The sequence below is a fragment of the Pseudomonas sp. LB1P83 genome, from assembly GCF_054897885.1.
Genome location: NZ_CM142709.1, coordinates 4,489,613 through 4,603,168, shown reverse-complemented (window position 1 = coordinate 4,603,168; position 113,556 = coordinate 4,489,613). Strand labels below are relative to the sequence as shown.

Sequence of the window (113,556 nt, the reverse complement as noted above, 5' to 3'; positions counted from 1 at the left end):
CCTGAACTCCCAGGCCCTTGCCACTACGCTGGAAGGCGCACAACAGCAATTGATCGTCGGCGCGGTGGCGAGCTTCGAGTCAATCAAGCACATCGGCACCAACGGTGGCGGCTTTTTCAGCATGAACGCCGCGCACCCGTTTGAGAACCCGACCCCGCTGACGAACATGCTGCATATCCTCAGCATGCTGCTGATCCCGTCAGCGCTGACGTACACCTTCGGCAGCATGCTGATGCGTCGGCGTCAGGGCTGGGTGTTCTTTGGCACGTTCCTGGTGATGTTCGTCGGCTTTCTGAGCATCGTTTACACCGCCGAACAAAGTGGTAACCCGCTGTTGACCCGAGTGGGCGCGGATCAGGTGCTGTCAGCGACCCAGAGTGGCGGCAACATGGAGGGCAAGGAGTTGCGTTTCGGGATTGCCGACACCAGCCTTTTCGTGACCACCACCACCGGCGCAACCACCGGCTCGGTGAACGCCATGCATGACTCGCTGACGCCCATGGGCGGCTTCGTACCGCTGGCGCAGATGATGCTCAACTGCGTGTTCGGTGGCGACGGCGTGGGCTTTATCAACCTGATCCAGTACGCGCTGCTGACGGTGTTTCTGGTGGGCATGATGATCGGTCGCAGCCCCGAATTCCTCGGCAAGAAGATTGAGGCTCGGGAGATCAAGCTGGTCATGCTCTCGGTACTGGCGCACCCCATCTGCATTCTCGGCTTCACCGCCCTGGCGGCACTCTGGCCCGACACCCTCAATAGCCTCAACAACCAGGGGCCTCATGGCTTCAGCGAGGTGCTGTATGCCTACACCTCGGGCACAGCCAACAACGGTTCGGCGTTCGCCGGGTTGAATGCCAATACGCCGTTCTTTAACACCACCATCGGTCTTGCCATGTTGCTCGGACGCTTCTTCACGATGCTGCCGATGCTCGCGGTCGCCGGTTCCCTGGCGATGAAAAAGAACATCCCGGCCGGTGCCGGCACCATCCCGACCGCCACGCCGCTGTTCATGTTTCTGGTGGTGTTTGTGGTGTTGGTGGTGGGCGGCCTGACTTTCCTGCCGGCGCTCGCGCTCGGCCCGCTGGTCGAGCAACTGCAGTTGCTGTCCGGCCAGACCTACAAGTGAGGGGGATGTGATGACTCAAGTACAAACACAAACCAAGGTGCAATTTCTGTTTGTCGGCCTGTTGCGCCCGGTGCTGATTTCGGCGGCGTTCTTCATGTTGCTGACCGGGCTGGTGTATCCGTTGTTCACCACGCTGGTGGCTAACGTGCTGTTCCCCTATCAGGCCCGGGGCAGTCTGGTTGAACGGGACGGGTTGGTGATCGGTTCGGCGGTGATCGGCCAGCATTTCACTCGCCCCGAATATTTTCAGGGGCGGCCGAGCATGACCCTCGGCGCTGACCCACTGGATCCGAGCAAGAGCGTGGCCCAGCCGTACAACGCAGGTTCCAGTGGTGCCAGCAACCTTGGCCCGACCAGCCAGAAGTTGATCGACACCGTGGCCATGCGCGTCGAAGCCTACCGCCGGCAGAACGGTCTGGCAGCCGATGCCCAGGTGCCGGTGGATGCGGTCACCTCGTCGGCGTCAGGTCTGGACCCGCACATCTCGGTGGCCAACGCACAGATTCAGGCTTCGCGCGTCGCACGCCTGCGTCACCTGCCGGAAACCGATCTGTTGAAGCTGGTGAATGCCCACACTGAGCAACGCACCTTAGGTTTGCTCGGCGAGCCCCGGGTCAATGTGCTGCAACTCAACCTCGCGCTGGACGCTCTGACGCCTGCGCATCAGCCATCCCTTGCGGCCAGTGAACAAGAGAAACAACCATGAGTAAGCAAGTTCGTTTGCCTTTGTTCGACCGTGGATTGTTGCTCACGGCGTGCCTGGATGCCTTCAAAAAATTGCTGCCCCAGGCGCAGTGGAAGAACCCGGTAATGTTTGTGGTCTACCTGGGCAGTATTCTCACCACGCTGTTGTGGGTTCAATCACTGGTCGGCAAAGGGGAAGCCCCCAGTGGTTTCATTCTCAGCATCACGCTGTGGCTGTGGTTCACCGTGCTGTTTGCCAACTTCGCCGAAGCCCTGGCCGAGGGGCGCAGTCGGGCCCAGGCGGCCAGCCTGCGCGGGATGAAGCGCCAGACCCTGGCCAAGCTGTTGCAGCAACCCCGGCACGGTTCCGCCTGGAGGCTCGTGCCTTCCAGCGAACTGATCAAGGACACCGTGGTGTTGATCGAGGCTGGCGATCTGGTGCCCCTCGATGGTGTGGTGATCGAAGGTGTGGCGTCGGTGGATGAAAGCGCGATCACCGGGGAGTCGGCACCGGTGATTCGCGAGGCGGGCGGCGACTTTTCATCGGTCACCGGGGGCACAAAAGTGCTGTCGGACTGGCTGGTGGTGCGTATCAGCGTCAATCCCGGCGAGTCGTTTCTGGATCGCATGATCTCCATGGTCGAATCCGCGAAGCGCCAGAAGACGCCCAACGAAGTCGCGCTGACCATTCTGCTGGTGGGGCTGACGTTTCTGTTTCTGTTGGTGATCGTGACGCTGGGCCCGTATTCGATGATGGCGGTGACCATGAGCGGCGGCGACGTGGTCAGCGCAACGGTGCTGGTGGCGCTGCTGGTCTGTCTGATCCCCACGACCATTGGCGGCCTGCTGTCGGCGATTGGTGTGGCGGGCATGAGCCGGATGATGTCGGCCAACGTCATTGCCACCTCCGGGCGGGCTGTGGAAGCGGCGGGTGACGTTGATGTCCTGCTGTTGGACAAAACCGGCACCATTACCTTGGGTAATCGCCAGGCCAGCAGTTTCCTGCCAGCGCCCGGAGTCAAGGAGTCGGAGCTGGCGGACGCCGCGCAATTGGCCTCGCTGGCCGACGAAACGCCGGAAGGACGCAGTATTGTTGTGCTTGCCAAGCAGAAGTTCGACCTGCGGGCGCGGGACCTCAATGCCCTGGGGGCGAGCTTCGTGCATTTCACCGCGCAAACCCGTATGAGCGGCGTCGATCTCGCCGGTGGCCGGAGCATCCGCAAGGGCGCGGCAGATGCCATTCGCCAGCACATCGAGGCGCTGGGCGGCAGCTTCCCGTCGGCATTGCAGAGCAAGGTCGATGAAGTCTCGCGCCGTGGCAGTACGCCGCTGGTCGTGTGCGATGGTGAAAAGGCATTGGGCGTGGTCGAGCTCAAGGACGTGGTCAAGGGCGGTATCAAGGAGCGTTTTGCCGAACTGCGGCGCATGGGGATCAAGACGGTCATGATCACCGGCGACAACCGCCTGACGGCGGCGGCGATTGCCGTGGAGGCCGGTGTCGACGACTTTCTGGCCGAGGCCCGGCCGGAAGACAAGCTGCAACTGATCCGTGACTACCAGGCGCAGGGCAAGCTGGTGGCGATGACGGGAGATGGCACCAACGATGCGCCGGCACTGGCCCAGGCGGACGTGGCCGTGGCCATGAACAGCGGTACTCAGGCCGCCAAGGAAGCGGGCAACATGGTCGATCTGGACAGCAACCCGACCAAGCTGATCGAGGTGGTTGAAGTCGGCAAGCAGATGCTTATGACGCGCGGCGCGTTAACCACCTTCAGCGTGGCCAACGATGTGGCCAAGTATTTTGCTATCGTACCGGCCGCATTCGTCGCGACCTATCCGCAACTGGGTGCCCTGAACGTGATGCACCTGAGTAGCCCGAACTCGGCGATTCTGAGCGCGGTGATCTTCAATGCCCTGATCATCGTGTTTCTGATCCCGCTGGCGCTGAAGGGTGTGACCTACCGAGCCATCGGCGCCGCGGCGTTGCTCAATCGCAACCTGCTGATCTATGGGCTGGGGGGCGTGCTGGTGCCGTTCGCGGGGATCAAGGTGATCGACATGCTGTTGGCCGGGCTTGGCCTGGTTTGAAAGGACTGACTGCGCGGCGCCCTGTGTGGCGCCGTGCAGCTCAAAAGGATTGCCATGCTCGTAACTGATACGTTCACCGCTTCACGTGACGGCCGCCCTGATCCCGACGCGCTGCTGGAGAAGCTGCAACAAGACGAACAGGCCGCCCTGCGCGGCAAATTACGCATCTATTTCGGCTCCAATGCCGGGGTGGGTAAAACCTGTGCCATGCTCACCGCGGCCCAACGCGAAGTGACCCAGGGCCGTGACCTGGTGGCTGGCGTGGTCGAAACCCATGGCCGCCGGGAAACCGCTGAACTGCTCACGGGTCTGGAGCTGCTGCCGCGCTACAGCGTGATGCATCGCGAGTGTGCCCTCAGCGAGTTCGATCTGGATGCCGCGCTGGCGCGACGTCCGGCGGTGCTGCTGGTGGATGAGCTGGCCCACAGCAACGTTCCCGGCTCGCGTCACCCCAAACGCTGGCAGGATGTCGAAGAACTGCTGCGCGCCGGCATCGACGTCTGGACCACCCTCAATGTCCAGCACCTGGAAAGTCTCAACGACATCGTCAGCGGGATCATCGGCATCCGGGTGCGCGAGACCGTACCCGATCATCTGTTCGACGCTGCTCATGAAGTGGTGGTGATCGACCTGCCACCTGATGACTTGCTACGCCGTCTCAAGGAAGGCAAGGTCTATCTGCCACCCCAGGCCGAGCGCGCGTCCCGGCATTTCTTTCGCAAAGGCAACTTGCTGGCCTTGCGCGAGCTGGCGCTGCGGCGTACGGCCGATCGAGTCGATGCACAGATGCGCGACTATCGCCGCGAGCGGTCCATCAACACCCTTTGGCCGGCGCGCGAGCGTCTTCTGGTCGGCGTGGCAGGCTACCCGTCGGATGAACGTCTGGTTCGTGAAGCGGCGCGTCTGGCACAAAAACTCGAGGCGGACTGGATTGTCGTCCATGTGCCTTCGGTCCATCGCCGTGAAGGCGGTGAGAACCGCTATGCCGCCGCCATGAAAACCCTGGCGCTGGCCGCTGAGTTCGGTGCCGACACGGCCACGCTGTCAGGCATGGACGTGGCCGAGACGCTGGTGGCGTTTGCCCGTGAACATAACGCCAATCGCCTGGTGCTCGGGCATTACCCGCGCAAGGTCTGGCAGTTCTGGCATCAGTCGATCAGTGACCGTATCAGCCGTCGTCACCCCGAGATCGATCAGATTGTCATCGCTCATGGCCCGTTGCCCGTCGTGGTTGCGGTGGCGGTGAACACGGATGCCGCGTTGCCACCGAGCAGGGCTGCGGCATACCTGTGGGCCAGCCTTGCCTGTTTTGCCGCCACGGCTGTGGCGGCCTTGTTGTTGCAGGTGTTTGATCTGGCCAACGTGGTCATGCTGTTTTTGCTCACGGTGGTGTTGGTCTCTCTGCGTTACGGGCGCGGACCGGGTGTCTGGGCGGCGATGCTGGCGGTGCTGTGTTTTGATTTCTTCTTCGTCCAGCCCCGCTGGTCGTTCACGGTCAATGACACCCAGTATTTCTTTACCTTCGCCCTGATGCTGGGTATTGCGTTGATCACCGGTCAACTGACGGCCCGCTTGCGTCATGAGGCTCGCACCGCTGCTGGCCGTGAGCGGCGCGCGACGTCATTGGCGAGGCTGGCTCGCGACCTGTCGGCGGCGCTGACGGTGGAGCAGATTACGGAGGTGGCGCTGCGCACCTTCAGTGGCGTGTTTGAAGCGCGGGGCGGGTTGGCACTTCCGGACGCTATAGACAGTGTCCATTCCAGTGGCGCCGGCACGTTCCCGATCGATGAAAGCATTGCCCAATGGGTTTACGACCACGGCCAACCCGCGGGTCAGGGCACCGATACACTGGCGGCCGCTCAAGGCCGCTATTTGCCATTAAAGGCGCCCATGCGCGTACGCGGCGTGTTGGTGCTCGAACTGGCTGAACCCGAGCGATTGAGCGAGCCTGAAGAACAGCGTTTGCTCGAAGCGTGCATGAGCCAACTGGCGATCGCGCTGGAGCGGGTGCATTTCGTCGAAGTGGCGCAGAGCACCCTGGTGCAGATGGAGGGCGAGCGCATGCGCAATACGCTGCTGGCCGCGATCTCTCATGACTTGCGCACGCCGCTGACCACCATTATCGGCGCGGCAGATGCGGCGGCACCTCACGCGCCGCCCGGACCGCTGACGCAGTTGCTGGGCGGTATCCGCGATCAGGCCAGCTCCATGCAGCGGTTGATCGAAAACCTGTTGGACATGGCCCGGATGCAGGAACGCGGTGTGCGCCTGAATCGGCAATGGCATTCGCTGGAGGAAATCGTCGGCAGCGCTTTGCGTCAATTGCGCGAGCCATTGGCGCGGCACGTCGTGCGCACCGCGCTGTCGCCGCAGTTGCCGTTGGTGGAAGTCGATGCGCTGTTGATCGAGCGCGTGCTGGTCAACCTGCTGGACAACGCCGCCAAGTACACCCCGGCCGGAACGCTGGTGCAGGTCGTGGCCCGGCACGAGGAGGACAGCATTGTGCTGGAAGTGATCGACGCCGGTCCCGGTTGTCCTCAGGGCAGCACACCTCAGAGCTTGTTCGAACCGTTTACGCGGGGTCAGCAGGAGTCGGCCGTGGCCGGCATCGGCCTTGGGCTGGCGTTGGCAAAACGCATTGTCCAGGCTCATGGCGCAACGATCGAGGCCCAACCCCTGGCCACCTCGGGTATCCGCTTTGTCATCACTCTACCGGCGGGTCACCCGCCTTCCATGGAATCGCTATGACCAGTGCAACCAGTGCACGCATCCTCATTGTCGAGGACGAGGCCAACATCCGCCGTTTCATCGGTATCGCGCTGCAGGATGAAGGTTTTCAGGTGTTCGAAGCCGACAACGTCAAACGCGCTCTGATCCACGCCGCCAGCCGTCAACCGGATCTGGTGATTGTCGATCTTGGCTTGCCCGACGGTGACGGCAAACAATTGATCAGCGAGCTGCGGGGCTGGATGACGGTGCCGATTCTGGTGCTGTCGGCCCGTGATCGTGAAGAGGAAAAAGTGGCGGCACTGGATGCGGGCGCCGACGATTACCTGGTCAAACCCTTCGGCGTGCCCGAGTTGCTCGCGCGTATCCGCGCCCAGTTGCGTCGACATGTGCAGAACGGAACCGCCGCCGTCACCAGCAAGGTGACGTTCGGCATGATCGAAGTGGACCTGGCCACGCACGAGGTCCGGCGCGAGGGCCAATCGATCCATCTGACGCCCATCGAGTATCGCCTGCTTTGCGCGTTGATTCGCGGACAAGGCCGGGTCATGACCCATCGCCAGTTACTGCTGGAAGTGTGGGGGCTGGATTACGTCGATCGTGCTCACTACCTACGGGTGCACATGGCGCACTTGCGGCAGAAACTGGAGGCCGATGCGGCCCAGCCGCAACATTTCATCACCGAATTGCAGGTGGGCTATCGCTTGGTGGGGCTGTAGAGCAAGGCTGGCGCTGGTTGAAGCGCCTGACCTTGTGTCGTTCACTTGCCTTTCTTGATTCGGCGCTCGCGCAGGAAATCGATGTACAGCGTGATGAAGCCGAACGAGCTAATGCTGAACAACACGAGTAGGCCGATTTGAGTCGTGCTCATGATCACAGTCCTGTGAGTGGGACGAGGAGGGCTCAACCTGCCGTGGCTGGGCGTCTTCAATCGTCGAGGCACAGATAAATAATACGAACCCGAGGCATTGGGTAGCGGTTATATGAAAGCTTTACGGTGCCGTCCTTCAACCCTATGCGCTTTATACGAGTGCCAGGTATCGGGCGTTCAAGGGCCAGCCAGTGTTGTTAGAATCGGCGAGCGATACTCTGTCTTCTCACTTGCCCCAAGGTTGCTGTTGCGCCATGAACTCGTCGAACCCTGTCATCCGAAACGTCCTGCCTGCTGATCTGGACCGCTGCTTCGCCATCGAAACCGTTGCCTACGAAGGCGACGAAGCCGCCACCCGGGAAAAAATCGCCACCCGCATCGCCACCTGGCCCGAGGGTTTCATCGTCGCGGAAGTGGACGGCGTGGTAGCCGGTTTCATTAATTCCGGAGCGGCATTTGAGGTGGAAATGTCAGACGAGGCGTTCAAGGAACTGATCGGCCACGACCCGGCCGGGCCGCACGTGGTGATCATGTCGGTGGTGGTGCACCCTGATTATCAGGGGCAGGGGTTGGCGAAGCGTTTGATGGGCGAGTTCATCGAGCGCATGCGGGGTTTGGGCAAGAGCACCATCCACCTGATGTGCAAGGAGCGGCACATTCCGCTGTATGCCGGATTTGGGTTTGCCTACATCAAGCCTTCAGCTTCGGACCACGGCGGCATGGCGTGGCATGAGATGGTGTTGGAGTTGTAACCGGAGCAAATGATCGCTTGAGATAAGTTTTTTAATAGCCTAAATTCAGACCTTGTGAGTTGGCCAGCCTGTCCGGATGGCGAGCAGAGGAACGAATGATGCGAGTTGAAACAATCAGTTTTGTCAAAAAAAATGCGGCAGCGCTGGATCTCTCCGAGCCAATGCTCGTGACCCAAAATGGCGTGCCTGCGTATGTGATCGAGTCCTATGAGGAGCGTAAACGCCGGGACGAGGCGATCGCGCTGATCAAGCTGCTGTCGTTCTCCTCCCGCGACAAGGACCAGGGAAAGCTGATCTCTGGTGAGACGTTGCTGGCTAAACTGGTGAAGCGGCGTGAACTGTCACAAGAAGATAACGATGCCTGAGGTCTTCAGGGTAGAGTTTTCGACCGCTGCGGAGCATGGGGTTATTTCGCTGGAGCATTATCTGACGCAGCAATGCGGGCGCAAAAAAGCGGCAGAGGTTGTAGATCAACTGGTGATGCAGATTGTTACGACTTTGGGCTCTCAGGCCCACGTTTATGGTGTTTGCCAGGAAGCCGCCTCCCTTGGTGTGACTCATTTCCGTGAGTACATGCCCATGGGGCAGTGGGTTTTGTATGAGGTGTACCCGAGTAAGAGCCTTGTCGTAGTCGCTTTGGTTATCGGCCAGCGTCAAAGTATCGAGAAGCAGTTGCTCGACTATTGCCTACTTCTCTGACGGCTATTCAAATTCCCAAAGGGTTGCCTCATGGTAACCCTTTCATTTATTGATCAGTAGAGACTGTCACGCACCCGCGCCGGCGCTTCCCGGTCGTACGTTTCTGCATCGAACTGCCCGTCATTCAACCGCTTGTGAAACGCCCCCGCCGTCGGCAGCGCTGAGCGTTCCAGATGCTTCTCCGGATTCCACAAATCCGAACGGACAATCGCTTTCGAGCAATGGAAGTACGCCGCTTCCACCGTCACCAGCATCACCGTGCGCGCCGGTTTGCCGTTCACCGCAAAGCTTTCCAGCAACGCCGGTTCCGCACTTATTTGCGCTGTGCCGTTGACCCGTAACGTCTCGCCGATCCCGGGAATGATGAACAGCAACGACACCCGTGAATCGAGCACCACATTGCGCAACGTATCGATGCGGTTGTTGCCCGGACGGTCCGGTATCGCCAGGGTCTGCGGGTCGATGATCCGCACAAAACCCGGCGTATCACCCCGGGGCGAACCGTCCATGCCATCAGGGCCGACCGAGCTGATAATCACCAGCGGCGAGGCGCGGACCATCGCTTGATAGTCCTCGTTCAGAAAGGCAATCTGCTTGCGCACGGCGCGGTCGTGGGGTTGGCCGTAGATCGCTTCCAGTGCTTCGATGCTGTCGAGCATAACTACCTCAGAAAATCAGACTCATGCGCCGTTCATAACCGATCCGGCCCCTGTACGCCTCACCGCTGTCGACCCAGCCAAATTTTGCATAGAGCGCGATGGCCGCCGCGTTGTCCGCATCCACCGAGAGCTCCAGCGCCTTGATCTCCGGAAACGCCTGCCGAGCCACGTCGGGCAGGGCTTGCAGGCAGGCTTTTCCATACCCCTTGCCTTGAGCGCGGTGATCGACTTGCAAGGCATGCAAGGTCGCGCTGTGTTCGTCGGCCCACGCCGGCAGCACAGGCGGGCGTTTCAGCAGCAGGAACGCCACGGGAATCTCCTCGGCCAGCAGTGCAAATCCCTGGACGCCGGGGCCGGGTTTGGACAGCAAGGTGTGCAACGCACCGTGGATGTCGCCGGAGAATTTGATCTGTTCTTTATGCACTTCGATCGCCTCGACCTGCTGGCGCTGGCGCGCGTTGAGGTTTTCGTAAGGCACGAGTCGGGCTGTCACTGGAGTGTCCTTTTTCCAACAAAATATGTTTCGGATTCTAACGAGTTTGCGTTCATGGATTATTTTTATTTCGACTGTCGATTTGGCTGTTCGCCAGACGACTAAGGGTGTCTTCACAACAAAAACCACGGAGAACCACCATGACGGCTACAGCTGAAATCCAGGCCCTGATCGACACTTATCGCCAAGCGGTAATCGCCAAGGATGTCGAGAAACTCATGTCCTTTTACGGCGACGACATCGTCTCCTACGACGCGGTCAAGGCCCTGCAATTCCGGGGAAAGGCGGCTTATCGCGCGCATTGGGAAGAATGTATGGAGATGTGCCAGGGCGCGCACAAGTTCGACTTTGACCACATGAACATCGTCGCGGACGAGCACATCGCCTTCGCCCACTGGCTGGCCCATTGCGGCGGCACCAACGAAAAAGGTGAAACCCAGGCTTGCTGGATGCGCGTGACCGCCTGCTATCGGCGAGAGGCAGGGCAATGGCGCATCGTCCACGAACACTGGTCGGCCCCGTTCGACATGACGAGCGGCACGGTGCTGTTCAACCTTGAACCCTGAACATCGGGTGCTTCGTCGGGAATGTCGCGAAGGCGTCCATCTGCAGCCATAGTTCATCAGTTCGATCCGGGAGAGCCCACATGAAGTACTTATGCCTGGTCTACAGCAACGAACAGGCGTTGCACTCGCTGCTTGACAGTCCCCATGACGCCGAGTGCATGGCCTATGCCGAGTCGATCGAGGGCAGCGGCCGGATGATCGCGGCCGAGGCGCTGGAGTCGGTGCAAACCGCGACCACCGTGCGCATGCGCAACGGCAAGATGTCGATCACCGATGGCCCGTTCGCCGAAACCAAGGAGCAGTTGGCCGGCTTCTACCTGATCGATGCCAAGGACCTCAATGAAGCCATTCAGGTCGCCGGTAATATTCCGGCGGCCCGGGTCGGCAGTGTCGAGGTGCGTCCCGTTCGCCAGTTGAATCCCTGAATAGCAAGCACCAGACAGGAGATCCCCATGAGTCCACAGCCCTATAAGCAACAGCCTGCCGAATTCGGCGATCGATGGGTGACGCTGGTGACTGAAGGCATGCCGGACTGATGCCTGTCGTGTCGGTCGCGGCGCGGGTCGAGCAGGTTTACCGTGAAGATTCACGGCGGATTCTGGCGACGTTGATCCGCTTGCTTGGCGATTTCGACCTCGCCGAAGAGGCCCTGCACGAGGCGTTTTTTGTCGCGGTCGAGCGTTGGCAGCGTGACGGCGTGCCGGACAATCCGCGCACCTGGCTGGTGTCCACCGGGCGCTTCAAGGCCATTGATGTATTGCGTCGGCGCGCGCGTTTTGCGGCGTCCAGGCCTTTGTTGATCGCTCAGCTGGAGGAACTGGAACAGGCCGACTGGAGTGATGAAGACGTGGAAGATGATCGCTTGCGGCTGATCTTCACTTGTTGTCACCCGGCCCTCGCGTCGGACGCCCAGGTGCCGTTGACCTTGCGCGAAGTGTGCGACCTGACCACGGAGGAAATTGTCCGCGCCTTTCTCTCGGCGCCGGCAACCATCGCCCAGCGCATCGTGCGCGCCAAAGCGAAAATCCGTGACGCCAAAATCCCTTATCAAGTGCCGACGCTGGCGGAATTGCCCGAGCGTCTGGACAGTGTGCTCAGGGTGATTTACCTGGTGTTCAACGAAGGTTACTCGGCGTCTGTCGGCGCAGAGCTGACCCGCGAGGACCTGACGCGCGAGGCGATTCGGCTCGGGCGGTTGTTGATGGAGTTGCTGCCGGAATCGGAAGTGATGGGGTTGCTGGCGTTGATGCTGTTGCATGAATCACGACGCCCGGCCCGGACGTCGGCGAGCGGTGAGTTGGTTTTACTGGATGAACAGGATCGCTCGTTGTGGGATGCCGGGATGATCGCCGAAGGTTGCGCGCTGGTGGAAGCGGCGCTGACCACTCGCCGGTTCGGGCCTTATTGCCTGCAAGCAGCGATTGCGGCGGTGCATGCCGAAGCGCCCACGGCGGGGGAGACGGACTGGCAGCAGATTGTGGGTTTGTATGACGTGCTGTTGGCGGCAGTGCCTTCGCCGGTCATCGAGTTGAACCGTGCAGCGGCGATCTCCAGGCGGGATGGGCCGTTGGCGGGGCTGGTGTTGGTGGAAGGGATTTTGGATCGGGGGGATTTGCTGGATTACCACTTGGCGCATTCGGCGCGCGCGGATTTTTGTCGGCAGTTGGGAAGGGTTGAGGAGGCGCGGGCGGCGTATGAGCGGGCGCTGCAATTAACGCAGCAAGTGCCGGAGCGGCGGTTTATCGAGGCGCGGATCAAGGCTTTGAAGTGATGTGAGCTTGCGGGCCCCATCGCGAGCAGGCTCACTCCCACAGTGGATCGCGGCGATCACACACTTTGTGGACGCCACCAATCCCTGTAGGAGCGAGGCTTGCCCGCGAATGGCCGCACCGCTATTCCAGCATTTTACTGAGCAACCAACTCCCCGCCGGCCCCGGCGGATGCAGCCGTGACCACAAGGCATCGACAAACACCGGTTTCGGCCAGCCGCGCACGTCCAGTTCAACCAGCGTCCCCGCCCCAAATCGCCCCACCAGCCAACGCGGCAACGGCGCCCAGCCGAACCCGCCCTGGGCCATTTCCAGCAGCATCAGGTAACTCGGCGCCGACCAGACACGTCCCTTCGCACGGCTCTCGTACGGATTGACGATCGTCGCCAGGCGCAACTCCCGATGCTGTTGCAACAGGTCTTGATCGATATGGTCCAGCGCCGCCAACGGATGCGCTCGGGAGACGAACAGGGCAATCTCGGTCCGTTCCTCCACGGTCGAGCTGACCAGATCCGGCGGGTAACTGTCCTGCTTTTCGGCGAAGGCCACATGCGCCCGACCGCTCTGCACCAATGCCACCAGGTCATCGCACTCAGCGATCAGGCATTCGAGTTCGAGGTCTGGATAACGCTGCTCGAAAGCACTCAGCGCCGCTTCAAATCGGTCCGACTGATAGGTGTCGGAAATCGCCACGGTCAGCTTCGGCTCTACACCTTGGGACAGTTGGCTGGCGGTCATTTCCAGGCGGCTGGTGGCCGCCAGAATCTCCTCGGCCCGTTGCAACATCACATGCCCGGCCGGCGTCAGGCTCGGCTTGCGGCTGCTGCGGTCGAAGAGTGTCAGGTTCAGATCGATTTCAAGACTGGCCACCGCGGCACTGATGGTCGATTGACTGCGCCCCAATTTGCGCGCCGCCGCGGAAAACGAGCCTTGCGTCGCCGCCTGGACAAACGCCTGCAACACTTCCTGAGAAGCCATGAACTATCGCCTTGATCGATGGTTATTGGTTATGAAGTATCGGCGCGAGACCGGATCATGGCAACCACAGCCACTCAGGGAGTCCTGATCATGAACGTCAAAAAATCCATCACTGAACGTATTTTCCAGGCCATTGGTTTCGAAGTGTTGGCCATTTTGATCTGTACGCCTCTGCTGGCGTGGATCATGAACAAGCCGATGATTGAAATGGGCGCTGTCACCGTTGTGATTGCGGCGCTTGCTCTGGGCTGGAACGTGGTCTTCAACGGCCTGTTCGACCGTTTGCTCAAACGCTACGGCATCGTGCACAACGCTTGGGTGCGCGTTGTCCATGCGCTGCTGTTCGAAGGCGGGCTGGTTGCGATGGGTGTGCCACTGATTGCCTGGTGGCTGAACGTCAGCCTGTGGCAGGCATTCCTGCTGGACATCGGCGTGTTGCTGTTTTTCCTGCCATACACCTACGTTTACCACTGGGCGTATGACGTGGTGCGCGAGCGAATGTTGATGGTTTCTACTGCTCGCTAACCCAGAGTGGACGGTTTTTGTGGCGAGGGAGCTTGTCGGATCGCCGCACCGTCCCGCTCGAGTGCGAAGCGCTCGCAAAATCTTCGACAGTTACCGAGATTTTGGGGCTGCTTCGCAACCCGGCGGGAGCAAGCTCCCTCGCCACAGGTTTAGTGGTTACAAGAACATCCCGCCCGACGCTTCAACGCGTTGGCCATTGATCCACTGACTACCCGGCGCGAGCAGCAATGCAATCGCGCCACCAATGTCATCCGGCTGACCCACCCGACCCAACGCGGTATTGCCGGCAACGTAGCTGTTCACGTCACTGTTATCGCGCACCGTGCCGCCGCCGAAATCGGTTTCGATGGCGCCCGGGGCCAGAGTGTTCACGGAAATGCCGCGAGCACCGAGTTCCTTGGCCTGGTAGCGGGTCAGCACTTCCATCGCGCCTTTCATCGCCGCGTAAGCGCCGTAACCCGGCAAGCTGAAGCGGGTCAGACCGCTGGACACGTTGAGGATGCGCCCACCGTCCGCCATCAGCGGCAGCAGGTTCTGAGTGAGGAAGAACGGCCCCTTCAAGTGGATATTCATCAGCAAGTCGAACTGGGCAACGGTGGTGTCGACGAAGTTCGCGGTCAGGCCGATGCCGGCGTTATTGAGCAGGAAGTCGAAGTGCTGGCGATCAAAACGGCTGCGCAACACGTCGGCGACCTCGGTGGCGAAGTCTTCGAAGCGTTCGCTTTGGCTCACGTCGAGTTGCAGCATCACCGCCCGAGCACCAAGGCTTTCGATTTCTGCGACCAGTGCCTGCGCTTCATCGGCCTTGCTGTTGTAGGTGCCGATAATGTCGACGCCTTGGGCGGCCAGATGCAGGGCTGCGTTTTTGCCGAGGCCGCGGCTGGCGCCAGTGATCAGTGCGATTTTACGGTTCATGGGACTTCCTCAAGGGTGGTGGGTAACGGTGTGGTGGAAGTTTATTTATCCGGCCCGGGGTGATAAACAGACTGAAACTGGAATCACTGGTCGGTTAAACCGAACAATAGAGGGTCGGCCCATGAACAAGCTGGAACTGCTGCGTTCCTTCGTGCGTGTCAGCGAGATGTCGAGTTTTACCCTGGCGGGCGAAAGTCTGGGCGTGCCCAGATCGACTGTCTCGGAGCACGTTCAGGCGTTGGAAGGCTTGTTGGGGACGCGCCTGTTGCAACGCACCACGCGCCGGGTTCAGGCGACGCAGGACGGCCTGGTGCTGTACGAGCGCAGCCGGGACTTGTTGTCGCACATGGATGAAATCGAAGGGCTGTTTCGTCAGGACGCGGCCTCGCTTACCGGGCGCATTCGCTTTGACATGCCGAACTTTCTGGGCCGGCAAATGGTGCTGCCGCGCTTGCCGGAATTCATGGCGCTGCACCCCAACCTGGAACTGGAAATCAGCACCACGGATCGCCGGGTCGATTTGCAGAGGGAAGGCTTTGATTGCGTGGTGCGGGTCGGTGCGCAGCCGGATCAATCCGTGGTTGCGCGTCGCGTGTGTGATTTTGCGATGGTCAATTGCGCCAGTCCCGCCTACTTGCAGCGTTATGGCATGCCGGAAAGTCTTGAGGATCTGGCACAGCATCGAATGGTCCATTACGTCGGCGTACTGGGTTCGCGCTCGGAGGGTTTTTTGTACGAAGTGGACGGGGCAGAGCATCGATTGCCCATGGCGGGCAGTGTCACGGTGAACAGCACCGACGCTTATGAAGCGGCGTGCCTGGGGGGATTCGGTCTGATTCAGGCGCCGGTCAAGGGCATGCAATCGCATTTGGATAGCGGTGATCTGGTGGCGGTGTTGCCGCAGTTCAGCGCACCGTCGATGGAAGTCTCGTTGCTCTACGCCCGGCAACGGCATTTGCCGCTGCGGGTGCGAGCGTTCATGGACTGGCTGGCCAATGTCATCCAGTCCACAACATAACCGCCCCCTGTAGGAGCGAGGCTTGCCCGCGAAGAACGATAACGCGGTCATTCGGTTAGACCGCGTTATCGTTCTTCGCGGGCAAGCCTCGCTCCTACAGAGGGGATGTGTTAGACGTGGAAATAGCCTACGCAGCTATCAAACGGCAGGCGTTTGAGTTCGATCTTGTTCAGGTCCAACACTTCACGCAGGGCTTTGGTTTCGCCCGGGAAGTTGCGGTAAGCGACTTCGTCCAATACCACGATCGCGCCTTTTGGCATGTACGGCAGGAAGGTTTCCAGCGCGACTTTGGTCGATTCGTACAGGTCGGTGTCGAGGATCAGCATGGCCACGACCAGGTCCGGACGGGTCTTGACCCACTCAGGTACGGTTTTGACGATGTCGCCTTTGACCAGCTCGCAACGCGGGATACGGTTGACCGGGCGCAGCAGGTCGTTGGCGTCGATCATGTCCTGGATCAGCGACTGGTCGGTGTCGGAGAACATGGTCTCGTTGACGTCGGCCGGGTCTTCTTTCTTGTCGATGCTCTGGAAGCCTTCGAACGTGTCGAAGCCCACGATCGAACGGTTGATCGCGTACGGCTCGAGAATCATCGACAAGTGCATGTACAGCATCAGCGAGTTGCCCTTGTACACGCCGCACTCGATGATCGCGCCCGGTACTTCAGCGACTTTCTTGAACAGTTCCATACGCGACAGCGCAGCGGTGACGCCGATGCGGTTGGCGAAGACGAACGGCGCGTCGGCCACGTACTCGGCATCGACCCGTTTCAGAACGTTGGCACGGGTTTCGTTGTACTGGGCTTCGGCAGGCGTGATGCGACGCTTGGTCATTGCTGGATTCCTTGGAAATTCGAGAAGTCGTGGGCGTGGAAATAGTCTTTGAAACCGGCGCCGACGTCAGGGCAGGCGCTGTCGACGTTGATCGCGCCACGCTTGTGCTTGAGGTCGTCGAGGTGCATCAGGCGGAAGTCCACGCTGAAGCGGGTTTGATCGGTGTGGTTGGCGACCGTGCCATGCAGGTGCGAGCCGGAGAAGATCAGCATCTCACCGGTGTTGCCGGCGATGCGCACTTCAGACGCGGTGTTGATTTCTTCCAGTGGCACCGGGTGCACGCGGACTTCCTCTTTGAGGTTGTCCTTGGCTTTGTGCCGCTGGTTGCTGATCCAGTCGTTGAGGCTCCATTCGCTGGAGGTGTTCTTCACCGGCACGTCGAAGTAGCCGCCGTTGATCATCATGGTCTGGTCGGGGCGGATGGTGTGCACCGGCATCCAGGTGTTGATCTGGCAATCGACGCTGCCATACCACGTGTCGCGATGCGGTTTGTAGGCATAGCTGACACCGGCGTGCAGGTAGTCATAATTCGGCACCACGCGAATGCGCGGCACGTCGAAGATGTACTCGCGCGGGTCGACGCCAATCTCGTCGATGAACGACAGGATCAGGTCCTTGGCGCGCTGGCTGTTGGTGAACTGGCCCTTGAGGCGCGTCACCAGTACCACGAATTCTTCCACCGGCATCAGCGTGTGCAGCGCCTGGTGATTAGTCTCGCCGTCGAAGGCGGCGGTGATGCTTTCCTGGGCGAACGCACACAGCTCTTTGGCAGCGCGCAGCTGGGTGTTCAGGAAGATGTCGCCGGCGTAGATGGCTTCTTTGAAGTCAGCTTTCTGTTGAAGCTGATTGATGTACAGATTCACGATTCCACTCCTGAATGCATCGAGTCTCTTAAGAGTCGGCCACACGTTAGCAAACTGAAGTGCAATCCGGCGGGTGGTGGATCAATAAAAACGCAAACGCCTGAATTTGCGACGAAATGCGTTGCCCCGGCCAAAAAAATCCCCTGTAGGAGCGAGGCTTGCCCGCGAAGGCGGTGTGTCATTCAACGATATTGTCGACTGACACACCGCCTTCGCGGGCAAGCCTCGCTCCTACAGGGGGTATGTGTTGAGGCTAGAAGAGTTTGGTGAACAGCCAATACAGGCTGCCCGACAACAGAATCGCCGCCGGCAAGGTCAGCACCCAGGCCATCAGCAGGTTGCGGATGGTCCTCATCTGCAAGCCGCCGCCGTTGGCGACCATGCTCCCGGCCACCCCCGAGGACAACACGTGAGTGGTCGACACCGGCAAGCCGAACATGTCCGCCGCGCCGATGGTCAGCATGGCCACGGTTTCTGCCGAGGCGCCTTGCGCGTAAGTCAGGTGCGTCTTGCCGATCTTCTCGCCGACCGTCACCACGATGCGCTTCCAGCCGACCATGGTGCCCAGCCCGAGCGCAATCGCCACCGCGATCTTCACCCACAGCGGGATGAAACGCGTCGAGTTGTCGATCTGTTGCTTGAACAGTTGCAGCTTGCTGCTGGTGTCGGCGTCGAAGTTACCGACCTTGTTCTTGTCCATCAGGCGAATGGTTTCGCTGGTCAGGTACATGTCGTTGCGCACGTTGCCCACGGCCTCGGCGGGCACTTTGGACAGCGAGCCGTAACCCTTGACCTGCGCGCCGATGCTGCCGGTGAGGGCGGCAAGGGCCGGGACCAGTTGCGGCGTGGCTTCCTTGCTGCGCACGTATTCGGAGAGCACCGGACGCGGATCGGCCGGGGCTGGCATCGGCGCGCTTTTCACCAGCGCTTGCTGGGTGACTTCGGCGACGGCGGCGAACTGCAGCGCCTGGTCGGCCGGCATGGTGCGGTTCAGCGCATAAGCCATCGGCAGCGTGCCGACCAGAATCAACATGATCAGGCCCATGCCTTTCTGGCCGTCGTTGGAGCCGTGGGCGAACGAAACGCCGGTGCAGGTCACAATCAACATGCCGCGAATCCACCACGGTGGTGGCGTGTTGCCGACCGGTGCCTTGTACAGCGCGCGATTCTTGACGAACGCACGCAGGGCCAGCAGCAACAGCGCGGCAAAACCGAAGCCGACCAGCGGTGACAACAGCAACGCATAACCGATCTTGGTTGCTTGCGCCCAGTCCACGCCGCTGGTGCCGTCATGGCCGTGCATCAGGGCATTGGCCACGCCGACGCCGATGATCGAGCCGATCAAGGTGTGCGACGACGAGGCCGGCAAGCCCAGCCACCAGGTGCCGAGGTTCCACAGGATCGCGGCGATCAACAGGGCGAAGATCATCGCGAAACCGGCGGAGGAACCGACTTGCAGAATCAGCTCCACCGGCAGCAGGGCGATGATGCCGAACGCCACCGCGCCACTCGACAGCAACACCCCCAGGAAGTTGAAGAACCCGGACCAGGCCACCGCGAAGTTCGGCGGCAGCGAGTTGGTGTAAATCACCGTAGCGACGGCGTTGGCGGTGTCGTGGAAACCGTTGACGAATTCAAAGCCCAGAGCGATCAGCAAGGCAACGCCCAGCAGCAGAAATGGCGTCCAGGTGGTGACCACCGTGCCGAGTTCGCTCATGTCGTGCATCAGGCTGTAAGCGGTGAACAACAGCCCGCTGGCCAGCACGCCGAAAAACACCACGAGGGTGAACAGGCTGGGTTTTTTATCGAGTTGCGGTCTGGCGCTACTGGCGGGAGCCTGCGTTTCGGCTGTATAGGAAGGCGTAGCCATGACGGACAATCCTGAGGAGGGTAGGAGTGTCCGTCATGATCGTTGCAGAATGTTACAGAGAGACTGCCCTGGGTCAGGGTTTGGGGTTTTTGCTGATCCGTTAATCAGAATCCACCACGGTCCCTGTAGGAGCGAGGCTTGCCCGCGAAGCGGTATATCAGGTAAAACGCCTTCGCGGGCAAGCCTCGCTCCTACAAGTGGAGTGCCGGATTTGAAAGATTAATAATCCTGGCGCTTACGAAACGCCCAACGCCCCGCAATCACGGTAAACGTAGCGACCAGCGCCACCAGAATCCAGAACCCCTCCGGATCCCCCGAAAGCGGCACCCCGCCCACGTTCATGCCAAAGAAACCGGCAATGATGTTGATCGGCAGCGCCAGCACCGTCACCACGGTCAGGGTGAACAGCGTGCGGTTGCTTTGCTCATTGAGGTTGGCCGCGATCTCTTCCTGCAACAGCTTGATCCGCTCGCCCAGCGCCGTGAGGTCGTTGATGATCAGCGCAAACTCCTCGGTGGACTTGCGCAGCTCCTTGACGTCCTCCTTCTGCAACCACTGCGGCGGCCGGTTGAGCAATCGCAGCAACGACCCCGGCTCCAGTGCCAACAAACGTTGCAGGCGCACCAGTACCCGGCGATTGGCACCGAGTTCAGCACGGTTGGTCGACAGCCGTGAAGACAGCAACTCATCTTCGATCTGATCGACACTAAGGCTGGTCTTGCGCACGATCTGGGTCAGCACTTCGCCCTGATCGCGCAGCAAATGCACCAGCAATTCCAGTGGTGAGCGAAAGCACTCGCCGGCCTTCACCGACGAACGCAGCTTGTCCACCGAGTGCAGCGGTTGCAGGCGCGCGCTGATGATCAGCCGACTGCGGGCACAGACCCACAGCGTCGACACATCGGACGACACCATGCTGCTGAGGTTGAACACCACGTCGTTGACCACGGCCAGCAACGCCGAATCGACATGTTCGATACGCGTGGATCGAGACCCTTCGTGCAAGGCTTCGAAAAACTCGTCTGGCAATTCCAGATGGCTTTTCATCCAGCGCTCGCACGCGGCATGCGCGAGGTTCAGGTGCAGCCACAGAAACTCGTCACTCTCGTCCGGCTGTTGCAGGCATTGCAACGCCTTGGCCGAATCTATCTCCCGACCACGCTCGCCGGGGCGAAAACTGAAACCGTAGAGCAGACCGAAGAGGTCCGGGGCGCGATGGCTTTGGTCGATGCTGTGGTTCATGAGGGCTCGCTGAAGGAGGTGCGGTCGGTCGCTTTGTGGCTAGCGGCAGGAGGCACTGTCGCTCGCTTTATGTAGCAGCTGGCGAAGCCTGCGTTCGGCTGCGAAGCAGTCGTCAAACTGGAGCACGCGGTCTTCCTGACGCAACGCATCGCATGATTTCACGACTGCTTCGCAGCCGAACGCAGGCTTCGCCAGCTGCTACAGGTTGAGTTATGCCCAGGTTCACTTGAGCCGCATCATCGCAAGCCTGGATGACGTTTTTGTTACGATAAAATAACCGCAAACGATTGGACTACCGACGGTCGGAAAAGATTCAAGAACCGCTCTGGCACGCCGATCTCGCTTAAGTTACTTTGCGCGGCTTCGGCCATGAGCCAAGTTTCAGACAGGGATGTCCGGACACCTTTCACGCCGTGTTTGCTGCGTGTCTCACCCCTGTCATGAGTATCACTTGATGCTGCAAAAATCCCTGAGAGCACAAATCCTCGCCTTGTTGAGCGGCAGCCTGTTGGCGATGCTGTTGATCGCCTTGGCTTGCTTTCACTTTCTCTCCAGCGGCGTTCAAAGCTATGCGAATCTGATCGAAGGCCCGTTGCACACCTCGCAGTTGATCGATGAAGCCAACCTGCAATTCAAGGTGCAGGTGCAGGAATGGAAAAACGTCCTGCTGCGTGGCAAGCAACCCGCGGACCTAAACAAATACTGGAAACAATTCGAAGACCGTCAGCGCGATGTGCAAAGCATTCTCGGTGAGCTGGCCGGGCAGAAGGGCATCGAGCCGCAACTCAAGACCCGCATCGAACGCCTGCGTGACGAACACCGTCAGCTGGGCGCCGCCTATCAGAAGGGCCGTGATGCGTACGTGGCAGCCGGTGCCGACCCAACAGCGGGCGACACGGCGGTCAAAGGGGTGGACCGTGCAACCAGCGATCAGATGAGCGAACTGGTCAGCGAATTGCGCAAGCAGGGGACCGAGCAATCGACGCTGATCAGCGCCGACGCCGATCGCACGGTATTGCTGGGGCTCATCGTGATGCTCGCCTCGGGTCTGTTGATCGGGCTGTTGAGCCTGTGGCTGGTCAACCGCAACCTGGTCGAACCGATCCGCAAACTGATCGAATACGTGGCGCAACTCAGCCAGGGCAAGTTTGCCGATCGTGTGGCCAGCACCCGTCAGGATGAGCTGGGCAAGCTGGCGGTCGCGGCCAACACCTTGCGTGATTTCCTCGCCGAAACCTTCAGCCGTTTGCAGCGCAGCGCCAAGGATCTGGACAGCGCGAGCGGGGAGCTGAATTCGATCGCCGGCCTCATGGCCAGCGGCACCAACGAACAGTTCAACCGCACCGATCAGGTGGCCACGGCGATGAACGAAATGTCTGCCACCGCACAGGAAGTCGCCCGTCACGCCGCCGATGCGGCACGTGCTGCCGACGATGCTGACCAGTCCGCGCAGCAGGGCGAAAAAGTCATGCAGGGCACCATCCACACCATCACCCGGATGCGTGGCGAAATCGCCAATACCGCCACGGTCATCCGCCAACTGGAAACCGACAGCGGACGGATTGGCAAGGTGCTGGAAGTGATTCGCGGCATCGCCGAACAAACCAACCTGCTGGCGCTCAACGCGGCGATCGAAGCGGCCCGTGCCGGTGAAGCCGGACGCGGTTTTGCCGTGGTGGCCGATGAAGTGCGCAGCCTCGCCCAGCGCACGGCCGCGTCGATCATCGAGATCAACCAGATCATCCAGACCGTGCAAACCGGCGCGGTGGACGCGGCTCAGGCGATTGAAAGCGGCCAGTCGCGCAGTGAAGAAAGCGTCGAGCAAGTGACCCAGGCCGGCGCGATGCTGGAGCGGATCACCCTCGCCGTGGAAGCCATTCGCGACATGAACCGCCAGATCGCCACCGCCGCCGAAGAGCAGACCTCGGTCGCCGAAGACATCTCGCGCAACCTCACTGAAATCACCAGCATCGCCAGCACCAACCTGGACAACGTGCAGCGCACAGAAGCGGCCGGTCGCAATTTGCACGGGTTGTCCGGGCAGTTGAATGAAGTCACGGCGCGTCTGAGCGCGTAATGGAAAGGTCTGCGTGCCGGTTTGCTTGCCGAATCGGTACACAGTCGATCCAGTACGTCGGGGTCTCTGGTCAGCACGAACGCCTGAGTCTTGCGTGAATCCGACATGCAAAAAAGCCGCACGATCCGAAGATCGTGCGGCTTTTTTCTATGCGTGAATCAGGTGTCTTGTTTGTTGCTCAGGACTTTGCCTGTAGCGGCATCGAAGTCCACGTCAAATTCTTTGCCGTCAGCGGTTTTCAGTTCCACTTCGTACTCGTAGCCATTGAAGTGGTTGTCCAGGTCGGTGTCGGTGATGGTCGCACCCGGGTGCAGTTTCAGCGCCGCCTGGTTCATTTCTTCCAGTGGCTTGATCTTGCCGCCCTTGACCAGCTCAGGGATCTGGTCGACGCGAACGTCAGCCTGCGCCAGGCCAGCAGTGAGGGTCAGGGCAGCGGCAGTGAACAGGGCAGTCAGGGTTTTCATGGGGTTCTTTCCTTGGGGTGATCTGTTTAAGTGGGGCCAGATTAACGACGGCAACTTAATTCACCCTTAATTCCAATGACCGTGTCGTTTGGAAGATTTCGCGGGCAAGTCGACGCGGTGTCGTGTCAGCGACCGATCAGTAGCCGTTGTTCTGCAGCAATTGCGCGACGGTGCCCGCCGCCGGACGTTTGTAGAACTTCAGCAGCTCACTGGCGCGGTTGGTGAAGATGCCATCGACGCCGGCCTCCATGACTTTCTGGTAATCGACCGCATCGTCAATGGTGTAGACGTGCACCAGCAGGCCTTGATCATGGGTGTATTGGTTCATCCACGGTTTCACCAGGTCCGAATAGCTCTGATCGCCACCCTTGGTCAACGCGGCCGAAGGGCCGGTGCCGATCGCGCCCTGGGCCTTGGCGTACTCGACCCATTGCTGGAATTCGGCTTTGTCCTTCGGTTCCTGTTTGGCGTAGTAAGTCGCTTTGTCCTTGTCGCCGGACTCGGCAAACGTCACTTTGGATTTCGGTTCGATACTGCCTTCGCCGACCCACAGCAGCAGGATCTTCGGCACCTGCGGCATTTCCTTCTCAAGCAGTTCGAGGCTGCTCTTCTCGAAGGTTTGCAGCACGACTTTGCCTTTGCCCTGGCCGACCGCCAGATTGCTTTTCGCCAGTTTGGAACCGGCCGGGCTCAGCCAGCCGCGATCCTGCAATTTATCCTTGAGGTCGCTTTCGATACCGGGGAATTGCTTCGGCTCTTTGGTCTCGATGTACAGGCCGGGCTTGTGCAGCGGATTGCCCTGGGCGATGTCGATGATTTCGTCGAGGGTCAGGATCTTCAGGCCGACGAAGGCAGGACGTGCGCGATCCGGGTAGGCGGTGTTGAACCAGCTGCCGGCATCCAGTGTTTTCAGTTCGGCGATGGTGAATGCGTTGGCCGGGCTGTCCTTGCGGTCGGGGAATTTTGTGGCAACGTCGGTGGTGCGTTGCAGGTTGTTGTCGTGCAGGGCGAACAGCACGCCGTCCTTGCTGCGTTGCAGGTCCATTTCCAGATAATCAGCGCCCAGATCACGGGCCAGTTTGTAGGCGGCGGCGGTGGATTCCGGTGCATCGAAAGACGCGCCACGGTGGGCGATCACAGCAGGATGCGGGATGCCCACACGGGTCGCCAGAGCGGTCGGGCTGGGCTCGTTGGCGGCCTGTGCCTGGCCGAGGCCGAGCAGCATGCTCAGCAGCAGGGCGCTTTTGGTGAAGGTAGCAGGCATGGTCGAGGTCCTTTCGCGATGAGTTTTCAAAGACGTCTCTTTTAACAACTGAGCGCCCCGAGCGCTATCGCCAGACCGACATAAACGTGTTTAAAGCAGATTTTTTCAGCGCTTTTGTGCAGTTCTTTGCAGTACTCTTGGCCCAGGCATTTCCCCGGCAGAGGGAAATCCGATTGCTAAACCTTGCGTGTAAACCATCGTTCACCGGTCGTTAACGACCTTTTGTGAGGTTTATATGCGCATCACTTCCGAGCTTATCTGCCAGGCCGCCGACCAACTCAAAGGCTTCGTCGGCCTCAATCGCAAGACCGGCCACTACATCGTGCGTTTCAGCGAAGACTCGTTTGGTATGGACGTGGCTGATGACGGGATTATTCCCACGAGTGAATTTGTCTGGGCGCCGGGGCCGGCGCAGGCGATGACGCTCAAGCGTGAGCTGATTCAGTTGCTGCTGGATCAGAATGTTGATGACCGGATCAATGTGACCGAACCGTTGCGGGTGTACATGAATCGGCGGGAAGTGCCGGAGATTTCGGCGGTCAGGAGTCTTGTTCAGGGCTGAGGTTTTTGTGTTGTTTGCTCTGGCCTCTTCGCGGGCAAGCCTCGCTCCTTGTACAGCGTAATCCCCGTAGGAGCGAGGCTTGCCCGCGAAGGCGGCCTAAAGAACACCGCATCATTTTGCTGTCTTGAACGCATACCCCCGCTCAACCCTGCACACCCGCGTATGACACGCCGAATACCACGTCGACCGCCCACGCTCGCGAATCTCGCTGTGCTCAGGATGATGCTTCCACGCAACAATCGCCGCCTCGCTGGCCCAGTAAGACACCGTAATCCCCAGCCCATCCTCGCCCCGAGCTGATTCCACCCCCAGAAACCCCGGTTGCTCACGGGCCAGTTCCAACATGCGCTCGGCGGCCTCGGCGTAACCGTGATCGCCGTCGGTGCGCAGCGAAGTAAAAATCACCGCGTAGTAAGGCGCCGATGGCGTATCGGCAATCATGATTTTTGCCTTTTGCAGGCTTCGATCAAGGCGCGAACCAGCGGCGGTAGCGTGCCTTTGAGCGCGGCGCGTTCAGGCTGGAACAGGGTGGCGACGAAAAACGGATGACCTTTGAGTTCAACCGCCCGTAAGTCGCCGGTCGAGTCATGGCCAACGGCGCACAGCTGTTGCGTCAATAACTCACGTTCGAAGTCTGGATTCACGCCATAGCGGCAGCGATATCCCTCAACGATCTCAGCGCTTTCGTACGCCTTGGCGATCAACGAGCCTTCAACCAGGTGAATGCTGTCCGTCGCTTCCACCAATGAACAAGCCAGCGGCGTGAGTAACGCACGCGCTGCATCGGGATGGGTTTCGCCGTGTTCGGCGTCTTCCCAACCCAGCACGTTTCTAGCGAACTCCAGCACCGCGTGTTGAAACCCGCCGCAGGTGCCGAGGAACGGTCGCTGCTGTTCACGGGCAAAACGGATCGCCCGTAACGCGCCGTCCATGTCGCGATAAGGGCTGGCGGGCACGCACCAGAAACCGTCGAAGTTTTGTAACGGGGTGGCGGTGTTTATGTGATCGGTGGTCAGCCACTGAAATCGCACATCCACGTTTAATTGTTCAGCCGCCATGCCGAGCGCGACGGGAATGGCTTGATGGGCGGTGACCTGTGGATCGTAATCACCGATGAGGGCAATGCGGATTGCGGTGGTTTCCATGAGTGATCTCGACGCTTGTTGATTCCTGGCACCCACTATAGATTGGCGTTTACGCATTCAATATTGGCGTTATCCCAAGTGATCAATGCAGCGACGCACTATCGGCTCGACTATCCAGACCTGGCGCTGATCCTCGCCTTGGTGCGCGGCGGCTCTCTGGCCCGGGCCTCGGCGTTGTTGAAAGTCGACGTTTCAACGGTGTTTCGCGCCGTTCGCCGATTGGAAGCCGCGCTGGGCCAGCAACTGTTCGAAAAAAGCCGCGCCGGTTACCTGCCAACCACGCTTGCGAAAACTCTCGCCGAGCAAGCTGAGCGGGCGGAACAAGCGCTGGAAGCGGCGCGCATCGGCGTGGAGCAGGGCGGTGAAGTTGTGAGCGGCACGGTGCGGTTGACCTGTACCGATTCTGTTCTGCAAGGGTTGCTGCTGCCGGCACTGGCGCAGTTCATGCCGTCCTACCCGGCACTGACCCTCGAGCTGAGCACCTCAAACGACTTCGCCAACCTCAGCCGCCGCGATGCCGACATCGCCTTGCGCCTCACCCGCACGCCGCCCGAACACTTGGTCGGTCGATGTCTGGCGGATATTTCCTATCGGGTCTGTGCCAGCGCGGCGTACTTGAAATCGGTCGATCCTGAAGACCTGGCCTCACTGACCTGGATCGCGCCGGATGACTTTCTTCCCGACCATCCCACCATTGCCTGGCGGCGCCAGCAATTGCCCGGCGTGACACCCGGATATCGCTGCAACAGCATGCTGTCGGTGACCGAATTGGTGCGGGCCGGGTTGGGCGTCGCGGTGTTGCCGGACTTTTTGATCGGTGACCAACTGCAACCGTTGACCGGCCCCTTGCACGGTTACGATACCGCGCTCTGGCTGCTCACCCGCCCGGACTGCCGTGCGTTGCGCTCGGTGGTGACGTTGTTCGATGAGTTGGGGCGGGCGCTTCGATTGCCGTGACCGGGCGCTAAACTTTTGGCTGATCCTTGAGCACGAAGTGCTGATGCATTTCCGAGGTCAGGTTCTCGATGCGTTCAGTCAGGGTCTTGGTCATTTCCGTCAGCCGAGTGTTCTGCTCGAGCAACGCCATCAGCTGCGCGGTGTTCTGCGCCGCTTGTGCCTGACGTTCGCTGTTGGCCACGGCGAGGGATTCCCGGTGCAGGGCGTCGGCGTCTGACTGAGCTTTGTCCCGCGCCGCCTGGCGGGTCTGGGCCAACAGAATCAGCGGGGCGGCGTAAGCCGATTGCAGGCTGAAGGCCAGGTTGAGCAGGATGAACGGATAGACGTCGAAGTGGGTCACCCCAAAGATGTTGAGACACACCCAAAGCACCACGATCAGCGTCTGGGCGCCCAGAAAGGTCGGCGTGCCGAAGAACCGCGCAAAGGCCTCGGCGCGCAGGGCAAACTTGTCGTTGCCGAACGTCGGCGCCAAGTGAGCATGAGCGCGGTGAAAACGCAGGTGATCGACGGGAGCGGCGGGGGCGGTTTCGTTGGTGTTGGTGGTCATGATGCTCTCTGCAGGGCGCTGGGACTGAGGCTCACTATAGCCCCAGCGCCAGTTTCATTCTGAAACACATTGCAGCGATGTATTCAGCGCGACCCATGACCGGTCAATCGGCCGACATTGTCATTTGTTGCAGCTCGATTCAGCGCTGATAACAGGCCAGAAACATGTCCAGCGCTGACTCCACCACGGTGCTCTGCATCTCGTCTGACAGCGCCGGGAGCCCCATGGAAATCTGCGGCCAGAACGCAAAGGATTTGAGCATTCCCTGAATCTGCTGTGCGGCAAATTCAGGGGCGACCGGTTTCAATCGACCGTCCGCCTGGGCGGCGCGAATCCACACGGTCAGGCCTTCTTCACGCTCACCCATTCGGGCAACCATATTTTGCGCGCGCTCGGGGGAATGAATGGTGGCAGCGATCGCCACACGCGCCAGGTCGAGGAAATTGTCATCGCCCAGCATCTGCAATTTCGCCCTCAACATCAGGCTCATTTGATCGCGCAGCGGCAGGTCAGGGCGGTAGGCCGTTTCCTGTTCTGCGGTCACCCGCGCCCACAGTTGATTGAGAATTTCGGCGAACAATTCTTCCTTGCTGGGGAAGTGGTTGTACACCGTGCGCTTCGACACGCCGGCGGTGGCGGCGATCTTGTCCATGCTGGTGATGTCGAAACCGTTGGCACGGAATTCGGCAATCGCCGCCTGAATGATGGCTTCGCGTTTACGGTCGGTGAGGCGCTGTGGAGCTGTCATAAGTACGCTTCGGCAGGAAGATAAAGAGAATTACACTCAGCAGTTTACTTGTGATCGGGTTTGATGCAACCTTGAAACTACACTGTGCAGTGTAATGTTTTGTTAATCCTGCTCAGGGAAAAATAGAATCTCCGGCTGATGCGTGCGTGCTTTGGCCATTAATCGTCCCACCGTGGAATACCGCTTTTTGCGGTTTTTCTGGAGTTACTCAGTCATGGCCAACTCAATTTCCCCTACGGACAACGCCTCCACGCCTGAAGCATCCCGTCAGGCAGAAGGGCTCTTCCGCAATCATGCGCCCGTGCAACGTGAAGGCTTTCGCAAAATGGTGCGCATCATGTGGAACATGATCTTCCACAAGCCGCGCAATACCCGACCGACAGCGCCCGTCCCGGTGCAAGCCCTGACCCAGGCCGCGCTGATCGCTGCACCCAATCACAGCATCTATCGCCTCGGCCATTCCACCGTACTGCTGAAACTGCGGGACAAATTCTGGATCACCGACCCGGTCTTCGCCGAACGCGCCTCACCGGTGCAGTGGGCCGGTCCCAAGCGTTTTCACCAGCCGCCAATCAGCCTCGAAGCATTGCCGCCGATCGAAGCGGTGATCCTGTCGCACGACCACTACGACCACCTCGATTATCAAACCGTGCTCAAATTGGCCGACAAGACCAAGTACTTCCTGACGCCACTGGGCGTGGGCGACACCCTGATCAAGTGGGGCGTCGATGCCAGCAAAGTGCGTCAACTGGATTGGTGGCAGGGCACGGAAGTCGACGGCATGCAGTTCATCGCCACCCCGTCGCAACACTTCTCCGGTCGTGGCCTGTTCGATGGCAACAGCACGCTTTGGGCCTCGTGGGTGATGATCGACGGCGACACGCGCATCTTCTTCAGCGGCGACAGCGGTTATTTCGATGGCTTCAAACGCATCGGCGAACAGTACGGCCCGTTCGACCTGACCCTCATGGAAACCGGCGCCTACAACGTCGAGTGGCCTCACATTCACATGCAGCCTGAGGAAACCCTGCAAGCGCACATCGACCTCAAAGGGCGCTGGTTATTGCCGATTCACAACGGCACCTTCGATTTGTCGATGCACGCCTGGTTCGAGCCCTTCGACCGGATCCTCGCATTGGCCTGGGAGCGCAATGTGTCGATCACCACACCGCAAATGGGTGAGGCGTTCAACGTGAAATACCCGCAACGGGGAAGCGCGTGGTGGTCGGAAATGGAAAGTACCGTGAAGGAAGAAGGCCGTATGGCTTGTAGTGGCTACAAGTCTGGATGAAGTTTCCTACGTTGGAGGTTCCTTGTGGCTGACAGCCGTTTCCTATGGCTTCGGTAGGCTGTGCAGCGGGTGAAATGACTCACTCGTGATTAGCCATAACAAGGAAGCTGTAAATGAAGGACGTTTTAAGAAACCGCATGACGGCACTGGTGCAGATCATTCTGCTATCGGCCACCGGGTCTGCATTTGCAGACAATAAAGCACCAGTCACTGCTATGACGCTCGAATATGCGAGCGTCAGCGAGCTCACTGAGCGGATGGAACGTAACGAACTCACCTCCGTTTCACTGGTGGAATATTTGCAGGCGCGCATCAGCACGCTGGATAAGCAAGGGCCGATGATTAACGCGATTATTGAGCTCAACCCGCAAGCCATCGACATTGCCACCACCTTGGACCAGGAACGTCAGGACGGAAAAGTGCGTGGCCCGCTGCACGGCATTCCAGTTCTGCTCAAGGACAACATCGACACTGCGGACCAGATGCAAACGAGCGCAGGCTCTTTGGCCATGGTCGGTCAGCCTGCGGCGAACGATGCGTTTGTCGTAAAACAACTGCGCGATGCAGGTGCCGTCATTCTCGGTAAAACCAACATGAGCGAATGGGCTTACGTCCGGGAAATGGGCTTGCCCCACGGTTGGAGTGGTCGAGGCGGCCAAGGTAAAAATCCCCACGTACTTGGCGGAGAAATCTGTGGTTCCAGTTCCGGTTCTGCTGCTGGCGTAGCCGCCGGTTTCGCACCGTTGGCCATCGGCACTGAAACCAACGGCTCGATCACTTGCCCTGCTTCGGCCAACGGGGTAGTTGGCGTCAAACCGACACTGGGATTGTTCAGCCGATCAGGCATCATTCCCATCACACGTCTGCAAGACACCCCCGGCACCCTCACTCGCACCGTTCGTGACGCCGCACTGATGTTCAATGCCCTGCAAGGCGCCGATGCTACGGATGCCTCAACCGGTAATGCGCCGAAGGGAGTCGACTACACCACTCTGCTCACCACGGACGCATTGAAAGGCAAAAGAATCGGCTACCCGATCGAGTACGTAGGCACGAACGGCAGCGTGCTTAAACCAGGCATTGAATTCCTGACGGCGTTGGCCACGCTGGAAGAACAAGGCGCTACCTTGGTGTCGTTGAAAGTCCGACTGCCGGATATCGATGGCTACTTCAACACCCTTATGGCAGGCATGAAACACGAACTGCCCGAGTACCTGGCCAGCCGCCCAGGGTTGCCGATTCAGACGCTTCAACAGTTGATCGACTTCAACGAACTTCATCCGGGCGCCGAAGGTTACGGGCAGCAGATGCTGAAGGACATCAACGAACTGGACATGACCCACTCGCAGGCAACTGAGTTGTTCGGCATCCTCAATGCCAGCTTCAAGGCTGCCATTGATGAGCAAGTGGCTGAACATAATCTGGATGCGTTGATCGCCGATGCCGATGGCTATTCGCAATTCAGCGCCGCAGTGGCTGGCTTCCCTGGCATTACCGTCCCGTCGGGCATGAACAACGATGAGTTGCCGACCTCTGTGTTCTTTTTCGGCCAGCGCTGGAGTGAACCTCAACTGCTGGCGCTGGCTTACAGCTATGAACAAGCATCGTTAGAGCGCCAGAATCCGGCGTTTAAAAAGCAGTAAGGCGTGAGACCAGGCTGGTGCGGGCAACGAAAGCCATCACACCCTCCTGGAAGCGCGATCAAGGCCTCAGAACGCTTGATCCTCTACCGTTGGGCCGCTCGCCATGGAGCGGCCCGCGATCTTCGCCACAGTCAGATCGCGTACGTTCCCGTCGAGAATTTCATCCAGTTCCCCCGCTGTCAGCCCAAGCCTTTGCGCCGCTTCCGCCTTACCCAACTGACCTGTGTCGAGCAGCATCCCGATCTTCATGAGGTATTCGGCTTTGGCCCTCATTTCCCTCGCATCGGCACCCGAAGATGGATTACCGCGCCTGTCGCCTTCATCGATTCCATTCATCAACTGACACCTCACTCAACCATCGCATAGTCCGCCCGACCCACCGGATCAGGCGTCGACCCTTTAATATTCATCCCTCGACCCGGCGCAAATCCCGGGAAGAACACCAACCCCTCAGATTCAAACCGATACGCCAACGCCAGTCGGGTGACATCCAGTACATCGCGTTCGGCTTCAAAACGCAGAATGGCGTCCACGGAGACCCCGGATTCCTCCGAGAGCTCTTCCACGCTCCAACCCAGCATCGCTCGGGCCTGGGCGGAGTGGGCCGGGGTGAATTGGAAAAGGGCGATACGTTCCAGGGTGATTTTCATCGCAAGAGAGGCCATGGTGTTCTCCGGGCTCGAGAGTGCTAATCCAAAAAGTACTGTTGTTTTGTACAGTTGTTTTGCGCCCGGATCAAACTCATTTTTTGATTTTTGCTATGCAGCCCCCTCCATCCAGACGGACGGTGCCTGCCCCAACACGCGGCGAAACATGGTCGAGAATGCCGCCGGGCTGTCATAGCCAAAATCCAGCGCAATCCGCGTCACCGGCGTACCCGCCGCCAACTTCGCCAATGCCAGCACCACGCATGCCCGCTGGCGCCATTGGCTGAAACACAGGCCAGTCTGCTGACGGAACAGCCGATTAAACGTACGCAGGCTGATGTGCAATTGATCAGCCCATTGCTGTGGCGATTGATGCGCGTCGGGCCGCTGCAAAAAGCCTTGGCACAACCCCAGCAACCGCACATCGACCGGTAGAGGGATGTGCAACGGCAAATGTGCACTGCGCGCCAGCTCATGCAGCAACAACTCGATCAGCGCGCCATCGCGCCCGGCCTCGTCATACGCCAGCGGGATCTCCACCGCCTCCATCAACAAGTGCCGCATCAACGGCGACACACTGATCACCTGGCAACGAACCCCCAGATCCACCCTCCCGGGTTCGATGTACAAACTGCGCGTGCTCACCCCCAGCATCAGAACCTCATGTGCCACCCCCGCCGGAATCCACACCGCCCGTTGTGGCGGCACCACCCAATTGCCGTCGTGCGTACTGACCTGCATCACCCCCGTGGCGCCGTACAGGAGTTGTGCCCGCCGATGTGTATGACGGGGCAACACATGGCCGTGGGAATAATCCGTACCGATCGCCACCACTGAGCGTGGAGTGTCATCCAGCAGATTGATCGAAATATTGCGCATTGAGCAGCTTCCAACAGTTGGCGTAAACGCGAACATTATTGGCTGAGTTGCTGAAGCAGGCCAAGGCGCATCGCTCTATTGTCGGCGGCTCTCAATCAATGGACGACGTGTGATGTTTTATCTTTTGCTAGGGTTTTTTGGGGGCGTGACTGGTGTTACTGCGGTGTTGTTCGGCTTCGGTGGCGGCTTTGTTGTGGTGCCATTGCTTTACCGGATGCTCATGGCCAGCCATGGTGTCGATGACCCTATCGGTCAATCGGCGATGCACATTGCCGTGGCGACTTCGACCTGCGTGATGATCGTTAACGCATTGGTCGCCACGGGAAAACATCACCGCGCGGGTAATCTCATTCGCCATTACCTGTGGCCGTTGGGTGGGTTTATCGGATTGGGCGCAATCCTCGGAGCGGTCGCGGCGATGTGGGTAAGTGGAGAGGTGATTCGTTATGCCTTCATCGCGTACCTGGGCGTGACCATTATGGATTGCGTGTTCCGACGCGGATTTCTTACGCACACCAGTAACGGAATCCCACGGCGATTGGGGAGGGCAGAAGTTTCGGGTGGCGGCGTAGGAATCGGTGCGATCGCGACGTTTCTCGGAGTGGGCGGGAGCGTGATGACCGTGCCGTTGTTGCGTCGATGCGGATTGAGCATGAGTCAGGCGACGTCAATGGCCAATCCGCTAAGCCTGCCGGTGGCGTTGGCCGGGACGCTGACTTACATGGCGATGGCCGGGGTCACCAAGTTTGATTTGGGGGCTTGGTTTATCGGGTATGTGGATGTATTGGCATTCGTTTTACTGACGACCGGATCGCTCATCGGAATTCGGTTGGCGACGCCGTGGATTGGGCGGATACCGGATCGTATTCATGCGCGGGTTTATATCGGTTTGCTGGTGTTGGTGATGCTCAGCATGATGATGAGTTAAAGCGTGCAATGCCGCTCGATTACCCTAAGCAACCTCGCCATAATCCGCCTCGCTTAACTTGCGCCGCGAATCCTCTCCGGTGCCGCTCCGACTCATTCAGGGATTGATCGATGCTCAAAGGATTGTTACGCCTGGCGCCAGTGGCCACGCTGTTAGTTATGCTGTGTTCCACCGCGCACGCTGGCGATGGACGACGCGTCTTCATCGGCATGCTGGGCAAGATGCCAATCGTTATGGAAGTGGAAACGTCTAACGCTGAAAACATAAGCGGTCGCTACTTCTATCAAAAGTATCGTAAGGACATAGTCCTCAGTGGCATCAAAAACGGAGAGATGCTGGTACTCGATGAGGGTGAAAAACCTTACGGAGAGAAAAAGCCTCGGCCGCAAATTCATCTGAATATCGAGTCCAACAGGGTGTGGGGAGATTGGAGCGACGACGAAGGGAAAACGCTGAAGATAGAACTGGTGGAAGCCAAGCCGCCAGTAATCCCTGCCGGTACTCTTCCTTACCTCGCCAAGCTCCATGACACCGAGCCTTATGAGTATCTACGTCTGCAAGGTCTGATGCTCAAACAAGGAAAGACGGAAACGTTCGATGGCTACTCTTTGCAATGGTGGAGCGAGCCGCAAACAAAGGTGACGCTCTTTGAAATTGTTTCGGGCTACACCCCCGAGGTGCGTGATCGTATCAATCAGTTGTTGATGGGGCGTTTATGGCAGGAAGTGGTGGGGTATTACGAATGTCTCGCCGGTGGTGGCGTGAACTTCCATTTCCAAACCGTCAAACCATTGTTGATGACACCAACGGTCATCAGTGTGAACGTCGGTACTGAGGCCAGCTGTGGCGGCGCACATCCGGATTACAGCGAGGTTGCAATCAATTTGGATGCCAAGACCGGTCAGTCTCTGACTCTTGAGGATGTGCTTTGGGTAGGGCAGGGCAAACCGCTGCATTACCAAGAGCCTAAGAACGAACAGTCCTCCGACACATTCACGGCGTATTCCGATTACCGCAACAAAGAATTCGCACCTTGGTTGGTTGAACAGTTACGTAAGCTTTACCCTGATCAGATGCCTGGCAGCGACGAAAACTGTGCTTACGGCGAAGAAGACCGTTGGCCGTTCCCCACTTGGTATTTCACTGAAAAAGGAATCAAGCTAGGCCCGTACTTCTCCCACGCGGACGCCCCGTGTGCGTTTGTGGACTGGAGCGTTCTGCCTTATAGCCTCGTTAAACAACACCCTGGCGGTGTAGCGGTGCAACTGCCCTAAAGCTGCATACGGCCATTTACCAAGGATGATTTTATGTTCAAAGGATTGTGTCGCCTGACCGGCGTTTTCGTATTGTTGTGCTCAATATTTTCTACTGAGCTGTGGGCCGATAACGTCATGCAGGTCTACACCGGAACCTTGGGCAAAGCGCCGATTGTGCTTGAAGTGAATCCCAGCTCCGGTGACGGCCGTTACTTCTACCAAATGTATCGTCAGGACCTGATGCTTAGCGGTACGAAGGAGGGGGAGGAGCTTGTCTTGGATGAGGGCGAAGACGAGGATGAACCTCGCCCGAGCATTCGCCTGCGACCCAAGGCAGAAGGTTGGTCTGGCGAATGGACCAGTCCCAAGGGCAAAGTCCTGAAGATAGAACTACAGCAAGCCAGACTTGCGCCGGTACCTGACGGAACCTTGCCTTTTCTCGCTCAACTTCACGACAAGTCGCCATACGAATACCTTCGCCTGCAAGGCATGAAACTCAAACAAGGCCAGACCCAAGACTTCATGGGCTACACACTGCAATGGTGGAGTGAGCCGCAATCAAACACGTCGTTGTTTGAAGTGGTTTCGGGTTACACCCCGGAGGTACGTCAGCGCATCAATCAGCAGTTGATGGCAGGGTTATGGTGGGGCGTCGCGGAGTATTTTGGCTGTACCGTCCATGGTGCTGTGGGCTCCTACTCTCAAACAAGCCAGCCCATGTGGATGGCCCCTTCGCTCATGAGCGTTGTCACTTCATCCGAGTACTACTGCGGTGGCGCTTACCCGGACCAGAATAATGCGGCGATTAATTTCGATACCAGAACGGGTAACGCTTTGACGCTGGAAGATGTGCTGTGGGTGGGACAGGGCAAACCACTGCATTTCGAAGAAAATCGCGATGAATACTCATCAACGTCATTCGACGCCTATTCCGAGTATCGCTCGAAAGAACTCGCGCCCTGGCTGGTGACGCAATTGCTCAAGCTCTATCCCAAGGAAATGACGGCAAAACCGAAAGAGGAGGAGAACGATTGTCGGTACAACGAAGACTACCCTTGGCACTATCCCGGCTGGTACTTCACTGAAACAGGCATCAAGTTGGAACCTCCCTTTGCTCACGTGGCTGCCGTGTGCCGGGATATTGGCTGGAGCGTTTTGCCTTACAGTCTCGTCAAACAACACCCCGGAGGCGTAGCGGTGCAACTGCCCTGAAATCGGGATTACTTCTCCGCCAACCCCGGCGCTTCCCGAATAATGAAGTGATCCAGATTCTCAATATTCGCACTGAACACCCCGAACGTCTGCTCGGGGTTTTTCTTGCTCGGCACCTGCTTCAACTCCGGCGTCACGCCATAAAAGAAGCAATACAACTCCGCTTCACTGTCGATGGCATGCTTGATCTCTTCCAGAAACGCTTTGCGCTTGCGGTAGTTCTCGATCAACTTCTTGCTCAGGTAAACGTTGACTGAATACGGCTTCTTCTTCGCCTCGTCCGCCTGCTTGAACCAGACCTTCTGTTCGAAGTCGATGCGAAAGCTCTGCGTGTAATCCTTGATCTCCTTGATCTTGCCCCAGTAAATCAGCCCCTTGTTGTCCTGCAGATACTCAATCTTCTTGAAGAACGACCCATAAGGCGCCGTGTGGTCGCCAATCTTCAGCGGCATGCGCTTGAGCAGGTCCTTGTCCTCGAAGTTCGACACAAAACACTCCACCGGGTGGGCGAAGACACTGGTCTTGTCCGGCGCTGTTTCATGGCTCGGGTGTTCTGTGTTGCTAGCCGCAGTGGTTGGCTTCGGATCGTCCCGCACCACATCCGCCGCCACCGCCGGGTTCGACGGCTTACGCACATACTCACGCCGAGTCAGCAACAACTCCGACGGGAAATGCTCCTCGCGACTGTCATCCGTTTCCGCACCGTCCGCATCCACACCTGACGCCGACGCCTTGAGACTGACATAAGGACAATCCGCCACATGCCGGGTGCTGGGCGTGTTCTTGAAGTGCGGGGTGCGCACGTAATTCACGTTCTTGGCGTTGAACGTGGTCAGCACATTCAACCCATCGAATGCCGCCCTGCATGCGTCATTGGGACATTGGAAGTGTTCCTTGGCGGAATCGAACTCCATGGTTTCGTCGAAATTGAGATCGCGCACGTCATAGATCGACAACTTGTCGTCGAGGCTGAGGCAGTAGGCGAGGTCGAATTTCATGGCGGGCTCGGGTCCTTGAGTGGGGAAGGGTATTAATAGCGGGAGGCGGGGCGGGTTGCACTCACTGTTTTCAACACACCGCAAAATCTGCGGCAACCCACCAAACCTGTGGGAGCGAGCCTGCTCGCGAATTTCGGCAGTAGCTCGGCCGATCTATCGAGCGCTAACTCTGCAGCAACGCAACACACTGTGGCGAGGAAGCTTGCTTCCGCTGGGCTGCGCAGCAGACCCAAATCGGTAAGCGCGGTGCATCAGGTAGATCGAGTTGTTTGCATGGCGACTGCTTCGCAGCCGAACGGGAGCAAGCTCCCTCGCCACGAATTGTATTCAGCTCGATTTACTCACGTCTCAGCCGTGCGACGTTGTCATAAAGCCAAGCAGTAAACTCATCCCTATCGCTTGAGTAGTGACAACGTCTATGACAATTAGGGCATAACGCCACGGCGTTCTTCGGACGATCCGAGCCTTTCTTGGCCAAATGCTTAACATGATGGACTTCAAGGTAAGGCAATCCGTCAGAACGCAGAAAAGGAGCTTTTTGCTTGCATCCTTCGCAGCGGCCTTCGGATTGTTTCAATATCCAATCGGAAATCTTCTTCGCTCGTGCATACCTAATCGTTGCGGTGCTGATCTGTGTGGGATTCAGAATTCCTTCCGGCACGTCGTCAGCATGGGGTGGGGCAGCCACTAACAGCCGATAAGTAACCTGCTGGTTCGCTGGCTCGGGTGTAAGACGGAAGCGGTCGATATTTTTCTCGGCAAGTATTTTTCGAACCCGGCTGCTGATTCCGCTGCCGACGTTCTTTGCAGGTACATAGCCAACAATGTGTCTCAGACCCATTTGCGCCATTACGGCCGAAATGTTTTGCATGCGGTACTCAACCGATGAAGCACTGCGCTTGCTCAACGGTCCTTCGCGCAAAAGACGATTCTCGTCAGCCTTTTTTATCGGTTGATTGCTCAATTCGAGACTCAGCATCTTTAGGTAAGCATCAACCGAAGCCTCTAGCTCTCGGTCATCCCAGCCAGTTCTTTCTTTTGGAGTGTCCATACAATCGCCGAGGGTTGAAAACCCTCGGACGATACTGAGTGGCCATTACGACGTCTACGAAAATTCCTACAGAAAAGACCGACGTATCGCTCAATCGATTCCTACAAAGACACCGCTGCGCTAACCCACCGAGTGCTTCGACGATTGAAAGGCCTCCAAAACCTTTCGCCACCAAGGCTTAACCACCGGCACCCGACGCCGCGTGCGATTCAGCAACAGATAAGGCATGTCCCGCAGCCGAATCCAGCCTTCATCCTGCCAATGCAACAAACTCAGCGACATCTCTGGCCAATCCAACAAACTCAACATCGGTCGATCTGCATTCTTCGACGGCGCCGCATCGCGCAAGGCTGGCACCACTTGATGAGTCAACCACTCACGCAACAACCGATGCCCCGGCGCGTAGTGATACACCAATAACGCATACACACCGGACTCGCTGAGCATCAACCGCTTTTCCGGTTGTCCGTGGTAGTCGATCAGCAAGGTGTGCCGCTGATCTTCATCCAGTTTGCTGACTACGCGATCGCTTAGATGGAAACCCATCAAACGCCCCAGATCTCGGGCGCAGAACCATGGCTGGTTTTCTAAGAGGAGGGCGTGAAGGTCGAGGTTTTGGCGAATGAAGACGGTGGGGATGTAGGGGTCAGACATGACAAGCCTCCAGGGATGGAAGCGCATGGAAATTGAAGTAGCTAACGCGGATTTCCTTCGGAGAGAAGGAGAGATTTTTAGGCATATCCTTTACCTCTGTGTGATGTCAGCTTTCTTAGGGCTGGGTGCCGGGAGTTAAGAAACCCCACACAGAGGGCCGGACATATTTCCCTTTCGGGTCTTGTATTAGCCCACTCCCGGCATAACAGAGATTTTTTGATGCCCACGAAGAAACCGTAGGCACAAAAAAGCCGCTTCTGTCGGGTGCGGTCAGTCCGCTGTGTGAGGTGTTTCTTAGGCACCGGCTTGAGAGGTTATGGTTTGAGAGGTTATGGTTTGACGTGGTGATGGTCAAGACAGACCTCTTCGAATTTTGTGTTTCTAAACCGCGCTTGGTACGAATCTCTCTGCTAGCATGACTCCAGAATATCGATGGTTGCGGTAAAAGTAGGTAGTAGATATAGCGATGAGAAATTACCGAGAATTAAGTAGGATTTTCTCCACTAATTGTGTAGAAAATCTTGCAAGTGGAAATGTCGAACATGTACTTGACGTTTCTCGTGCTTACAGGGATTTCCTCCCTCAGGAGTTCACTCCTGCTGATGTCTACGAGATCTGTTATAAAGATCTTAGTAAGAATTATAGGTTTGAGTATTTTTTTAAAAATGTCGTTGCTAATAAAATCGTATTAGGGCGTCATCGACTTTCGACTGCGACTCTGGTTTCAGAGTTTAGAGTTGGGAATAACAAAGCGGATTGTGTAGTTTTTAACGGTAATAGCACTTGTTACGAGATCAAAACGGATCTTGATAATTTTTCACGGTTGAATGATCAGTTGAGTGCGTATGAGAAAATATTCGATAAAACGTACGTAGTAATAGCGGAAGGTCACAGGGATTATGCTTTAAAAAATATACATGATGGCGTTGGGTTGATTGTGCTTACTGCTAGAGATACATTGTCGGAAGTGCGAACTGCTAGACTTGTTGGGAGTGAGATAGATCCGAAAGTATTAATCAGGTCGCTGCGACAGCCTGAGTATCTTTCAATGGCTTGTAAAATTGCAACAGTGCCCTCAGGCCTTTCGAATACCGATATTTTTAGTTGGTGTGAATCGGTTTTTATGGACGCTGATGCGAAGTTATTGCGATCGGTTTTTTGCACGACCCTAAAGGAGACGCGTCGTTTAAGTCGAGAGTTTTCGCTTGCTGTACCACGTACATTGCTAATGGCTAGCCTTAGCGTAAAGCTATCACACGCTAAGAAAAATAATTTGATGAGGGTGCTTAACTCTCCAATCTAAAGGGACGTTTGATGTATTTTCCTATATTAAAGGGTAAGCAAAATGAACTGATAGCGTTGCGTGAGCTGTCAGGAATTGTTAGTGCTCAATATATAAAGCCAGTTATAGAGCCGGTCAGAGAAAATATATCACCCTTGAAAAGAACAATACAACAGCTGGCAGGTAATGAGATAATTCCTCTTGTGGTTATTAATCCAGCTCTCGGTGATTACGCTGGAGGGGAGGATGTTATAAGTTCATTGTTGACGGAGGAAGCTGGTTTATATCTACCTTGTGTGAAAATAAAAAATCCACAGGATTCAGCAGCTGTCGCACTTTTTCAATCGTTTAATGGTCGGGCTGCTGTATATCTTGAAAGTAGTGTTGATAGAGCGCTCGTAAGCATTGTTAATCACTCAATGTATACGCTAGTGAATCAGTCTAGGGTCAGTTCGATTGCTTTTGCAGAGCTTAAAAATAAAGTGGTTTATGGCGATTTTTTTAAAAAGGAAGTTAAAAACTCTGATTATTCTGAGGATTCTTTATTTTCTGGGTTGCATACTGAATATCGGGCGTTAGATAACGTTGTTGGATTTGGTGACTTCACTATTTTAAGTGAAGACTATTCTGAGTCAGGCGGTCCCGCATATGTCGTAGCTGTGCATTTGTCATATATAAATCGTGATGAGTACGATGCGATGCATGTCCGGCATTTCTCTTCTTATGATGATCGCACCCCCACCAACCCTGGCGGTAAGTTTATGGATGCACTAAGTAAACTTGTTCGTTATGTTCACGCTAACCCTAATAAATTCACTCAGACAGCAGGATTGGACGAATTTTTTACGCTCCATGCTTCAAGACATTATCCAGGGCTCGGTTTCGTCAAAAAAATATCAATAAAGCATCACATAGAAACGACGTGCAGCTACATTCAGGAGCTCTGACATGGCCAGGTGCTGTATTCATTGCTTTACTGACTCCGTCTTAATAGAAGCCGCGTCGAAAGGTACCATTGGGAATTGTGCATATTGCGATTCTGTTAGAGTTCCCACAGTTAACGCCGGTGTCTTTTTTTCATCGCTTGAACTGATATTTTACAGTTTAGAGGTGTCCGAAACAGGAGATGATCTTGTTTCTTTACTGCATAAGCAATTTGGACTGTTCAACCCGTCGCTGGTAAAAGACCCTGAAAAGCTAGTGCGTGAGATGTTTGGTGAGGAGATTTCTGGATTAAAGTATGTATTTAAGTTTGATGTATCGTTGTATTCAAGTCAGTGGTTAGATTTTAAAGAAGAGCTGAAACATAAAAATAGATTTTTTCCACGAAGCGCATTAATTTCTCAGGTGTTAAGCCCTTCGGCTAGTAACTCAAGTTTTGAGGTGTTTCTAGCTTTACTTGAACAGTTGAAGGCTCCTTTTGATGCGGGAGGAGTTTTGTTCAGAGCGCGAATATCTGAAAGCCCTTTGGTGGCTAACCAGATGGGAACGCCACCGCCAATGGTAGCCTCTGGCGGGCGAGCTAATCCAATCGGAATACCATATTTGTATCTTGCGGAAAACGAAGATACGTGTGTAGCGGAAGTCCGACCTACTAATGCAAGTGTGATATACATATCAGAATTTGTAGCGGTTAATGATTTGAATTTACTTTGCTTGACGGACCCTAGATGCGATTCGTCGGTACTGAAATTTGAAGAGCACCAAATGCAAGATGTGCTTTGCTTTCTAGATCTGCTCGAACGTTTTTCTTTTGAGTTATCTAAGCCTATATTGCCTGATAAGTCCCATATTGAGTATATTCCCACGCAGTACATGTGCGAGTTCGTCAAGTCAGTAGCTAACTATGATGGAATTGTCTTCAATAGTTCGTTTGGGCAAGGGAGAAATTACGTTGTATTTAATAATGATTTATTTTCTGCTAAAGAGCCATATTGTGGTCAGGTAATAAAAACAAAGCATGAGTTCTTGGTTGGCCCTATTTAACCCAGTTGAATACTAGGCTTTCTGTTGTATGGAGACTTTGTTTATGGAAGAGGCGAAAAGTTTTTTAAGTGAACATACAGTCGAATTTTCGTTGGTTTCAGCGATTAAAAAATTGTTGATTGATCGGTTTGAGTTTGCGGTTCCAATTTATCCTTGGATGGGACGAGAACTCGGTAAGTTGTCTAAATTAATACATGGTGGTGAGTCTTTTAGGGGGCTGGCAATATTTCCTCGTCGCCCCAAGTTGACCGCAAAAATTTCAGATGGGATTTTTATAAAAATAAATTATGAGTTATATGAGTTTGAAGAGAAGTGTAGAGAGTTCGGTATTCCCGTAATTATAGGCTGTCCTTTGGTTTATAGTTTTTGGGAGCTTGGTAATACTCCACAGATTTTATGGTTTGATTTGGCTGGCCTTAATGAGGGGGTAATAAATGTGACGGGAGAGGGGGCGATTGGAATTGGTGATGATGAAATATTGGATTTGGTGCAAGAAGCAAGAGTTGTATGTTTTAGTGATTTTGATAAATTTCTACGGTATGTTAACGAAGGTTCTTATAGTTTCTACGGCTCTACGTACAAGCCGTTTTACTTTCTAATTAAATAAATGAAAGAAAAAGCCCCGAACAAGTTCGGGGCTTTTTGTGTTGACTGTTAGCAGGTGTTTTTCACATACATCAATCCCAGCTCAACGCACCACCAGTCTGATACTCAATAACCCGAGTCTCAAAGAAATTCTTCTCTTTCTTCAAGTCCATAATCTCGCTCATCCAAGGGAACGGGTTAGTCGTCCCTGGATACTCTTCCTTCAACCCAATCTGCGACAAACGACGATTCGCGATGAACTTCAAATAGTCTTCCATCATCGCAGCGTTCATACCGAGAACCCCACGAGGCATGGTATCCCGAGCGTATTCAATCTCCAGCTGAGTCCCCTGCAGAATCATCTGCGAAGCCTCTTCCTTCATCTCAGCATCCCACAAGTGCGGGTTTTCGATTTTGATCTGGTTGATCACGTCGATGCCGAAGTTCAGGTGCATGGATTCGTCGCGCAGGATGTACTGGAACTGCTCGGCGACGCCGGTCATTTTGTTGCGGCGGCCCATGGAGAGGATCTGGGTGAAGCCGCAGTAGAAGAAGATGCCTTCCAGAACGCAGTAGTAGGCGATCAGGTTGCGCAGCAACTCTTTGTCTGTTTCGACGGTGCCGGTTTCGAACTTCGGATCGGAGATCGAACGGGTGTATTTGAGGCCCCAAGTGGCTTTTTTCGCGACCGATGGGATCTCGTGGTACATGTTGAAGATCTCGCCTTCATCCATGGCCAACGATTCGATGCAGTACTGGTAGGCGTGGGTGTGGATCGCCTCTTCGAAGGCCTGGCGCAGGATGTACTGGCGGCATTCCGGGTTGGTGATCAGGCGGTACACGGCCAGGACCAGGTTGTTGGCAACCAGGGAGTCGGCGGTGGAGAAGAAGCCGAGGTTGCGCATCACGATGCGGCGCTCGTCGTCGGTCAGGCCTTCCGGGTCTTTCCAGAGGGCGATGTCGGCGGTCATGTTGACTTCTTGCGGCATCCAGTGGTTTGCGCAGCCGTCCAGGTATTTCTGCCAGGCCCAGTCGTACTTGAAAGGTACGAGTTGGTTGAGGTCGGCGCGGCAGTTGATCATGCGCTTTTCGTCGACGGCGACACGGGCGGAGGCACCTTCGAGTTCGGCGAGGCCTTCGGCGATGTCGAGGTTGTCCAGGGCAGCTTTGGCACGGGCGATTGCGGCAGAGTCGTTCGCGGTTACGGCGCGAGCTTCTTGAGCGGCGACACCACCAGCGGTGTCGAGTCGGTCCATGTTGGCTTCAGTCGCGTGGCCGGCGTTGGCGCCTTTTACCACGGTCTCGCCGCTGTCTTCTTTGTCGAATTCGTCCCAGCTCAGCATGACGTGTCGTCTCCTGCGTGAGGGCCAGATGCCCGTGTGAAAACTGATTGGTTGTTTTTCACACGGCCGTACTGGCCGCGTTGGATAGCGTTTTTTGCAGCGGTACACGCAGGCAAATAAACATAATTTTGTACGGGGTTCTGAGAGCCACTGATGGGCGCAGTGAGCGACAAACGCTTCTGCGGGGCTTCAGACTGGCTTTCGTCCCTGTAAGGGAATATTGCAGGCCCGTTTAAGGCCGCATTATAAGGAAATTTTTGCCGGCGTGGTGCGGCGAATCGGCTCATGGAGTGGCCGGAAGGGATGGTTTTTGGAGCAAACCGAGGGATTACAGGGCTTTGGCCGGTGCAGATTTTTTTTCGTTAATTTTGACGCTGAATCGAATTTGTTCAAAAAACAGCCAAAAACGGCGTTTTTCACTACATCTTGTGGTTTGCAAGGGGTTTCGCCGCTTCAAAACACAACTGAGCCCGGCCGAAGCCGGGCTGGAATCGACCGTCAGCGATCAGCTGAAAGGGTCCGATTCGGTGCAGTCTCGATCATCCGTTGGTGCAGCCGTTACCCATGATGCTGTAGCGCAGGATGTGGCGTTGACCTTGGGAGTCGTCGTATTCCATTGTCATCGGAACAACTTCGCACACATTAGGGACTTCACTCATGGAGATAACTTTGGCGATGTCCAGGTGAGTCGAGTAAGTGTATTCCTCGATGGCTGGTTTCTGCTGTGCGACATCAGTCGGGACCTCGTCTGCCATGGCGGTTGCGCACAGGCTGGAAAGGGCCAGAACTAATAAAGCTTTCATTTCAGATTTACCTTTTAGAGGTCGAATGGGGTCACGCAACCTTTTTGGGGTTGCGTGTGGAGCTTGATTTAGAGTTTTAGATTAACTGCCTTCGTGGGGGCTGTTACTTGGTTAATCACGTTGCCTTGTTGACGAGGCGGATTTTAGGCGTGGGGTCTGTATTCATATAGGTGGGGTTTTGATAAACACCTTTGGCGGATTTCGTAACAATCCTCGAAAGAATCAGCTGGCGAAGCACGACCTGTAGCAGCTGGCGAAGCCTGCGTTCGGCTGCGAAGCAGTCGTAAACCCTACTAAACGCAGTCTGCCTGACATACCGCAATTGCTGATTTTACGACTGCTTCGCAGCCGGACGCAGGCTTCGCCAGCTGCTACAGATCGATTTATGGCCGGGCTCCGGTATTACCTGGAAGAGGCGTAAAAGTTGGGCTTGAGGGGTATTCACGACATTTTGTAGGGGCTTGTTACTACCATCGTCGAATGGTTCTATAGGCCCGGCCCGGCTACAACTGGGGTCATACAAAAACAACTATTCCACCGAGGTAAGAAAGATGAGTGCGGCTTCTCTGTATCCCGTTCGTCCCGAGGTAGCAGCCAACACGCTGACCGACGAGGCAACCTACAAAGCCATGTACCAGCAGTCGGTCGTCAACCCTGACGGCTTCTGGCGCGAGCAAGCCAAGCGCCTCGACTGGATCAAGCCTTTCACCACGGTGAAGCAGACCTCCTTCGACGATCACCATGTCGACATCAAATGGTTCGCCGACGGCACCCTGAACGTTTCCTACAACTGCCTCGACCGTCATCTGGCCGAGCGCGGCGATCAAGTCGCGATCATTTGGGAAGGGGATGACCCGGCCGAAAGCCGCAACATCACCTACCGCGAACTGCACGAACAAGTCTGCAAGTTCGCCAACGCCTTGCGCGGCCAGGATGTACACCGCGGCGACGTGGTGACTATCTATATGCCGATGATCCCCGAAGCCGTGGTCGCCATGTTGGCTTGCACCCGGATCGGCGCGATTCACTCGGTCGTCTTCGGTGGTTTCTCGCCGGAAGCCCTGGCCGGTCGCATCATCGACTGCAAATCCAAAGTGGTGATCACCGCTGACGAAGGCGTTCGTGCCGGCAAGAAGATCCCGCTCAAGACCAACGTCGACGACGCGCTGACCAACCCGGAAACCAGCAGCATCCAGAAGGTCATCGTGTGCAAGCGCACCGGTGGCAACATCAAGTGGAACCAGCATCGCGACATCTGGTACGAAGACCTGATGAACGTGGCGGGCAGCGTCTGCGCGCCGAAAGAGATGGGCGCCGAAGAAGCGCTGTTCATCCTTTACACCTCCGGTTCCACCGGCAAGCCTAAAGGCGTGCAGCACACCACCGGCGGTTATCTGCTTTACGCCGCCATGACTCACGAGCGCGTGTTCGACTACCGTCCGGGCGAAATCTACTGGTGCACCGCTGACGTCGGCTGGGTCACTGGCCACACTTACATCGTCTACGGCCCGCTGGCCAACGGCGCGACCACCGTGCTGTTCGAAGGCGTGCCGAACTATCCGGACATCACCCGGGTGGCGAAGATCGTCGACAAGCATAAGGTCAACATCCTCTACACCGCACCAACGGCGATCCGCGCGATGATGGCGTCGGGCAAAGCCGCTGTTGAAGGCGCTGATGGCAGTAGCCTGCGTCTGTTGGGTTCGGTCGGTGAGCCGATCAACCCGGAAGCGTGGGATTGGTACTACAAGAACGTCGGCCAGTCCCGTTGCCCGATCGTCGACACTTGGTGGCAGACCGAAACCGGCGGCAACATGATGAGCCCGCTGCCAGGCGCTCACGGCCTAAAGCCGGGTTCGGCGGCACGTCCGTTCTTCGGCGTAGTGCCGGCACTGGTGGACAACCTCGGTAACATCCTCGAAGGCGTTGCCGAGGGCAACCTGGTGATTCTCGATTCGTGGCCAGGCCAGGCGCGCACGCTGTACGGCGACCATGACCGCTTCGTCGACACCTACTTCAAGACCTTCCGTGGCATGTACTTCACCGGCGACGGCGCACGTCGCGACGAAGATGGTTACTACTGGATCACCGGTCGTGTGGATGACGTACTCAACGTGTCCGGCCACCGCATGGGCACCGCCGAGATTGAAAGCGCGATGGTTGCGCATCCGAAAGTGGCCGAGGCAGCCGTGGTTGGTGTGCCGCACGACATCAAGGGGCAGGGCATCTATGTCTACGTCACGTTGATCGGTGGCGAAGAGCCGAGCGAGCAATTGCGTCTGGAACTGAAAAACTGGGTGCGTAAAGAGATTGGGCCGATTGCTTCGCCGGATGTAATCCAGTGGGCGCCGGGGCTGCCGAAAACCCGTTCGGGCAAGATCATGCGCCGGATTCTGCGCAAGATTGCTACGGCTGAGTACGATGGGTTGGGGGATATTTCGACCCTGGCGGATCCGGGTGTGGTGCAGCATCTGATTGATGAACACAAGATCATGAACGTCGCTTGATTCGCCGTTCCTGAGTCATCGAAGCCCCGCCCGGCATTGCGCTTGGCGGGGTTTTTTATTGCCTGATGTTTTTGTGTTGGTAGTGCTGGCCTCTTCGCGGGCAAGCCTCGCTCCAGGTTTTGGTGTTGTTCACAAAATTATTTGATCGACTCAATCCTGTAGGAGCGAGGCTTGCCCGCGAAGGCGATCTGTCAGACACCCCATAAACACCGCCCAATAATTATCGGCTTCATCCGTAGGCCAATTCCCACTGTTACCCACCCCCATTCAAGTAACTGAATGTGTAACCGCTCATCCCCATACGGGGCATTGGGAAACGCAAAGCCCCATTCCCGGGCCTCTCCGAACCCTGAAAAAAATAAGGCACAACGCTGCGCTTGCCGGATTAGAAGGGTTTGCCAATAATAGGCCCGCAATTTGCAATGTAGATCGGTTCACTGTCTTTTGCTCTTGCATGAATTTGCAAGGCTGTCAACGCGCTCAAACGGCTTTCTCGGTGCATCTGTAATTAGTTGTCGCATTGAAGAAATATCGGCTTCGGGCCTGTCGTTAGAATGCCGATCACTCGCTCGTTGTTGCTCGCGTTGAAAAAAGCGCGCGGTTCCTACGACGCAGCATCGCTTTGCGGTTCCACTCACTCGCATATTGGGCTGTCGCTCACTCTGCCGTTTTAGCCCTTTACCGATGGAGTCCCAACATGAAGAAACTCGTGCTGCTCGGCGCCCTGGCACTGTCCGTGCTGTCCCTGCCAACCTTCGCCGATGAAAAGCCTCTGAAAATTGGTATCGAAGCGGCTTACCCTCCGTTCGCTTCCAAAGCACCGGACGGCAGCATCGTGGGTTTCGACTACGACATCGGCAACGCCCTGTGCGAAGAGATGAAGGTCAAGTGCGTGTGGGTCGAGCAAGAGTTCGACGGTCTGATCCCGGCGCTTAAAGTACGCAAGATCGACGCGATCCTGTCGTCCATGTCGATCACTGAAGACCGCAAGAAATCCGTGGACTTCACCAACAAGTACTACAACACCCCGGCTCGCCTAGTCATGAAGGCTGGCACTCAAGTCAGCGAAGGCCTGGCTGAACTGAAGGGCAAGAATATCGGCGTGCAACGTGGTTCGATCCACGAGCGTTTCGCCCGCGAAGTCCTGGCCCCGCTGGGTGCCGAGATCAAGCCGTACGGTTCGCAGAACGAAATTTACCTCGACGTGGCCGCTGGCCGCCTCGACGGCACCGTGGCAGACGCTACGCTGCTGGATGACGGTTTCCTGAAAACCGACGCCGGCAAAGGTTTCGCCTTCGTTGGCCCGGCCTTCACCGACGTCAAATACTTCGGCGACGGCGTGGGTATCGCTGTTCGCAAGGGCGACGCGCTGAAAGACAAGATCAACACCGCGATCGCTGCCATTCGCGAGAACGGCAAGTACAAGCAAATCCAGGACAAATACTTCGCCTTCGATATCTACGGCAAGTAACACGTCCGGCAACAAGTCCGAAATGGCGCAAGCAACAGGATCTCTGAGGTTTGCGCCATTTTTTCATCCCCACATTCGAGGACCTGAATCATGTTGAAAGGCTACGGGGCTGTCATCCTCGATGGCGCATGGCTGACGCTTCAGCTCGCCTTGTCGTCCATGGTCCTGGCTATCTTTCTGGGTCTGATCGGCGTTGCATTGCGTCTGTCGCCGGTTCGCTGGCTGGCCTGGCTGGGCGACCTGTACTCCACGGTGATCCGTGGTATTCCCGATCTGGTACTGATCCTGCTGATTTTCTACGGTGGTCAGGACCTGCTCAACCGCGTGGCGCCGATGCTCGGTTTTGACGACTACATCGACCTGAACCCATTGGCCGCCGGTATCGGCACCCTGGGCTTCATCTTCGGTGCGTACCTGTCGGAAACCTTCCGCGGCGCCTTCATGGCGATCCCCAAAGGTCAGGCAGAAGCCGGCATGGCGTACGGCATGAGCAGTTTTCAGGTGTTCTTCCGGGTGTTGGTGCCGCAGATGATTCGCCTGGCGATTCCGGGCTTTACCAACAACTGGCTGGTACTGACCAAGGCCACCGCGCTGATTTCGGTGGTGGGTCTGCAAGACATGATGTTCAAGGCCAAGCAGGCGGCAGATGCCACCCGCGAGCCTTTCACCTTCTTCCTCGCAGTGGCGGCGATGTACCTGGTGATCACCAGTGTCTCGTTGCTGATTCTGCGTCAACTTGAGAAGCGCTACTCGGTAGGCGTAAGGGCGGCTGATCTATGATCTTCGACTACAACGTCATTTGGGAGGCCTTGCCGCTGTACTTCGGCGGCTTGGTGACCACCCTAAAATTGCTCGCGCTGTCGCTGTTTTTCGGTCTGCTGGCGGCCCTGCCGCTGGGGCTGATGCGCGTCTCGAAGAATGCCGTGGTCAACATGTCGGCTTGGCTTTTCACTTACGTGATTCGTGGCACGCCGATGCTGGTGCAGCTGTTTTTGATCTACTACGGCCTGGCGCAATTCGAAGCCGTACGTGAAAGCTTCCTGTGGCCGTGGCTGTCCAGCGCGACGTTCTGTGCGTGTCTGGCCTTTGCGATCAACACCAGCGCCTACACCGCTGAAATCATCGCCGGCAGTCTGCGCGCCACGCCGAACGGTGAGATCGAAGCGGCCAAGGCGATGGGCATGTCACGCTACAAAATGTACAAGCGCATCCTGCTGCCGTCGGCCCTGCGCCGGGCGCTGCCGCAGTACAGCAACGAAGTGATCATGATGCTGCAGACCACCAGTCTGGCGTCCATCGTGACCCTGATCGACATCACCGGCGCCGCGCGCACGGTCAACGCTCAGTTCTACTTGCCGTTCGAAGCCTACATCACCGCTGGCGTGTTCTACCTGTGCCTGACGTTCATTCTGGTGAAGCTGTTCAAACTGGCCGAGCGCCGCTGGCTGGGCTATCTGGCCCCGCGGAAGCACTGATATGGAACGCATCGATCATTCATTGCCTTGGAACCACCTGGGCAGCGAACGCCGGATTTCGGTGTTCCGCTTCGGAAGTGGCGAGCGCAAGGCCTACATTCAGGCCAGCCTCCACGCCGATGAATTGCCGGGAATGCGCACGGCCTGGGAGCTGAAAAAGCGCCTGGCCGAGCTCGAAGCCCAAGGTTTGCTCAACGGTGTGATCGAACTGGTGCCGGTGGCCAATCCACTGGGCCTCGGTCAGCTGTTGCAAGGCAGCCATCAAGGTCGTTTCGAGGCGGGCAGTGGCAAGAACTTCAACCGGGATTTCGTCGAGCTCAGCGCGCCAGTGGCCGCTGCGCTTGAAGGGCACCTGGGCGATGATCCTCACGCCAATATCCGATTGATCCGTCAGGCGATGAGCGATGCGCTGGCCGCATTGCCTCCGGCCGCAAGCCAGTTGCAAGGCATGCAGCGCATTTTGCTCAGCCACGCTTGCACCGCCGATGTTGTGCTGGATTTGCATTGCGATGCCGAAGCCGCGCTGCACATGTACGCCTTGCCGCAACACTGGCCGCAATGGCGTTCGCTCGCGGCGCACTTGAATGTGAAGGTGGGGTTGCTGGCGGAAGATTCCGGCGGCAGTTCCTTTGACGAGGCTTGCTCGCTGCCGTGGTTGCGCCTATCCCGTCAGTTTCCAGATGCACAAATCCCGCTGGCTTGCCTGGCGACTACCATTGAATTAGGTGGTCAGGCCGATACCGGTCGCGCAGAGGCCGAGGCTTACGCCGAAGGCATTCTGGCGTTCCTTGCCGAGCAAGGCTTGATCAGCGGCGAATGGCCAAAACCTGCGCAAGACGCTTGCGAAGGCCTGCCATTCGAAGGCACCGAATTGCTGTTCGCGCCGCACCCTGGCGTGATCAGCTTTTTGCGTAAACCCGGCGAGTGGATCGAAGCCGGCGACGAGATTTTCGAAGTGATCGATCCGTTATCGGATCGGGTCAGCACGGTGTGTGCTGGTACGTCCGGGGTGCTGTTTGCCATTGAACGGCTGCGTTATGCCCAACCCGGTTTCTGGCTGGCCAAGGTGGCGGGGCGCGAAGCGCTGCGTCACGGGCGCTTGCTCAACGACTGACTGACTGTTTTTGTGAGAACCGACCGCATGTACAAACTTGAAGTCCAAGACCTGCATAAACGCTATGGCAGTCACGAAGTGCTCAAGGGCGTGTCCCTGAAAGCGGCGGCTGGCGATGTGATCAGCATCATCGGCTCCAGTGGCTCCGGCAAAAGTACTTTCCTGCGCTGCATCAACCTGCTGGAGCAGCCGCACGCGGGCAAGATTCTGCTCAACAACGAAGAGCTGAAACTGGTGGCGAACAAGGACGGCGCGCTGAAAGCGGCCGACCCGAAACAGCTGCAACGCATGCGTTCGCGCCTGTCGATGGTGTTCCAGCATTTCAACCTGTGGTCACACATGACCGCGCTGGAAAACATCATGGAAGCGCCGGTCCACGTGCTGGGCATGTCCAAGGCCGAAGCTCGCGAGAAAGCCGAGCACTACCTGAACAAGGTCGGTGTGGCCCATCGTAAAGATGCTTACCCGGGCCACATGTCCGGCGGCGAGCAGCAGCGTGTGGCGATTGCCCGTGCGCTGGCGATGGAACCTGAGGTGATGCTGTTCGACGAACCGACGTCGGCGCTTGACCCGGAACTGGTCGGCGACGTACTGAAAGTCATGCAGGCCCTGGCGCTGGAAGGCCGGACCATGGTCGTGGTGACGCACGAAATGGGCTTCGCCCGTGAAGTGTCGAACCAACTGGTGTTCCTGCACAAAGGCGTCGTCGAAGAAAGCGGCAACCCGCGTGAGGTGCTTGTGAACCCGCAATCCGAACGTCTGCAACAATTCCTCTCGGGCAGCCTGAAGTAAACCGAACTCCCGTTGCGCACCGGGATAGTGCATGCTTCGCAACCTAAAGGCTGGCCCGGATCCGCTGTAGGAGCGAGGCTTGCCCGCGAAAGCGGTGGTTCAGTCAACATCATTGCTGTCTGAACCACCGCTTTCGCGGGCAAGCCTCGCTCCTACAGGGGATCTCCGTTGGTTTTGAGATTTGTGTTCATTTACGGGCTAGCATTGGCCCATGCCTTCATCACTGTTTTCGTTTCGGATTGCCCGCCATGACTGCCCATCGAATTGGTTTCCTGATTTGGCCCAGCACTAAAGCACTGACGCTTGCGCTGGCTGAGGAGGCCTTGCGTGTTGCCCAGCGTGTGCATCCGGACGTGGTCTACGAGTTGTCATTCTTGCAGGCTGAACCGCCGACCGAAGGCGCCTGGCAATTGCCGGGTGAGCCGTGGGCCGGCAAGCTCGAAAACTTCCAGAAGCTGTTTCTGCTCGCCGATGAGCCGCCGACCACACTCGCGCCAGCGCTCAGCAGTTCGCTGAAGCAACTGGTGCGAGCGGGTTGCGTAATCGGTGCTTTGTCCGCCGGTGTCTACCCGTTGGCGCAATTGGGATTGCTCGACGGTTACCGCGCTGCCGTGCATTGGCGTTGGCAGGACGATTTCGCCGAGCGTTTCCCGAAAGTCATCGCCACCAGCCATCTGTTCGATTGGGATCGCGATCGCCTGACCGCGTGTGGCGGCCTGTCGGTACTCGATCTGTTGCTGGCGGTGCTGGCCCGTGATCACGGTGCCGAACTGGCCGGCGCCGTGTCGGAAGAACTGGTGGTCGAGCGCATCCGTGAGGGCGGTGAACGCCAGCGCATTCCGTTGCAGAACCGCCTGGGCTCCAGCCATCCGAAGCTCACTCAGGCGGTGTTGCTGATGGAAGCCAACATCGAAGAGCCGCTGACCACCGACGAAATCGCCCAGCACGTGTGCGTGTCCCGCCGACAGCTGGAGCGGATCTTCAAGCAATACCTCAACCGGGTGCCGAGCCAGTACTACCTGGAACTGCGCCTGAACAAGGCCCGGCAGATGTTGATGCAAACCAGCAAGTCGATCATCCAGATCGGCCTGTCGTGTGGCTTCTCCTCGGGGCCGCATTTCTCCAGCGCCTACCGCAACTTCTTCGGCGCCACGCCGCGGGAGGATCGCAACCAGCGGCGCAGCAGCAGTCCATTCGAATTGTCGTCGGTGCCGTCCGAGCGCGGCTGATCTACTCGTCGATCTCAGAACCCTCGGAGGTGGAAACCTGCATTTCACCTCGGTTGATTACCTCTTCTACGCCAAAATCCGCGCGGGTCAGTTCGAAGTAGCGGATCAGTCGCAACAGGCTTTCCTCCGAAAACGGATTGCCTCTCAAGGTGATGTTTTCAGCAACCTCCACCGGCAATTCCAGCAAGTCGCTGGGCACCTCGATAATCGCATTCATGCTCAGGTCTACCCAGTCCAGATCACTCAGCTGAAGCAGGCCATCGGGTATTTCAGTGATGCCGGTGTCGTTGAGCAACACGGTTGCCAGTTCGGGCATTTGACCAAGGTCAGGTGTGCGCCCCAGCGGGTTGAAGCTCAGGTCGAGGTAATCGAGCTGTTCCATTCCCGCCAGTGCGTTGGCCGTCTCTGCTGACAGACTGACCCGGCAATCGGGAAGCGACAGTGAGCGCAGGCGCCCCATCTTGAACACCGCGTCGGGAATGTTGCCAAGGTTACACCCGCGCAGCCTCAGGCTTTTTAGGTTGGGAAAGGAGTCGAGGAAACGACCGAGACGCGTCACGCCATCGGCACTGTGGACCTCCAGTGCGGAAACATGACTGAAATCTGCACTCAGGGTCGGCAGTTCTCCATTGATGACCGGGCGGACAGTGAACTCGAAAGTCGGCTCAAGCGATTCATTGAAATCATCCAGTTCGGACTCACGCTGCCAGCACTTCTCAAGCGCCTGCTTGAATTCGTCACGGTTGGCTTGCTCGGCAAACAGTTGGTCGGCGTTGAAAGGTTCTCCGGTATCGGGATGCCGGTCCGGAACGTCGACGGTCCAGGCAGACAGATCATTTCTCAGTTGGGTGAGCTCTTCCTCAAGGCGCGTCAGATAGGCGCGGCCATCCTCCAGGGTGCCCGGCAATTCGTAGACGAACTCGCTCGCTTGTTCGACTTCCATGCCGGGGTACAACGCCTTGACGCGATCAATGTCGGCCTCGGGGGCATAGACGCCCATGTCGTAAGCGGTCTCGAAGTGGTGTTGCTTGATCAGTTCCCGTGCCCTGATCGAAAGCGGATTGTGCGTGAGGTGTACGCCGCGCTTTTCGTACAGCGAGCTCTCGAATAACCCGGCAGGCAACTCGCTGATACGGTTGTTCATCAGCATGAGGGCGTCGAGCTTTGGGTGTTGTAAAAGGTTGGCCGGAATCTCTGTCAGGTGGGTGTCGCTCAGATCCAGATGCGCCAGTTCGCTCATCGTGTCGATGCGCGGCAGGGTTTCAAACGGATTCTTGTACAGGTCCAGCATGCTCAGCTTGTTCAATGACGTCAGTTTCGACCACGTGGCCGCGTCGACCCTGATACCGCAATCGCTTAACACTAAGGCGCGAAGGTCTGGCATTCGGCTAACGGCGTCGGGGAGGGTGGCCAGGGAGAAGCGGCGTAGCTCCAGGCGGCGTAGCCCAGTGAAGCCCTGTAGGAAACCGGGCATACCCTGCGCGGTACGATTGCCTTCCAGGGACAGCAGCGACACATGACTGAAATCGGCGCTCAACGCCGGCAAGTCACCGACAATCGGCTCTGCAAATCTGAGCACATACCGGTTAGCCCCATCCGGTGTGTCGAAGTCCCTGTCGGACTGCCGACGCCAGCTGCGCTGGATTTCCTGAGCCAGCAACCGGCGATTGTTTCTCTCGGCCCGTTGCTCCAGCTCACTGAGCGGACGCCCGGTTTCAGGATGAACAGTGGGAGCGTCATTTACCCACGTGCGCAGATCCTTATGCAGTCGGGCCAACTCCCTGCTCAAGCGTGAAAGTTCTACGCGAGCGCCATCGGGGTGAAGTTGCAACGCCTGGACAAAGGACTGCATTTCCTCTTGAGGCAGGTTGGGGTAAACCTCGCGAACCCGGTCGTTGAGCGTAGGTGTCTCGCGGTTGACTTGACTGTAGCCCTCCGTGCCTCCGGGCAGGCGCATTGTCGTGGGGTCATAGAATGTTTTTCGACGGGGATTTTTTGCGAACAGCGTGCGTAATGCCGGTTGCTCCAGCGCGTGTTCGGCGATGCGCTGTTTAAGTGCGCGGGCGTCTGTGATCGAAGGGCTTAGCTTATTACGCTGTACATCCGGCAACGCCTGGAACAGGGCGTGATAAAAATCACCCGGCGTCGATTCATTGTCTGGGTGAGACTGGTAAGTCCCGTCTTCAGCGCGAACCAGTGTTTTAAGCATCGGCGCATCGGGCTGGCCAATGCTGTCGCGCACGGTTCCCTCGGCAGAGTAATCCCGCACTTCGATACGCAGATCGGCCGGCAAGCCGGGCAATGAGTTCAGGCTTTGCAAAGCCAGTCGGTGGGTGTCGGTGTTGTCCAGCGCTTCGGAATAGAAGCCCTCAGCGGCTCGGGTTGCACGCACGGCCTCCATGGCTTTCAGTGCCGCGTCCTTGAGTCGCTGGGGCGTGTTGCCGTTGTGCAGCTGTTTTAATTCAGTGCCGGAGGCATTGCTCACCAGTTCCTGGGCGATATCGGTCGGTAACCCCGGCACGTCGTCGAGCAGTCGCTGAACCCGCGGATCATCGGTTTTTTCCTGTGCGCGATAACGCAAATCGAACAGCGATTTTTGGTGTTTTCGGGCGAGTTCGGCGCTTTGTTGTCTGAAGGCTGGCGTTTGGACTTGCGGTGTCGGCAGGGGTGTGTCGACAGGCCAGTCGTCGTAACCGTTCAGGAGTTGATGTTGCAGGGCCGTGTCAGCCTTTCGATAGTGCTCGGGTTGATCACTGCCGATCTGCTCGATGAAGGTTTCCATGTCGCGATTGATCCTGAAGCGTTTGATCGTGTCGGTCAGCAACGAAGGCGGTCGATAATGTTCGACATGCATTTCGCGCACGGCGTTGTCGTGGAAACCGCTGACCCGCAGGATCTGTTCGCGCTCGGCGCCGCTGAACGACTCGACACCTTGGCCGAGACGACGCATGACCGTTTCCCGATCCCAGTTCAGCGGCTGCTCCATTTCTGTTTGCCAGGCGCCGTGGTTGTTATGCAGCAGGGAAGGTTGATAAGCATCGGCCCGGGTCGGATGCTCGATCTGAAACGCGCCCGAGGTGCCATCGGATTTCACGGCATACAGCTTCCCTTCCAGCGGCAGCAACATCTTGCCCCCGTGGTGATAGAGGCCATGCTGATCGGGTTTTGCTCCTTCGGGCAGCTTGTGTGCCTGTTCGTAAGGTGTGAGATCCGGCTTCCAGTAGCGGGTTTTGCCACTTGGCGTGGCGACGGGTTTGAGTGGGTCGACCAGCGCGACAGCTTCCCGCGAGAGCAGGCGGCTGAAGGCGCCGACAGCAATAGCGCCGCCCACCACGAATGTACCCACCTCAACCACTGTTTCGACGAACGTCAGCAGATGCCCAAGTGCTTCTGTTTTCAGCCCTTCGGCCAGATCCACAATGCCTTCGAAGGTTTCGTCGAGTAACTGGTAAGCCATGTAGGCCAGCATCAATTCGCCGAGAAACGGGACGAAAGGCAATGCAACGAACGTCGCGATATCAAGGAGTGTGGAAGCCACTTTGCTGAAGGCGTCCCACAAGGCCCATCGCGCGTTTCGGTCGGCAGCGGCGGTAGAAACGGCAAGCGTACTTGCATCATTGAGGATCTTGTTCAGCTGTCGCTGATAAAGATGATTCCACAGGTCCGCGCTGAACGGGGTGGTCGAAAATCGTAGATCGGGCCTGTCGATGGGCGTTTCGCGCCAGCTCGGCAGCGGGTCGCCACGCTTGTGTTGATGCCAGGTAACGCTCTGGAGACGACGGTTGAGATCAGCGAAGAAATGGCCCCTTTCCTTGTGTTCGACGAAGCGGCTGAAGAACGTCTGGTAAGCAGGCGTGCGCAGCTTGCGGGTCAGTTCGGTCATGAACGCCAGGGTGTTCGGGTATTCCTTGAGCGGATGCTCTGGATCGTCGGGAATGTAGGCAATGATCCGTGTTCCCTTGCGTGCGCGCTCCAGGCTCGCTGAGAAAATCACAATCCCGGTCAGAGCGGAGGACATTAGGGTCAGGTCATGACCGTACAGCGCCTGGCCATCCAGTCGCGCACCCGAGCGTCCCTCCAGAATGCGCAGGATCGAGAGATAGGCATCCTCTGGAATGTCCTTGCGGATATAAGCCATTTGCAGCGCAGCTTTGAGTGCGGCTTTTTGCGAGCCGATCACCTTCGATTTCACCACCGCACCGGCGACCGGGTTGGTCAGTCCCAGATTGTCTTTGAGGTACGTGTTGTACCGTGCACCGATATCCAGTTCCCGGCACAGCCGCGCAAAGGCCGCGACGGTAAGTTTCTGTTTGACCGCGGGCAGCGTATCGAACTGCCCTGTGGGCGACGGCTCGGTAATGAACGTCGAGGCGGACTCGTAAGCATCAGACGCCGTTTCCGATTCCTGAAAATTATGCAGGGCGGCGTCGAGCAGCGACACGGTCCAGGTGCGCGCGGCGCCGGTCTTGATCCCGAACCAGGGCACGGTTTGCGGGATGTACAGGCGCAGGAAAGTGGTTTTAACGTCCAGTTCCAGATCAAACCGGGTTTTCAGGGCGGCGCTCAGCAGTGGTTCGGCAAAGGCTCGTGCGCTTTGCAGCTTCGACAGCGTTGAGTCCAGCCGATTTCGATGGGTCCAGTGCTCCTGACTGAGCTTTTTCAACGACTGGTGTTGCAGGGACGTCGCGGTGCCATGCCAGGTCGGCTTTGTCAGCTTGGCGCTTTTCAGGGCGCTGCGGGTGCCGGACGATGCTTCTAATACCCAGGCTGGCAGATTGTTGAACAGGTGATGGTAGTGATCGTCCGGCTGCGTGGCGGATTCATTGCTGGCGGCATTAGAAGGGCGATCGGTTTCGTATCGACTCATGCGCTATTCCCTTAGCGTTTGGATGAGTCGCCAGCAAAACAGACAATGATTTGATCCGTGCGGTACATATTTACCGCACCGTTCCACAAGCCTGCCTATAACCTGTGCTGGCGGTTTAAACTGCGCCTTTGCGACCCTATATGTCGCATTGCCGTAAACCCGGGGAAAACCGGGGTTTGCGCTATAAGAAGTTGTCGCTTGGCGGCAAGGCCGGGCTGAAAACTGTCCTTACAATCCCCCCATCGCTCGCCAGTTTCCGGCGAGTGTTCCTCATCAGGAGACTCCGATGTCCGTTGAGCACGCTGCGGTAGAACGCGCCGATTTCGACCAGGTAATGGTTCCCAACTACGCGCCTGCCGCATTCATTCCTGTGCGTGGTGCCGGTTCCCGTGTCTGGGACCAGTCTGGCCGCGAGCTGATCGACTTCGCCGGCGGGATTGCCGTTAACGTATTGGGCCATGCGCACCCGGCGCTGGTCGGTGCATTGACCGAGCAGGCGAACAAGCTGTGGCACGTGTCCAACGTGTTCACCAATGAGCCGGCCTTGCGCCTGGCGCATAAGCTGATCGACGCCACCTTTGCCGAGCGCGCTTTCTTCTGCAACTCCGGCGCCGAAGCCAACGAGGCCGCCTTCAAGCTGGCCCGTCGCGTCGGCTTCGATCGTTTCGGCAGCGAGAAGTACGAAATCATCGCCGCGCTCAACAGCTTCCACGGTCGTACCCTGTTCACCGTGAACGTCGGTGGTCAGTCGAAGTATTCCGATGGCTTCGGTCCAAAGATCACCGGTATCTCCCACGTCCCGTACAACGATCTGGCCGCTTTGAAAGCCGCCATTTCCGACAAGACCTGCGCCGTGGTGCTGGAGCCGATTCAGGGCGAAAGCGGTGTTATCCCGGCCGAGCTTGAGTACCTGCAAGGCGCCCGTGACCTTTGCACCGCGCACAACGCGCTGCTGATCTTCGACGAAGTGCAGACCGGCATGGGTCGCACTGGCCATCTGTTCGCCTATCAGCATTACGGCGTGGTTCCGGACATTCTGACCAGCGCCAAGAGCCTGGGCGGCGGTTTCCCGATCGCGGCGATGCTGACCACCGAAGACCTGGCCAAACACCTGGTCGTCGGCACGCACGGCACCACTTACGGCGGCAACCCGCTGGCGTGCGCTGTCGCTGAAGCCGTGATCGACGTAATCAACACCCCTGAAGTGCTGGCGGGCGTCAATGCCAAGCACGACAAGTTCAAGGCTCGCCTGGAGCAGATCGGCGAGAAATACGCCATCTTCACCAAGGTCCGCGGTATGGGCCTGTTGATTGGTTGCGTGTTGAGCGATGCCTGGAAAGGCAAGGCCAAAGATATCTTCAACGCCGCCGAGCGTGAAGGCCTGATGATTCTGCAAGCCGGCCCGGACGTGGTGCGTTTCGCGCCAAGCCTGGTGGTTGAAGACACAGACATCGATCAGGGCCTGGATCGTTTCGAACGCGCCGTGGCCAAGCTGACGCAAGCCTGATAGACCCTTCGGCGCCTGATATTTCAGGCGTCGAACCAATTTTTATGCCGGCCCCGCTTTTCTGTAGGAGCGAGGCTTGCCCGCGAAGGCGGCGTGTCAGCCACCATCATCATCGGCTGACACGCCGCCTTCGCGGGCAAGCCTCGCTCCTACAAGGGGCCGGTTTATTTTCCTCAAAGAGTATGAGAAAGGAGTGACACCATGCTGGTGATGCGCCCCGCGCAAATGGCTGATCTGGGCGAGGTACAGCGTCTGGCTGCGGACAGCCCGATTGGTGTCACTTCCTTGCCGGATGACGTTGAACGCCTGAGCGACAAGATCGCGGCAAGCGAAGCCTCGTTTTCTGCTGAGGTCAGCTTCAACGGTGAAGAAAGCTACTTCTTCGTGCTCGAAGACTCGGCCACCGGCAAATTGGTCGGTTGCTCGGCCATCGTTGCCTCCGCCGGTTATTCCGAGCCGTTCTACAGCTTCCGTAATGAAACCTTCGTGCACGCCTCCCGCGAGTTGAAGATTCATAACAAAATCCACGTGCTATCGCAGTGCCACGACCTGACCGGCAACAGCTTGCTGACCAGTTTCTACGTGCAGCGCGAGCTGGTGGGTTCGCCTTGGGCTGAACTCAACTCCCGTGGTCGTCTGCTGTTCGTCGCCAGCCATCCGGAGCGTTTTGCCGATTCCGTGGTGACCGAGATCGTCGGTTACAGCGACGAAAATGGCGACTCGCCGTTCTGGGATGCCATCGGTCGCAACTTCTTCGACCTCAACTACGCCGCAGCCGAGCGCCTGTGCGGTCTGAAGAGCCGGACGTTCCTCGCCGAGCTGATGCCGCATTACCCGATTTACGTGCCTTTGCTGCCGGACTCCGCTCAAGAAGCGATGGGCCAGGTGCATCCACGGGCGCAGATCACCTTCGACATCCTGATGCGCGAAGGCTTCGAGACCGATCACTACATCGACATTTTCGACGGTGGCCCGACGTTGCATGCTCGCGTCTCGGGGATTCGTTCGATTGCCCAGAGCCGTGTGGTCCCGGTGAAAATCGGCGAGCCGGTCAAAGGCGCCGGTCGTCAGTACCTGGTGGCCAACGCCCAGTTGCAGGATTACCGCGCCGTATTGCTCGAGCTCGATTACGCGCCGGGCAAACCCGTGACCCTGGATCTGGAAGCGGCCGAAGCCCTGGGCGTCGGTGAAGGTGCCAGCGTGCGCCTGGTGGCGGTTTAACGCCTGCTTTAATTCCTGGAAAGAAGTGTCTGGGAAAGCAGCGAAGTTTCACGGGTGGCGTCAGCGGCCCGTTTGAGGAGATAGCATGATCGTTCGTCCCGTACGCAGCAGCGATTTACCCGCTCTGATCGACCTGGCCCGCAGCACCGGCACCGGCCTGACCACGTTGCCGGCCAACGAAGAACGTCTGGCCCATCGGGTCGGCTGGGCCGAGAAGACCTTCCGTGGCGAAGCCGGGCGGGGCGATGCGGACTACCTGTTCGTACTCGAAGACGATGACGGCCGCGTGGTGGGCATTTCCGCTATCGCCGGCGCCGTCGGCCTGCGTGAGCCTTGGTACAACTTCCGGGTTGGCCTGACCGTCAGCGCCTCGCAAGAGCTGAACATCTACCGCGAGATCCCGACGCTGTTCCTGGCCAACGACCTGACCGGCAACTCCGAATTGTGCTCGCTGTTCCTGCACGCCGATTACCGCACGGGCCTCAACGGCCGCATGCTGGCGAAGGCGCGGATGCTGTTCATCGCCGAGTTCTCGCAGCTGTTTGGCAACAAGATCATTGCCGAGATGCGCGGCGTGTCCGACGAAGCCGGGCGCTCGCCATTCTGGGAAAGCCTGGGTCGTCACTTCTTCAAGATGGAATTCAGCCAGGCCGACTACCTGACGGGCGTGGGCAACAAGGCGTTCATCGCCGAACTGATGCCTAAATTCCCGCTGTACACCTGCTTCCTGTCGCCAGACGCACGCAACGTCATCGGTCAGGTCCACCCGGACACCGAGCCGGCGCTGGCCATGCTCAAGAGCGAAGGTTTCAGCTATCAAGGCTATGTCGACATCTTCGACGCCGGCCCTGCGGTCGAGTGCGAAACCGGCAAGATCCGCGCCGTGCGCGACAGTCAGGCGCTGGTGTTGGCCATCGGCACGCCAGGTGATGACGCTACGCCGTTCCTGATTCACAACCGCAAGCGCGAAGACTGCCGGATCACTGCCGCGCCAGCACGCTTCGCCGCCGGCACGTTGGTCGTCGATCCACTGACCGCCAAACGTCTTCAACTCAACGCTGGCGATCAAGTGCGCGCCGTTCCGTTGTCTGCTGCCAGGGAGTCGAAATAATGAATTCGCTATACATCGCAGGTGAATGGCTGGCCGGTCAGGGCGAAGCGTTCCAGTCGCTGAACCCGGTGACCCAGCAAGTGCTGTGGACCGGCGAAGGCGCTACCACCGCTCAGGTCGAGTCGGCCGTGCAGGCTGCACGTCAGGCGTTCCCGGGCTGGGCCCGTCGTACCCTGGAAGAACGCATCGCTGTGCTTGAAGCCTTCGCCGCCGCGTTGAAGAACCACGCTGACGAACTGGCTCGCACCATTGGTGAGGAAACCGGTAAGCCGTTGTGGGAAGCGGCGACTGAAGTGACCAGCATGGTCAACAAGATTGCGATTTCGGTGCAGAGCTACCGCGAGCGTACCGGCGAGAAGAGCGGCCCACTGGGCGACGCCACCGCCGTGCTGCGCCACAAGCCGCACGGCGTAGTGGCGGTGTTCGGGCCTTATAACTTCCCGGGTCATTTGCCGAACGGTCATATCGTGCCGGCGCTGCTGGCCGGTAACAGCGTGTTGTTCAAGCCAAGCGAACTGACCCCGAAAGTCGCCGAGCTCACGGTTAAATGCTGGATCGAAGCCGGCCTGCCGGCAGGCGTGTTGAACCTGCTGCAAGGCGCTCGCGAAACCGGTATCGCCCTGGCCGCGAACCCTGGCATCGACGGTTTGTTCTTCACCGGTTCGAGCCGCACCGGCAATCACCTGCACCAGCAATTCGCCGGTCGTCCGGACAAGATCCTCGCGCTGGAGATGGGCGGTAACAATCCGCTGGTGGTCGATCAGGTTGCAGACCTCGATGCTGCCGTTTACACCATCATCCAGTCGGCATTCATTTCCGCCGGCCAACGTTGCACCTGTGCCCGTCGCTTGCTGGTACCGCAGGGCGCCTGGGGCGACACGTTGCTGGCGCGCCTGGTGGCGGTCAGTGCGACGATTGAAGTCGGTGCGTTTGATCAACAACCGGCGCCGTTCATGGGTTCGGTGATTTCCCTCGGCGCGGCAAAAGCGCTAATGGATGCGCAGGAACATTTCCTGGCCAATGGCGCCGTGGCGCTGCTGGAAATGACTCAGCCTCAGGCGCAAGCCGCGTTGCTGACGCCGGGTATTCTGGACGTGACGGCCGTTGCCGATCGTCCTGACGAAGAGCTGTTCGGTCCGCTGCTGCAAGTGATCCGCTACGCTGATTTTGAAGCGGCGATCGCTGAAGCCAACGACACGGACTATGGCCTCGCGGCTGGGTTGCTGTCGGATTCCGAAGCGCGTTATCAGCAGTTCTGGCTGGAAAGCCGTGCCGGCATCGTCAACTGGAACAAACAGCTGACCGGTGCCGCGAGCAGCGCGCCATTCGGCGGTGTCGGCGCCTCGGGCAACCACCGCGCCAGCGCCTACTACGCCGCAGATTACTGCGCGTACCCGGTGGCCTCGCTGGAAACGCCGAGCCTGACCTTGCCAGCGGCCCTGACGCCCGGCGTGAAGATGGCGTAGCGCCCATTCGCGGGCAAGCCTCGCTCCTACGGGATTTGTGGTGTATGCCGATCATGCGGACTACACAAAACCTGTAGGAGCGAGGCTTGCCCGCGAAGGCCGCGACTCGGTCTTACTGAATAGTTACCAGATGCCTATAACAACAGATTCTCGTGGAGCCTCGCTGATGAAATCCTATGAAGTCAATTTTGACGGTCTAGTGGGGCCGACCCATAACTACGGCGGTTTGTCCTACGGCAACGTCGCGTCCCAGAGCAACAGCCAGCAGTCTTCGAACCCGAAGGAAGCCGCGCTGCAAGGCCTGGCGAAAATGAAAGCGCTGATGGAGATGGGCTTCCAGCAAGGCGTTCTTGCACCTCAGGAACGTCCAGACGTCGCCGCCCTGCGCCGCTTGGGTTTCAGCGGCACCGATGCGCAAGTGATCGAGCAAGCCGCCAAAGACGCGATGCCATTGCTGGTCGCCAGTTGCTCGGCGTCGAGCATGTGGGTGGCCAACGCCGCCACAGTCAGCCCGAGTGCCGACACTGCCGACGGTCGAGTGCATTTCACCGCCGCCAACCTCAACTGCAAATACCACCGCAGCATCGAACACCCGACCACCAGCCGCGTGCTGGGGGCGATGTTCGCTGACCAGAAGCACTTCGCGCACCACGCCGCTTTGCCGGCAGTGGCGCAGTTTGGCGATGAAGGCGCGGCCAACCACACCCGTTTCTGCCGTGAATACGGCGAAGCCGGCGTCGAGTTCTTCGTGTTCGGTCGCAGTGCGTTCGATACCCGCTACCCGGCACCGCAGAAGTACCCGGCGCGCCAGACCCTCGAAGCCTCTCAAGCCGTTGCTCGCCTGCACGGCTTGAGCGATGACGGCGTGGTCTACGCCCAGCAGAACCCTTCGGTGATCGATCAGGGCGTGTTCCATAACGACGTGATTGCGGTGGGTAACGGCGAGGTGCTGTTCTATCACGAGGACGCGTTCCTCGACACCGACCAGATGCTCGCTGAACTGCAGGGCAAACTCGCAAAATTCGGTGGGAAATTCCAGTCAATCTGCGTACCGCGTTCGGCCGTAACCGTCGAAGACGCCGTTCGGTCCTACCTGTTCAATAGCCAGTTGCTGACGCGTCCAGACGGTTCGATGTTGTTGATCGTGCCGGAAGAGTGCCGTGGCAACGAGCGCGTCTGGCAATACCTGCAAGGCCTGACCAGCTCCGGCGGCCTGATCCGCGAAGTAAAGGTTTTCGATTTGAAGCAGAGCATGCAGAACGGCGGTGGCCCGGCTTGCCTGCGGTTGCGTGTCGCACTGAATGAAACCGAACTGGCGGCCGTCAACCCAGGGGTTATCATGACGGCACCGTTGTACGGCACGTTGACCGAATGGGTCGACAAGCACTACCGCGACCGCATGACCGAAAACGATCTTGCGGACCCGCAATTGCTGCTTGAGTGCCGTACGGCACTGGATGAACTGACGCAAATCCTTAAACTGGGCGCGGTTTATCCATTCCAGATCAATTGAACGTGAGCGTAAAAAACATGAGCGATACCCTGCAGCTGATCCTTGAAGACACCGACGGCACGCAACTGGAAACGTCCTGCACCCGCGTCGCGGTCATGTGGCAAGGCAAAGAGCTGTGGATCCAGCAGGACGGCCGTGGCCAGCTGCTGATCGGCGTGGACGTTGAAGAAGGTGACGCTGAATACGCCAACCTGCTGCTGCGCCCATTGGCGACTAATCTGGTAAGTCTGCAACTGGAAATGGAACCGGCTGAAGTCGGCGACGAAGACCACGTGCACGGCCCGGATTGCGCACACGACCACTAAGGAAACCGCTCTATGCTCGCCCTCGGCAAACTGCTTGAACTGACCCTCGCCGGCCGCGAACCGGCGGAGAAGACTCAACTGACTGTCGAAGGCGTGCGCATGCGCTGGTTGAGCGAAGGTGCGCTGGAAGTCCGGCCACCTGAAGCGCGCGACAACGGCCTTGACCTGCTGCTATCAGCCGGTATCCACGGCAACGAAACAGCGCCGATCGAGCTGCTCGATCGCCTGTTGCATGACATCGCCCGCGGTGACTTGAAGCCGCGTGCACGTATTCTGTTCCTGTTCGGCAACCCGGAAGCGATACGCAAAGGCGAACGCTTCATCGAGCAGGACGTCAATCGGCTGTTCAACGGCCGTCACGAACAAACCAGTGGCTCAGAGGCCCTGCGCGCCTGTGAACTTGAGCGGCTGGCGGCGAGTTTCTTCAGCCTGCCTGACCGCGGCCGCCTGCACTACGACCTGCACACCGCGATACGTGGTTCGAAGATCGAGCAGTTCGCGTTGTATCCCTGGAAAGAAGGGCGCCAGCACTCACGCCTGGAGCTGACCCGCTTGCGTGCCGCCGGCATGGAAGCGGTGCTGTTGCAGAACAAGCCCTCCATCGTTTTCAGCTCTTACACCTACGACAAACTGGGTGCCGAGTCTTTCACCCTTGAACTGGGCAAGGCGCGGCCGTTTGGGCAGAACGAGGGGGTTAACGTCTCGCTGCTTGAAACCCGCCTCAAACAGATCATTGAAGGCAACGAGCCAGCGGTGACTGACGAAGGTCTGAACGGTTTGCAGTTGTTTAGCGTGGCGCGGGAAATCATCAAGCACAGCGATAGCTTCCGCCTGAACCTTCCGGCGGACGTCGAGAATTTTTCGGAATTGGACGTGGGTTACGTGCTGGCCGAAGACATCGCCCAGACCCGCTGGATCATCGAAGAGAAGGGCGCCCGGATCATCTTCCCGAACCCCAAGGTCAAAAACGGCCTGCGCGCCGGCATCCTGATCGTGCCCGCCACCGACGAAAACCTGGCCTGAATCCAACTTAAACCATACACAAAACCCCTGTAGGAGTGAGCCTGCTCGCGATAACGGTATAACAGACAACATCACCGTTGAATGTTAAACCGCTATCGCGAGCAGGCTCACTCCTACAGTTGATTTGAGTAAAGCCAAAAGACTTCACTCAAGCCACAGGTGTTTTAGACCGCTACCGCGCGCGGCTCGCTACGACGCAACGCACGCATCTTGTGCAGCGTATCTGCACAGGTCTTCGCCGCTTCCTGACCTTTATGCACGAAATGCTCGAAGAAGAACTTCTGATGCTCTTCGCCGGCATGGAAGTGGTGCGGGGTCAAAACCACCGAGAAGACCGGCACTTCGGTTTCCAGCTGAACCTGCATCAGGCCGCTGATCACCGACTGGGCGACGAATTCGTGACGGTAGATGCCGCCGTCGACCACCAGGCCTGCCGCGACGATGCCGGCATAACGACCGGACTTGGCCAGCAGTTTGGCGTGCAGAGGAATTTCAAAGGCGCCGCCGACTTCGAAGAAATCGATGTCGGATTCCTGATAACCCTGAGCAATCATCTCGGCAACAAAGCCTTTACGGCTCTGATCAACGATTTCCTTGTGCCAGCAGGCCTGGATGAACGCAACGCGCTCGCCCTGATGGTTTTTGCTTTTGCTATCGATTGCGGTGGGTTGCATGTTCTGACTCCTGTTTATGAAAAAAACAGGGCATATGAATCGAATGGGATTTAAGGGTACGCACGCTCGCACGAATGCCCGCGGACGGCCCTTTGGCGCCAATCCCGTTCTCTCTTCATCCGGACTATGACCGTCGGCCCCGGGATCACACCGGGTCTGCTGACCTTGCCGCCAGACACCGCCGAAGCCGTGCTGTCACCAAGCGCTCGCGGGCTATGCGCATTGCGCGCAATTACCGCCGGTGGGGAGTTGCACCCCGCCCTGAGAACGTTTTGCCGCCAGATTGTCTGGCGGCGAAGCGTTTTTAACACATATTTCCGAGCCGTGCATTGCTGCTATCTGATGATTGCTATCGACTTTTTTGCTCGCTTGACGCCTCTTTTCCTTCGTTCGGGGTTGATTAATCGTCGTCATGACCGCAGTAATTCCTGACTGAAAGGGATTTTCCCTGCTTACCGAGGCCAGATTCATGAGCGTTATCGATCTTCGCAGCGACACCGTTACCCAACCGACCGCCGAGATGCTCGACGCGATGGCCAGTGCGGCCACCGGTGACGACGTCTATGGCGAGGATCCGACGGTCAATCGTCTGGAAGCGGAATTGGCAAAACGGCTGGGTTTTGCCGCTGCGTTGTTTGTGCCGACAGGCACCATGAGCAACCTGTTGGGCCTGATGGCTCATTGCGAGCGCGGTGAGGAATACATCGTCGGCCAGCAGGCGCACACGTATAAATACGAAGGTGGTGGCGCGGCGGTGCTCGGTTCGATCCAGCCACAGCCACTGGAAGTGCAGGCCGACGGTTCGCTGGACCTGGCGCAGGTTGCCGCCGCGATCAAACCGGACGACTTCCATTTCGCCCGGACACGGTTGCTGGCGCTGGAAAACACCATGCAAGGTAAAGTCCTGCCCCTGGAGTATCTCGCCCGGGCGCGCAGCTTTACTCGTGAACATGGGCTGGCCCTGCACCTGGACGGTGCCCGGCTCTACAACGCGGCCGTCAAGTTGGGAGTTGATGCCCGCGAGATCACTCAGCACTTCGATTCGGTCTCGGTCTGCCTGTCCAAAGGCCTGGGCGCGCCGATCGGTTCAGTGTTGTGTGGCTCTGCAGAGTTGATCGGCAAGGCACGCCGCCTGCGCAAGATGGTCGGTGGCGGCATGCGTCAGGCAGGTCTTTTGGCGGCGGCGGGGCTCTATGCGCTGGATCACAACGTTCAGCGTTTGGCCGACGATCACGCCAATGCGCAATTTCTGGCCGACGGACTGCAAAAGGCCGGTTACCAAGTAGAACCGGTGCAGACCAACATGGTTTACGTGCAGATGGGCGACAAGGCCGAGGCGATCAAGGCCTTTGCGGCCGAGCGTGGCATTAAGCTGAGCGCTGCCGGCCGGCTGCGAATGGTCACGCACATGGATGTAAGCCGCGCTCAAATCGAGCAGGTCGTCGCGACATTCGTCGAGTTTTCACGCAACTGACAGCGTTAGCCGTCCAATTGACCGTTTCTATCGTATAAACACGCTGTACCCCGCGCGCTGGGCCGATATAATGCGGCCCTTTGCCGTCGCTTCGTCTGTTGACGTTTCGCACAGGCCTTTGGCCGCAGCCTCCGTGGAAGAACCTAATGAAAAGCGCAGAAATCCGTGAAGCCTTCCTTCGCTTCTTCGAAGAGCAAGGCCACACCCGTGTAGCCTCCAGCTCTTTGATTCCGGGCAACGACCCAACCCTGCTGTTCACTAACGCGGGGATGAACCAGTTCAAGGACTGCTTCCTGGGCCAGGAAAAACGTGCGTACACCCGTGCGACCAGCAGCCAGAAATGCGTGCGTGCCGGTGGCAAGAACAGTGACCTGGAAAACGTCGGTTATACCGCTCGTCACCACACCTTCTTTGAAATGCTTGGTAACTTCAGCTTCGGTGACTATTTCAAGCACGACGCGATTACCTTCGCCTGGACCTTCCTGACCGGCGTTCTGAAACTGCCGAAGGAAAAACTCTGGGTCACTGTTTACGCCTCGGACGACGAAGCGTATGACATCTGGACCCAGCAAATCGGTGTGCCAGCCGAGCGCATGATCCGTATCGGCGACAACAAAGGCGCGCCTTACGCGTCCGACAACTTCTGGACCATGGGCGATACCGGCCCATGCGGCCCATGCACCGAGATTTTCTACGATCACGGCGACCACATCTGGGGCGGCCCACCGGGCTCGCCGGAAGAAGACGGCGACCGTTATATCGAGATCTGGAACAACGTGTTCATGCAGTTCAACCGCACCGCCGATGGCGTGTTGCATCCGTTGCCAGCGCCGTCGGTGGATACCGGCATGGGCCTGGAGCGGATCAGTGCGGTGATGCAGCACGTCAACTCCAACTATGACATCGACCTGTTCAAGAACCTGCTGAGCGCATCGGCCGAGGCAATCGGCTGCGAAAATGGCGATCAGTCTTCGCTGAAAGTCGTGTCCGACCACATCCGTTCGTGCGGTTTCCTGATTGCCGACGGCGTGTTGCCGTCCAACGAAGGCCGCGGCTACGTATTGCGCCGGATCATTCGTCGCGCTTGCCGCCACGGCAACAAGCTGGGCGCAACCGGCAGCTTCTTCTACAAAATCGTAGCGGCGCTGGTCGCCGAGATGGGCGAGGCTTTCCCTGAACTCAGGAAGCAGCAGAGCAACATCGAACGCGTGCTCAAGGCCGAAGAAGAGCAGTTCTCCAAGACTTTGGAGCATGGCCTGAAGATTCTCGAGCAGGACCTGCTGGAACTCAAAGGCACCGTGGTGCCAGGCGACGTGGTGTTCAAACTCTACGACACCTACGGTTTCCCGATGGACCTGACAGCGGACATCGCCCGCGAGCGCAGCCTGACCGTCGACGAAGCCGGTTTCGAGCGTGAGATGGAAGCCCAGCGTGTTCGTGCGCGTTCGGCCAGCTCGTTCGGTCTGGACTACAACACGCTGGTCAAGGTTGACGTGGCCACTGAGTTCACCGGCTACAAGGCCACCAGCGGTTCGGCAAAAATTGTCGCCCTCTATAAAGAAGGCCGGTCGGTCGACGTATTGAGTGAAGGCGAAGAAGGCGTGGTCGTTCTCAATCAGACGCCGTTCTACGCTGAATCCGGCGGCCAGGTCGGCGACTGCGGGTATCTGCAGGCCGGCAACAGCCGTTTCGACGTGCGTGACACCACCAAGACTGGCGGTGCATTCCTGCATCACGGTGTGCTGGCGTCGGGCAGCCTGATTATTGGTTCGCCGGTTGAAACCCACGTTGAAGCCGACGTGCGCCACGCGACCTCGCTGAACCACTCGGCGACTCACTTGCTGCACGCTGCATTGCGTCAGGTGCTGGGCGATCACGTTCAGCAGAAAGGCTCGTTGGTCGACAGTCAGCGCCTGCGCTTTGACTTCAGCCACTTCGAAGCCATCAAGCCTGAGCAACTGAAGGCCCTGGAAGACATCGTCAACGCCGAGATTCGCAAGAACTCCGCCGTCGAAACCGAAGAAACCGACATCGAAACCGCCAAGCAAAAAGGTGCCATGGCGCTGTTTGGCGAAAAGTACGGCGACAACGTGCGCGTGCTGAGCATGGGCGGTGATTTCTCCGTCGAGCTGTGCGGTGGCATTCACGCCAACCGTACCGGCGACATCGGCCTGCTGAAAATCATCAGCGAAGGCGGTGTGGCCTCTGGTGTGCGTCGTATCGAGGCAGTCACCGGTGCCGCGGCACTGGCTTACTTGAACGCTGCAGAAGAACAACTCAAGGAAGCGGCCAACCTGGTCAAGGGCAGCCGCGACAACCTGATCGACAAGCTGTCGGCTGTGCTGGAGCGCAACCGTCTGCTGGAGAAGCAACTCGAGCAGTTGCAGGCCAAGGCTGCCAGTGCAGCGGGCGACGATCTGTCGGCCTCTGCCCTGGACGTCAAAGGCGTGAAAGTGCTGGCCGTGCGTCTGGACGGTCAGGACGGCAAGGCGCTGCTGGCGCTGGTCGATCAGCTGAAAAACAAACTCGGCCGCGCAGTGATCCTGCTCGGCGGGGTCCATGAGGAAAAGGTCGTTCTGGTTGCAGGCGTAACCAAAGACCTGACTGGCCAATTCAAAGCCGGTGATTTGATGAAGCAAGCCGCTGCGGCAGTGGGCGGGAAGGGCGGTGGTCGTCCAGACATGGCGCAAGGCGGTGGTACTGACGCTGGCGCACTGGATGCGGCACTGGCCCTGACTGTTCCATTTGTAGAGCAGGGTTTATAAGGCAGAGTGTCCGGCCCGCAGTCTAGTGGCGGGCCAGAACGCTGTTTGAGTGATTATTTGGGCGCCCTTCATGGGCAGAGGCGGCTTTGAAATGGCTTTGATCGTACAGAAATTTGGAGGCACCTCAGTCGGCACTGTCGAGAGAATCGAGCAGGTCGCCGACAAGGTTAAGAAATTCCGCGATGCCGGCGACGACCTGGTGGTTGTCCTGTCGGCAATGAGCGGCGAAACCAACCGTCTGATCGATCTGGCCAAGCAAATCAGTGGTGACGGCCAACCGGTTCCGCGTGAACTGGATGTGATCGTTTCCACGGGCGAGCAGGTGACGATTGCACTGTTGGCCATGGCGCTGATCAAGCGCGGCGTGCCAGCGGTGTCGTACACCGGCAACCAGGTGCGGATTCTGACGGACAGCGCGCACAATAAAGCGCGTATCTTGCAGATTGATGACCAGAAGATTCGCGGTGATCTGAAGGCAGGTCGTGTGGTGGTTGTCGCCGGTTTCCAGGGCGTCGACGAGCACGGCAACATCACCACCCTCGGTCGTGGCGGTTCCGACACCACCGGCGTGGCACTGGCAGCAGCCTTGAAGGCTGATGAATGCCAGATCTACACCGATGTCGATGGTGTCTACACCACCGACCCGCGTGTGGTGTCCGTGGCTCAGCGCCTGGACAAGATTACCTTTGAAGAGATGCTGGAAATGGCCAGCCTCGGTTCCAAGGTATTGCAGATCCGTGCGGTGGAATTCGCCGGCAAGTACAACGTACCGCTGCGCGTACTGCACAGCTTCAAGGAGGGTCCGGGCACCCTCATTACTATTGATGAAGAGGAAACCATGGAACAGCCGATCATTTCCGGCATCGCTTTCAATCGCGATGAAGCCAAGCTGACCATCCGTGGCGTGCCAGACACCCCGGGCGTTGCATTCAAGATTCTCGGCCCGATCAGTGCCGCGAACATCGAAGTCGACATGATCGTGCAGAACGTTGCGCACGATAACACCACCGACTTCACCTTCACCGTGCACCGCAATGACTTCCAGGCCGCACAAACCGTGCTGGAAAACACCGCTCGCGAGATCGGTGCCCGTGAAGTGGTGGGTGACATCAAGATCGCCAAGGTCTCGATCGTCGGCGTCGGCATGCGTTCCCACGCAGGCGTGGCCAGCCGCATGTTCGAATCCCTGGCGAAAGAAAGCATCAACATCCAGATGATCTCGACGTCGGAGATCAAAGTCTCCGTTGTGATCGAAGAGAAGTATCTGGAGCTGGCTGTGCGCGCTCTGCACACGGCTTTCGAACTGGACGCACCGGCCCGAACAGGCGAGTGATGCGTTTGCCAAAGGGCGCGGTCTGACCGCGCCCTTTGTCTTTTTTGAATAGCGCGACCCAGGAACTGTTCTTTTGCTCGCGCTGGTCAATACTCAGGCATGTAGGGCTGCGATCGTTCCGGTTGTAGGTCGAATTGCCTTTTTTTTGCAGACTGTTGTCCCTGAAATGAAATGCGTGAGGAGAAAGGTATGCTGATTCTGACTCGTCGGTGCGCAGAAAGCCTGATTATTGGTGATGGCGAAATCACCGTGACCGTGCTCGGCGTCAAAGGAAATCAAGTGCGTATTGGCGTTAACGCACCTAAAGAGGTTGCGGTTCACCGTGAGGAAATCTACTTGCGGATCAAGAAAGAGAAGGACGACGAACCAAGCCATTAATTTTTATCGTTTTTTATGTTTGCAAACGGGGAAGAAGCTGGTTAATATACGCCCCGTGTTGCGGAGAGCTGGCCGAGTGGCCGAAGGCGCTCCCCTGCTAAGGGAGTACACCTCAAAAGGGTGTCGGGGGTTCGAATCCCCCGTTCTCCGCCATTATTTGCGTAGTACGTTGTAATCTGGCTTTTTCGGTAAGTGTTTGAAATTACTAGAAAAAGTGCTTTACATAGAGATTAGACGGCCTATAATGCGCGGCAACAAATGCACTCGTAGCTCAGCTGGATAGAGTACTCGGCTACGAACCGAGCGGTCACAGGTTCGAATCCTGTCGAGTGCACCATTTAAGAGTTGTTTGCAGCAATGCGAATGACTTGGCTTCAACCAGTTGTGATCTGGTATAAAAACACAAATGCACTCGTAGCTCAGCTGGATAGAGTACTCGGCTACGAACCGAGCGGTCACAGGTTCGAATCCTGTCGAGTGCACCAAACAACAAAAAGCCCGCGTTTAACGCGGGCTTTTTGCCGTCCGGGATTTGGCTTTTCCCTTCGTGCATCCTTTCTCATCGAACTCGACGTGTGCGCTACGACCTCGCTTGATGTCGTAGCGGTAGCTCGTTGCTGAATTCCTGATACTGATCTTGTCCGGCTTGCCCAGAGCGCTCTCGACGTCCTGTTGTGTCATGCCGGCGACTATCCGTTGATTGATGATTGCTTCGCGACGCTCCTTGGCAGTCATCAGGTTTCCACACTTGTCCTCGGACTGGCCGACAACGGTTGGCTCCTTCCTTTTGATTTTCGTTGCGGGTGCTTCCCGGGCGTCAGCCTCCGGCATGAGCGCTACCGGGTTGCCAGGCATGAAGGCGCGCACATCCTGCAGAGAGAGGCTCTCACCGTCCGTGCAGCTCAAGGTCGTGAAGGTGAGGCGGCCGTCGGGTGCTTCGCAGCGGTGAATGGTGGCTGCATGCAACCGGGGCGAGAGGCAGATCAGGGCAAGCAGTAAAAAATAAACAGTAATCGATGGCATCAAACGTCCTCCATGACGGTCCATGTCAGGGTAGCCGCTACATTTTTCGACGAGGGTGTGTTTTCTTTTCAGAATGAGTCGTCGCAGTTGGAGAAATCAGGACTGCACTCAGCTTTGTCTTGCAACCGCTTGTTTCAGCCACGATTTTTTAACGTTTAAAACCGGCGGGCGGTGTATCATTGCGCCCGTCAGCCCCGCCGGGGCTTGTGGAATACCTCCATGGACTTACCCAGTAGTTACTCAGTATCCCGTTTTTCCAATCATGAATTGACTGATTGATCCTTCCGGCGTGCCCCGCTGCTGGGAGTGGAGTTCGCCTATGTCCGAAGTTGAAGTAAAGAAAACGCAGGAAAGCTTGCAGGACCGCCTCGCTCAAGTCGTTGAGCTGCTGCAACGCCAGCGGGTGGTCGAAGACCTGACTCATCGCCAGGAAGGTCCGCATCACGAACGGGTCGAGAACCTGGTTCACCGGCAAAACCTCGTCGAGCTGCAACGCAAGCTTGATGATCTGCACTCTGCCGACGTTGCCTACATCCTTGAAGCCTTGCCGCTCGACGATCGTCTGACGCTATGGCAATTGGTCAAGGCTGATCGCGACGGCGACATCCTCCTCGAAGTATCCGACTCGGTTCGTGAAACCCTGATCGCCGACATGGACGATCACGAGCTCCTGGCTGCGGCCAAGGACATGGACGCCGACGAACTTGCTGACCTGGCTTCCGAGCTGCCGCGAGACGTCGTCCACGAGCTGATGGAAACCCTCGATGGTCAACAGCGTGAGCGCGTCCGCTCCGCGTTGTCCTATGACGAGGAGCAGGTCGGTGCATTGATGGACTTCGAGATGGTGACCATCCGCGAGGATGTCAGTCTCGAAGTCGTTCTGCGTTACCTGCGTCGTCTCAAGGAGCTGCCGGGCCACACCGACAAGCTGTTTGTGGTCGACTACGACGGCGTGCTCAAGGGCGTGCTGCCAATCAAGCGATTGCTGGTAAACGACCCGGAAAAACAGGTTTCGGAAGTCATGGCCAGCGACCCGGTGAGTTTTCACCCGGACGAGGACGCCTACGACGCCGCTCAGGCCTTCGAACGTTACGACTTGATCTCGGCGCCTGTGGTCGACAAGAACGGCAAGCTGATCGGCCGTCTGACCATCGATGAAATGGTCGACCTGATCCGTGAAGAGAGCGAGAACGAAGTTCTCAACATGGCGGGTCTGCGCGAAGAAGAAGACATTTTCGCCTCTGTCTGGAAATCCCTGCGTAACCGTTGGGCCTGGCTGGCGGTCAACCTGATCACCGCATTCATCGCATCTCGCGTGATCGGCCTGTTCGAAGGCTCCATCGAAAAACTGGTGGCCCTGGCGGCATTGATGCCGATCGTGGCCGGTATTGGTGGCAACTCCGGCAACCAGACAATCACCATGATCGTTCGAGCCATGGCGCTGGACCAGGTAAGCACCGGCAATACGTCACGACTGATGCGCAAAGAACTGGCCGTCGGTTTGATCAATGGCCTGGTCTGGGGCGGCGTGATTGGCGTCGTGGCCTATCTGCTTTATGGCAGCTGGTCACTGGGCGTGGTGATGACCGCCGCCATGACGCTTAACCTGTTGCTTGCGGCGTTGATGGGCGTTTTGATTCCGATGACCCTGGCGCGGCTTGGGCGCGACCCTGCGATGGGTGCCAGTGTGATGATCACCGCCATGACCGACAGTGGCGGGTTCTTCATCTTCCTCGGGCTGGCGACGATATTCCTGCTCTGATTTCCAATTGAAACCCGCTAATCGAATGGTAAAAACGACACTGTAGGAGCCAGGCTTGCCGGCGAAGGCGATCTCAAGTACGCCTTCGCCGGCAAGTCTGGCTCCTACAAGAGCAACTAACCCGCCAAATCGGCGGGTTTTTTATTGGCAAATTTCAGGCAAAAAAAAGCCAGCGATTATGCTGGCTTGAGCTTTCGGGTTGAATCAGGAAGCGTCTGCGGCCATTTCGGCGTCATGGGCAATCAGCGAAACAAGTGCATTTTGCTGACGGTGGGAGAGTTGGCGGAAGCGTTGCAGCAGTTCACGTTCGTGCAATGACAGCTCCGGGCTGTCCAGGCGCATGCTCAATTCTTCGCCCAGTGCACCTTCCTGAATAAGACTCTGCTCAAGGCGCGCAATGATTTCGGAGTTCATGCTGCGATGATGATTGCGAGCCACCTCGGCAATGCGTTCACGCATTCCGTCTGGCAGACGTACGACGAACTTGTCAGCCGTACGGCTGGAATAAATTGCCTGTTTCAATGGGCGCATATATTTAACCGGTTAGTTCAGGGGAGCGGTTCTCGGGATTGGCCGCAGGATGTCTGATAGGACAAGCTCTCTGGCCAAATGTTCAACCTGAATTGATAGAGGCTCGCATCATGCCTCAAAGCAGCCAGATCATTGGCGTCAATTCTGTGACAAATATTGAGCTAGGTAAAGGCGTTATGCCAGCACCATTATCAGAAATGCGGACTGGTTTGAAAACTTTGCCCCAAGTCCGTATCGCTGACCGCAGCCTCTGCCCCTCAGGTAATGCCCAAAGACGCCTGAAGGTGCATGCTATGCGGATTCGATCCTTGGTCCTTACCTTATACAGGATAGTGGCAAATGGCCGATTTACTAGTGGCAGACCCGCAGTGGGGGATGATTCAGGATGGATGGCAGGTTGATTTACTTGATGGGGCCTTCCGGATCCGGCAAAGACAGCCTCATCGAAGCGGCTCGACAACCGTTATGTGCGATGAACGGAGAAGTGGTGCGCCGTGTCATCACCCGCTCTGCCGAATCCGTGGGCGAAGACGCCATCGGAGTCTCCCGCGAGGAATTCGCGCAACGCCTAGGCAAGGGTGATTTCGCGCTGTCGTGGCACGCCAATGGCTTGGATTACGGAATTCCAGTCCAGATCGACCATTGGCTGAAGGACGGCCGTCATGTATTGGTCAACGGCTCTCGGGGCCACCTTGCGCAGGCGCTACAACGCTATCCCACGCTGCTGCCGGTGCTGTTGACGGTCAAGGATGAAGTGTTGCGCGAACGTCTGCTGCGACGTGGACGTGAGAGCGTTGAGGAAATTGAAGCGAGATTGCGCCGTAACGGGCTATTTACGGCTGAGGATTCACTCGGTGACACGCACATCCATCAACTCGACAACTCTGGCGAGCTAAATGCCACGGTTGAGCATCTTCTGAATTTGTTGAAGCTCAGCGTAAAACCGGATCGAACTTGATTTTGCGCCCGACAATCAGCGCCAGCACGAACAACGCGCCGAAAACGCCGCAGGCAATCAGGGGCAGGGTGGCGACCGCATCCGGGACCCATGACAAATGAACAATGCCGCTCAGTAAGGCAAGGATCAAAAATCCTGCGGCTGATTTGGACATGCTGTGCTCCTGATAGGGTGATTCAAAATACCAAGCGTTCCGAAGACTGCGACACCAGCGAGTAATTTTCCTGGCTCACGTCCTGGCCAACAAAGCCGCGCTGGTCGTTCATGACGGCCAATTGCGGGGCTTTTTGCAGCTGCAGGTAATGGGGCATTCGTTGCGCCACCTGGACAGCGTCGTTCTCGGGGGCAAAATGAGAACCCAGCAGAACGGTAAGGGCGATCGCATTCGAGAGTAAAAGGACGCTGTTCATGAGGCTGGCCTCGGTTGTTCGTGAGAACAGCTAAAGCAGCCCGCGTGCCAAGAGTCTAACGGCTATTAAATCCTTTAAAAACAAAGAATTAACTTATTATTCAAAGAGGCTGTCATTGCAAATTGCAATGCTGGCATTTTGAGAGGATGCAATTTGCACGGTAAATTAAGCTACGGGGGCTAAGGGCGTCTGCCTACACTTAAAAAGCCCTACGGACGACATGACAAAAGCAGGCCTGCCCGTTAACATGCACGCCGTCCATCGCACTGCATTCCTTGCGGGCGATTTGTGTCTCAGTAGCTCAATTGGATAGAGCATCCCCCTCCTAAGGGGAAGGTTGGCAGTTCGAACCTGCCCTGGGACACCATTTAAATCAATGAGTTAGCGATTTTCTAGTTTGGTTCTTTGCTCATGCTTTCCATTTAGCCCCACTTTAGTCCCCACTTCTTTACGTGCTCAGCTTTACATTTGAGGTTGAGCCTCTTTCGTTCTCCCAAACTTGAGCCTTGCTCTTTCTCACGGTCATCTGCACCTTCCCCGCGAGCAACATCACTGACGTATCGATTTTTCCGACAAGCAGATGTATTGGAAATGACCGGTACGACAAAACGTGACGGTCATTTTCGCCGCTGCTGTTTTACTTTTTGAGGGTCACAATTGTGGCTTTGCCGCCCTCTAGCCGAAACGAAAATGTCACGCGATCTCCCGTCGTCAGCCCTGTTAGCTGTTCTTCCGTTGCAGAAAAACCCATGGTCATCGGTGGCCATTGAACAACTGGAACAGCGCCGTGAGAGATAGTCACCGTATGCTTCGTAGAATCGATAGCCTTGATCGTTCCGTCGGCGGTAGCGACTGGAGCCTGCTTTGTTTCCTGCTTCATCTGCATGCCCTCCATTTCGTCCATTTTCATGCCAGGCATATCCTCTGCGTGCGCCGAAAGAGATAACGTGAATAGGGTGCTTGCAACTGCAATCAGGGTCAGTTTCATACGACTTTTCCTTGAGGGTTGGCGGGTTCAGATGAGAGGTGCCGGCGACGCATCAGGCGATAGGCTGCCGGAATGACAAACAGGGAAAGCAAGGGTGCCGTGATCATGCCGCCGACCATCGGCGCGGCGATGCGGCTCATCACTTCGCTACCAGTACCGCTGCCCAACAAAATGGGTAGAAGGCCGGCAATGATCACGGCCACGGTCATGGCTTTGGGTCGAACACGCTGCACGGCGCCTTCTCGAATGGCCTCAACGAGCCCGCGCTCAGTGTTGTCGCCGAGGTCTTCACGTTCGGCCCAGGCGTTCTTCAGGTAGAGCAGCATAATCACGCCAAATTCGGCAGACACTCCGGCCAGTGCGATAAAACCGACCCCGGTGGCGACTGACAGGTTGAATCCCAACAGATAGAGGAACCATGCTCCGCCAGTCAGTGCGAATGGCAGAGTGGCCATGATCAGCAGGGCCTCATCGAAGCGAGCAAAAGTCAGGTAGAGCAACACGAAGATGATCAACAGCGTGGCAGGCACCACTAGTTTAAGTCGTGCGTTGGCCCTTTCGAGAAACTCGAACTGCCCTGAATAACTCAGGCTCATGCCGGGCTGCAACTTGACCTGTGCATTGACGACCCGGCGTAGATCGGCGACTACCGAGGCAATGTCCCGGCCACGCACGTCGATATACACCCAGCCTGAAGGTCTTGCGTTCTCGCTCTTGAGCATCGGTGGACCGTCCGTGACCTTGACCTTCGCCACGGTGCCGAGGGTGATCTGGCTCCCCAGAGGGGTATAGATCGGCAATTGCTCCAGGGCGCCGAGTGAGTCACGCCATTCCCGTGGGTAACGTACGTTGATCGGGAAGCGTGCGAGCCCTTCAATGGTCTCGCCGACGTTTTCACCGCCGATAGCGCCGGCCACAATGGATTGCACATCGGCGATGTTCAGTCCGTAGCGGGCGGCGGCTTTGCGGTCGATATCCACATCGATATAGCGGCCACCGGTCAGTCGCTCGGCCAGAGCCGAACTGACACCGGGCACGCCCTTGGCCACTCGCTCGACGGCCTGAGTCGCGGCATCGATCTCCGATAGGTTGGTGCCGGCAACTTTCACTCCGATAGGACTCTTGATCCCCGTGGCAAGCATGTCGATACGGTTGCGAATCGGTGGTATCCAGATGTTCGTCAGCCCAGGAACTCGCACCACTCGATCCAGTTCTTCCACCAACTTTTCCTGGGTCATGCCTGGACGCCACTGCTCATGTGGTTTGAACTGAATCGTGGTTTCGAACATTTCCAAGGGTGCCGGGTCGGTGGCGGTTTCAGCACGCCCCGCTTTACCGAAGACATGTTCGACCTCTGGAACGGTCTTGATCAGGCGGTCAGTCTGTTGCAGCAGTTGCGCGGCTTTCTGCGCCGATAATCCCGGCAGAGCAGAAGGCATATAGAGCAGGTCACCCTCGTCCAGCGGGGGGAGAAACTCGCCACCCAGTTGAGACATTGGCCATAGCGCACTGACAAAAACCAATAGCGCCACCAGCAGCGTGATCTTTGGTCGACGCAAGACTGCGTCCAGGGCTGGCTGATAAATCCGAATCAACCACCGGTTCAACGGGTTCTGTTGTTCACTGGGGATGCGCCCTCGAATCCAGTAGCCCATCAGCACCGGCACCAAGGTCACTGACAATCCCGCCGCAGCGGCCATGGCGTAGGTCTTGGTGAAGGCCAAAGGACCGAACAGCCGTCCCTCCTGAGCTTCCAGCGTGAACACCGGAATGAACGACAGGGTGATGATCAACAAACAGAAGAACAGCGCCGGGCCAACCTCTGCAGCTGCTTCGGTCATTACGTGCCAATGACGCTCACCTTTCAGTTCTTCCCCCGGATTGGCCGCGTGCCAAGCCTCAATCTTCTTGTGGGCGTTCTCGATCATCACTACGGCCGCATCGACCATGGCGCCGATGGCGATGGCTATCCCGCCCAAGGACATGATGTTGGCGTTGATGCCCTGGTAGCGCATGACGATGAAGGCAATCAGCACCCCCACCGGCAGCGAAATGATCGCCACCAGGGATGAGCGCAGGTGCCAGAGAAAGATCCCGCAGACCAGCGCGACAACGATGAACTCTTCGATGAGCTTGTGGCTGAGGTTTTCCACGGCGCGGTCGATCAGCTTACTGCGGTCGTAGGTGGTGACGATTTCCACACCAGCCGGCAGACTGCTTTTCAGTTCGTCGAGCTTGGTCTTGACCGCTGCAATGGTCTCGCGAGCATTCTTGCCGCTGCGCAAAATCACCACGCCGCCGACGGTCTCGCCTTCGCCGTCGAGTTCAGTAATGCCACGCCGCATTTCCGGTCCCAACTGAATCGTGGCGACATCGCCAAGGGTTACCGGTACACCGCCCGAACCCAGCTTGAGCGGGATCGCCCGAAAGTCATTGAGCGTCTTCAGGTAGCCGGAAGCACGCACGATGAACTCGGTCTCAGCCATCTCCAGCACGGCACCACCGGTTTCCTGGTTGGCCTTGCCGATAGCTTCAGTCACCTCAGCCTGAGTGATACCGAGGCTGGCCAATTTGAGCGGATCGAGCTGCACCTGGTACTGCTTGACCATGCCGCCCACGGTGGCCACTTCCGCAACGTTGGGCAGGGTCTTTAGTTCGAACTTGAGGAACCAGTCCTGAAGTGCGCGAAGCTGCGCCAGGTCGTGTCCGCCACTGCGATCCACCAGTGCGTACTGATAGATCCAACCCACCCCCGTCGCATCCGGTCCCAACGCCGGCTTGGCGCTGGCCGGCAACCGACTTTGTATTTGGCTCAGATACTCCAACACCCGCGAGCGGGCCCAATACAAGTCTGTGCCGTCTTCGAACAGCACGTAAACGAAGCTGTCACCGAAGAAGGAATAACCACGCACAGTCTTGGCGCCCGGCACTGAGAGCATGGTGGTGGCCAACGGATAGGTCACCTGGTTCTCAACAATCTGCGGCGCTTGTCCCGCATAAGGAGTACGGATGATCACCTGAACATCGGAGAGATCCGGCAGCGCATCGATGGGCGTGCTCCGCACCGACCAAATGCCCCAAGCTGTGACAAACAGCGTCGCCAGTAGCACCAGGAATCGGTTGGCCACTGACCAACGAATCAGGGCAGCGATCATGGCTGGCTCCCCGATTTATCCAGACGCTCAACACGCAAACCATCATCGGTCTGGCTCACCGCAATCCGAACCTTATCACCCGTTTTGAGGCCCTGCATCAGCGCCGGACCAGCGAGTGGGAACGTCATCGTCATACCCGGCATGCCCAGCGTCTTGAAGGGACCATGGGCAAGTGTGACTTCTTTATCGTTGATCTCAACGATCTGCCCATCTGCTTCATGAAAGCTGGAGGCTGCTACACGGGGTGGTGACTCTTCCTCTGAGCGGGCAACAATGCCCTTTAGACTGGCCTCCGAATCGAGCAGGAACTGGCCAGAGGTAACCACCTTCTGTCCTTCTTCCAGACCTTTCAATATCGCCGTCTTGCCATCGCTTTCCTGCCCGAGTTGCACTTCCACGGGACTGTAGCGACCCGCGTCTTCGGCGAGCATCACCAAGGCACGTCGGCCAGTGCGAATGACGGCCTCGCTCGGCACCCACAACACACTTTGCCCGGTCGAGCGGTTCAGGCGGACCTGCGCCGTCAAACCCGGCCTGAGGCGCCCGTCCGGATTGGGTAGTTCCACCCGCACACGAAGGGTGCGGCTGTCTGGATTGGTCTCGGGCAAAATCGCGCTGACCTTGCCATTAAGCATTGTCCCTGGGAAGGCCGGCAGACGCGCTTCGACCGCCTGTCCCACGGTGATCGATCCGGCATCCGATTCTGGAACAGCCACGGCTAACCAGACACTACTCAAGCCATTGACACGTGCCAGGGTGTCGCCGGTCGCCACGGTCATACCCGCGCGTACGTTCAGCTCTTGCAGCACACCGGCAATGGGACTGGTCAGAGTCAGGTACGGCTGAACCTTACCGCCACGCTCCACCTGAGTAATCAGTGCTGCCGGCATCCCTGTGAGCCGCAGACGCTGGCGCGCCGCAGCCAACAGGTCAGCATCACCGTTGCGTTTCAGGGCAAGAAACTCTATCTGGGCGGCGGCCCACTCCGGCACCAGGATATCCGCCAACGCCGCATTGGCTTTGAGCACATCACCGGGAGCATGGTCATAGACCCGCTCCACAAAGCCAGTGGTGCGGGCCTGAATCACCGCTACATCACGTTCGTTGAACGTCAAGGCACCGGTCACGTCGAGGCTGGAATCAAAGATCCCACGGGTAACTGTCGCAAAACGCAGCCCGAGGTTTTGGGTGAGACTTGGATCGATACTGACGGCCGCCCGGTTCCCTGCGCTGCTGGCGTACTGAGGGACCAGTTGCATGTCCATGAAGGGGGACTTACCCGGCTTGTCGAACTTTTGTTGCGGGTACATAGGGTCGTACCAATACAGAGCCTTGCGGTCGTCCGGTGAATTGAGGCTCTGCTTCGGGGCGGTATTGGGTTCTTTGCTCATGCGCTGGTGAGCGAACCAGTAACCACCAGCAACACCCAATGCCAGCGAGATGCCTACCAGCAATGACCCGGTCCATTTTTTACCGATCATTGGCTGAACTCCCCATAAGCAAAATACAGACGCGCACGGGTCAGTGCTCGCTGCTCTTCGACGTCGATCTGTTTGAGGCGGACTTCGATGAGTTCACGTCGAGCGGCAACAACGGCATTTAAATCGCCTTTGCCAGACCGATAACTGGCCATGCTGAGTTCGACCTTTTCCTTGGCCAGCGGCAACAGACTTTCCTGGTTGCGACGCACGGCGCGATTCAGGCGCTCATAGTCAGCCAATTCGTTTTCCAGTTGCTGGGTATGCTCACGTGACAGCGCTTCGCGCTCGGCCTCAAGCTGACTGAGTTCAGCCTGTTTGGCTGCAATTTTGGGGTTTTGGCGGGAGTCAGGAAACAGCGGCAGGTCCCAGGAAAATTGCACGCTGACCATATCGCCAAACTCCCGGCCTCGGCGCTGGTAATCCAGTTCCCAGCTCCAGTCCGACTGTTTCTCCGACACGGCTTCATGAACCTTGGCTTGCGCCTCTCGGGTCATCGGCGCAAACGCTGCCAACTCAGGGTGGTGTTGCAGTTTATGGAAGTAGCTTGAGGCATCGACGGGCCATTCTGGCAAGCTACCCACAGGCTTGTTGTTGGCGGCGGAGCCAATCCAGCGTTTAAGGGCTGCTCGGGCCTGCGCTCTCTGGAGAATCAGATCGTCCTGTTGCTCCGCCAGTTGAGCCGCTTCCTGCTTGGGTGTCACCGCATCGGCGGGTTGAGCGCGGCCACCGGAAATCTGGGCCCGGACGATATCGCTCAGCAGGCGGTTTTCTTTGTAGAAGTCCTGGAACAGCGCATCTTTGCGCTCAATCGAGTAGCTACTGATCCAAGCTAACGCCGTGGACTGGCGTACCTTCAGACGTTCGACTTGACGCTCCGCAGCGGCGCGATCAACGGCCGCATCGGCGACCTCAATCCGCGCTTTGCGCTTGTCGCTGTTGGGCATCTCCTGCCTGACCCCGACCATTTGCATGGTCATGAAATCCTGGTCAATGCTCCAGCGATCCGGACCGCCAATGGGGTAGTTCTGCACACCCAGCAGCAGCTTGGGGTCGGGTAGCTCACCGGCTGGAATAGCCGCGCTGCTGGCAGCCTGAATTTTGGCATCTTGTGCGGTTAGCGACGGCGCATTGTTTTCGGCTATCCGCAGCGCTTCATTGAGTGTCAATGCGGCAGCGAGGCTCGGCAATGCCAGTACGCTTGCCACCAGACCGGCCACGAGGGACCGACCTGTGCAATAGCACTTGGAGTTCATGTTTATGATTCCTGTGATCATCCACTGCACGCGTCAAAAGACATGCGCGCAGCTAGTCCATCCCGCTAATGCGGAATGAGGCTCAATGTGGGACAGGAATCAAACGCGAGGCGGGCGCCATACCCCGGACGGGGTCTGAACAGGTAGGGAATCGCTGAGGAAGGAAAGCACGACGGGGCTGAATACGGTTACAGGAGGCTTGAAGATCGAGACTTGCAGCATGCCGCCAGTCTTGCATTCCTGGCCCGGCTTACAAGGTTTGCCGTGCTCGGAAGGGCTTTTCATGTCGGTGCAGCAGTCCATCCCCATGTCGTCCATCATCGCCATGCCCATCGTCTTCATTGGGCAAGGTTCTGTCGGTGCCTGAACGCCCGCCATCCCGCTGAGGGGAAGCGCCAGGCTGATCATGAAGATGAGGCAAAACCGCAGATAGCGTTTCATGGGCTGGAGTGTAGTCGCTGAAAATGGCTCTTACAATTGGACGCAGGGCATAAAACGGCCTGCAGAGAGGCCTAACTCAGGCGATAAAACCGAACCTGAATTAAGCCAGCATTACCGGCACAAAACAGAAGCTTCTTACGTACTGATTTCAGATCTGCAAATGGTTCAAAACTGGCCTATGCAGCACTCAAACCAATCCAGCCGTGAACCCCAACGTAGAGTCCGACACCAATGATCAGCACGCTGGACAGATAAGGTGCGCGACGCGCAACTGCGCCAAGCCAAGGCCAACGATTGGACGCTTGTTTAGCGCCAATGGCCGCCGCCGCACCGACGGACACCAATGTAAGCGCCAAACCAAGGCTGAAACACAGGACCAGCACGCCTCCCAAGGCGACTTCCTTGACCTGAAGGCAGAGCAGCAGAACGGTGATAGCCGCAGGGCAAGGAATCAGCCCCCCGGTCAAACCGAACATGATGATCTGGCCAGTGGTGACCTCACGATTGGTGAAGCGCTTGCGGATATCGTTGGCATGGGCACGCTCATGTGCATCCTGATACCCATCTATCGACAGTTCCAGGCCTTCCAGCTCGGAATGCTCGTGACTGTGTCCGTGCTCCTGATAATCCAGATCGTAATCATGGGAATGGCCCGCATGCCCAAGACTCAAGCGAGCACTAAACTCATGAGGCTCAGGAATATCGGCGGTCGATTCGAGGAAACCTTCGCGCTCGACGAACGAGAACGCTTGAATGCTGCCATCTGAGCGGGTAGTCGTCAGTCGAACCTCTGCCGCTGACCAGGCATGCCCACTCAACGCCTTCATGCGCCAGTGTGGGGGCATTCCCTTCTCGAAGATCGACAGTTCGATCCGCCCGTGGCCCGTATCAATGCGCTGAGTCTCATCGTGATGCCCATGGTCATGGTCGCCGTGGTGGTGATCACCTTGCTCGAACTTGAACATTTGTTCGCCGTGCCAGGTACGCCACAACATCCACACCGCAATCAGAATGATCAGCGCGGAGGACGCGAGCTGGAAGTACGGTTCAGTAGTTTGAGCATCCAGTCCTTTGCCTAGATACATGCCACCGATGGCAACCAACCACACCACTGCCGTGTGCGAGAGCGTTGCGGCCAAGCCCAGCAGCACCGCTTGTTTCACCGATCCACGAATGGCGACGATGAATGCGGCCATCATGGTTTTTGAATGGCCAGGCTCAAGCCCGTGCAACGCACCTAGCAGTATCGCGCTCGGGAAGTAGAGCCACGCGTGGGTGGCACCCTGTTGAAGCAGTTCTGCAAAATTTGGCATGACAGGGTCTACTTCGAGTAACGACGGATAGCTTCAAGCAACTCTTCGACACCTTTAGCGCGCTCTTCATCGCTCAATTCAGGATTCGCAACGTGAGCGTGCGCATGTGCTTCTATAATTTCATCCATCAGACCGTTCATCGCCCCGCGTGTGGCCGCGACAAGATGCAGCGTTTTGGCACAGTCCGCGTCCGACTCCAGCGCTCGCTCTATAGCCTGAACCTGACCGGCGATACGTCGAACACGCTTCAACAGATCGTCTTTTTGCCCATGAACATGCGCCATACCATACCCACCTACCCTATATTGATGCGCATGATCACTCAGAAACCAGGGATGCGCAATTCCGCATTGGAGTGGGTCACGGCCAGCGCCGCGGGTGAAGCTGACAAAACGGTAATCTTCCGCTCAGCCTTCTGAAAGCTTGCACCCATTACCCTCTTTATCAAACTTGGCAGTATCTCCTGCTTGCTCTGTCATTCAACTGACTGGGAATAAAGCGCCATGCAACCTGAAACATCAAGACGAACCTTTGTGAAGGGACTCGCCGCCGCCGGGATTCTCGGCGGCCTCGGGCTATGGCGCACACCTGTCTGGGCGATCACCAGTCCCGGCGAGGCGAATGTCCTGGCCGGTACTGATTTCGACCTGATCATTGGTGAAACCCCGGTCAACATCACCGGCAACCCGCGCACCGCGATGACCGTCAACGGGGGCATTCCCGGCCCACTGCTGCGCTGGCGCGAAGGCGACACGGTTACGCTGCGGGTGAGGAACAAACTCAACGCCGACACCTCCATTCACTGGCACGGCATTCTGCTGCCGGCCAACATGGACGGCGTACCGGGGCTGAGTTTTCACGGAATCGAACCGGGTGGGATGTATGTCTATCAATTCAAGGTCCGGCAGAACGGCACTTACTGGTATCACAGTCATTCGGGGCTTCAGGAACAGTCCGGCGTTTACGGCCCGTTGGTGATCGATGCGAAGGAGCCGGAGCCGTTCCAGTACGACCGAGATTACGTGGTGATGCTGACCGACTGGACCGACGAAGACGCGGTCGACCTGATGAAGACGTTGAAAAAACAGTCGGATTATTACAACTACAACAAGCGCACCGTGGGCGACTTCATCCACGATGTCAGTGAAAAAGGCTGGGGCTCCACGCTCGCAGATCGGAAGATGTGGGCTGAAATGAAGATGAATCCCACGGACCTGGCCGACGTCAGCGGCGCGACTTACACCCACTTGATGAACGGTCAGTCGCCCGACATGAACTGGACGGGGGTATTCCGGCCTGGCGAGAAACTGCGCCTGCGCTTTATCAACGGCTCCGCCATGACCTACTTCGACGTGCGCATTCCCGGTCTGAAAATGACGGTGGTCGCCGCAGACGGTCTGCACGTCAAACCGGTGAGCGTCGACGAGTTTCGCATCGCGGTGGCGGAGACATTCGATGTGATCGTCGAGCCGACCCAGGACGCCTACACCTTGTTCGCCCAATCGATGGATCGCACTGGCTATGCCCGTGGCACGCTGGCGGTGAAAACGGGTGTGTCCGCACCGATACCACCACTGGACCCGAGGCCGCTGGTGACCATGGATGACATGGGTATGGGCGGTATGGATCACGGCGGTATGGGCGGCGACATGGCGGGCATGGATCACAGCGGTATGGCTGGAATGGGCGAAATGCAGTCCCACCCCGCGACGGAAAGCAACAATCCGCTGGTGGACATGCAAGCCATGACCACCTCACCCAAGCTTGGTGACCCTGGCCTCGGCCTGCGTGACAACGGTCGTCGCGTCCTGACCTATTCTGACCTGCGCAGCACCTTCGAAGACCCGGACGGCCGCGAACCCGGCCGCACCATAGAACTGCACCTCACTGGCCACATGGAAAAGTTCGCCTGGTCATTCAACGGCGTGAAGTTCTCCGATGCCGAACCCCTGCGCCTCAAGTATGGCGAGCGGGTTCGGGTGGTGCTGGTCAACGACACGATGATGACTCACCCGATCCATCTGCACGGCATGTGGAGCGATCTCGAAGACGAAAACGGCCAGTTCATGGTACGCAAACACACCATCGACATGCCGCCAGGCTCACGGCGCAGTTATCGGGTGACCGCCGACGCGCTCGGCCGCTGGGCCTATCACTGCCACCTCCTGTACCACATGGAAATGGGCATGTTCCGTGAAGTTCGCGTGGAAGAATGAGGCGCTACCCATGATCAGGATCACTCCGATTTCTTTGGCGCTCGTGACCGCGAGCCTGACACTTTCCTCGGCAATGGCCGCCACGGGCGACATGCAAAACATGGATCATAGCCAGATGCAGGGCATGGACCACAGCCAGATGCAAAACATGGACGATGGCCAGATGCAGCCTGCCGCGCCTACCGAAAGCCGCACGCCGATCCCGGCATTGACCGATGCCGATCGCGCCGCCGTGTTTGTCAGTCCGGATGGGCATAACGTGCACGACTCCGCGCTCAACACGTACTTTCTCGCAGACAAACTTGAATGGCAGGACGCCGATGACGGCAGTACCCTGGCCTGGGATCTCTCAGGCTGGATCGGTGGCGATATCGACCGCCTGTGGCTGCGCTCCGAAGGCGAACGTACCAACGGCAAGACTGAAGATGCGCAAGTCCAGGCACTGTGGGGCCACGCCATCTCCCCGTGGTGGGACGTGGTAACCGGCGTTCGGCAGGATTTCAAACCCGGCGACCCGCAAACCTGGGCGGCGTTCGGCGTGCAAGGCATGGCGCTGTACAACTTCGAAGCCGAGGCCACGGCGTTTATCGGTGAAGGTGGCCAAACCGCCGCTCGACTGGAAGGCGACTACGACATCCTGCTGACCAACCGACTCATTTTGCAGCCAACCGCCGAACTTAATTTTTACAGCAAAAACGACCCGCAACGAGGCATCGGTTCTGGCTTGTCTAACACTGAAGCGGGCCTGCGCCTGCGTTATGAAATCCGCCGAGAGTTTGCGCCTTACATCGGCGTGACCTGGAACCGCACCTACGGCAACACCGCCGATTATGCTATGGACGACGGCGAGGATCGCAGTGAAGCACGTCTCGTCCTTGGTGTTCGGCTGTGGTTCTAGAACGCGTCAACTTAACAATCAAAAAAAATACCGCTTGAAGCGGTGAGAGGCCTTGTATGCGACTGATCAAAACCACCGCTGTTGCCATCGCACTTTCTAGCGCACTGCTTATGAGTACGTTCGCTCAGGCGCACCCGAAACTGCTCTCATCCACCCCGGAGGAGGGCGCGGATGGCGCGGCCCCCGGCAAGATCGAACTGCACTTTTCCGAAAACCTCATGACCCAGTTCTCTGGCGCGAAACTGGTCATGACCGAAATGCCCGGTATGGCCCACTCCCCGATGCCCATGAAGGCCAAAGTCTCTGGCGGCAGCGACCCGAAAACCATGGTTATCACGCCGCTCTCTCCATTGCCCGCGGGTAGCTATAAAGTCGAATGGCGCGCGGTGTCATCGGACACTCATCCGATCACCGGCAACGTTTCGTTCAAAGTGAAGTAACTGATGAGCGATTGGGCCAGCATTGGCCTGCGCTTCGGCTTGTACCTGGATTTGATGCTGCTCTTTGGCGTGGCGCTTTTCGGGTTGTACAGCCTGAAGGGACGAGAGCGAGCGTCGGGTGCCGTGTTGCCGTTTCGGTCTATGTTGGCGGGGACGGTGGCGCTGGGTGTGCTGGTGTCTGTCGCCAGCATGGTAATGATGGCGAGTGCTATGAGTGGGGAGTCGAACTTCGCTGAGCTGCGTCCGCATATTGAAATGATGGTATTTGAGACGGACGTAGGGTTGGCCTGGATCGTGCGAATCATCGCGTTAGTTGTTGGCGGCTTAGCGGTGATACTCAACCAGCGTGCGCCTGGCGTTAGCTTGTTTGTCGCAGCTATTGCCGGCGGAATCGCCCTGGCCAGTCTCGCCTGGAGCGGTCACGGGGCGATGGATGAAGGCAGTCGTCGTTATTGGCATTTTGCGATGGACATATTGCACCTGCTGGCGGCAGGCGCCTGGCTGGGTGCATTAGTCGCTTTTGCCAGGATGGCAATGCTCGACACGCTGCAAACCGAAGAGAGCATCAGATTGCTGGCCCGGGCCGTCACCCGATTCGAATCGGTGGGTGCTTTGATCGTAGTCGTCATCACGGTCACAGGAGTCGTGAACTACCTGTTCATCGTGGGCCCAAAACTCGATGCCGTGCTTCTAACCACCTACGGGACTTTGTTGATCATCAAAGTGGTGTTGTTTGCCGGGATGCTGGTGCTGGCCGCACTGAACCGATTTCACCTTGGCCCGCTTTTGGAGCGGTCGGTGCGGGAGGGGGAATATCGAGTGGCGGCTAATGCGTTAAGGCGTAGCGTGTTGGTCGAGTTATCGACAGCAGTTTTGATTGTGGGGTTAGTGGCTTGGTTGGGAACGCTAATGCCTGATATAGAGATAACATCCAAATAGCGTTGCCAAAATTCGTTCATCATCGCTATTGCGAGCGAGCAGGAGCTTGACTTCCTGCTTGGCCATGGGTGCGTCGGGCTCCTCCATGAAACCAAAGTTCAGGACAGTCCCGTTTCTGATAACACCTTCAAATATTTAGAGACACTTGAAAGGCGGGATTTCTCAAGGGAACGGCACTCCTGGCCGATAACCCGAACGGTCATGGTCTTCTTCTCAAATTGCCTGGAAATCTTCGATGCTGTCGTATCACCAAAAGAGTTTTCTGATCGTCGATGATTTCTCGGATTTCCGCAGTTCCGTCAGGTCCATGCTGCGTGAATTGGGGGTCAAGGACGTCGACACCGCGGATACCGGTGAGCAGGCGCTGCGTATGTGTTCGCAGAAGGCCTACGATTTCATCCTGCAGGATTTCCACCTCGGCGACGGCAAGAAAAACGGTCAGCAAGTCCTCGAAGACTTGATGATCGAGAAGCTGATCAGCCATGAAAGTGTGTTCGTCATGGTCACTGCCGAAACCAGCCAGGCCATGGTGCTCAGCGCGCTGGAACACGAGCCCGACGCTTACCTGACCAAGCCGTTCAACCGATCCGGCCTGGCCCAGCGCCTGGAGCGTCTGGAGCAACGCAAGAACCTGCTCAAGCCGATCCTGCAAGCGCTTGATCGCGGCAAACCGCTCGAAGTGCTCAATGCCTGCATCGAGCTGTGCAAGAAGGACATCCGTTATTCGCCGCTGTGCCTGCGCTATCGCGCGGACGCCTTGCGCGACCTGAATCAGAACGAAGCGCTGGAACGCCTCTACGACAGCATCATTGCCGATCGTCCCTTGCCGTGGGCGTTTGCCGGGCTGGGCAAGTTGTTGTTCAAGCGCGGTCAGGTCAGCCAGGCCAAAGGCATTTACGAAAAAGCCCTGAAAGTGTTTCCGATGATGCCGGCGCTGTATGACGGCATGGCCGACGTGCTGGTGGTCGAAGGGGATACCAAGGGCGCGCAGAAAGTTTTGGAAGAAGCCATTCGCCTGTCGCCGCTGGCGGTGCGCCGGCAGGCGTTGCTGGGCAAACTGGCGATGGCCAACGAAGATTTCGACACGGCCTCCAAGGCCTATCGCCAAGCCGTTTCCCAAGGCGCTCAATCGCGCTTCAAGGATGCCGAAAGCAACCTGGGCCTGGCCCACGCGTTGATCAGCAAAGGCAGCGAAAAAGGTCTGGATACCCGCACCCGGCTGGAGATCAACACGACGCTCAGTCTGGTGGCCAAGGAAAACCCCAGCGATCCCGGCCTGCAGATTCGTGCGCGACTGATGAAAGCCACCAGCCTGCTGCTCAACGACGCAGAAACCGCCGACAAGCTCACCGAGCAGGCGATGATGCGCCTCGAGGGCATGGAGCAGTTTATGAGCGCCGAAGCGGCGCTGCTGGTGGCCAAGCAGCTGCAAATGCTCGGGCAGGCGAGCGCCGGCGCGTCGATGCTGAAAAACTGTGCGGAAATCTACGGTGACGATCCGGTGGTGATGCAAGGCATCGCCAAACTGACCGATGACCCGACGATCCTCAGTCAGAGCAACGCGGCGTCCGAACTCAACCGCCAAGGCGTGCAGGTATACAAGACCGGCAACCTGGCGCAAGCCCGGGCGGTGTTTCGCAAGGCCCTGCATATGCAACCGAAGAACATCAGTATCGCGCTGAACATGGCGCAGTCGCTGCTGCACGGCGCGGACACCAGCGTGCCGTCGGCCGAACTTGATGAATGCCGGGCCTGCCTGAAACTGGTCGGCATGATGCCCGACACCGACGCGCGGTATCCGCGCTACCAGAAACTGAAAATCAAGGCGTTCAGCGGATGAGCCAAGACAACTCTGCACTGGATTTTTCCACGGTAATTGCCTCCACCGTGCACGACATGAAGAACTCGTTGGCCATGCTGATGCAGGCCCACAGCCATTGGCTGGCGCGTTTGCCGGATCCCGAGCAGCACAGCCCGGAGCAGGGCGTCATCGAGTATGAGTTCGCTCACCTCAACGGCATGCTCGTGCAGTTGCTGGGGCTGTACAAACTGGGCGTCAATCAGATGCCGTTGCAGCCGGCCTACCATGATCTGGATGACTTCCTCGAAGCGCAGTTGGCCTGTCATCAAGAGGTGTTCGCCAGTCGTGGCATTGTCGCGACCTATGAAGTCGACCCGTTGAGCCCCTTGGGTTTCTTCGACCGGGAGCTGGTTGCCTCGGTGCTGGCCAACACCATCACCAACGCCATTCGTTACGCCCGCCAGTCGCTGTTGATCAGCGTCAGCGATGAGGACGGCCAACTGGTGCTGACCATCAACGACGATGGCGACGGTTATCCAGCCCAGATGATCGAGCTTCAGTCGGACTATGTGCAGGGCATCAACTACAGCAGTAGCAGCACCGGCCTGGGCCTGTACTTCGCCGGACGGATCGCCGCGCTGCACCAGCGTAATGGCGTGGGCGGGCGCACCAAAATCAGCAATGGCGGCCCGTTGGGTGGTGGTCTATTCAGCCTCTATCTCCCCTGATAAACACACCCCTACGTGGGTAATGCCGGTCAGTTAAGCCGCAACGTGATTAGGTAGCAGCTGGCGAAGCCTGCGTCCGGCTGCGCAGCAGTCGTAAAACCTGAGTGTGCGGTTTTCCTGAAACACCGCATCGACTGATCTTACGACTGCTGCGCAGCCGGACGCAGGCTTCGCCAGCTGCTATGTATGGACTCGCCCCCACTGTCTACCCGCTTTTGAAAAACCGCCGCCCCGTTGCATCTATGTATTAGGCCTATTCGAGGAAGCCGTCTTCGGCTTCTGGCCAAAATTGGAAGAGCTCGTGGTATGCCGATTACAGTCAGGCCTCGAAGGCCAGTAGCAGCTAAGGCATCAATCCACGCCGGTCTTACCTGGGGTCAATTTTTTTTCAGCAAAGGGCCGGACAGTTAGTACCTCGGTGGCAGAACTCTGTCGCTCAGTGGCTCATCGTCGCTTGCTGGCCATCACCAGCCTGGCGACGATAAGTCTGGTCATTCTGTAGAAGCACCCAGACGATTCGCAGGTTGCGGTTGGCTAGCCTGATCGCAGCCTCCTTACGGCCCAGCCGGCTCATCCAGCGCAACAAGCGGCGGTCATCGGGTTGCTGGGAATCAGGTCGTAGTTGTTGCAGCACTGCATGGGCTCCTTGGATCATCAGGCTGCGTAAATAAACATCACCTCGCTTGGTCATGTCCCCCAGCCGGATCGTCTGCCCGCTGCTGTGCTGGTCAGGCACCATGCCAAAGTACGCGGCAAACTTGCGGGCGTTGGGAAATCGCTCAGGCTTGGTTTCCTTGGCCACCAGTGCCGTGGCAGTAACTGGGCCGATGCCGCGCACAGTCATCAGTCGCTTCGCCGTCATGTCGGCGTTGGCAGCCACTTCCAGGCGCCCCGTCAGCACGCTGATGCGCTCGCTCAAATGGCGCCACTCGGCCAACAGTTCGTCGATCAGTTCACGCAGCAGGCCCGGCACCGGCTGGGTGGCATCTTCCAGGACCCGCGGAATTTTCTGGCTGATCGCAACGTCACCTTGCGCCAAGGCCACGCCATGCTCGAGCAGCAGGCCGCGCATCTGATTGCTCACCGCCGTGCGTCGACGCACATAGCCTTGGCGGGCGCGATGCAACGCCTGCATTGCCAGCGCCGCAACGCTTTTGACCGGCACTGCGTAGATCTTTTCATCGCGACCAGCCCGCAGAATCGCCAGCGCATCGTTGCGATCATTTTTAGGCCCGCTACGATGTGTGGCCACCAAACGGGCTGGAAGAATCCGCGCCAGATTGCCTTGGTCTTGCAGCTGCCGGGCCCAGGCTTGAGCACCCGGACCGGTCTCCATCAGAACCACGACATGAGGCGGCAACTGGCGTAGAAACTCATAAAACGCCTCGCGCGACTTGATCCGTTGCTCGTAGTGCACCTGGCCGAGGACGTCTTCACCGGCGACCTGAAAGACCTGCTTGGCCAGATCGATCGCCACGGTTGTGCAGGCCGACAAATCGGAAGAAGACAGGGATTGATCAATCGAAGTATGCTTTTTCATGGACTCGCCCTCGCTGTCGTTGGCTGTTTAGACTGCCATCGTGGCGCATTGACGCCTCGGCTTGGGCGAGTCCATCCAATTACAAAAATTGCGTTGCCGCGGAAATTGCTTGAACGACCCGCATAACCCTACGCAGGTCCGTGATTTCTTTGTGTGCGCTGCTTGATATTCCGAACAGGCGGAGCCTATTTTGTACGGGTCGCCGTTCGCGGCTCGCACAATTACAAAGGATTGCGTCATGACAACCGATGGCCAGCGCTCACTCGCACAGCGATTGACGGGCATTGATGAGATTGAATGTGTCACGCCGGATTTGAACGGCGTGCCTCGCGGCAAAGTAATGACCGCCGAGGGGTTTCTCGAGGGACGGCGTTTGCAGATGGCGCGGGGTGTGCTGCTGCAATGCATCATGGGCGGATATCCGCCAGCACGTTTTTACGGCAGCGATGATGGCGACCTGGCGCTGGTGCCTGACCCTGCGCACATCCACCGCTTGCCCTGGAGCCAACAACCGCGGGCATTGGCCATTTGCGACGCCGATGAACTGACCGGCGAGAGCTCGAAGTTGTCGACCCGTGGTCAACTCAAGGCGGTCATCGCGCGTTACGCGGCCCTGGGCCTGGCGCCGGTGGTGGCGACCGAGCTGGAATTCTTCGTGTTCGCGGCCAATCCCGATCCGACGCAGCCGTTCCAGCCACCGCTGGGCCTGGATGGTCGGCGCGAGGAAGGTCATTCGGCGTTCAGTATCAGTTCCAATAACGGCTTGCGGCCGTTCTTCACTGAAGTCTATGCCTGCATGGCGGCGCTGGGCTTGCCCCGTGACACCTTCATGCACGAGATGGGCGTCAGCCAGTTCGAGATCAACTTGCTGCACGGTGATCCCTTGCTGCTGGCCGACCAGACCTTACTGTTCAAGCATCTGCTCAAAGAAGTCGCGCTCAAGCACGGCCTGACTGTGGTGTGCATGGCCAAGCCGCTGGCGCACACGCCCGGCAGTTCGATGCACATTCACCAGAGCATCGTCGAGATCGGCAGCGGGCGGAACGTGTTCAGTGACGAGGCCGGTCAGCCGACGGCGACCTTCCGGTATTTCATTGGTGGACAGCAGGCCGGCATGGCGGATTTCACCGCGCTGTTTGCGCCGAACGTGAATTCCTATCAGCGCTTGTGCCATCCGTTTGCCTCGCCGAATAATGCTTGCTGGTCCCACGACAACCGTGCCGCCGGATTGCGCATTCCGGCCAGTTCGCCGGCCGCTCGTCGGGTCGAGAACCGCTTGCCGGGAGCTGATGCAAATCCGTATCTGGCGATCGCCGCCAGCCTTGCCGCCGGTTTGCATGGCATCGAAAACCAACTGGAGCCGAGCGAGGCGATTCAGGGTGAGTTTGAAGTCCCGGATAATCTTTCGTTGCCGTGTACCTTGCATGCCGCTCTTGAGCGTCTGAAACGTAGCCAATTGGCGAAGGAACTGTTTGGCAAGGAGTTCATCGAAGGCTACGTCGCTTCGAAGACCATGGAGTTGACCAGCTTCTTTGATGAAATTACTCCCTGGGAGCGCCGTGTCCTGGCAGCCCAGGCCTGACGACCCGTCGTCTTCGGGCTATCTTTTCGGATAGCCCGTTTCTCACCGCAAGGAGCCGCTCGGAACGCCGATGCGCCAAATCTGGAAACCTTTTCGAGCGCTTTATTTTGCCTCGCTGATGATGTTGATCGGCTCAGGCTTGCTGAGTACGTACCTGGGCTTGCGCCTGGCGGCGGATAACGTCGACAGCTTGTGGGTTGGTGCGTTGATGGCGGCCAACTATTTCGGCCTGGTGCTGGGCGGCAAGATCGGTCACCGACTGATCGCCCGAGTCGGGCATATTCGTGCTTATTCAGCCTGCGCCGGGATTGTTGGCGCGGCAGTGCTGGGCCATGGCCTGGTCGACTGGCTGCCGGCGTGGATATTCCTGCGGGTGATCGTCGGCCTCGGCATGATGTGCCAGTACATGGTCATCGAAAGCTGGCTCAATGAGCAGGCCGAAGCGTCGCAGCGCGGCACGGTGTTCAGCGGCTACATGATCGCCTCGTACCTGGGGTTGGTACTCGGTCAGTTGATTCTGGTCATGCACCCGGCCCTGGGCCTGGAACTGCTGATGCTGGTAGCCTTGTGCTTCGCGCTGTGCCTGGTGCCAGTGGCCCTGACCAGGCGGATTCACCCGGCACCGCTGCATCCCGCACCAATGGAACCTCGGTTCTTCATCAAGCGTGTACCGCAGTCGCTGAGTACGGTGCTGGGCGCGGGGCTGATCATTGGTTCCTTCTACGGCCTGGCGCCGCTGTATGCCTCGCAGCAAGGATTATCCACCGAGCAGGTCGGTCTGTTCATGGGTAGCTGCATTTTTGCCGGGCTGCTGGTGCAGTGGCCGTTGGGCTGGTTGTCCGACCGTTATGACCGGGCGTTGTTGATCCGCTGTTTTGCGGTGGTCCTGGCCCTCACCGCGTTGCCGCTGGCAATCATGCAACAGGTGCCGCTGGAGGTTTTGTTTATCGCCGGGTTCTTCTGTTCGCTGGTGATGTTCTGCCTGTATCCGCTGGCAGTGGCGTTCTCCAATGACCATGTCGAAGGCGATCGTCGTGTGTCCCTGACTGCGATGTTGCTGGTGACCTACGGCGTGGGCGCCAGTATCGGGCCGTTGGTGGCCGGGGTCCTGATGAAGCTGTTTGGCAGCCACATGCTGTATGCCTTCTTCAGTTTCTTCGCGTTGGTGCTGGTGTGGCGGATCCGCCCGAAAGCGGTCACCAACCTGCATCAGGTCGACGATGCACCGCTGCATCACGTGGCCATGCCGGACAGCATGTCGAGTTCGCCACTGGTGGCGTGCCTTGACCCGCGGGTCGATGAGCAAGTGGTGCAGGATCAGATGCAGAACCCGATCAACCCAGAACCTGCGCCTGAACCCGAGCAGGACCCCGACACCGATCCACCGCCAGAAGACCCGGATGCGGGTCGCGAGCAAAGTTTTACCGAAGCCAGGCCTTAAGCTGGGGCATAAAAAAACGGGCAGTCACCGCAAGGGACTGCCCGTTTTTGTTGAAGCGTTGTATCAGATGTCGTCTTTGTCGAAGCGGCGCGCTTCACGCTGAAGCTGATAGACGAACCGTTCGACCTGGCGCTGCACCAGTCCGCTCATGTTGTGAAAGCGGATGCCGGCGAAGGTGGTGGAGATTCTTTCTTCGAAATGCAGGTAACGCAATTCCACCGGCGCGGTCATGCTGCCGAAGGGCAGGTCGGCAATAAAGCGGTCGTAGACCTGACCCAGTTGCAGCCGGGGGGTGATGTCACCTTCAAAGCGCAGCTTGCAGCCAGTGGCGGAAATGTCGAGCAGCTTGCCTCTGATCGGGAACTTGAGCTTTTCGCCGCCCAGTTCGACATCGACCAGTTGCGCCAGCTTCAACGCAGCCCGGAAGGCATTGCGGCGCTGGTGGTAGACCACTTCATCGGGGAGGGTGCCACGGTAGCAGCGATCACCGGATTCATCGATGGTCAGCGGACCGTTGCTTTCCCACGCAATGCGCACGCCGTCGTGGAAGCCTTCAACGCGAAATGGTTCGCCGGCCAGCAGATAACGTTCGCCGTCGCGAGGCACCATTTCGTCCAGTGCAATGCTGTTGCCGTCACGATCGACGTCCACCAGATAGCTCTGGAAGCGCTGGCTGCGTTCGTGGAACGTGATGATCAGCGGGTCATGGCTCTCTTGCAGCTGCCGCAGGTTACCGGCGATCTCCATCGGCGTGGATAGCACCTTCGGTGGCTGCGGAGCATCTTCCGCGTTTAAGGCATTGAACACGGTTCATCATTCTCCAGACAAAATATGACTGCGACTTGCCAGCATACTGCCAGCATGTGAGGCGTCTTGATAGAGCGTGCTCATTTACAGGGCTCAAGCCTGACTAAGCGGGCGCGGCTTCGCTAGCATGGCGGTTGATCCGCGGGCATCGTAAAGCGCTGGCGGTTCGCCGCCGGTGAGGATTTTCAGCTGATTGGCCGTGGCGGCCTGCTGGACCAGGATCGACTGGCCGTTATTGACGTTGGCCGCCTGGCATTGAGCCAGGAGATCGGTCAGTTTATCGCTCTGTTCCAGCAATTGATCGCCGATGCTCGACTGGCTGGCAAGTTGCTCCAGGCCGTTGCGATTGGTCGGCAGATTCAGGCTGGCGAGGACTTCACTGCGCTTGCGGCCATGCTGTTCCAGCAGAATGATCATTGCCTGTTTCTGCGCCAGAATATCCTCGAGCAGCGGCATGTCGCGACCGTGCAAAGCGATGGATTCGGTTTGCAGTAACTCCAGCAAGTATTGCGCTGGAGCAAAATCGTCGGTGATCAGTTGCAGTAAATTAGTGTCGTGCATGGCTGGCCTTGGGGTTTAAGCGTCCAAAAGCCTGGCGCAGGCCGTGGCCTAGCGCTGGGCTTCGAAGTTGAGCAGTTTGCTGGCTACACGGTTGCTGTCGACTTTATAGCTGCCATCGGCAATCGCTGCTTTCAACTCGGCCACACGGGCGTTGTCGACGGCAGGCTGATCGCGCAGCTTGTCAGTGACCTTCTGCAACTGTTGAGCCTCATTGCTGAGGTGTACCGATTCCCCGCTTTTGGCGGTACTGGCCTGTTCGGCCGGGGTATTCAGCGGCGCGGATTTGCCGGTTTCGGCAGTTTCCTTCGCGGTGCTGGTACGCGTACTACCGGTAAGTGACGAGGAGCTGTTCAAACGGCTGAAATCGATGACCATGATAAAAAACCTCTGGGTATTTGGACGCTTGCCATGTTTTCGGCTCTCCCTGCGAAAACTTTAGGCCCATTTATCAATGAGCTTGCATGCGCCAGCGCGAGTCCTGCCTGCGGCACAGTTTAGGGAACCGCCGGGCGGTGCGCCATCTCTTCACCAACAGATCGCTCTACATGGCCACTTCCACCTGGCCGGGCGCTGTGACTTGCGCCTTGATGACCCGCTGGGAGTTGAGGTTTTTCACCCGAATCTGTTCACGCAGGCCGCCGTTGGACAGGGCTTCGCCCGGCATGCGCACACTGAGCGTACCACTGCGGGCGGTAATCACCACCTGATCGCCCTTGCTGATGACTTCCGCCTGTTCGAGATGAACCAGCGTCAGGACCTGATTGGCGACCGTTGGTCGGGTAAGTTTCTGTCCGACGGCCTGATCCATGGAAGTGAAATAACCCTGGTTGATCAGGCTGATATCCCGCTCGCGCAACATGACGTCGCCGGGCTCGATGACCCCTGCGCGTTTAAGCGGACGCGTGGTCGTGACAACCTCTCGAAACAGCCGGACTTGAGCGGGTACGAAGACCGTCCAAGGGGACGTACTGTCGCAGCGGACCTTGACCGTTACCCGCCCGATCGGGGTCGCCGGGCTCTCGAGGGTGGCTGTCAATTCCTTGTCGCACATGGGCATGCGCAGTCGCGGATCGAGCTGGTTGACCTCGATTTCGTAGCGCCCCTCCGTTTGACTGGTAGCCAAATAGTCTTCTACGGTGAATTCAAGAAAGCCCTGAGTGACGCCGATAAGCATGTCAGGCAAGGTAACCGCGTCAGCAAGGGCAGGGCTGCCAGCGTTGAACAGGCAAACGGCCGACATCGCGCAAAGCAATTTGCGGGAAGTTGATGTCAGGCGTCGGAAAAATGTCGGTTCTGTGTTCATAAGAGTTAAAAAGCAAGCGCCGTGCCGTTTAGCAATGAATGTGCGTCGCAACACACTTAAGCGTTGGTGTAGGAGTCTGTGCATGGCTGGTGTAATGGATGCGGTAAACCAGCGCACGCAACTGGTTGGGCAGAATCGCCTTGAGCTGTTGTTGTTCCGTCTCGACGGCCAGCAGCTGTATGGGATCAACGTGTTCAAGGTTCGGGAAGTGCTGCAATGCCCCAAACTGACCGTGATGCCCAAGTCCAGTCCTGTCGTGTGCGGTGTGGCAAATATCCGGGGGGCGACCATTCCGATTCTTGATCTGGCAATGGCGACCGGCTCCGGCGCACTTAAAGATCAGAGCAATCCCTTCGTGATCATCACGGAGTACAACACCAAGACCCAGGGTTTCCTGGTGCGATCGGTAGAGCGCATCGTCAACATGAACTGGGAGGAGATTCATCCGCCACCCAAGGGCACGGGACGCGATCATTACCTGACGGCTGTGACTCGGGTCGACAATCAGTTAGTCGAAATCATCGACGTCGAGAAAGTGCTGGCGGAAGTGGCGCCGACACCGGAAGCGATTTCGGTGGGTGTGGTGGATGTCGAAACCCAGCACAAGGCGCTGTCCCTGAAAGTATTGACGGTCGACGACTCGTCAGTGGCGCGCAAGCAAGTAACGCGTTGCCTGCAGACGGTCGGCGTCGAAGTGGTGGCGTTGAACGACGGCAAGCAAGCGCTGGATTACTTGCGCAAGCTGGTCGATGAAGGCAAGAAGCCGGAAGAAGAGTTCCTGATGATGATTTCCGACATCGAGATGCCGGAAATGGACGGGTACACCCTGACGGCCGAGATCCGCAACGACCCGCGCATGCAAAAGCTTCATATCATCCTGCATACTTCGTTGTCGGGTGTATTCAATCAGGCGATGGTCAAGAAAGTCGGCGCGGATGACTTCCTTGCCAAATTCCGTCCTGATGACCTGGCATCCCGGGTAGTCGACCGGATCAAAGCAGCAGATATCAGCTAGGGGCCTTCTGCCCCTAACAGTTAACACGATTTAAGAGGCGGCATCTTTGTCTACGGGTAATTTGGATTTCGAACAGTTCCGGGTATTCCTGGAAAAAGCCTGTGGCATTTTGCTCGGTGAAAACAAGCAGTACTTGGTCTCGAGCCGTCTCAACAAACTGATGGAGCAGCAAGGTATCAAGTCCCTGGGTGAGCTGGTCCAGCGCATCCAGACCCAGCCGCGCAGCGGTTTGCGCGAGATGGTGGTGGATGCCATGACCACCAACGAAACCCTGTGGTTTCGTGATACCTATCCGTTTGAAGTCTTGAAGAACAAGGTGCTGCCCGAGGCGATCAAGGCTGCCCCTGGTCAGCGTTTGCGGATCTGGTCGGCGGCGTGCTCGTCGGGTCAGGAACCGTATTCGCTGTCGATGTCCATCGATGAGTTCGAACGCGTCAACATGGGCCAGCTGAAAATGGGGGCGCAGATTGTGGCCACCGACCTGTCCGGCACCATGCTGACCAACTGCAAGACCGGCGAGTACGACAGCCTGGCCATCGGCCGTGGTCTGTCGCCCGAGCGCCTTCAGCGTTATTTCGACCCGAAAGGGCCGGGACGCTGGGCCATCAAGGCGCCGATCAAGAGTCGCGTGGAGTTCCGCTCGTTCAACTTGCTGGACAGCTACGCGGCCCTGGGCAAGTTCGACATCGTGTTCTGCCGCAACGTGCTGATCTACTTCTCCGCCGAGGTGAAGAAAGACATCCTCTTGCGCATTCACAGCACGCTCAAGCCGGGTGGTTATCTGTTCCTCGGCGCCTCCGAAGCGCTGAACGGTTTGCCGGATCACTACCAGATGGTCCAGTGCAGCCCAGGGATCATTTACCAGGCGAAGTGATTTGTTGGCGTCATCAAAAAAACGGGAGCCCTCATCGGCTCCCGTTTTTTTATGCCTGATGATTTCCCAATCCACCACCGATTCCCTGTAGGAGTGAGCCGGCTCCGGGCGGCGTTCCGACGATAGCGGTGGGACTGTTTGCATTGATGTCGACTGACACGACGCCATCGCGAGCAGGCTCGCTCCTACAAGGGGAGGAGGTGTTCGTTGGAGGGCGATAAGCGGCAGAAAAGCGGCAGACGGCGGAAATCGGTTGCCGCTTTTCTGGCATTGCCGCCTTGCCACTGCCGGCAAAGCCCCGGTTTACGGGCTTTTTTGAATTGGCACGCCGCTTGCTATACCTCTGTTACGAAAAATCAGGTCACCCGAAGGTTTCCGACATGAGCATCAGCTTCGATAAAGCGCTCGGTATCCACGAACAAGCCCTGGGCTTCCGCGCGCAGCGTGCCGAAGTCCTGGCCAACAACATCGCCAACGCCGATACCCCGAACTACAAGGCTCGGGACCTGGAATTCTCCAAGGTGCTTGCCGCACAGAACGAGAAATCCAAGGGCGGCACTTTTGCCTTGAACATGACCAACAACCGTCATATCGAGGCCGAAGGCCTGGGCAATGGCGACGAGTCGCTGATGTATCGCACGCCGATGCAGCCGTCGATCGACCAGAACACTGTGGACGCCCAACTGGAACAGTCGAACTACGCGGAAAACGCCGTCGGCTTCCAGGCCAGCTTCACCCTGCTCAACAGCAAATTCAAAGGGCTGGTATCAGCCCTGCGCGGAGAGTAATTCATGTCTCTATCCAGTGTTTTCAACATTGCCGGTAGCGGCATGAGTGCCCAGACCACGCGCTTGAACACCGTGGCCTCGAACATCGCCAACGCCGAAACCGTCTCGTCGAGCATCGACCAGACCTATCGCGCCCGTCACCCGGTGTTCGCCACCATGTTCCAGGGCGGCCAGAGCGGCGGCAGCGATTCGCTGTTCCAGAACCAGGACGCCGCCGGTCAAGGCGTGCAAGTGCTGGGCGTGGTCGAAGACCAGAGCAACCTTGACGCACGTTACGAGCCGAACCATCCGGCCGCCGATGCCAAGGGCTACGTCTACTACCCGAACGTCAACGTCGTCGAAGAAATGGCCGACATGATTTCCGCCAGTCGTTCGTTCCAGACCAACGCCGAAATGATGAACACCGCCAAAACCATGATGCAGAAGGTCCTGACCCTCGGTCAGTGATAAGGGGCGACTCAGATGAGTGTTACCGATACCACTAGCGGCTTGAGCATCAAGGACGTCTTGGCCAATTCTTCGGTCAAGACCAACACCAGCGCTGACGGTCTGACGGCGGCGACTAACAGCGCCGCCGGCAAGAAGGCGTTGGGCAAGGATGCGTTCCTGCAATTGCTGGTCACCCAGCTGAAAAACCAGAACCCGCTCGAGCCGCAGGACAATGGTGAGTTCGTGGCTCAGCTGGCACAGTTCAGTAGCCTGGAAGGCATCACCACGCTGAACGAGACGGTCAGCGGCATTGCCGGCAACTACAACTCCTCGCAAGCGCTGCAAGCGTCTTCGCTGGTGGGTCGTTCGGTGGTCGCGCAGACCGACACGGCGGTGGTCGATACCTCGAAGAGTTTCAACGGCACGGCCGTGGTACCGGCATCGGTGGATCCGGTCACGGTCAAGATCACCGACGCCGATGGCAAAGTTGTCCGCACCATCGACCTGGGCAGCCAGAAAGCCGGCAACGCCAGTTTCATCTGGGACGGCAAGAACGATGCGGGCGTAGTGGCCAAGGCAGGCACGTACAAATTCGCTGCCACCGCGACTTACGACAGCAAGGCGACCTCGCTGGTTACTTACCTGCCGGCAACCGTCAACAGTGTGACCATCAGCCAGACCGGCGGTGAGTTGATGCTGAACCTGGCAGGCCTGGGCAGCGTTGCCCTGTCCAAAGTACAAACCATTGGTATATAGAGCCGACTAACACGGCACAAGGGAGTGGAATATGTCTTTCAATATCGGCCTTAGCGGTCTCTATGCAGCCAACAAACAACTGGACGTGACCGGCAACAACATCGCCAACGTCGCGACCACCGGTTTCAAATCGTCCCGTGCAGAATTCGAAGACGTGTACTCGGCCACTCGCCTGGGTACCGGCAGCAAGACCATCGGTAACGGCGTGCGTCTGGCCAACGTTTCCCAGCAGTTCGGCCAGGGCGACGTGAACAACACCGGCAACGTGCTGGACATGGGTATCCAGGGCAACGGTTTCTTCATCCTCAGCGACAACGGTTCCTTGAGCTACACCCGTGCCGGTGCGTTCAAGACTGACGCTGAAAACTACGTGATCGACAACAACGGCAACCGTCTGCAAGGTTACGGCGTTGATGACAACGGCAAGATCATCAATGGCGTGCTGACCGACCTGAAAATCGACACATCGAGCCTGTCGCCAAAGGCGACCACTCGCGTCGACCAAACCATGAACCTGAACTCCTCGGAAACCCTTCCGACCGTTACGCCGTTCAACCCGGCCGAGCCATTGAGCTATAACAAGCCAATCTCCACACCGATCTACGATAGCCAGGGTAACCAGCACACTCTGGATCAGTATTACGTAAAAACCGGTACTAACGCTTGGACCATACACTCCTATGTGGACGGTCGTTCGCCTTCCAACCCGGCCACCGAGCCACCGGTGCCAGTGACTGCCACCGTGACCTTCAACTCTGACGGTACCGTCAACACCATGACCGGCAGTGCCGGTTTTGCTGTGACCGGCAAAACCTTCAGGCTGACTGGCTGGGTGCCAGGCGTGGTAACCAATGCCAGCGTGACACCGAAAGTCTGGGGTCCTAACGGTTCGGTTCCGGCCACCGGTGGCCTGACCTTCGACATGACCAAAACCACCTCGTTCAACTCTGCGACTGCCCGTACCCAGCAGTATCAGGACGGCTACGCCACTGGCCAGATCTCCAGCCTGACCATCGACGAAAGCGGTGTGATGACCGCCAACTTCAGCAACCAGCAAACCAAGGCCATCGGCCAGGTAGCGGTCGCCAGCTTCGCCAACGAGCAAGGTCTGCAGCCTATCGGTGGTACCCGCTGGAAAGAAACCTTCGCGTCCGGCGTGGCCGGCGTCGATGCACCGAAAACCGGTACGCTGGGTGCGGTGGTGTCCAACTCCCTGGAAGAGTCCAACGTCAACCTGACCAACGAACTGGTCGAGTTGATCAAGGCGCAGAGCAACTACCAGGCGAATGCCAAGACCATCTCCACCCAGAGCACCATCATGCAGACCATCATTCAGATGACCTGATGCTGGATAGCGCTGCATAAAGAAGCCCCTCGTGAGAGGGGTTTTTTTTATGGCCGGGATTTTGTCAGGGCTTGAGGTTAGGGTTGTCTGTGCCGGCCCCTTCGCGGGCAAGCCTCGCTCCTACGGGGTATGCGTCGTCCAGATGATGAGCGCGATCCTGTAGGAGCGAGGCTTGCCCGCGAAGGCGTCAGACCGGCCACCACTTTCTTGGAGGCAAAAGAAAACCCCCGACCAATCCAGAGGACTGATCGGGGGTTATTCAGGCAAGCACCTCGCGGCGCCTACCGGCTCAGCTTATTGGCAAGCTTCGCAATCCGGCTCGTCGATGGCGCAAGCTTTCGGCACTGGAGCAGGGCCGGCAGGGGCTGCCAGGACCGAATCTTCACCGTGGTTGCCGCCGCTGGAAACAGCGTTCAGCTTGCCGGTGTTGATGGTCGACTTCTCGGTGCTGGTCGCGGCCAGAGCACGGAGGTAGTAAGTGGTTTTCAGACCACGGTACCAGGCCATGCGGTAGGTCACGTCCAGCTTCTTGCCCGATGCGCCAGCGATGTACAGGTTCAGCGACTGAGCCTGGTCGATCCACTTCTGACGACGGCTGGCCGCGTCGACGATCCACTTGGTGTCCACTTCGAAGGCCGTCGCGTAGAGCTCTTTGAGTTCTTGCGGGATGCGCTCGATCTGTTGCACCGAACCGTCGTAGTACTTCAGGTCGTTGATCATGACCGAGTCCCACAGACCGCGAGCCTTCAGGTCGCGAACCAGGTACGGGTTGATCACGGTGAATTCGCCCGACAGGTTCGATTTCACGTAGAGGTTCTGGTAGGTCGGTTCGATCGACTGCGAGACGCCAGTGATGTTGGCGATGGTCGCGGTCGGTGCGATGGCCATGATGTTGGAGTTACGAATGCCTTTCTGCACACGGGCACGAACCGGTGCCCAGTCCAGGGATTCGTTCAGGTCAACGTCGATGTACTTCTGGCCACGCTGTTCGATCAGGATCTGTTGCGAATCCAGCGGCAGGATGCCTTTGGACCACAGCGAACCCTGGAACGTCTCGTAGGCGCCGCGTTCGTCGGCCAGGTCGCAGGAAGCCTGGATCGCGTAGTAGCTGACCGCTTCCATCGACTTGTCGGCGAACTCGACGGCAGCGTCGGAACCGTAAGGGATGTGCTGCAGGTACAAAGCGTCCTGGAAGCCCATGATGCCCAGACCGACCGGACGGTGCTTGAAGTTGGAGTTCTTCGCTTGTGGCACCGAGTAGTAGTTGATGTCGATCACGTTATCGAGCATGCGAACAGCGGTGTTCACGGTGCGTTCCAGCTTGGCGGTGTCCAGCTTGCCGTTGACGATGTGGTTCGGCAGGTTGATCGAGCCCAGGTTGCAAACGGCGATCTCGTCCTTGTTGGTGTTCAAGGTGATCTCGGTGCACAGGTTCGAGCTGTGGACCACGCCCACGTGCTGCTGCGGGCTGCGCAGGTTGCACGGGTCTTTGAAGGTCAGCCATGGGTGGCCGGTTTCAAACAGCATGGACAGCATTTTGCGCCACAGGTCTTTGGCCTGGATGGTCTTGAACAGCTTGATCTTGCCCGGGTACTCGGACAGGGCTTCGTAGTACTCGTAACGCTCTTCGAAGGCCTTGCCGGTCAGGTCGTGCAGGTCCGGTACTTCGGACGGCGAGAACAGGGTCCACTTGCCGTCATCGAAGACGCGCTTCATGAACAGGTCAGGGATCCAGTTGGCGGTGTTCATGTCGTGGGTACGACGACGATCATCACCGGTGTTCTTGCGCAGTTCGATGAACTCCTCGATGTCCATGTGCCAGGTTTCCAGGTAGGCACAGACAGCGCCTTTGCGCTTGCCACCCTGGTTAACGGCGACGGCGGTGTCGTTCACTACTTTCAGGAACGGAACAACGCCCTGTGATTTGCCATTGGTGCCCTTGATGTACGAACCCAGCGCACGAACCGGCGTCCAGTCGTTGCCCAGGCCGCCAGCAAATTTCGACAACATGGCGTTGTCGTGGATCGCGTGGTAGATGCCCGACAGGTCATCCGGCACGGTGGTCAGGTAGCAGCTGGACAGCTGTGGACGCAGGGTGCCGGCGTTGAACAGGGTCGGAGTCGACGACATGTAGTCGAAGGACGACAGCAGGTTGTAGAACTCGATCGCACGGTCTTCTTTCTGCTTTTCTTCGATCGCCAGGCCCATGGCCACGCGCATGAAGAAAATCTGTGGCAGTTCGAAGCGGACACCATCCTTGTGGATGAAGTAACGGTCGTACAGGGTTTGCAGGCCCAGGTAGGTGAACTGCTGATCGCGCTCGTGGTTGATTGCCTTGCCGAGTTTTTCCAGGTCAAAGGTGGCCAGGATCGGGTTGAGCAATTCGAATTCGATACCCTTGGCGATGTACGACGGCAGGGCCTTGGCGTACAGGTCGACCATTTCGTGGTGAGTGGCGCTTTCAGCGACTTCGAGGAAGCTCAGGCCTTCGGCACGCAGGGTGTCCATCAGCAGGCGGGCGGTCACGAACGAGTAGTTCGGCTCACGCTCGACCAGGGTACGGGCGGTCATCACCAGGGCGGTGTTGACGTCGGTCAGTGCCACGCCGTCGTACAGGTTTTTCAGGGTTTCGCGCTGGATCAGGTCGCCGTCGACTTCTTCCAGGCCTTCGCACGCTTCGGTGACGATGGTGTTCAGGCGACCCATGTCCAGAGGAGCAAAGGTGCCATCGGCGCGGGTGATGCGGATCGACGGGTGAGCGTTGACTGCTTCTTCGGCCGGTGCGTGGGCAGCGCGTTCTTTCGAACGACCGTCACGGTAGATCACGTAGTCGCGCGCAACTTTCTGCTCGCCGGCACGCATCAGGGCCAGTTCAACCTGGTCCTGGATTTCTTCGATGTGGATGGTGCCGCCCGAAGGCATGCGACGCTTGAAGGTCGCGGTGACTTGTTCGGTCAGGCGGGCAACGGTGTCATGGATTCGCGACGAAGCGGCAGCGGTGCCGCCCTCAACTGCGAGAAACGCTTTGGTGATCGCGACGGTGATTTTGTCGTCGGTGTAAGGAACGACAGTGCCGTTACGCTTGATCACGCGCAGTTGGCCAGGCGCGGTGGCGGACAGATCCGAAGTCGAATCAGCGGCCTGCGGCAAGGTGCCCTGCGGGTTCTCGCGAGTTGTGTCGGTTTGCATGGGGGGTTGTCTCCACATTCTCTATGTTTGTTTGGGCACCATCACGGTGCCCACCGTTCCGTCCTGAAGCACTACAACCGGCGGGGGGGCCGGGCATACCAACTTCGGGACAGATCAGGAAGGGGGCTGTTGGGCGCCGCTTCCATGCCGAAGTCTTTGGTGTCACGCCTTGGGCCTGAAACCGAATTCCGTTTTGGGTGGCAGTAATTGACTGCAACACCCGTACCGTTATCGCCGTTTCGGGCTCAAAAACAGTAGCCATCCGCACGCGCGGTTTGGTCTTTCGAAAATACGTTTGGTTCAACCGGAAAGAGGCAATAAAAGCGCTTGAAATCGGTATCCGGTTTGTGTTTGGTTTTTGGCGTAAAACCCTACATGTAGGGTTTTTTTCGCGCCGAGGTACAAGATAATGCGTTTTGGAGGGTGTTGCAACGTACTACCTGTGGATAAACCTGTGCGTAAATTGTGTGTGAAACAGGGAACAGGCGTGTAGGCCGCGACCTAGCTGGAGCGGACCGTTTTCCACTGATTTTCAGCGATTGAAAACAGTCATTCGGATTTTTAAGGGCGCGAACCCTATCACAAAAAACCGGGTTGTCCGAACGCATTTGCCGGCTTGTGTTCTCGGCGTTCGGCGTTTATACAATCGGCCAGTGTGTATGCTTTCTTATCCTCCCCAATCATTACAAAAAGACGGGTGGATCCTTCCTTATTCGTGTTGTTGGCAAGCAGAGGTCACCGTGGAGCAAGAAGCCTGGCAGGTATTGATTGTGGAGGACGACCAGCGGCTGGCCGAACTGACCCGCGATTACCTGGAAGCCAATGGCCTGCGCGTATCGATCGAGGGCAATGGTGCCCTGGCCGCGGCTCGCATCATTAATGAAAAACCGGACCTGGTGATCCTCGACCTGATGCTGCCGGGCGAAGATGGCCTGAGCATCTGCCGCAAGGTCCGCGACAAGTATGACGGCCCGATCCTGATGCTCACCGCCCGCACCGACGACACGGATCAGATTCTTGGCCTCGACCTGGGCGCCGACGATTACGTGTGCAAACCCGTGCGTCCACGCCTCCTGCTGGCGCGCATCCAGGCGTTGTTGCGCCGCAGCGAATCCCCCGAAGTGGCCCCGGAAAAACAACGGCGCCTGCAATTCGGTCCGCTGGTGGTGGACAACGCATTGCGCGAGGCCTGGCTGAATGACAACGGCATCGAGCTGACCAGCGCCGAATTTGATCTGCTGTGGCTGCTGGTGGCCAACGCCGGGCGCATCCTGTCCCGGGAAGAGATTTTCACCGCGCTGCGCGGCATCGGCTATGACGGCCAGGACCGCTCCATCGACGTGCGCATCTCGCGCATCCGCCCGAAAATTGGCGACGACCCGGATCATCCGCGACTGATCAAAACCATCCGCAGCAAAGGGTATCTGTTCGTTCCGGAAGCCTGCACCCTGTGAACTCAATCTTCCTGCGCATCTACGGCGGCATGTGCGCGGCGCTGATTCTGGTCGCGGTGCTCGGCGTGCTGGCGTTGCACTTGCTCAACCAGGTGCGCAGCGAGCAATACCGCGAACGCCTGGCCCACGGCACTTTTTCGCTGATGGCCGACAACCTGCAGCCAATGAACGAAACCGAACGCCACCGAGCCTTGCTGGTGTGGGAGCGTTTGCTCGGGATTCCGCTGGCGCTGAAGACCTTTGCCCAGACCGACCTCGACCTGACGCAGCGCACCCGCGTGCTACGCGGCCAGGCGCTGGTGGAGCAGACCGGCCCGCACGCGGCAAGGGTTTATCGCTTGGTCAGTGACAAGGAGCAGCTTGTTCTCACGGGCGAGGTGCAGCAGATCAGCGAGCAACTGGCGCGAGCGACCATTTACCTGCTGGCCGACGAACTGGTGCGCGTGCCGGTGGCCGACCAGCCCAAGCGCCTGGCGCAATTGAAACAAGACAAGGGCTTTGGTTTCGACTTGCGGCTGGTCACCGTCGAGCAGGCGGACATGGACGAAGACCAGAGTCGCCGGATCTCCGAAGGCGACACGGTGATGGCGCTGGGCAAGGGCGGCGACTCGATCCGGGTATTCGCCGGTATGGTCGGCACGCCCTGGGTCCTGGAAATCGGCCCGCTGTATCAGATGAATCCGTATCCGCCTGAGTGGCTGGTGCTGATCGCGGCACTCGGTCTGAGCCTGATCGGTTTGATCGTCTATCTATTAGTGCGACAACTTGAACGCCGCTTGCGTGGCCTTGAAGCCGCTGCTACGCGCATCGCCAAGGGAAGCCTGGAAACCCGTGTGCCGGCACGCGGCGCGGACTCAGTGGGGCGACTGGCCGCGGCGTTCAACGGCATGGCCGAGCACTTGCAGCAGTTGCTGGCGATCCAGCGCGAACTGGTGCGCGCGGTATCCCACGAGTTGCGCACCCCGGTGGCGCGCCTGCGTTTTGGCCTGGAGATGATCGGCTCGGCCACCACGCCGCAGGCTCTGGAGAAATACCGCGAAGGCATGGACCACGACATCGAGGACCTCGACAAGCTGGTGGACGAGATGCTGACCTATGCGCGCCTGGAGCAGGGCTCGCCCGCGCTGAATTTCCAGCGGATCGATCTGGATGCGTTAGTCAATCAGGTGATCGAAGAGCTGGCACCGCTGCGCGCCGACGTCACGGTGCAGCGCGGGTTGTGTCTGTCAGCGGCCGATTGCGATGACGCATGGGTCGAGGCCGAGCCGCGCTATTTACACCGGGCGATCCAGAACCTGGTGAGCAATGCCATGCGCCATGCCTCGTCGCGGGTGACCGTCAGTTATCAGGTGGGGCAGCAGCGTTGCCGGGTGGACATCGAAGATGACGGGCCGGGCGTGCCGGAGTCGGCGTGGGAGAAAATCTTCACGCCGTTCCTGCGTCTTGACGACAGCCGCACCCGGGCGTCTGGCGGGCATGGGTTGGGGTTGTCGATCGTGCGACGGATCATCCATTGGCATGACGGGCGGGCGTTGATCAGCAGGAGCAAGAGTCTGGGCGGGGCGTGCTTCAGCCTGAGTTGGCCGAGGAATCAGGAGAAGCGGTGAAATGTGTGGTGAATGTTCCATCGCCTTCGCGGGCAAGTCGGATCGCCGCACCGCTCGCTCCTACAGGGTTCGCGTAGTTTTCTGTAGGAGCGAGGCTTGCCCGCGAAGAGGCCCGAACCGACACTAAAGATCTCAGGCCTTGATACTGACCAGACTCAACAACTGCCCATCCACCACCCCAAACTGCGCCTCCAGCTCTGTGCCATTGCGCCATTCGCTGGACAGATCAGTCAGCAATCGCAACCGCACTTCACCCGCCTCGCTCCATTCCAGCACTTCAGCATGTTCAAAATAAAACCGCTGCTGAACAATCGGATACAGCGCCTTGAACAGACTTTCCTTCACCGAAAACGTCAGCGTCACCAGCATCGCCACCTGATCGCGAGGGCCCGCGGCCATGCGCTGCGACTCTTGCGGGGTAAGGATTTCCCCGGCCAGGCGCTCGGCCCGTTCAGGGTTGAGCAGGTTTTCCAGGTCCATCCCCAAACCACGCCAATCGGCTTTCTTCGCCACAATCGCCGCGGCCCGGCCGGTGCTGTGGGTGATGGAGCCGCTGATATGCGCAGGCCACACCGGCGCCCGGTCTTCACCGATGGCCGGGGTAAAACTCAGCCCTTCCAACTGCTGCAACGCCGCCCGGGCGCAGACCCGGCCGGCCAGAAACTCGGCCTGACGCTTGGCGACCGAACGCTGGATGCTCGCTGGCGGCTCGATGGCGCTGCGCTGGAAATCATCGCTGGCCAGTTGCGAGGTATCAAAGTGAGTGCTCAACAGCACCGTGCCGGGCAGCACAAACGGCAGCGGCCAATGGGCATCGAGCGGGGTGCAGCAGACGGGTAGGGCGGGGGCGGGATTCATGACGGGCATTTTGCCGGGTTGCTCTCGGGCTGGGTAGTAGCAACCGCTTTTGTGGCGAGGGAGCTTGCTCCCGCTCGGCTGCGCAGCAGTCGTAAGCCAAAGTCATCAAAACAGTCGAGTCGATTTGATTCAGCTCAGGTTCAGAGTGCGTTCAGGGGGAGTTCAGGGCGGGGTGGGTAACCTTGCCCCGTACCCAAAAAGCAAATAGCGCATGAGGAAATTCCCCAATGACTAACTTCAAAAAACTGCTTCTGGCTTTCACTGTCCTGGGCGCTAGCACCGCTGCGTTCGCCTCCGACGACAATTTCGCCAGCCTTACGCTTGGACAAACCAGCGACAAGATCAAAAAGTCCCACGCCCTGAACGACAATCTCAACAGCCCGAACGCCGACGGCGTGATCGGCAAGGACACCACCTGGGGTGTGCGTCTGGGCCAGCAAAACAG

The 113,556-nt window shown here is 58.0% G+C and carries 104 protein-coding genes, 4 tRNA genes and 1 riboswitch (2 of these 109 only partly in view); of the genes, 66 read left to right on the top strand and 42 right to left on the bottom strand.

The annotated features are described in order from the left end of the window. The 8 genes from kdpA to ACYZTY_RS21090 form a co-directional block, all read left to right on the top strand. Positions 1-1,126, top strand: partial view of a potassium-transporting ATPase subunit KdpA gene (gene kdpA / locus ACYZTY_RS21125; RefSeq protein WP_461953587.1) — the 3' portion only. The gene continues 581 nt to the left of window position 1, outside the view; the window shows 1,126 of its 1,707 coding nt (coding positions 582-1,707); its start codon lies off the left edge, out of view; the stop codon is at positions 1,124-1,126. Positions 1,127-1,136: 10 nt separating this feature from the next. Beyond that, positions 1,137-1,832, top strand: a complete 696-nt coding sequence (gene kdpC, locus ACYZTY_RS21120; protein WP_461955327.1) for a K(+)-transporting ATPase subunit C — start codon at positions 1,137-1,139, stop codon at positions 1,830-1,832. Then, positions 1,829-3,898, top strand: a complete 2,070-nt coding sequence (gene kdpB / locus ACYZTY_RS21115) for a potassium-transporting ATPase subunit KdpB (RefSeq protein ID WP_461955326.1) — start codon at positions 1,829-1,831, stop codon at positions 3,896-3,898. The genes kdpC and kdpB overlap by 4 nt, the downstream gene beginning before the upstream one ends. Before the next feature lie 54 nt (positions 3,899-3,952). Beyond that, entirely contained in the window at positions 3,953-6,646 is a 2,694-nt protein-coding gene (locus ACYZTY_RS21110) for a DUF4118 domain-containing protein (protein ID WP_461955325.1), read from the top strand. After that, positions 6,643-7,344: a response regulator gene (locus ACYZTY_RS21105; RefSeq protein ID WP_461955324.1), complete on the top strand. Its 702-nt coding sequence runs from the start codon at positions 6,643-6,645 to the stop codon at positions 7,342-7,344. The genes ACYZTY_RS21110 and ACYZTY_RS21105 overlap by 4 nt, the downstream gene beginning before the upstream one ends. Before the next feature lie 406 nt (positions 7,345-7,750). Further along, a complete protein-coding gene (locus ACYZTY_RS21100; protein WP_461955323.1) occupies positions 7,751-8,248 on the top strand; it encodes a GNAT family N-acetyltransferase in 498 nt (165 codons plus the stop codon). A gap of 98 nt (positions 8,249-8,346) precedes the next feature. Then, positions 8,347-8,613 carry a type II toxin-antitoxin system Phd/YefM family antitoxin gene (locus tag ACYZTY_RS21095; protein WP_461959369.1) on the top strand — a complete coding sequence of 89 codons (267 nt, stop codon included), beginning with the start codon at positions 8,347-8,349 and terminating at the stop codon, positions 8,611-8,613. Further along, positions 8,606-8,947 carry a type II toxin-antitoxin system RelE/ParE family toxin gene (locus ACYZTY_RS21090; protein WP_461955322.1) on the top strand — a complete coding sequence of 114 codons (342 nt, stop codon included), beginning with the start codon at positions 8,606-8,608 and terminating at the stop codon, positions 8,945-8,947. The genes ACYZTY_RS21095 and ACYZTY_RS21090 overlap by 8 nt, the downstream gene beginning before the upstream one ends. 53 nt (positions 8,948-9,000) lie before the next feature. Here the strand turns inward: ACYZTY_RS21090 and ACYZTY_RS21085 are convergent, their stop codons facing one another. Together ACYZTY_RS21085 and ACYZTY_RS21080 are read right to left on the bottom strand one after the other, a co-directional pair. Then, the gene (locus ACYZTY_RS21085; protein WP_461955321.1) at positions 9,001-9,606 is read right to left on the bottom strand and encodes a pyridoxamine 5'-phosphate oxidase family protein; all 606 of its coding nucleotides are present in this window, start codon (positions 9,604-9,606) and stop codon (positions 9,001-9,003) included. 7 nt (positions 9,607-9,613) lie between these two features. Next, positions 9,614-10,099: a GNAT family N-acetyltransferase gene (locus tag ACYZTY_RS21080; protein WP_461955320.1), complete on the bottom strand. Its 486-nt coding sequence runs from the start codon at positions 10,097-10,099 to the stop codon at positions 9,614-9,616. A gap of 140 nt (positions 10,100-10,239) precedes the next feature. Between ACYZTY_RS21080 and ACYZTY_RS21075 the strand changes: the two genes are divergently transcribed. From ACYZTY_RS21075 to ACYZTY_RS21065, 3 genes are all read left to right on the top strand, one after another. Then, the gene (locus ACYZTY_RS21075; RefSeq protein WP_461955319.1) at positions 10,240-10,665 is read left to right on the top strand and encodes a YybH family protein; all 426 of its coding nucleotides are present in this window, start codon (positions 10,240-10,242) and stop codon (positions 10,663-10,665) included. An 80-nt stretch (positions 10,666-10,745) separates the two neighbouring features. Continuing rightward, positions 10,746-11,090, top strand: coding sequence for a YciI family protein (locus ACYZTY_RS21070; protein WP_461955318.1), 345 nt, complete (start codon positions 10,746-10,748; stop codon positions 11,088-11,090). Between the two features lie 110 nt (positions 11,091-11,200). Beyond that, positions 11,201-12,436 carry an RNA polymerase sigma factor gene (locus ACYZTY_RS21065; protein WP_461955317.1) on the top strand — a complete coding sequence of 412 codons (1,236 nt, stop codon included), beginning with the start codon at positions 11,201-11,203 and terminating at the stop codon, positions 12,434-12,436. 121 nt (positions 12,437-12,557) lie between these two features. On the opposite strand, the gene ACYZTY_RS21060 is transcribed toward ACYZTY_RS21065, so the two are convergent. Further along, positions 12,558-13,412 (bottom strand): LysR family transcriptional regulator, encoded by an 855-nt coding sequence (locus tag ACYZTY_RS21060; protein ID WP_461955316.1) that lies wholly within the window; start codon positions 13,410-13,412, stop codon positions 12,558-12,560. A gap of 90 nt (positions 13,413-13,502) precedes the next feature. Here ACYZTY_RS21060 and ACYZTY_RS21055 point away from each other — a divergent pair, with 90 nt between their 5' ends. Continuing rightward, the gene (locus ACYZTY_RS21055) at positions 13,503-13,937 is read left to right on the top strand and encodes a multidrug/biocide efflux PACE transporter (protein ID WP_461959368.1); all 435 of its coding nucleotides are present in this window, start codon (positions 13,503-13,505) and stop codon (positions 13,935-13,937) included. 156 nt (positions 13,938-14,093) lie between these two features. On the opposite strand, the gene ACYZTY_RS21050 is transcribed toward ACYZTY_RS21055, so the two are convergent. Then, positions 14,094-14,852, bottom strand: a complete 759-nt coding sequence (locus ACYZTY_RS21050) for an SDR family NAD(P)-dependent oxidoreductase (protein ID WP_461955315.1) — start codon at positions 14,850-14,852, stop codon at positions 14,094-14,096. A gap of 121 nt (positions 14,853-14,973) precedes the next feature. Here ACYZTY_RS21050 and ACYZTY_RS21045 point away from each other — a divergent pair, with 121 nt between their 5' ends. Further along, complete coding sequence (locus tag ACYZTY_RS21045; RefSeq protein WP_461955314.1) at positions 14,974-15,870, top strand: LysR family transcriptional regulator; 897 nt, start codon at positions 14,974-14,976, stop codon at positions 15,868-15,870. A 110-nt stretch (positions 15,871-15,980) separates the two neighbouring features. Here the strand turns inward: ACYZTY_RS21045 and ACYZTY_RS21040 are convergent, their stop codons facing one another. The 4 genes from ACYZTY_RS21040 to ACYZTY_RS21025 form a co-directional block, all read right to left on the bottom strand. Further along, positions 15,981-16,703, bottom strand: coding sequence for a TylF/MycF/NovP-related O-methyltransferase (locus ACYZTY_RS21040; protein WP_046031989.1), 723 nt, complete (start codon positions 16,701-16,703; stop codon positions 15,981-15,983). Then, complete coding sequence (locus ACYZTY_RS21035; RefSeq protein WP_461955313.1) at positions 16,700-17,566, bottom strand: hypothetical protein; 867 nt, start codon at positions 17,564-17,566, stop codon at positions 16,700-16,702. Before ACYZTY_RS21035 ends, ACYZTY_RS21040 begins: the two co-directional genes overlap by 4 nt. Before the next feature lie 253 nt (positions 17,567-17,819). Beyond that, positions 17,820-19,436, bottom strand: a complete 1,617-nt coding sequence (locus ACYZTY_RS21030) for an inorganic phosphate transporter (RefSeq protein ID WP_461955312.1) — start codon at positions 19,434-19,436, stop codon at positions 17,820-17,822. A gap of 219 nt (positions 19,437-19,655) precedes the next feature. Beyond that, the gene (locus ACYZTY_RS21025) at positions 19,656-20,678 is read right to left on the bottom strand and encodes a transporter (RefSeq protein ID WP_461955311.1); all 1,023 of its coding nucleotides are present in this window, start codon (positions 20,676-20,678) and stop codon (positions 19,656-19,658) included. 451 nt (positions 20,679-21,129) lie between these two features. Here ACYZTY_RS21025 and ACYZTY_RS21020 point away from each other — a divergent pair, with 451 nt between their 5' ends. Continuing rightward, positions 21,130-22,755 carry a methyl-accepting chemotaxis protein gene (locus tag ACYZTY_RS21020; RefSeq protein WP_461955310.1) on the top strand — a complete coding sequence of 542 codons (1,626 nt, stop codon included), beginning with the start codon at positions 21,130-21,132 and terminating at the stop codon, positions 22,753-22,755. 158 nt (positions 22,756-22,913) lie between these two features. On the opposite strand, the gene ACYZTY_RS21015 is transcribed toward ACYZTY_RS21020, so the two are convergent. Further along, the gene (locus ACYZTY_RS21015) at positions 22,914-23,219 is read right to left on the bottom strand and encodes a PepSY domain-containing protein (protein WP_461955309.1); all 306 of its coding nucleotides are present in this window, start codon (positions 23,217-23,219) and stop codon (positions 22,914-22,916) included. A gap of 136 nt (positions 23,220-23,355) precedes the next feature. Continuing rightward, positions 23,356-24,483 carry a glycerophosphodiester phosphodiesterase gene (locus tag ACYZTY_RS21010; RefSeq protein ID WP_461955308.1) on the bottom strand — a complete coding sequence of 376 codons (1,128 nt, stop codon included), beginning with the start codon at positions 24,481-24,483 and terminating at the stop codon, positions 23,356-23,358. Between the two features lie 235 nt (positions 24,484-24,718). Between ACYZTY_RS21010 and ACYZTY_RS21005 the strand changes: the two genes are divergently transcribed. After that, a complete protein-coding gene (locus tag ACYZTY_RS21005; RefSeq protein WP_461955307.1) occupies positions 24,719-25,045 on the top strand; it encodes a DUF2025 family protein in 327 nt (108 codons plus the stop codon). Between the two features lie 111 nt (positions 25,046-25,156). On the opposite strand, the gene ACYZTY_RS21000 is transcribed toward ACYZTY_RS21005, so the two are convergent. Both ACYZTY_RS21000 and ACYZTY_RS20995 read right to left on the bottom strand, forming a co-directional pair. After that, positions 25,157-25,486, bottom strand: coding sequence for an antibiotic biosynthesis monooxygenase family protein (locus tag ACYZTY_RS21000; protein WP_461955306.1), 330 nt, complete (start codon positions 25,484-25,486; stop codon positions 25,157-25,159). Further along, the gene (locus ACYZTY_RS20995; RefSeq protein ID WP_461955305.1) at positions 25,483-26,190 is read right to left on the bottom strand and encodes a CTP synthase C-terminal region-related (seleno)protein; all 708 of its coding nucleotides are present in this window, start codon (positions 26,188-26,190) and stop codon (positions 25,483-25,485) included. The genes ACYZTY_RS21000 and ACYZTY_RS20995 overlap by 4 nt, the downstream gene beginning before the upstream one ends. A gap of 15 nt (positions 26,191-26,205) precedes the next feature. On the opposite strand from ACYZTY_RS20995, the gene ACYZTY_RS20990 reads away from it, so the two are divergent. After that, entirely contained in the window at positions 26,206-27,147 is a 942-nt protein-coding gene (locus ACYZTY_RS20990) for a LysR family transcriptional regulator (protein WP_461955304.1), read from the top strand. 7 nt (positions 27,148-27,154) lie between these two features. Here the strand turns inward: ACYZTY_RS20990 and ACYZTY_RS20985 are convergent, their stop codons facing one another. Further along, positions 27,155-27,694: a DUF1003 domain-containing protein gene (locus ACYZTY_RS20985; RefSeq protein ID WP_461955303.1), complete on the bottom strand. Its 540-nt coding sequence runs from the start codon at positions 27,692-27,694 to the stop codon at positions 27,155-27,157. 139 nt (positions 27,695-27,833) lie between these two features. Further along, the gene (locus tag ACYZTY_RS20980) at positions 27,834-28,442 is read right to left on the bottom strand and encodes a TetR/AcrR family transcriptional regulator (protein ID WP_461955302.1); all 609 of its coding nucleotides are present in this window, start codon (positions 28,440-28,442) and stop codon (positions 27,834-27,836) included. A gap of 214 nt (positions 28,443-28,656) precedes the next feature. Here ACYZTY_RS20980 and ACYZTY_RS20975 point away from each other — a divergent pair, with 214 nt between their 5' ends. Further along, positions 28,657-29,733, top strand: coding sequence for an MBL fold metallo-hydrolase (locus tag ACYZTY_RS20975; RefSeq protein WP_461955301.1), 1,077 nt, complete (start codon positions 28,657-28,659; stop codon positions 29,731-29,733). A 113-nt stretch (positions 29,734-29,846) separates the two neighbouring features. Continuing rightward, positions 29,847-31,376, top strand: a complete 1,530-nt coding sequence (locus tag ACYZTY_RS20970; protein WP_461955300.1) for an amidase family protein — start codon at positions 29,847-29,849, stop codon at positions 31,374-31,376. Between the two features lie 66 nt (positions 31,377-31,442). Here ACYZTY_RS20970 and ACYZTY_RS20965 read toward each other — a convergent pair whose 3' ends face one another. The 3 genes from ACYZTY_RS20965 to ACYZTY_RS20955 all read right to left on the bottom strand — a co-directional run bounded on the left by ACYZTY_RS20965 (position 31,443) and on the right by ACYZTY_RS20955 (position 32,902). Next, positions 31,443-31,712 (bottom strand): XRE family transcriptional regulator, encoded by a 270-nt coding sequence (locus tag ACYZTY_RS20965; RefSeq protein WP_461955299.1) that lies wholly within the window; start codon positions 31,710-31,712, stop codon positions 31,443-31,445. Between the two features lie 11 nt (positions 31,713-31,723). Beyond that, complete coding sequence (locus ACYZTY_RS20960) at positions 31,724-32,041, bottom strand: helix-turn-helix domain-containing protein (protein WP_461955298.1); 318 nt, start codon at positions 32,039-32,041, stop codon at positions 31,724-31,726. A 93-nt stretch (positions 32,042-32,134) separates the two neighbouring features. After that, on the bottom strand, positions 32,135-32,902 hold the full coding sequence (locus tag ACYZTY_RS20955; protein ID WP_461955297.1) for an AraC family transcriptional regulator: 768 nt from the start codon (positions 32,900-32,902) through the stop codon (positions 32,135-32,137). 112 nt (positions 32,903-33,014) lie between these two features. On the opposite strand from ACYZTY_RS20955, the gene ACYZTY_RS20950 reads away from it, so the two are divergent. The 3 genes from ACYZTY_RS20950 (at position 33,015) to ACYZTY_RS20940 (ending at position 36,298) form a co-directional block, all read left to right on the top strand. After that, positions 33,015-33,830 carry a sulfite exporter TauE/SafE family protein gene (locus ACYZTY_RS20950; protein WP_461955296.1) on the top strand — a complete coding sequence of 272 codons (816 nt, stop codon included), beginning with the start codon at positions 33,015-33,017 and terminating at the stop codon, positions 33,828-33,830. A 110-nt stretch (positions 33,831-33,940) separates the two neighbouring features. After that, positions 33,941-35,104, top strand: coding sequence for a hypothetical protein (locus tag ACYZTY_RS20945; protein ID WP_461955295.1), 1,164 nt, complete (start codon positions 33,941-33,943; stop codon positions 35,102-35,104). A gap of 33 nt (positions 35,105-35,137) precedes the next feature. Further along, positions 35,138-36,298: a hypothetical protein gene (locus ACYZTY_RS20940; protein WP_461955294.1), complete on the top strand. Its 1,161-nt coding sequence runs from the start codon at positions 35,138-35,140 to the stop codon at positions 36,296-36,298. Between the two features lie 8 nt (positions 36,299-36,306). Here the strand turns inward: ACYZTY_RS20940 and ACYZTY_RS20935 are convergent, their stop codons facing one another. The 3 genes from ACYZTY_RS20935 to ACYZTY_RS20925 all read right to left on the bottom strand — a co-directional run bounded on the left by ACYZTY_RS20935 (position 36,307) and on the right by ACYZTY_RS20925 (position 39,001). Next, on the bottom strand, positions 36,307-37,296 hold the full coding sequence (locus ACYZTY_RS20935) for a hypothetical protein (protein WP_461955293.1): 990 nt from the start codon (positions 37,294-37,296) through the stop codon (positions 36,307-36,309). Positions 37,297-37,633: 337 nt separating this feature from the next. Further along, complete coding sequence (locus tag ACYZTY_RS20930) at positions 37,634-38,347, bottom strand: HNH endonuclease (RefSeq protein WP_461955292.1); 714 nt, start codon at positions 38,345-38,347, stop codon at positions 37,634-37,636. 120 nt (positions 38,348-38,467) lie between these two features. Then, complete coding sequence (locus ACYZTY_RS20925; RefSeq protein WP_461955291.1) at positions 38,468-39,001, bottom strand: BRO-N domain-containing protein; 534 nt, start codon at positions 38,999-39,001, stop codon at positions 38,468-38,470. Between the two features lie 466 nt (positions 39,002-39,467). On the opposite strand from ACYZTY_RS20925, the gene ACYZTY_RS20920 reads away from it, so the two are divergent. From ACYZTY_RS20920 to ACYZTY_RS20905, 4 genes are all read left to right on the top strand, one after another. Beyond that, positions 39,468-40,304, top strand: a complete 837-nt coding sequence (locus ACYZTY_RS20920) for a sce7726 family protein (RefSeq protein ID WP_461955290.1) — start codon at positions 39,468-39,470, stop codon at positions 40,302-40,304. 11 nt (positions 40,305-40,315) lie between these two features. Next, positions 40,316-41,230 (top strand): sce7725 family protein, encoded by a 915-nt coding sequence (locus ACYZTY_RS20915; RefSeq protein WP_461955289.1) that lies wholly within the window; start codon positions 40,316-40,318, stop codon positions 41,228-41,230. 163 nt (positions 41,231-41,393) lie between these two features. Continuing rightward, positions 41,394-42,269 carry an RES family NAD+ phosphorylase gene (locus tag ACYZTY_RS20910; protein ID WP_461955288.1) on the top strand — a complete coding sequence of 292 codons (876 nt, stop codon included), beginning with the start codon at positions 41,394-41,396 and terminating at the stop codon, positions 42,267-42,269. Positions 42,270-42,312: 43 nt separating this feature from the next. After that, positions 42,313-42,876 carry a hypothetical protein gene (locus ACYZTY_RS20905; protein ID WP_461955287.1) on the top strand — a complete coding sequence of 188 codons (564 nt, stop codon included), beginning with the start codon at positions 42,313-42,315 and terminating at the stop codon, positions 42,874-42,876. Positions 42,877-42,946: 70 nt separating this feature from the next. Here ACYZTY_RS20905 and ACYZTY_RS20900 read toward each other — a convergent pair whose 3' ends face one another. Next, positions 42,947-44,197 carry a ribonucleotide-diphosphate reductase subunit beta gene (locus tag ACYZTY_RS20900; RefSeq protein WP_017340233.1) on the bottom strand — a complete coding sequence of 417 codons (1,251 nt, stop codon included), beginning with the start codon at positions 44,195-44,197 and terminating at the stop codon, positions 42,947-42,949. Positions 44,198-44,736: 539 nt separating this feature from the next. Continuing rightward, the gene (locus ACYZTY_RS20895; RefSeq protein ID WP_461955286.1) at positions 44,737-45,000 is read right to left on the bottom strand and encodes a DUF2790 domain-containing protein; all 264 of its coding nucleotides are present in this window, start codon (positions 44,998-45,000) and stop codon (positions 44,737-44,739) included. 551 nt (positions 45,001-45,551) lie between these two features. On the opposite strand from ACYZTY_RS20895, the gene acs reads away from it, so the two are divergent. The 7 genes from acs to argR all read left to right on the top strand — a co-directional run bounded on the left by acs (position 45,552) and on the right by argR (position 53,588). Further along, the gene (gene acs, locus ACYZTY_RS20890) at positions 45,552-47,507 is read left to right on the top strand and encodes an acetate--CoA ligase (RefSeq protein ID WP_461955285.1); all 1,956 of its coding nucleotides are present in this window, start codon (positions 45,552-45,554) and stop codon (positions 47,505-47,507) included. A gap of 697 nt (positions 47,508-48,204) precedes the next feature. Beyond that, complete coding sequence (locus tag ACYZTY_RS20885; RefSeq protein WP_461955284.1) at positions 48,205-48,978, top strand: ABC transporter substrate-binding protein; 774 nt, start codon at positions 48,205-48,207, stop codon at positions 48,976-48,978. Between the two features lie 90 nt (positions 48,979-49,068). After that, positions 49,069-49,758: an ABC transporter permease gene (locus ACYZTY_RS20880; RefSeq protein ID WP_461955283.1), complete on the top strand. Its 690-nt coding sequence runs from the start codon at positions 49,069-49,071 to the stop codon at positions 49,756-49,758. Next, positions 49,755-50,453 carry an ABC transporter permease gene (locus tag ACYZTY_RS20875; protein ID WP_283181347.1) on the top strand — a complete coding sequence of 233 codons (699 nt, stop codon included), beginning with the start codon at positions 49,755-49,757 and terminating at the stop codon, positions 50,451-50,453. Before ACYZTY_RS20880 ends, ACYZTY_RS20875 begins: the two co-directional genes overlap by 4 nt. A 1-nt stretch (position 50,454) precedes the next feature. Then, positions 50,455-51,567 (top strand): M14 family metallopeptidase, encoded by a 1,113-nt coding sequence (locus tag ACYZTY_RS20870; protein ID WP_461955282.1) that lies wholly within the window; start codon positions 50,455-50,457, stop codon positions 51,565-51,567. 27 nt (positions 51,568-51,594) lie between these two features. After that, positions 51,595-52,359 carry an ABC transporter ATP-binding protein gene (locus tag ACYZTY_RS20865; protein ID WP_008154324.1) on the top strand — a complete coding sequence of 255 codons (765 nt, stop codon included), beginning with the start codon at positions 51,595-51,597 and terminating at the stop codon, positions 52,357-52,359. 248 nt (positions 52,360-52,607) lie between these two features. Then, complete coding sequence (gene argR / locus ACYZTY_RS20860) at positions 52,608-53,588, top strand: transcriptional regulator ArgR (protein ID WP_131059693.1); 981 nt, start codon at positions 52,608-52,610, stop codon at positions 53,586-53,588. 1 nt (position 53,589) lies between these two features. Here the strand turns inward: argR and ACYZTY_RS20855 are convergent, their stop codons facing one another. Beyond that, on the bottom strand, positions 53,590-58,455 hold the full coding sequence (locus ACYZTY_RS20855; protein WP_461955281.1) for a dermonecrotic toxin domain-containing protein: 4,866 nt from the start codon (positions 58,453-58,455) through the stop codon (positions 53,590-53,592). A 286-nt stretch (positions 58,456-58,741) separates the two neighbouring features. Here ACYZTY_RS20855 and ACYZTY_RS20850 point away from each other — a divergent pair, with 286 nt between their 5' ends. The 7 genes from ACYZTY_RS20850 (at position 58,742) to astE (ending at position 66,601) form a co-directional block, all read left to right on the top strand. Next, positions 58,742-59,962 carry an aspartate aminotransferase family protein gene (locus ACYZTY_RS20850; protein ID WP_461955280.1) on the top strand — a complete coding sequence of 407 codons (1,221 nt, stop codon included), beginning with the start codon at positions 58,742-58,744 and terminating at the stop codon, positions 59,960-59,962. A 201-nt stretch (positions 59,963-60,163) separates the two neighbouring features. Then, positions 60,164-61,183: an arginine/ornithine succinyltransferase subunit alpha gene (gene aruF / locus ACYZTY_RS20845; protein ID WP_461955279.1), complete on the top strand. Its 1,020-nt coding sequence runs from the start codon at positions 60,164-60,166 to the stop codon at positions 61,181-61,183. A gap of 85 nt (positions 61,184-61,268) precedes the next feature. After that, a complete protein-coding gene (gene astA, locus ACYZTY_RS20840; protein ID WP_219097186.1) occupies positions 61,269-62,294 on the top strand; it encodes an arginine N-succinyltransferase in 1,026 nt (341 codons plus the stop codon). Then, positions 62,291-63,760, top strand: a complete 1,470-nt coding sequence (gene astD / locus ACYZTY_RS20835) for a succinylglutamate-semialdehyde dehydrogenase (protein ID WP_461959367.1) — start codon at positions 62,291-62,293, stop codon at positions 63,758-63,760. Before astA ends, astD begins: the two co-directional genes overlap by 4 nt. Positions 63,761-63,926: 166 nt before the next feature. Next, positions 63,927-65,273: an N-succinylarginine dihydrolase gene (gene astB, locus ACYZTY_RS20830; RefSeq protein ID WP_131059687.1), complete on the top strand. Its 1,347-nt coding sequence runs from the start codon at positions 63,927-63,929 to the stop codon at positions 65,271-65,273. Between the two features lie 17 nt (positions 65,274-65,290). After that, the gene (locus ACYZTY_RS20825) at positions 65,291-65,578 is read left to right on the top strand and encodes a hypothetical protein (RefSeq protein WP_033056735.1); all 288 of its coding nucleotides are present in this window, start codon (positions 65,291-65,293) and stop codon (positions 65,576-65,578) included. 12 nt (positions 65,579-65,590) lie between these two features. Beyond that, the gene (gene astE, locus ACYZTY_RS20820; protein ID WP_461955278.1) at positions 65,591-66,601 is read left to right on the top strand and encodes a succinylglutamate desuccinylase; all 1,011 of its coding nucleotides are present in this window, start codon (positions 65,591-65,593) and stop codon (positions 66,599-66,601) included. Positions 66,602-66,765: 164 nt separating this feature from the next. On the opposite strand, the gene ACYZTY_RS20815 is transcribed toward astE, so the two are convergent. Continuing rightward, the gene (locus tag ACYZTY_RS20815; RefSeq protein WP_008071834.1) at positions 66,766-67,275 is read right to left on the bottom strand and encodes a 6,7-dimethyl-8-ribityllumazine synthase; all 510 of its coding nucleotides are present in this window, start codon (positions 67,273-67,275) and stop codon (positions 66,766-66,768) included. 102 nt (positions 67,276-67,377) lie between these two features. Further along, positions 67,378-67,548: riboswitch (FMN riboswitch) on the bottom strand. A gap of 196 nt (positions 67,549-67,744) precedes the next feature. On the opposite strand from ACYZTY_RS20815, the gene ltaE reads away from it, so the two are divergent. The 7 genes from ltaE (at position 67,745) to ACYZTY_RS20780 (ending at position 73,710) form a co-directional block, all read left to right on the top strand. Continuing rightward, a complete protein-coding gene (ltaE, locus tag ACYZTY_RS20810; RefSeq protein WP_461955277.1) occupies positions 67,745-68,749 on the top strand; it encodes a low-specificity L-threonine aldolase in 1,005 nt (334 codons plus the stop codon). A 146-nt stretch (positions 68,750-68,895) separates the two neighbouring features. Beyond that, complete coding sequence (gene alaS / locus ACYZTY_RS20805; protein ID WP_461955276.1) at positions 68,896-71,514, top strand: alanine--tRNA ligase; 2,619 nt, start codon at positions 68,896-68,898, stop codon at positions 71,512-71,514. 91 nt (positions 71,515-71,605) lie between these two features. Then, positions 71,606-72,847, top strand: coding sequence for an aspartate kinase (locus ACYZTY_RS20800; RefSeq protein WP_008033100.1), 1,242 nt, complete (start codon positions 71,606-71,608; stop codon positions 72,845-72,847). A gap of 189 nt (positions 72,848-73,036) precedes the next feature. After that, a complete protein-coding gene (gene csrA / locus ACYZTY_RS20795) occupies positions 73,037-73,225 on the top strand; it encodes a carbon storage regulator CsrA (protein WP_003178872.1) in 189 nt (62 codons plus the stop codon). A 62-nt stretch (positions 73,226-73,287) separates the two neighbouring features. Further along, positions 73,288-73,378: transfer RNA gene (locus ACYZTY_RS20790), tRNA-Ser, on the top strand. 107 nt (positions 73,379-73,485) lie between these two features. Then, positions 73,486-73,562: transfer RNA gene (locus ACYZTY_RS20785), tRNA-Arg, on the top strand. A 71-nt stretch (positions 73,563-73,633) separates the two neighbouring features. Then, a tRNA-Arg gene (locus tag ACYZTY_RS20780) sits at positions 73,634-73,710 on the top strand. A 19-nt stretch (positions 73,711-73,729) separates the two neighbouring features. Here ACYZTY_RS20780 and ACYZTY_RS20775 read toward each other — a convergent pair. Then, on the bottom strand, positions 73,730-74,248 hold the full coding sequence (locus tag ACYZTY_RS20775; RefSeq protein ID WP_461955275.1) for a cell envelope protein SmpA: 519 nt from the start codon (positions 74,246-74,248) through the stop codon (positions 73,730-73,732). Positions 74,249-74,567: 319 nt separating this feature from the next. Here ACYZTY_RS20775 and mgtE point away from each other — a divergent pair, with 319 nt between their 5' ends. Then, complete coding sequence (mgtE, locus tag ACYZTY_RS20770; protein WP_131059681.1) at positions 74,568-76,010, top strand: magnesium transporter; 1,443 nt, start codon at positions 74,568-74,570, stop codon at positions 76,008-76,010. Between the two features lie 204 nt (positions 76,011-76,214). Here mgtE and ACYZTY_RS20765 read toward each other — a convergent pair whose 3' ends face one another. After that, positions 76,215-76,541 (bottom strand): Arc family DNA-binding protein, encoded by a 327-nt coding sequence (locus ACYZTY_RS20765; RefSeq protein ID WP_003178899.1) that lies wholly within the window; start codon positions 76,539-76,541, stop codon positions 76,215-76,217. A gap of 385 nt (positions 76,542-76,926) precedes the next feature. Here ACYZTY_RS20765 and phnN point away from each other — a divergent pair, with 385 nt between their 5' ends. Continuing rightward, positions 76,927-77,499, top strand: a complete 573-nt coding sequence (phnN, locus tag ACYZTY_RS20760; protein ID WP_461955274.1) for a phosphonate metabolism protein/1,5-bisphosphokinase (PRPP-forming) PhnN — start codon at positions 76,927-76,929, stop codon at positions 77,497-77,499. Here phnN and ACYZTY_RS20755 read toward each other — a convergent pair. Both ACYZTY_RS20755 and ACYZTY_RS20750 read right to left on the bottom strand, forming a co-directional pair. Then, positions 77,474-77,653: a PA3371 family protein gene (locus tag ACYZTY_RS20755; protein ID WP_461955273.1), complete on the bottom strand. Its 180-nt coding sequence runs from the start codon at positions 77,651-77,653 to the stop codon at positions 77,474-77,476. The genes phnN and ACYZTY_RS20755 overlap by 26 nt on opposite strands. 22 nt (positions 77,654-77,675) lie before the next feature. Next, the gene (locus tag ACYZTY_RS20750) at positions 77,676-77,909 is read right to left on the bottom strand and encodes a hypothetical protein (RefSeq protein WP_461955272.1); all 234 of its coding nucleotides are present in this window, start codon (positions 77,907-77,909) and stop codon (positions 77,676-77,678) included. 290 nt (positions 77,910-78,199) lie between these two features. On the opposite strand from ACYZTY_RS20750, the gene ACYZTY_RS20745 reads away from it, so the two are divergent. Continuing rightward, positions 78,200-78,276, top strand: a tRNA-Arg gene (locus ACYZTY_RS20745). Positions 78,277-78,546: 270 nt separating this feature from the next. Here ACYZTY_RS20745 and ACYZTY_RS20740 read toward each other — a convergent pair. The 7 genes from ACYZTY_RS20740 to ACYZTY_RS20710 form a co-directional block, all read right to left on the bottom strand. Beyond that, positions 78,547-78,897: a copper-binding protein gene (locus ACYZTY_RS20740; RefSeq protein WP_461955271.1), complete on the bottom strand. Its 351-nt coding sequence runs from the start codon at positions 78,895-78,897 to the stop codon at positions 78,547-78,549. Beyond that, positions 78,894-82,052: an efflux RND transporter permease subunit gene (locus tag ACYZTY_RS20735; RefSeq protein WP_461955270.1), complete on the bottom strand. Its 3,159-nt coding sequence runs from the start codon at positions 82,050-82,052 to the stop codon at positions 78,894-78,896. Before ACYZTY_RS20735 ends, ACYZTY_RS20740 begins: the two co-directional genes overlap by 4 nt. Further along, positions 82,049-83,533, bottom strand: coding sequence for an efflux RND transporter periplasmic adaptor subunit (locus tag ACYZTY_RS20730; RefSeq protein WP_461955269.1), 1,485 nt, complete (start codon positions 83,531-83,533; stop codon positions 82,049-82,051). The genes ACYZTY_RS20735 and ACYZTY_RS20730 overlap by 4 nt, the downstream gene beginning before the upstream one ends. After that, on the bottom strand, positions 83,530-84,786 hold the full coding sequence (locus tag ACYZTY_RS20725) for a TolC family protein (protein ID WP_461955268.1): 1,257 nt from the start codon (positions 84,784-84,786) through the stop codon (positions 83,530-83,532). The genes ACYZTY_RS20730 and ACYZTY_RS20725 overlap by 4 nt, the downstream gene beginning before the upstream one ends. Before the next feature lie 99 nt (positions 84,787-84,885). Next, the gene (locus ACYZTY_RS20720) at positions 84,886-85,227 is read right to left on the bottom strand and encodes a hypothetical protein (protein ID WP_461955267.1); all 342 of its coding nucleotides are present in this window, start codon (positions 85,225-85,227) and stop codon (positions 84,886-84,888) included. A gap of 176 nt (positions 85,228-85,403) precedes the next feature. Then, complete coding sequence (locus ACYZTY_RS20715; RefSeq protein WP_461955266.1) at positions 85,404-86,540, bottom strand: nickel/cobalt efflux protein RcnA; 1,137 nt, start codon at positions 86,538-86,540, stop codon at positions 85,404-85,406. An 8-nt stretch (positions 86,541-86,548) separates the two neighbouring features. After that, positions 86,549-86,824, bottom strand: a complete 276-nt coding sequence (locus ACYZTY_RS20710) for a metal/formaldehyde-sensitive transcriptional repressor (RefSeq protein ID WP_131062939.1) — start codon at positions 86,822-86,824, stop codon at positions 86,549-86,551. A 219-nt stretch (positions 86,825-87,043) separates the two neighbouring features. On the opposite strand from ACYZTY_RS20710, the gene ACYZTY_RS20705 reads away from it, so the two are divergent. From ACYZTY_RS20705 to ACYZTY_RS20680, 6 genes are all read left to right on the top strand, one after another. Then, on the top strand, positions 87,044-88,756 hold the full coding sequence (locus ACYZTY_RS20705) for a copper resistance system multicopper oxidase (RefSeq protein WP_461955265.1): 1,713 nt from the start codon (positions 87,044-87,046) through the stop codon (positions 88,754-88,756). Between the two features lie 10 nt (positions 88,757-88,766). After that, positions 88,767-89,654, top strand: a complete 888-nt coding sequence (locus tag ACYZTY_RS20700; protein WP_461955264.1) for a copper resistance protein B — start codon at positions 88,767-88,769, stop codon at positions 89,652-89,654. A gap of 56 nt (positions 89,655-89,710) precedes the next feature. After that, the gene (gene copC, locus ACYZTY_RS20695; RefSeq protein WP_461955263.1) at positions 89,711-90,094 is read left to right on the top strand and encodes a copper homeostasis periplasmic binding protein CopC; all 384 of its coding nucleotides are present in this window, start codon (positions 89,711-89,713) and stop codon (positions 90,092-90,094) included. Between the two features lie 3 nt (positions 90,095-90,097). Continuing rightward, positions 90,098-91,033: a copper homeostasis membrane protein CopD gene (copD, locus tag ACYZTY_RS20690; RefSeq protein WP_461955262.1), complete on the top strand. Its 936-nt coding sequence runs from the start codon at positions 90,098-90,100 to the stop codon at positions 91,031-91,033. 235 nt (positions 91,034-91,268) lie between these two features. After that, complete coding sequence (locus tag ACYZTY_RS20685) at positions 91,269-92,873, top strand: response regulator (protein ID WP_461955261.1); 1,605 nt, start codon at positions 91,269-91,271, stop codon at positions 92,871-92,873. Continuing rightward, positions 92,870-93,562: a sensor histidine kinase gene (locus tag ACYZTY_RS20680; RefSeq protein WP_461955260.1), complete on the top strand. Its 693-nt coding sequence runs from the start codon at positions 92,870-92,872 to the stop codon at positions 93,560-93,562. Before ACYZTY_RS20685 ends, ACYZTY_RS20680 begins: the two co-directional genes overlap by 4 nt. A gap of 436 nt (positions 93,563-93,998) precedes the next feature. Here the strand turns inward: ACYZTY_RS20680 and ACYZTY_RS20675 are convergent, their stop codons facing one another. Next, on the bottom strand, positions 93,999-95,057 hold the full coding sequence (locus tag ACYZTY_RS20675) for an IS110 family RNA-guided transposase (RefSeq protein WP_461959234.1): 1,059 nt from the start codon (positions 95,055-95,057) through the stop codon (positions 93,999-94,001). Positions 95,058-95,442: 385 nt separating this feature from the next. Here ACYZTY_RS20675 and ACYZTY_RS20670 point away from each other — a divergent pair, with 385 nt between their 5' ends. Then, complete coding sequence (locus tag ACYZTY_RS20670) at positions 95,443-96,684, top strand: glutamine synthetase family protein (RefSeq protein WP_461959366.1); 1,242 nt, start codon at positions 95,443-95,445, stop codon at positions 96,682-96,684. Between the two features lie 70 nt (positions 96,685-96,754). After that, positions 96,755-98,125, top strand: coding sequence for an MFS transporter (locus ACYZTY_RS20665; RefSeq protein WP_461955259.1), 1,371 nt, complete (start codon positions 96,755-96,757; stop codon positions 98,123-98,125). A 63-nt stretch (positions 98,126-98,188) separates the two neighbouring features. Here ACYZTY_RS20665 and ACYZTY_RS20660 read toward each other — a convergent pair whose 3' ends face one another. The 4 genes from ACYZTY_RS20660 to flgA all read right to left on the bottom strand — a co-directional run bounded on the left by ACYZTY_RS20660 (position 98,189) and on the right by flgA (position 100,796). Next, positions 98,189-98,932 carry a flagellar brake protein gene (locus tag ACYZTY_RS20660; protein WP_461955258.1) on the bottom strand — a complete coding sequence of 248 codons (744 nt, stop codon included), beginning with the start codon at positions 98,930-98,932 and terminating at the stop codon, positions 98,189-98,191. Between the two features lie 93 nt (positions 98,933-99,025). Next, a complete protein-coding gene (locus ACYZTY_RS20655; protein ID WP_461955257.1) occupies positions 99,026-99,493 on the bottom strand; it encodes a flagella synthesis protein FlgN in 468 nt (155 codons plus the stop codon). 48 nt (positions 99,494-99,541) lie between these two features. Further along, a complete protein-coding gene (gene flgM, locus ACYZTY_RS20650) occupies positions 99,542-99,868 on the bottom strand; it encodes a flagellar biosynthesis anti-sigma factor FlgM (protein ID WP_109633993.1) in 327 nt (108 codons plus the stop codon). A gap of 166 nt (positions 99,869-100,034) precedes the next feature. Further along, positions 100,035-100,796 (bottom strand): flagellar basal body P-ring formation chaperone FlgA, encoded by a 762-nt coding sequence (gene flgA, locus ACYZTY_RS20645; protein WP_461955256.1) that lies wholly within the window; start codon positions 100,794-100,796, stop codon positions 100,035-100,037. 82 nt (positions 100,797-100,878) lie between these two features. On the opposite strand from flgA, the gene ACYZTY_RS20640 reads away from it, so the two are divergent. The 6 genes from ACYZTY_RS20640 (at position 100,879) to flgE (ending at position 106,003) form a co-directional block, all read left to right on the top strand. After that, the gene (locus ACYZTY_RS20640) at positions 100,879-101,811 is read left to right on the top strand and encodes a chemotaxis protein CheV (RefSeq protein ID WP_461955255.1); all 933 of its coding nucleotides are present in this window, start codon (positions 100,879-100,881) and stop codon (positions 101,809-101,811) included. A 46-nt stretch (positions 101,812-101,857) separates the two neighbouring features. Continuing rightward, a complete protein-coding gene (cheR, locus tag ACYZTY_RS20635; protein ID WP_010457158.1) occupies positions 101,858-102,685 on the top strand; it encodes a protein-glutamate O-methyltransferase CheR in 828 nt (275 codons plus the stop codon). A 380-nt stretch (positions 102,686-103,065) separates the two neighbouring features. Next, entirely contained in the window at positions 103,066-103,473 is a 408-nt protein-coding gene (gene flgB / locus ACYZTY_RS20630; protein WP_109633987.1) for a flagellar basal body rod protein FlgB, read from the top strand. 3 nt (positions 103,474-103,476) lie between these two features. Beyond that, a complete protein-coding gene (gene flgC, locus ACYZTY_RS20625) occupies positions 103,477-103,920 on the top strand; it encodes a flagellar basal body rod protein FlgC (protein WP_010457154.1) in 444 nt (147 codons plus the stop codon). 15 nt (positions 103,921-103,935) lie between these two features. Further along, a complete protein-coding gene (gene flgD, locus ACYZTY_RS20620) occupies positions 103,936-104,658 on the top strand; it encodes a flagellar hook assembly protein FlgD (protein WP_461955254.1) in 723 nt (240 codons plus the stop codon). A 31-nt stretch (positions 104,659-104,689) separates the two neighbouring features. Then, positions 104,690-106,003 (top strand): flagellar hook protein FlgE, encoded by a 1,314-nt coding sequence (gene flgE / locus ACYZTY_RS20615; RefSeq protein ID WP_461955253.1) that lies wholly within the window; start codon positions 104,690-104,692, stop codon positions 106,001-106,003. Between the two features lie 294 nt (positions 106,004-106,297). On the opposite strand, the gene ACYZTY_RS20610 is transcribed toward flgE, so the two are convergent. Continuing rightward, positions 106,298-109,192 (bottom strand): ribonucleoside-diphosphate reductase subunit alpha, encoded by a 2,895-nt coding sequence (locus ACYZTY_RS20610; RefSeq protein WP_461955252.1) that lies wholly within the window; start codon positions 109,190-109,192, stop codon positions 106,298-106,300. Between the two features lie 740 nt (positions 109,193-109,932). On the opposite strand from ACYZTY_RS20610, the gene ACYZTY_RS20605 reads away from it, so the two are divergent. Both ACYZTY_RS20605 and ACYZTY_RS20600 read left to right on the top strand, forming a co-directional pair. After that, complete coding sequence (locus ACYZTY_RS20605; RefSeq protein WP_461955251.1) at positions 109,933-110,646, top strand: response regulator; 714 nt, start codon at positions 109,933-109,935, stop codon at positions 110,644-110,646. After that, the gene (locus ACYZTY_RS20600; protein ID WP_461955250.1) at positions 110,643-112,253 is read left to right on the top strand and encodes an ATP-binding protein; all 1,611 of its coding nucleotides are present in this window, start codon (positions 110,643-110,645) and stop codon (positions 112,251-112,253) included. Before ACYZTY_RS20605 ends, ACYZTY_RS20600 begins: the two co-directional genes overlap by 4 nt. 132 nt (positions 112,254-112,385) lie before the next feature. Here ACYZTY_RS20600 and ACYZTY_RS20595 read toward each other — a convergent pair whose 3' ends face one another. Further along, complete coding sequence (locus ACYZTY_RS20595; RefSeq protein WP_461955249.1) at positions 112,386-113,111, bottom strand: 4'-phosphopantetheinyl transferase family protein; 726 nt, start codon at positions 113,109-113,111, stop codon at positions 112,386-112,388. 227 nt (positions 113,112-113,338) lie between these two features. Here ACYZTY_RS20595 and ACYZTY_RS20590 point away from each other — a divergent pair, with 227 nt between their 5' ends. Then, a protein-coding gene (locus tag ACYZTY_RS20590; protein ID WP_461955248.1) for a hypothetical protein crosses the window boundary here: on the top strand, positions 113,339-113,556 show its 5' portion. Its footprint extends 385 nt past the window's final position; 218 of the gene's 603 nt are visible here — the first part of the coding sequence; it begins with the start codon at positions 113,339-113,341; its stop codon lies off the right edge, out of view.

Excerpts from the sequence above, each read along its gene's own strand:
- kdpC (WP_461955327.1), top strand. The coding sequence starts at position 1,137 with ATGACTCAAGTACAAACACAAACCAAGGTGCAATTTCTGTTTGTCGGC.
- kdpB (WP_461955326.1), top strand. The coding sequence starts at position 1,829 with ATGAGTAAGCAAGTTCGTTTGCCTTTGTTCGACCGTGGATTGTTGCTC.
- ACYZTY_RS21110 (WP_461955325.1), top strand. The coding sequence starts at position 3,953 with ATGCTCGTAACTGATACGTTCACCGCTTCACGTGACGGCCGCCCTGAT.
- ACYZTY_RS21105 (WP_461955324.1), top strand. The coding sequence starts at position 6,643 with ATGACCAGTGCAACCAGTGCACGCATCCTCATTGTCGAGGACGAGGCC.
- ACYZTY_RS21100 (WP_461955323.1), top strand. The coding sequence starts at position 7,751 with ATGAACTCGTCGAACCCTGTCATCCGAAACGTCCTGCCTGCTGATCTG.
- ACYZTY_RS21095 (WP_461959369.1), top strand. The coding sequence starts at position 8,347 with ATGCGAGTTGAAACAATCAGTTTTGTCAAAAAAAATGCGGCAGCGCTG.
- ACYZTY_RS21090 (WP_461955322.1), top strand. The coding sequence starts at position 8,606 with ATGCCTGAGGTCTTCAGGGTAGAGTTTTCGACCGCTGCGGAGCATGGG.
- ACYZTY_RS21085 (WP_461955321.1), bottom strand. The coding sequence starts at position 9,606 with ATGCTCGACAGCATCGAAGCACTGGAAGCGATCTACGGCCAACCCCAC.
- ACYZTY_RS21075 (WP_461955319.1), top strand. The coding sequence starts at position 10,240 with ATGACGGCTACAGCTGAAATCCAGGCCCTGATCGACACTTATCGCCAA.
- ACYZTY_RS21070 (WP_461955318.1), top strand. The coding sequence starts at position 10,746 with ATGAAGTACTTATGCCTGGTCTACAGCAACGAACAGGCGTTGCACTCG.
- ACYZTY_RS21065 (WP_461955317.1), top strand. The coding sequence starts at position 11,201 with ATGCCTGTCGTGTCGGTCGCGGCGCGGGTCGAGCAGGTTTACCGTGAA.
- ACYZTY_RS21060 (WP_461955316.1), bottom strand. The coding sequence starts at position 13,412 with ATGGCTTCTCAGGAAGTGTTGCAGGCGTTTGTCCAGGCGGCGACGCAA.
- ACYZTY_RS21055 (WP_461959368.1), top strand. The coding sequence starts at position 13,503 with ATGAACGTCAAAAAATCCATCACTGAACGTATTTTCCAGGCCATTGGT.
- ACYZTY_RS21050 (WP_461955315.1), bottom strand. The coding sequence starts at position 14,852 with ATGAACCGTAAAATCGCACTGATCACTGGCGCCAGCCGCGGCCTCGGC.
- ACYZTY_RS21045 (WP_461955314.1), top strand. The coding sequence starts at position 14,974 with ATGAACAAGCTGGAACTGCTGCGTTCCTTCGTGCGTGTCAGCGAGATG.
- ACYZTY_RS21040 (WP_046031989.1), bottom strand. The coding sequence starts at position 16,703 with ATGACCAAGCGTCGCATCACGCCTGCCGAAGCCCAGTACAACGAAACC.
- ACYZTY_RS21030 (WP_461955312.1), bottom strand. The coding sequence starts at position 19,436 with ATGGCTACGCCTTCCTATACAGCCGAAACGCAGGCTCCCGCCAGTAGC.
- ACYZTY_RS21025 (WP_461955311.1), bottom strand. The coding sequence starts at position 20,678 with ATGAACCACAGCATCGACCAAAGCCATCGCGCCCCGGACCTCTTCGGT.
- ACYZTY_RS21015 (WP_461955309.1), bottom strand. The coding sequence starts at position 23,219 with ATGAAAACCCTGACTGCCCTGTTCACTGCCGCTGCCCTGACCCTCACT.
- ACYZTY_RS21010 (WP_461955308.1), bottom strand. The coding sequence starts at position 24,483 with ATGCCTGCTACCTTCACCAAAAGCGCCCTGCTGCTGAGCATGCTGCTC.
- ACYZTY_RS21005 (WP_461955307.1), top strand. The coding sequence starts at position 24,719 with ATGCGCATCACTTCCGAGCTTATCTGCCAGGCCGCCGACCAACTCAAA.
- ACYZTY_RS21000 (WP_461955306.1), bottom strand. The coding sequence starts at position 25,486 with ATGATTGCCGATACGCCATCGGCGCCTTACTACGCGGTGATTTTTACT.
- ACYZTY_RS20995 (WP_461955305.1), bottom strand. The coding sequence starts at position 26,190 with ATGGAAACCACCGCAATCCGCATTGCCCTCATCGGTGATTACGATCCA.
- ACYZTY_RS20985 (WP_461955303.1), bottom strand. The coding sequence starts at position 27,694 with ATGACCACCAACACCAACGAAACCGCCCCCGCCGCTCCCGTCGATCAC.
- ACYZTY_RS20980 (WP_461955302.1), bottom strand. The coding sequence starts at position 28,442 with ATGACAGCTCCACAGCGCCTCACCGACCGTAAACGCGAAGCCATCATT.
- ACYZTY_RS20975 (WP_461955301.1), top strand. The coding sequence starts at position 28,657 with ATGGCCAACTCAATTTCCCCTACGGACAACGCCTCCACGCCTGAAGCA.
- ACYZTY_RS20970 (WP_461955300.1), top strand. The coding sequence starts at position 29,847 with ATGAAGGACGTTTTAAGAAACCGCATGACGGCACTGGTGCAGATCATT.
- ACYZTY_RS20965 (WP_461955299.1), bottom strand. The coding sequence starts at position 31,712 with ATGAATGGAATCGATGAAGGCGACAGGCGCGGTAATCCATCTTCGGGT.
- ACYZTY_RS20960 (WP_461955298.1), bottom strand. The coding sequence starts at position 32,041 with ATGGCCTCTCTTGCGATGAAAATCACCCTGGAACGTATCGCCCTTTTC.
- ACYZTY_RS20955 (WP_461955297.1), bottom strand. The coding sequence starts at position 32,902 with ATGCGCAATATTTCGATCAATCTGCTGGATGACACTCCACGCTCAGTG.
- ACYZTY_RS20950 (WP_461955296.1), top strand. The coding sequence starts at position 33,015 with ATGTTTTATCTTTTGCTAGGGTTTTTTGGGGGCGTGACTGGTGTTACT.
- ACYZTY_RS20945 (WP_461955295.1), top strand. The coding sequence starts at position 33,941 with ATGCTCAAAGGATTGTTACGCCTGGCGCCAGTGGCCACGCTGTTAGTT.
- ACYZTY_RS20940 (WP_461955294.1), top strand. The coding sequence starts at position 35,138 with ATGTTCAAAGGATTGTGTCGCCTGACCGGCGTTTTCGTATTGTTGTGC.
- ACYZTY_RS20935 (WP_461955293.1), bottom strand. The coding sequence starts at position 37,296 with ATGAAATTCGACCTCGCCTACTGCCTCAGCCTCGACGACAAGTTGTCG.
- ACYZTY_RS20930 (WP_461955292.1), bottom strand. The coding sequence starts at position 38,347 with ATGGACACTCCAAAAGAAAGAACTGGCTGGGATGACCGAGAGCTAGAG.
- ACYZTY_RS20925 (WP_461955291.1), bottom strand. The coding sequence starts at position 39,001 with ATGTCTGACCCCTACATCCCCACCGTCTTCATTCGCCAAAACCTCGAC.
- ACYZTY_RS20920 (WP_461955290.1), top strand. The coding sequence starts at position 39,468 with ATGAGAAATTACCGAGAATTAAGTAGGATTTTCTCCACTAATTGTGTA.
- ACYZTY_RS20915 (WP_461955289.1), top strand. The coding sequence starts at position 40,316 with ATGTATTTTCCTATATTAAAGGGTAAGCAAAATGAACTGATAGCGTTG.
- ACYZTY_RS20905 (WP_461955287.1), top strand. The coding sequence starts at position 42,313 with ATGGAAGAGGCGAAAAGTTTTTTAAGTGAACATACAGTCGAATTTTCG.
- ACYZTY_RS20900 (WP_017340233.1), bottom strand. The coding sequence starts at position 44,197 with ATGCTGAGCTGGGACGAATTCGACAAAGAAGACAGCGGCGAGACCGTG.
- ACYZTY_RS20895 (WP_461955286.1), bottom strand. The coding sequence starts at position 45,000 with ATGAAAGCTTTATTAGTTCTGGCCCTTTCCAGCCTGTGCGCAACCGCC.
- acs (WP_461955285.1), top strand. The coding sequence starts at position 45,552 with ATGAGTGCGGCTTCTCTGTATCCCGTTCGTCCCGAGGTAGCAGCCAAC.
- ACYZTY_RS20885 (WP_461955284.1), top strand. The coding sequence starts at position 48,205 with ATGAAGAAACTCGTGCTGCTCGGCGCCCTGGCACTGTCCGTGCTGTCC.
- ACYZTY_RS20880 (WP_461955283.1), top strand. The coding sequence starts at position 49,069 with ATGTTGAAAGGCTACGGGGCTGTCATCCTCGATGGCGCATGGCTGACG.
- ACYZTY_RS20875 (WP_283181347.1), top strand. The coding sequence starts at position 49,755 with ATGATCTTCGACTACAACGTCATTTGGGAGGCCTTGCCGCTGTACTTC.
- ACYZTY_RS20870 (WP_461955282.1), top strand. The coding sequence starts at position 50,455 with ATGGAACGCATCGATCATTCATTGCCTTGGAACCACCTGGGCAGCGAA.
- ACYZTY_RS20865 (WP_008154324.1), top strand. The coding sequence starts at position 51,595 with ATGTACAAACTTGAAGTCCAAGACCTGCATAAACGCTATGGCAGTCAC.
- argR (WP_131059693.1), top strand. The coding sequence starts at position 52,608 with ATGACTGCCCATCGAATTGGTTTCCTGATTTGGCCCAGCACTAAAGCA.
- ACYZTY_RS20855 (WP_461955281.1), bottom strand. The coding sequence starts at position 58,455 with ATGAGTCGATACGAAACCGATCGCCCTTCTAATGCCGCCAGCAATGAA.
- ACYZTY_RS20850 (WP_461955280.1), top strand. The coding sequence starts at position 58,742 with ATGTCCGTTGAGCACGCTGCGGTAGAACGCGCCGATTTCGACCAGGTA.
- aruF (WP_461955279.1), top strand. The coding sequence starts at position 60,164 with ATGCTGGTGATGCGCCCCGCGCAAATGGCTGATCTGGGCGAGGTACAG.
- astA (WP_219097186.1), top strand. The coding sequence starts at position 61,269 with ATGATCGTTCGTCCCGTACGCAGCAGCGATTTACCCGCTCTGATCGAC.
- astB (WP_131059687.1), top strand. The coding sequence starts at position 63,927 with ATGAAATCCTATGAAGTCAATTTTGACGGTCTAGTGGGGCCGACCCAT.
- ACYZTY_RS20825 (WP_033056735.1), top strand. The coding sequence starts at position 65,291 with ATGAGCGATACCCTGCAGCTGATCCTTGAAGACACCGACGGCACGCAA.
- astE (WP_461955278.1), top strand. The coding sequence starts at position 65,591 with ATGCTCGCCCTCGGCAAACTGCTTGAACTGACCCTCGCCGGCCGCGAA.
- ACYZTY_RS20815 (WP_008071834.1), bottom strand. The coding sequence starts at position 67,275 with ATGCAACCCACCGCAATCGATAGCAAAAGCAAAAACCATCAGGGCGAG.
- ltaE (WP_461955277.1), top strand. The coding sequence starts at position 67,745 with ATGAGCGTTATCGATCTTCGCAGCGACACCGTTACCCAACCGACCGCC.
- alaS (WP_461955276.1), top strand. The coding sequence starts at position 68,896 with ATGAAAAGCGCAGAAATCCGTGAAGCCTTCCTTCGCTTCTTCGAAGAG.
- ACYZTY_RS20800 (WP_008033100.1), top strand. The coding sequence starts at position 71,606 with ATGGCTTTGATCGTACAGAAATTTGGAGGCACCTCAGTCGGCACTGTC.
- csrA (WP_003178872.1), top strand. The coding sequence starts at position 73,037 with ATGCTGATTCTGACTCGTCGGTGCGCAGAAAGCCTGATTATTGGTGAT.
- ACYZTY_RS20775 (WP_461955275.1), bottom strand. The coding sequence starts at position 74,248 with ATGCCATCGATTACTGTTTATTTTTTACTGCTTGCCCTGATCTGCCTC.
- mgtE (WP_131059681.1), top strand. The coding sequence starts at position 74,568 with ATGTCCGAAGTTGAAGTAAAGAAAACGCAGGAAAGCTTGCAGGACCGC.
- ACYZTY_RS20765 (WP_003178899.1), bottom strand. The coding sequence starts at position 76,541 with ATGCGCCCATTGAAACAGGCAATTTATTCCAGCCGTACGGCTGACAAG.
- phnN (WP_461955274.1), top strand. The coding sequence starts at position 76,927 with ATGGATGGCAGGTTGATTTACTTGATGGGGCCTTCCGGATCCGGCAAA.
- ACYZTY_RS20755 (WP_461955273.1), bottom strand. The coding sequence starts at position 77,653 with ATGTCCAAATCAGCCGCAGGATTTTTGATCCTTGCCTTACTGAGCGGC.
- ACYZTY_RS20750 (WP_461955272.1), bottom strand. The coding sequence starts at position 77,909 with ATGAACAGCGTCCTTTTACTCTCGAATGCGATCGCCCTTACCGTTCTG.
- ACYZTY_RS20740 (WP_461955271.1), bottom strand. The coding sequence starts at position 78,897 with ATGAAACTGACCCTGATTGCAGTTGCAAGCACCCTATTCACGTTATCT.
- ACYZTY_RS20735 (WP_461955270.1), bottom strand. The coding sequence starts at position 82,052 with ATGATCGCTGCCCTGATTCGTTGGTCAGTGGCCAACCGATTCCTGGTG.
- ACYZTY_RS20730 (WP_461955269.1), bottom strand. The coding sequence starts at position 83,533 with ATGATCGGTAAAAAATGGACCGGGTCATTGCTGGTAGGCATCTCGCTG.
- ACYZTY_RS20725 (WP_461955268.1), bottom strand. The coding sequence starts at position 84,786 with ATGAACTCCAAGTGCTATTGCACAGGTCGGTCCCTCGTGGCCGGTCTG.
- ACYZTY_RS20720 (WP_461955267.1), bottom strand. The coding sequence starts at position 85,227 with ATGAAACGCTATCTGCGGTTTTGCCTCATCTTCATGATCAGCCTGGCG.
- ACYZTY_RS20715 (WP_461955266.1), bottom strand. The coding sequence starts at position 86,540 with ATGCCAAATTTTGCAGAACTGCTTCAACAGGGTGCCACCCACGCGTGG.
- ACYZTY_RS20710 (WP_131062939.1), bottom strand. The coding sequence starts at position 86,824 with ATGGCGCATGTTCATGGGCAAAAAGACGATCTGTTGAAGCGTGTTCGA.
- ACYZTY_RS20705 (WP_461955265.1), top strand. The coding sequence starts at position 87,044 with ATGCAACCTGAAACATCAAGACGAACCTTTGTGAAGGGACTCGCCGCC.
- ACYZTY_RS20700 (WP_461955264.1), top strand. The coding sequence starts at position 88,767 with ATGATCAGGATCACTCCGATTTCTTTGGCGCTCGTGACCGCGAGCCTG.
- copC (WP_461955263.1), top strand. The coding sequence starts at position 89,711 with ATGCGACTGATCAAAACCACCGCTGTTGCCATCGCACTTTCTAGCGCA.
- copD (WP_461955262.1), top strand. The coding sequence starts at position 90,098 with ATGAGCGATTGGGCCAGCATTGGCCTGCGCTTCGGCTTGTACCTGGAT.
- ACYZTY_RS20685 (WP_461955261.1), top strand. The coding sequence starts at position 91,269 with ATGCTGTCGTATCACCAAAAGAGTTTTCTGATCGTCGATGATTTCTCG.
- ACYZTY_RS20680 (WP_461955260.1), top strand. The coding sequence starts at position 92,870 with ATGAGCCAAGACAACTCTGCACTGGATTTTTCCACGGTAATTGCCTCC.
- ACYZTY_RS20670 (WP_461959366.1), top strand. The coding sequence starts at position 95,443 with ATGACCGCCGAGGGGTTTCTCGAGGGACGGCGTTTGCAGATGGCGCGG.
- ACYZTY_RS20665 (WP_461955259.1), top strand. The coding sequence starts at position 96,755 with ATGCGCCAAATCTGGAAACCTTTTCGAGCGCTTTATTTTGCCTCGCTG.
- ACYZTY_RS20655 (WP_461955257.1), bottom strand. The coding sequence starts at position 99,493 with ATGCACGACACTAATTTACTGCAACTGATCACCGACGATTTTGCTCCA.
- flgM (WP_109633993.1), bottom strand. The coding sequence starts at position 99,868 with ATGGTCATCGATTTCAGCCGTTTGAACAGCTCCTCGTCACTTACCGGT.
- flgA (WP_461955256.1), bottom strand. The coding sequence starts at position 100,796 with ATGAACACAGAACCGACATTTTTCCGACGCCTGACATCAACTTCCCGC.
- ACYZTY_RS20640 (WP_461955255.1), top strand. The coding sequence starts at position 100,879 with ATGGCTGGTGTAATGGATGCGGTAAACCAGCGCACGCAACTGGTTGGG.
- flgB (WP_109633987.1), top strand. The coding sequence starts at position 103,066 with ATGAGCATCAGCTTCGATAAAGCGCTCGGTATCCACGAACAAGCCCTG.
- flgC (WP_010457154.1), top strand. The coding sequence starts at position 103,477 with ATGTCTCTATCCAGTGTTTTCAACATTGCCGGTAGCGGCATGAGTGCC.
- flgD (WP_461955254.1), top strand. The coding sequence starts at position 103,936 with ATGAGTGTTACCGATACCACTAGCGGCTTGAGCATCAAGGACGTCTTG.
- flgE (WP_461955253.1), top strand. The coding sequence starts at position 104,690 with ATGTCTTTCAATATCGGCCTTAGCGGTCTCTATGCAGCCAACAAACAA.
- ACYZTY_RS20610 (WP_461955252.1), bottom strand. The coding sequence starts at position 109,192 with ATGCAAACCGACACAACTCGCGAGAACCCGCAGGGCACCTTGCCGCAG.
- ACYZTY_RS20595 (WP_461955249.1), bottom strand. The coding sequence starts at position 113,111 with ATGAATCCCGCCCCCGCCCTACCCGTCTGCTGCACCCCGCTCGATGCC.